This is a genomic window from Winogradskyella vidalii (assembly GCF_013403955.1).
Lineage (GTDB): Bacteria > Bacteroidota > Bacteroidia > Flavobacteriales > Flavobacteriaceae > Winogradskyella > Winogradskyella vidalii.
Window position 1 is genome coordinate 1,153,431 of sequence record NZ_JABFDG010000001.1, and the last position, 115,343, is coordinate 1,268,773.

Consider the following 115,343-nt stretch of genomic DNA (forward strand, 5'->3'; position numbering starts at 1 on the left):
TTAGTATGTTAGAAGATGCAAAAAAAATAAAAGCACTAACGGAAGCTAATGTCAATGGTTATATTTCTAAAAATGCGGAAAAAACAGAATTGCTAAAAGCTATAAAATCCATTTTGCAAGGTGAAAATTATTTTTCGCCACGGATTAAACAGGTGCTAATGGAAGCTATGTTTTCTGCTAAATCAGAACCCGAAATATCTTTGAGCAAACGTGAAAAAGAAGTTTTAAAACTTATTGCACAAGAGTTTACAACACAAGAAATCGCCGATCAATTATTTTTAAGTAAACACACCATTGAAAGCTACCGGAAAAATCTAATTTCGAAATTGGGAGTTCGTAATTTGGCTGGTCTTACACGTTATGCGGTAGAAAAAGGGATGTTAGATTAATCTAGGTGAGACTTCACGTTTTTAATTTCTAAAATGAAACCCTATTAATAGCGATAACAATCTTATTCTGTTTTTCTACATATAGTTCTATAGCTATATGAAATAGCAAAAAAAGACATTTTAATTTTACTAAAAGATATTTTACACTTTACAGGTGGCTTATGCTTAAAAACTGCATAAATTTTTGTTTCATTAGCTACTATATGTGGGGTTTACAAAGCCTATCCCTGAAAACAGGGTAAACGTTTTTACGACTTACAGTCTATTATAAACTTCCCTATTTACTGAAATTTGTATCATAATATTAACTATAAATAATTAGAACTTATGATTTACGGAATTTCTTTAATCTTGTTGAGCATCATTGCAGTGCCATCACTTATTTTATCAAAAAAACCTAACGCGCAAGAGCTGTTAGATAAAGTTGCCCCTTATCAAGGGTGGATAGGACTTGTCTTTTGCTTTTTTGGTGTTTGGGGAATTATTTCAGCTTTACTTAATATGGGGTGGTTATCTGTAGCACCTGTTTGGTGGATAACGTTATTAGCTGGAAGTGTTGTTGAAGCAGCACTCGGATTTATGTTAGGTTTTGGTATGATTAATAAATTATTACTAAGCAAAAACGAAGCTGCTAAAGAAAAAGCAGCAGAATTAAGAGAGAAGTTAGCACCAAAACAAGGAAAATTAGGCGTTTTAGGACTCATTGTAGGTGGTTGGATGATTGCGGCATCGTTCTTATTTACAATATAACCTTCTGAATTTTTAAATAAAAAAATATTATGAAACAATTTGCCTTAGCAATACTACTATGTATTTCAACTTTTAGTATCGCTCAAAATACAACAGATAAACGCGTTATAAGTGTTTTTGGTGTCGCAGTAAAAACATCTCAAAGTGTTACTTATAAAACAGATGTAACACTGACATTAGATAATAGTTATTATGGTGAGGATCCTTATAGTAGTCTAGATGAATTATTAGCTAAGTACTTTGAAAAAGTGGCGGAACTGAATATTGATAAATCTAAATTCACGGAAGACGAATTATCTTATGTGTCTTCAGGATACAGAAAAGATGGCACGGTACTTCGGTTTGAAACGAATGATAAGGATGAGATCTTAAAAGTGGCGAGCATTAGAATGCTACAAGTAATGCCATCTTATATTCAGGTGAAAACTGAAACACCTGAGTCAGAGATGAAAAAGTTAATGGCTTCAGCATTAGAAAATGCACGTGAAAAAGCTGAAATGTTGGCTGCTCTTAGTGGTGAAGAAATTGATGAAATAGACTCAATCTCTAGCGATTATGATACGGCCACATATTGGCAGTCACCAAACACGGATTCTGAGTATGTAAGGTTATCTGTTAATTTTACATTAAAATAAAGCTACTTATGCTTAGTTAGGGGCTAAAGTCTGCGTTGTACCGTCCCAAAAGGTGCTCGCAGGCTTTATGTGTTTATAACGATTCAGTTATAATTGAAACTTAAAACAGCACCCAATTTTTGAACGCTACTAAATTTTATTAAATTCAGAAATAACTTTTTTTACCAACAGTTTCTGAAAGTATCTTACAATAGGTTATTCAAGAGATAGTAAGGACTAAATCCTTGCTAAATATTATGTTTCGGAGCTTATAATTCCTGTAGTTTTAGCCTTAAATGAGGCGTTAACAATCACTACAATTAAAAATATTAATAGGACTATAATTACTGTTAATAACTTATAAGTAAGGTTTTGCACAAAAAACCTACATTTGTTATACCTAATAAAACAATAAGATTATGTCTGATACAATTGAAAGAGTAAAGTGTTTAATTATAGGTTCTGGGCCCGCAGGTTATACAGCGGCAATTTATGCCTCTAGAGCCAATATGTCACCTGTTTTATACCAAGGCGAACAGCCAGGTGGTCAGTTGACAACAACAAATGATGTAGAGAATTTCCCTGGTTATCCAGAAGGTATTACAGGACCAGAAATGATGATGGAACTTCAAAAACAAGCCGAGCGTTTTGGTACAGATATACGTCATGGTTGGGTTACCAAGGTAGATTTTTCTGGAGATTTACATAAAGCTTGGGTTAACGAAAAAGAAATTCATGCCGATACCATAATTATTTCAACAGGAGCTTCTGCAAAATATTTAAACTTACCTTCTGAGCAAAAATACCTAAAATTAGGTGGTGGTGTTTCTGCTTGTGCAGTATGTGATGGTTTCTTTTATAGAAATCAAGAAGTCGTAATCGTAGGTGCAGGAGATTCAGCTTGCGAAGAAGCGCACTATTTATCTAAACTTTGCAAAAAAGTAACCATGTTAGTAAGACGTGATGAATTTAGAGCGTCTAAGATTATGGCCAAACGGGTTCAAAACACGGAAAATATTGAAATCCTATACAATACTGAAACCGATGAGGTCTTAGGAGACGGTCAAGTGGTTACTGGTATTAGAGTTTTTAATAATAAAACAAACGAGAAGCATACCATTGAGGCTACTGGTTTTTTTGTAGCCATAGGGCATAAGCCAAATACCGATGTTTTTAAAGATTATTTAGATTTGGATGAAACAGGCTATATTATTAATGCAAAACCAGGAACTAGTTTAACAAATGTAGAAGGTGTATTTGTTAGTGGAGATGCCGCAGACCACGTTTACAGACAGGCCATTACTGCCGCTGGAACTGGCTGTATGGCTGCTTTAGATGCAGAACGTTATCTAGCCGCTAAGGATGCCGATTTTGAAGTTGCAACCTCTAGTTATAACTAGTTTTAGTTACTACATATTAAAATATTTAAAAAGCTGAAGTGTCTAACTTCAGCTTTTTTTTGTTGATTAGTTAAAATTGTTAATTTTTTCAAAAAAATCAGAGATATGACTTTTGTCATGATCTAATCGTCTTTTTATTCAAATCTTTGCCGAAACCAAAAACACGTAATTATGAACAATTCAAACAATTCAATTAAATCCCCTTTGCTTTTTTTAACGGTATTTTTATGTAGTCTATTTACTTTTCAGATAGCAACATCTCAAAATTATACACTAAATAATAGTAGTTCGACTCTTGAAGTACATGGTACCTCTTCTATTCATGATTGGATATTAGAAACCGAAAAACAATCTGGAAAAATAGTTATTTCAAACACAGAGGAGTTAGCAATTGAAACTTTAAGTATCACTGTTGAAGCTGAAAGTCTTAAAAGTGGAAAATCATCCATGGATAAAAACACCTATGATGCCTTAGACACTGATGATCACAAAACTATGGACTTTAACCTTACTTCGGTAAAAAAAGTTGATAAGCTATCTGATCAATCGTTTAAAGTTTCTGCTTCAGGTAAAATGACCATAGCTGGTGTTACTAAGACAATGTCTGTTGATTTAACCCTAAAAATAGAAGGCACAAAAGTGCTTCTTAATGGCGAAAAATCATTTAATATGACTGACTTTGGTATTGACCCACCTAAAGCCTTATTAGGGACTATTAAAACAGGTGATGCTATAAAAATCGTTTTCAAATCCGTATTCGAAACCAAATAATAATAGAAAATAAATTCAACTAACAATTAAATAAATAAATTATGAAATCAGTATTCAAACTCGCAACATTAGCCCTTGTTTTTACAATGGGGTATTCAATATCAGCTCAAAATAACCCAAGAGACTTCGATAATTACAGGCAACCTGATCAAAGAGGTGTTAATGTATTTGAACCTCAGAAAGATACAATTACTAATTTTGAAGAACTTCATGTAAGAATTGGAGGTTCTTTCGCGCTTCAATTTCAAGCTTTAGATCAAGAAAACTCAGGTGCTGTTCCAATGAAAGAAATTGGTAGTAACTTTAACTTAGCAACCGCTAATTTAGATTTAGATGTCGCACTTTATGATGGTGTAAGTATGCACTTAAGAACGTATTTATCATCTCGTCATCACAATGAACCATATGTAAAAGGTGGTTATTTCCAAATTGATAAATTAGATTTTATCTCTGAAGGATTTATGGCAGACCTAATGGAACGTACGACTATTAAAATTGGTCATATGGAAAACAATTACGGTGATGCGCACTTTAGAAGAACAGATAACGCACAAGCAATTCATAACCCATTTGTAGGGAACTTAATTATGGATTCTTTTACGACTGAAGTTGGTGCAGAAGTGTACTATAGAACAGATATGGGAATCTTTGGTATGGTAGGATTTACAAATGGTAAATTAAATCAAAGTGTAGAGGAATCTAATGGAGCAACTGGTGGTGCAGCTTTTTTAGCTAAATTAGGTTACGATAAGCAAGTATCTGACGATTTAAGAGTACGTTTAACAGGTTCTATGTATAATACAGGCTATGCTCCTAATGTGTATTTGTATAATGCTGATAGAGCTGGTTCTAGATACTATGATATTTTACAAGATGCTACAGCTACTAGCGATAACTTTAGATCAGGTCGATTTACTCCAGGATTTTCAAATCAAATTACTGCGATTATGATTAACCCATTTGTAAAATATGGTGGATTAGAAGTCTTTGGTACTGTAGAATTAACTTCAGGGAGAAGTTTAGCAGAAGCAGATAGAAGAAACGCAGAACAGTATGCAGGTGAGGTTATCTACAGATTTGGCGAAGCTGAGAATGTGTTTTTAGGAGGGCGTTACAATACTGTAAGTGCTGAATTAAATGGTGGTCAAGAAGTAAGTATTAATAGATTTCAATTAGGTGCAGGTTGGTTCATGACCAAGAATGTATTGATGAAAGCAGAGTACGTAAACCAACAATATAATGATTATGCAGCAGGAAATATTCTTGAAGATGCTCAATTTGATGGATTTATGCTTGAGGCTGTCATTAGTTTCTAATAATTAATTAACATAATAAAGGCCTTTATTTTTGCAATAAAGGCCTTATTTTTTATATTTAATCTTATGGTTAGGATAATAACATTTATTTTTTTGCTCTTTTTAGGAGCTAAGCAATATACTTCAGATATTAATAGCCTAACAGCGAAAGAGTCAACGGTATCTTTTTCGTCTGATAGTTATCTTAGAATTAAAGGCGAATCGAATGTGAATACATTTGAGTGTCAGTTTGATATGAATACAATTTCAGATGCTGTAAAAATTAAATACAAAGATTATAACAACAAAATTAAATTTGATGATACCAAACTTATATTACCAAATTTAGAGTTTGATTGTGGGGGAAAAGCTATCAATAAAGATTTTAATGAATTATTGAATACTGAAGAGTTTCCTCAAATAACACTTAAATTAAAGGAAATAGCAGAAGTTGATATAAATCAAAGTACTGTAATCGCAACAGTTGAAATTACAATTAGTAACATTGTAAGAACATATAAGGTACCTGTTGCTGTTAATAGAGATAATAACTTACGGGTAAGTGGCAAAATGCCTTTAGATATTAATGATTTTGATTTAGTTGCGCCAACTAAAATGTTAGGAATGATTAAGGTATCACCAAAAATTGAGATTCAGTTTTCACTCAATATAAGGTCTTAGTATCTATTTAGCGTTTCTTCTTTTGAAGTTTACTCGTATCTTCAAATTTAGTTATCGTAATTGCAGGATTTCCATAAAGGTAAACTTCGCTATCACCTGAGGAAGCAATAGTAATACTCTCGGTTGCAGAAATAGTTAAATCACTACTGTCTTCTAAACTTGCATTAACAGATTTAACATCAAATTTTGCACCATTAAAGTTTGTAGAATTATCTAATCTAAATACGGAGCTATTTGCAGCACCTTCAATAACAGCATCTGAACGTAAATACAAATCAAAATCAGCGACTTGGCTGTTAATTAAAGCGTCTAACTTACTATTGTCGCTTAATTCTATTTTGGTGTTTTGAGCCGTAAGGTTTAATCGTGTTTTAGATTTTCCTGAGCTCTTATAATTAAAACTTTTAGCATTAATATTTAAATAAGCTCTAGAGTTATCAGCTGTTATTAATGTTACATCACCAAGCTCCATAGAAGTTAATGATCTAATTTCACCGTCGCCTCTCGTTTCGATAGATTGAAGTCCACTACCGTAGTTAACCGTAATATTAAGTTTCTTTTTTGAGGTGATACGTGTAGACTCTGTAATGGTAAGCACGCCATCTACAACGTTAGTAATTATAACATCATGTAAATTGCTATCTGCTTCTATATTTACAGATGGCTTACTGTTATAAACAACTTCAATTGATAAATCACCATTAACAATGATGGTATGAAATTCGTCAATAAAGGTTTGTTTAATAGTAACGTTTCTATCACCTTTAATCTTATCTGCTGATTGTGCTCTTAAAAATGGAGTAGCGGTAATCATTAAAAGCAGAATGAGTCCTGTTTTTTTCATGTTCAATATTTACTATCATATATAAAGTCATAAAATACATCTTAAAAGTTAAATTTCTAGTCTTTTACTTTAAAAAAATCTTATGAATGCCAATATTAATGATTTCTATTTAATATAAGTTAATTTATAGTTATTAAACCCTGTGAATTTTAAAATAACTCATAATACAGCTGATCTATATTACGTATTTCAAACGGTTTACTAACAATTTATATATGATAAGCAAAAACCATCCCAAACTTATTTATAAGTTTAGAATGGTTTGTGATTGATTGAATAAAATTAAACGGTTGCTGTTATTTTTGCCTTATACTTCCTGCAGAATTATCTGATTTTTCAACTTTTTCCGGATGTCCAGTATAGATAATATCACCACTACTTGTGGCTTTAGCAATTAATGATTTAGAAGTATTAACAGAAATGTCTGCAGCACTTGTGGCTGTTGCATTTGTGGTTTCGGCTAATAGGTTTATTGCATCTATATCACTTCCGCTAGTTGCATTTACCATTAACGTTCTTGTTGTCCCACTTATGTTAATATCGCTACCACTTGTGGCATTACAACTTAAATTTTCGGTTGTAACATCTAAAGTAATATCTGCGCCACTTGTACTGTTTAACTCTAAATTTTCTACCACAATTGTATGGGTAGAATAGACATCGCTTCCACTTGTAGCATTAATTTTAGAAATGGTTTCTAAGGTTAACATCACTTTTTTAGAGCTTGAACGTCCAATATTTTTAGTTGCATAGATTTTAAGAACATCATTTTCTATTTCGGTCATAATAAGTTCTTGAAGATTGTCATCGGCTTCAACGCTTATAGAAACAGCATCTGCTTGTGTAATGTAAAGGTCTAAGCCTTGGCTGATTTTAATTTTACTAAAGTTGTTGCTGATATTTCTATCTGCTTTTACAACGTTACCGTTGCCATTGACGCTTTCCGTTAAATTACAGGAAAGGAACAATAGACTAATAATACTAGTAATAATAATTCTTGTTAAAGTGGTCATGAGTCCTGTTGGTTTTTTGATTGATGAAATAATTTAGTTATAAATTTATGTTGATTAGACAGTGTTTGATATTATTATATGATGAGTTGTTGATTATAGTATATTAATTGTTATTAACTTCAATATTAACACCATCTTCATCATTAATTTTAATGCTTACTTCAGGTTTTTCTGAATTGATGTTTTCTGTGTTTGAAGGTGTTTCTTCATTTATAAAATCATCTTCCTCTATAGATGTTTCGGCGTCAATAATACAATCCAAACATTCGACATCATTTTCAATAACTTTATAATAGTGCTTATCCATTTGATGCTTCAATAAGTTGGTCTGTGGACTATAACTTTCTGTAAATTGAGCAACATTATCATCGTTATAAAAAATACTGCCTTCAGGTAAATACAAAATAACTTCAACATATTGATCACTGAATTTGTTGACACCGTCGGTTGTGAGGTAGGCATCTAGTTGTAATTCATTATTTACAATTTTATAGTTGTAATTGATGTTTTGCGCACGTTCCTTTGCAATATTATAGTTGCTCCCTCTAGCAAAGGCATTGATTTTTATTCCTGCAATTGTATCTGTTGTTAGCGTAATTATAAATCTGATATCTGATGTTGATATCATATTCTGATCACCATCTGTAGGAAGAATTTTATAATTATGATGACTTCTGTTAATGTATTTATTATAGGTGTCGTGACCTATCATTCTAATTTTTAACGTGTCTCCGGTAGTGATATTTACAGTGTCTTCAAAACGTACAATGTTGGCATCATAGGCTTGTTCGGTAGCTTGTTTTATTCCTGTAATTACAAGTCCGATAATAGCCATTATCCAAAGTCCTAAAAGCGTGAATTTTGCAATATTGCCAATAGATTTTAAGTTGTTGACTAAAATTTTTAATCCTAAATAAAAGATGAAGAAAAATGGCACACCGATGGCAAAAAATAAAAATATAGACATTAGCCAGATAGGAATATTTGCAGCGTTTGATGCTTCAATAAAATCTAAACCTGGAAAATGAATGGCATCAGTTATACCAATTGTAAATAAGGCGATAATTAAACCAATTAGAGTGGTAATACCGATAATGATTAAAAGGATTCCTATAAATTTTGCAATCACTTTTAAGAAAAACATTATGATAGCACCAATAGTATCGAAAAAATTCTGTGAACTAGATTTTAATTTACTGCCTTGTTTCTGAAAATCAACACTTTTAACAGATTCTGAAATATTATCAGACACATGGTCAAACCCTTCTTTTAGTTTATCGCCGTGTTTTTTTAAATCTACATTTTTAAAATTTTCGGAAACTGAATCAATGCCATCCTTAATTTTTTTTTCGATATTACTGATGTTTACGGGGTCACCGGTCATAGTCAGTTTTTCAGCTGTTGTTTTGGCTTCTGGAATTAATGCCCAAAGTAGAATATAAAGTAAAACACCTGTACCAGCACTAAAAAATAAGATGACCCAAATGAGTCGAATCCATAATGCATCTAAGCCAAAATAATGACCTATTCCTGCAGCAACACCACCTATATAAGAATTATCGGTATCTCTGAATAAGCGTCTCGGCGACTTAGATTTTTGCTTGTATTCTTGTTTGTGTTCTTTTTTGTTTTCATTTTTTGGTTCATCTTCAAAAATTTCGTCATCGACTAAATAATCTTCAGGTTGCCCCATAATAGTAATGATTTCATCAACGAGTATGATACCAACAACTTGTTTTTGATTTTGAATACGCTCAGAAAATAATTCTGCAATTCTAGCTTCAATATCTGCTATAATTTCTGATTGTCCTTGAGAATCTGTAAATGAACGTTTTATAGCCTCAAGATAGCGCGATAATTTGAGATATGCATCCTCGTCGATGTGGAAGAATATACCTGCTAAATTTATATTGACTGTTTTATTCATTGTTTTGGTGTTTTTGTGTTGGTTACTAGGTTAACGGCATTTTGTAATTCACTCCAAGTGGTATTTAATTCGCTTAGAAATAGTTGTCCTGTTTCTGTAAGGCCATAATATTTTCTTGGTGGTCCTGATGTAGATTCTTCCCAGCGGTAATTGAGTAATCCCGCATTTTTTAATCGTGTTAATAGCGGATAAATGGTGCCTTCTACAACGAGCATTTTTGCATCTTTAAGTGTGCCCAGAATTTCTGCGACATAAGCATCTTCATCCGCTAAAATAGATAAAATGCAAAACTCTAGAACACCTTTACGCATTTGTGCTTTTGTGTTTTCTATTTTCATATAATGAGTGTCTTGTATTTAATTAAACTGTTCATTTTTTGATTGATTTGATGTATTGGTGAATATAAATTACTTTAAAAAATTAATGGTAAATGGGTAGTTATAAGCTTTACCATCTCTTGCAGATAAACTCGCTTTAACGATAAGGGCTAATTCTACTATAAATGCAAAGACGGCTATCACACCCAAACCACCACCAATATAAAGTAGAGGTGAGGGTTCTCCAATATTGATATGGAAATTGTTAAGGCCATGAAAATCGATGACATTTAAGCCTCTAAATAGTTTTATAATAAAAAAAGGAACACTTAATGTACCTAAAATAATAGCATAGAGCAAAACACTAACCTGAAAGTTAATTGCTTGTTTACCATGTTGGTCTATAAATTCTGATTTGTTTTTATTAGCAGCCCATAATACTATGGGGCCAATAAAGTTCCCAAATGGAATTACAAATCTCGAAAAGGTAGACAAATGAATAAATGTCGCTAAATTTTTATGATGATTATCTATCATGTTATAAAGTATATAATAGTTTCTTATACAAATATATGTCTTTAAAAAGGTAGTATGTTACACATAGTACCTTAAATTAACATTTTTTTAACATTAGTTGAAGTTGAAATTTTCGCTTATTTTAGTAGAAATTAAATCATTAATCAGTTTCCTGTTTTATAGGAATGACATAAAAGATGATTGCTTTTACGAATAAAAAATATGGATATATCACCTTCAAAACTCAATAAGTATCTAATGTTTAAGCTACCTGCAGCATATTTTACAGGAGTGAGAACAAAAACGCTAACAGATCATACTTGTATGGTGACTGTTAAGCACAGTTGGGTGAATCAGAACCCTTTTAAATCCATGTTTTGGGCAGTACAAGGGATGGCAGCAGAGTTAACTACAGGTGCTTTGGTTATGAAAAAGATTAGAGAAAGTGGTAAGAAAATTTCAATGTTGGTAGCGTCTAACAATGCTACATTTTCTAAAAAAGCAACTGGTGTAATTACTTTTACTTGTAATGAAGGCCATAAAATAGAAGCGGCTATTACGAAAGCTATTGAAACAGGCGAAGGCCAAACCGTATGGTTGAATTCTAATGGTGTTAATGAAGAAGGCGTTCAAGTGTCAACGTTTAATTTTGAGTGGACACTCAAAGTTAAATCATGACATTATTGTGAGGACAAAGGACGTGACAATCCTTTGTAGTGAATAAAAAAGTAAGAACTAACAGTCTTGGTGATTGGAAACCTGAATTTTGTCGTTCAAACTTAAATTATCTGTAACAAAAAGATAATTAATGCAACTTATTATAGAAATCAATCAATAATTTTAATTTATGGAACAATTACCAGATTTTAGTAATAGAAATTCACATGAAATCGATTATCGTATTTATGGTGAAGAAATGCAATATGTTGAAATAGAACTCGACCCTCAAGAAGGTGTCATAGCTGAGTCGGGCAGTTTTATGATGATGGATGATGGGATTAAAATGGACACTATTTTTGGGGATGGCTCAGAAAAGGATACTGGTTTTTTAGGTAAAATATTAGGTGCTGGAAAACGGATTCTTACAGGTGAAAGCTTATTTATGACGGCTTTTTACAATAATCTTACCGGTAAGCGCAATGTGTCTTTTGCTTCGCCTTATCCAGGAAAAATAATACCCATTGATTTAATGGCCTATGGCGGAAAATTTATCTGTCAGAAAGATGCTTTTTTATGTGCGGCTAAAGGCGTAAGTGTTGGCATAGAGTTTTCTAAAAAATTAGGTCGAGGTCTTTTTGGAGGCGAAGGCTTTATTATGCAAAAATTAGAAGGCGATGGTATGGCGTTTGTACACGCAGGTGGTACAACAGCAGTAAAAACTTTAGCCGCCGGCGAAACTTTACGTGTAGACACAGGATGTATCATTGGATTTACGCAAGGTATAGATTATGATATTGAATTTATTGGCGGAATTAAAAATTCTATTTTTGGTGGTGAAGGTTTGTTTTTTGCAAAGCTTCAAGGCCCAGGAAAAGTATATATTCAATCCTTACCATTTAGTAGATTAGCAGGTCGTGTTTTAGCCTCCATTCCAAATGGTGGTAAGTCTAAAGGTGAAGGTAGTATTCTTGGTGGTTTGGGTGACTTATTAGATGGTGATAATCGCTTTTGAAGTAACAAATAACGTGTTCTAAATAGCTTTAATTTAGTGGTTTAGTGTTGTTTTTTAAGGTGTTGTATTATAAGTATTAATAAGTGTGATATTTTACAGTTTTAACATAAGAAGCTGTTAAATTTATTGCATTGTCAATTTTAAAATCAAAAAATTTACTATCTTACAATCTGAATTGAAACAATAGCGTATAGAAGAGCATTACTTTTTGTTAACCTAAAAACTAAAAAAATAACCTATGGCGCGAGCAATGTACGAGTACACTAAAACTGTACTTAGCAAAGTGAGTTTTGATGCGACATTATTCTGTAAAGAAGTGCAAAAAGCAGTAAGACGTTTACTGCCTCACGAAGTTGAAGAGCTTAGAATATTTATTCAATCTCTGATTAATCAAAACCCAGAATTAAACGAATGTTTAATTTATTTAAAAGTATAAAAAAAGCGTCCCAATTTATTTTGGGACGCTTTTTAGTTTTAACAACTAATTAGGTACTTTACAAAAGACCTTATTTGTTGGCCTTAGGACTAATAATTTGTACATTCTGAAACGCAATAGCGCCACGTACAATCCCTGATATAACATTATGCAAAGCATCAATAATTTGCATTTTTAATTCACTTTTGTGATAAATAATACTGATTTCTCTTGCAGGAGAGGGCTCTGTAAAATGTTTTAAATGAGGACTTAATTTTTCACTGATATCAAGTGTATGTAAATAGGGAAGAAGTGTCATTCCCATACCTTCATTTGATAATTTTATTAGTGTTTCAATACTACCACTTTCAATTTGAAAATTATCATCAACCTGTTCTTTCAATGTTTTACATAGGTTAATGACACCATCTCTAAAACAATGGCCATCTTCTAAAAGTAGCATATCATCAAGGTCTAAATCTGAAACTTCTATACGTTTTTTATTATTTAACCTGTGATGTTCAGGGACATAAGCAACAAAAGGTTCGTAATATAACACGCGCTCTTTTATGTTGTCACTTTCTAAAGGTGTTGCTACAATTGCTGCATCTAAATGGCCGTCACTAATGCGTGTTAAAATTTCGTCAGTAGTTAATTCTTCAATTTTTAATTTAACCTTAGGGAATTTTTTAATAAAATTTTTCAAAAACATAGGTAAGAGGGTTGGCATTATTGTAGGGATTATTCCTATACGAAATTCACCTCCAATAAATCCTTTTTGCTGATCTACGATATCTTGAATGCGATCGGCTTCATTAACTATATTTCTGGCCTGAAATACAATTTTACGACCAACCTCCGTTAATTCTATCGGTTTTTTACTTCTATCGAAAATAAGAATATCTAATTCATCTTCTAATTTTTGAATTTGAGTACTTAATGTCGGTTGGGTAACAAAACATTTTTCTGCTGCTTTAGTAAAATTCTTATGTTCAGCTATCGCTAAAGCATACTTAAGTTGAGTGATGGTCATAACTATTAATTTAGGTTATAAAAGTATAAAAAGTATTCATAAAACCTATATCGTATTCAGCTTAATATTTCGTAAATTTGAGTAAACAAAAACAAACAATTATGACACTAAATAGCATAGGTTTAGATACCGGAAAAACGAAAGTACTTGCTGATGAATTAAATCAGTTATTAGCAAATTTTCAATTGTATTACCAAAATTTAAGAGGTATACACTGGAATATTAGAGGACGTGCATTTTTTGACTTGCATGTTAAATTTGAAGAATTGTACACTGATGCCAATGCCAAAGTAGATGAAATTGCAGAGCGTATTTTAACACTAGGTGAAACACCATTACATACGTTTGAAGATTATTCTAAAGCTGCAAAAGTACCTGTCGGAAAAAATATTTCTAAAGATGATAAAGCAGTACAATTGATTGTAGATTCACTTTCAGAATTATTGAAAATTGAACGTGGTATCCTTGAAACGTCAGATGAAGCAAATGATGAAGGTACCAACTCTATGATGAGTGACTTTATTACCGAACAAGAAAAAACAGTTTGGATGATGAAAGCTTGGTTGGGTGAGACCGTTTAATAATAATTAATATAATTAAGCTTTACTAACCGTAATTAGGGCTGTGAAGTAAGATTATAATCTATTTTAAAATAAAAAAGCCAGTAATTTGCTGGCTTTTTTATTGATTGATGAATTAAGTTTAAAATCTAATGTTCATTTCTAGGTTTTTATCTGCTGTAGTAAATTTAGCATCTTCAAACTGTGGTGGTCCAAAATTCATGACATTATTAGATGCGCCATAAGATTCTAATGGCATTCCGTTGTCTCTAAAATCCATTCTTTTATTTTCGTTCTCATCATGAACCGCTAATAGCGCATATTCACCAGGTTCAACATCTTTAAACGTAACTGTTATTTTTCCGTCTTTAATTTCAGATTGTGCGTTCATTAGCCCTTTGCCTTTCATAAACGTGTCGGTTGTGTGTAGTGATATTAATACTTTACCGTTATCATTTTTTATATTATCGATAGTAACAGTAATGTTGGTTCCTGAATTTTGAGCAAATCCAATAATAGTAGTTAAAGCAAAGACGAAAGTTAAAATTAATTTTTTCATAAGGTGTGGAATTAATGGTTAGTACAATACAGTTTGTTTTGTTTCTGATTCAAATATCCAATAAATGCTTTGGTTGAAATAATAGCATTTACTGAATTGTGAATTTTATGGGATGAGTTGTATTGAAGTTTGATGTTGGTACTGTGTATTAATTAAAAGAGGACATGAAATTTAATTAGTTATACAGAGATTCACGGAGAAAAAATGGAAACATAATTTCAATAATTAAGACGAAAGCTGGGTTCGGTAATTCTTTGTACCTTAGTATGTTATCGTGAAAATAGGAAGCAAAAATTTAACGAGTTACAATTATTCATGCCTCTTTATACTGCGATTGCTACTACGACTGAAATCTAAAGCAATCCGCGAGCCTTAATTTCCAAATACTTATTAATAGTGTTAATCGTCAAATTTTCAGGAGCAGTTAAAATAGATTGAATACCGTATTTCTGTAGTTCTTTGACCATTAAGCGTTTTTCAAAAGCAAATTTTTCGGCTATAGTTTTGTGGTAAATCGTTTGTAGGTCTTCCGCGTTTTCTTCAATAATGGTATCGAGTTCGGTGTTTTCAAATAAAACCACCACAAGCATATGCTTTTTAGAGATGGCTTGTAAATAAGGCATTTGACGTTTTAAACCGCTAATATGTTCAAAATTGGTATAGAGTAAAAGTAGACTCCTATGCGTTACTTTTCGTTTTAATTGGGCGTAAAGTAAACCAAAATCACTATCCGTAAATTGTGTATCTATATTGTATAAGGTTTCAAGAATACGATTTAAGTAGGTGAGTTTCTGAATGGCAGGCAAAAAGGCTTCAATCTTTTTAGAGAAGGAAAGCATACCTACTTTATCATGTTTTTTCAATGCCACATTACTAAACGCTAAAGTGGAATTAATAGCATAATCTAATAACTTTAAACCATTAAAAGGCATTTTCATTATTCGGCCTGTATCAATGATTGAATAAATTGGTTGTGATTTTTCATCTTGATATTGATTTACCATCAACTGGGCGCGTTTTGCGGTGGCTTTCCAGTTTACGGTTCTAAAGTCGTCGCCATTGACGTATTCTTTTATTTGTTCAAACTCTGAAGTATGACCGATTCGTCTTATCTTTTTTAATCCAATTTCGGTTAAGGCATTGCTAATTGCAAGAAAATCGTATTTCTGCATTTGCATAATGGAAGGATAAACCATAACCATTTGCTGATTTTGAAATTGATATTTTCGCTTAATAATTTTTAAAACCGAAGACACAAAAATATTAAGGTGCCCAAAATAATATTCTCCACGGTCAACAGGTCGTACTAAATATTCAAAATCGTGATTCTGAGTTGGGCTCAATGCTATTTGATATGAAAAATCTCGTTTTTGAAACTGCACAGGCAACTCATCAATAACATCTAAATAGGTTTTAAAACCGTAGTTGTTAGTTATAGTAATTGGGACTGGATTGTTGTCGCTATTAGAAAATTTATCGGGTAAAATACGTCTCGCCTGTATGGCATTTTTTGGTTGATAAATCAGTAATAAATCAATTGCTAGAACGGCAATAATGATTACGGTTAAAACCCAAGCAATGGCATATAAAACAGGCAACCAATACGACAAAAGAAAACACACCGAAGCTACAGCTATGTATATATAGAGCTGTTTGTGTATGTATAATGACTTTAAAAATTTCATATTTCTTTATTTCTCGCAGAGGTGCTAAGTCGCAAAGCAAGTTTCTTTATTTTCCTAATACCTAATACTGTTTCTAAATATTACCTTGGCACTTCAACCGATTGTACAATCATCTCTATAACGTTTTCTGTACTCATACCTTCCATCTCGCGTTCTGGTGTTAAGATAATACGGTGGTTAAGTACTGGATTTAATGCTTTTTTGACATCTTCTGGAATTACAAAATCGCGTCCATTAATAGCTGCAAATGCCTTTGCGGTATTTAAAATAGCAATCGAGGCTCTTGGTGATCCGCCAAGGTATAAGTGGGGGTGGTTTCTAGTTTTAGAAACAATTTCAGCGATGTATTTTATGATTTTTTCTTCAACAAGCACCGACTGTGTTTTGTTTTTATAATCGTCCAGTGATGCCGTATCTAAAATAGCATTAATTAAGGTTTGTGGTTTTTTACCTTTTCGCTCATGATGCGATGCAATGATTTGAATTTCGTCTTCTAAAGTTGGGTAATCGACTTTAATTTTAAAGATAAAACGGTCTAATTGCGCTTCTGGTAAGGCATAAGTACCTTCTTGTTCAATAGGGTTTTGGGTGGCTAAAACCATAAATGGCGTTTCAAACTTATAAGTCGTACCGTCAATAGTGGCTTGACGCTCTTCCATAGTTTCAAATAAAGCCGCTTGTGTTTTTGCGGGTGCTCTATTGATTTCGTCAATTAAAACAATATTAGAAAAAATAGGCCCTTTTTTAAATTCAAATTCCGATGTCTTCATATTTAAAACTGATGTTCCTAATACATCACTTGGCATTAAATCTGGTGTAAATTGAATACGGCTAAACTCTGTTTTTAAAACTTTGGCAAATAATTTTGCGGTGACAGTTTTTGCAATTCCAGGAACCCCTTCAATAAGTACATGGCCATCGGCTAATAAGGCTACAATTAGTAATTCTACAAAATTATCTTGTCCGATGATTACCTTTCTCAATTCGGCTTTAATACTTTCAACGGCATTTTTTAAATCTTCTAATTGAATTCTATTATCAAAATTTAAGTCGTTGTTTTCTAATTTGTTTTCTTCCATTGATTATGGGATTTAAATTGTTCTATTAAGGTATTGAGCCTTTCTAATTCGGTATGATTAATTTCTGTTTTTTGACCGATTTGTTTTATTAATTTGAATAAATTCTGAGTGTCTTCAACAGTATTATTACTTCGTGCTGCTAAATTTTTAATAAAGCTTGTGTTTATTTCTGCGGTTGAAAGATGCAAAGTGCTTCTTATATATTCTAAAAAATGATGGATTTTGTGTTGCGCGATATCTTTGTGCTTTCCGTTTTCATAATACATATCAGCAATTGTTCTCGTAAAATCTACAGTTTGATTTTTTAAAGGATTTATTATTGGTATGGCACGCTGTTTCCGTTTACCTTCAAAAATAATATAAATCAATGCGCCAAATAAGACCAAATAATAAGCCCATTTTAAAGACTCGGTATTTAAAAATAAATACATGGGTGAGGTGTAAAATGTTTTTCCTGTTTTGTAATAGGTGTCTGTATAAATGGGTTGGTTAGTATCTAAATAGGATAACAATCCGGCTGTATAATTTTGATTTGGGGATTGCAGCATAAAATAATTGCTAAATGCCTGCGGAAAAGTGGTGAGTATAATTTCACCTCTACCAAAAGGTTGTTTAACGCCAGAAACTAATGAGTCTTTAATTGTAACATCACCTTCGCTATAGTTATCAATTAACGCAATTACAGCGGTTTTTAAGGTGTCAATTTTATTAAAATAATAAAATGTAGTTGGTCTATCGTAATGGTAGGTTTTGTTGTTGTCTAATAAAGGGTTTACCAATTTTACGTGGTATTCTCTATCAATGTTATCAATTGTATTGATGGTTTTTGTGCTTAAGTTTAACGTGTCTAAAAGCTTAGCTTCAAAATTTACAGCAGATACCATAAGCGTATTTCCATGGTCTACCCAATCTAATAAACTATTTAACTCCTCTTTGCCGAAATCAATACCTCCATTATAAAAAAGGTAACTACCGCTAATGCTATCGTTTTTTAAATATTCAAAAGGTGGGCGCTCAACAGGAGTTACATTATTAGCGACTCGTTTTAATTGCTCGTGAAAAACATAGGATCCAAAAGGTATTTTGTGATGTATAGCATAAGACGGAAACCAATTAACCTGTTTAGGTTTGGTCATTTCTATAGCTACAATAGTTAAAATAGCTATGGTAAAAAGTACGATATATAGTTTACCTTTTTTACTCAATGCTTTATAATTGTATTGTTTAAATTTTCGAAAGGACGCTTTAAATTCTCAAATTTTAGCGCATCCACATTAAACTCTCCATACCAGACATAGTCGTATATTTTTGTGATATTTTTAAAGTCTATTTTTAGATGTTCCTTTTTAATTTCATTGATGTAATCTTCATTGGTTTTTTGTGGCTCCCAAGAAATAGAATCACTTTCTGTAAGATGTTTTAATGCAAGTAAGTAGTAATACCTAATAGCCAATCTGTAATTGTTTTGACTGATAGCTTCTTTAATTAACGCTGGAATATCTTCGTTTTTTATGATTTGTTCTTCTTCGGTAAAGGATATTGTACCTTCTTTTTTCGCTTTTGTAATAAGGTTGTTTGAATTAACTTTTAAGAAAAAACGAATTAAAAGAAATACTAAAACACCCAATAAGATATACGGTAGTACTCTAAGCATAAAAAAGGTAAAACCTTTAGCTGTGCCTACACCAAAAATAGCTTCCCAAAATTTTCGTAGTAAGTTCTGAAGCCAATTATAGATCTTGTCTAAAATGTTTTCTTCGGCAACAGCTTCTGCATAATTAAAATCGTCATCAGCTTTGTAGGATTCTAAATCTTTTTCTTCGATGCTTTGTTTTTCAATTTGCGTATCATCTAAAATTATAGAATGCTCGTTTTGTTGCGCTATTGAAAATTGCCCAAAACACAACCATAAAAAAAGCAATCTTAATACTAGCATCTAGTTTTCTGTGTTACCAATTTCGTTAATACGATCATAAGTCCCTGTATAATGTGTTTTTTCATGAAGGTGAAAGTAAATCATAGCACCAGCAACAACTAATATGAGATTTAATAAAAATTGAAAGAACGTATTAAGTACGTTTAGAAAAATTAAAATAGGATCTTGTGAAAAAGCACCTATTTGAACAGGATCCACTTCACCAGAAAAAATCCCCGTACTAATTAAAGTATAAATAACGGTTGGTACTGAGAATACCATACCGAGAATATAGTATATAATTCCGAAAACAATAAAAGCTCCAAAAGCCGTCCAGAAATCTATATTAACTAATTTAAAACTTTGACTAAAAGCATCTGATGTAGACATTTTAGGTTGAAAAACATATATACTAAATACAATAGCCATAGGAACCATGGCATATAGTACAGGCAAAACGCAAAGCATGGTTGCAATAATTATGGTTATACCTTTTAAAAAACTTAATCCAAAAAACGACCAAAAGGATTGATGTACATTGTTTTTTACTGCTATTGGGTCAACTACTCCTTTATGCTCTACATAGTCTTTAATGTAAAAAAGTGCGGCAGATACGCTAAAAATATAAGCTACAATAGCGGCAATTAAGTAGCAAATAGCCGTAACAGCAACAAGAATGATATTACTAGAACTATAATCGGGCTGTCCAAATGTTGAAAAATTAAACATATCTCCGGATACATAATTGTATGCGGCAAGTGTGGTCATAAAAATGATAATAGCTGGTCCGGCAATATTAAAAATGGTTTTAATGAATGGTTTAAATTCATTTCTAATAAATCCGAAGGTATCACTCAGTATACTACTGAAATCACGTTCTTTTCTAAATTCAATATAAGATTTGTTCATCGTTTAGTTAGCATTAGTATGCGTTAGTTTTATGGTGTTATTTAGGGATGTAGTTTGTTTTGATTTCCTATGTAATTGAATTGGGTAAATTACGTAGTAAAAAACGATAAGTGCAAGGGAACTTATAATAATAGTAATGGCAAGCCAATCTGGCATTTCGGTATGTCTGGTAACAAAGCCTTCTAAAAATCCGGCAATGATAAAAAATGGGATGGTACTCATTAATATTTTTAAGCCGTTAATAACGCCACGTTTAAAGGATTCAAGCCGCGGTAATGTTCCTGTAAATAAAATGCCATTTCCCATCACAAGTCCGGCACAACCCGCAATTATAATAACGGATATTTCTATAGTGCCGTGAATCCAAATGGTTCTCGCAGATTCCCATAACAAACCTTGTTCGTAGAAGAAATATTGAAAACTCCCTAGCATAATACCATTTTGCATCATAATATAAAGTGTACCAATACCCAACAATATACCATAACCAAAGGCCATTAGTGCTACTTTTATATTGTTTAGTGTAATGCCTAAAAACATATGAAACTCCCCTTGTTGTTTATAAACGCCCATGGGATCTCCTTTTTCTATGTTGTTTAACGTCATGTTTATATAGCCGTCTCCAAGAAAAGACCTTACAAAATCACCATCAGTAGCCGCAGAAAATGCGCCAACTATAACGAAGAGTGTAAATGTTAGAAAACAGATTAATAATTCACGATGATGTTGATAAAATAGTGTAGGGAATTCAGTTGTAAAAAAAGTTATAAGTCTATTTTTAGGTTCTTTTTTTGTTTTATAAATACTTTGGTGAGCTTTGGAAGCCAACTGGTTAAGATAGCGCTCTGTATTACTATTAGCATAAAAGGTTTTTGCGTAACTAAGATGGTCGGTTACTTCGATATAAAGGTCAGAAAGTAAATCGGGATCAATAAGTGTATTATTGGTAAGAATATTTTCAAATTCTAACCATTTATCTTTATTTTGCTTTACAAAAGCTGCCTCGCGCATTTTAATCCCTTTTAGACTTCCAAAGAAAAGAAAATATGGATGAATTTCAAATAGAAACAGCCCAAAATGTAGGGATAAATCAAAATGTTGCTAGTATCGGCGATAGAATGTTTGGCTACCTCATAGACAGTGCTGTTATTTTTCTATATACTTTAGGTGTCTTTTTGTTATTAACGACGTTGAATTTAGATATGGGGGATACTTGGGCGATTTATTTATTGGTGTCTTTGCCTGCATTTTTATATTATGTTTTGCTTGAAACGTTTATGAATGGTAAGACTGTAGGAAAAATGCTCATGAAAACTAGAGTCGTAAAATTAGATGGTTCCAAGCCTAGTTTTGCTAATTACTTTGTGCGATGGATTTTACGTATCATTGATGTAGTTTTAACAACGGGAGCAGGTGCAGCAATTACCATATTGTTTAAAGGAAATGGTCAGCGCATTGGTGATATCGCGGCAGGTACAACAGTAATAAGCGAAAAAGAAAAATTAACCATTAATCATACGTTAATTAAAGATATTCCTAACGATTATGTGCCTACCTATAGTCAAGTCACACTATTAAATGATGGTGATATGCAAACTATTAAAAACCTATATGATGAGGCCTTAAGAAATGGAAACCATAATATTATTCTAAATTTACACCAACGTTTAATAGCAATAATGGCTATAGAAACGACAGAGAAACCTGTGGTTTTTGTAGATAAAGTGATAAAAGACTATAACTATTATACGCAAAACATGTAAGTTGAGTATTTTACTTTTTTAGAAAAAGAAAGCCAATCATTCCTCATAACTGTAGAGGTTGTCATTCTAACATCAATTCAGAAGAAGTAAGTCCTAAATTTTTATTACATCACATCAAATTTTTCATGAAGGTTGTATATTGAAGATTCAAACCACTAATTTCAATCATTATAAAGTAAAAAGTTTCCGAATAACCACCGGAATGTAAAATCACGACACATTTATGTTTTTTCAATTTATAGATATATTAGGAACCATAGCTTTTGCCATTTCAGGGGCATTAATTGCTATGAAAAAGCAGATGGACTTATTTGGTGTGCTTATTATTGCTTTTGTTACTGCAGCTGGAGGAGGAACATTACGTGATGTTATGATTGGTGTTGAACCTGTATCATGGATGCGTAATATGACATTTGTCTATATTGTTATAGGATCTGCAACCTTTGCTGTGATATTTAGAAAACAGATTAGCTACTTGCTAAAATCACTTTTTTTATTCGATACCATTGGCATTGCGCTTTATACAGTTGTTGGTATTGAAACAGGTCTTGTGGCAGGTTTGCATCCTGTGGTTTGTATTGCTATGGGAACCATGACAGCCTGTTTTGGAGGTGTTTTAAGAGATATTTTATGTAATGAAATCCCTGTTGTTTTTAGAAAAGAAATCTATGCGACGGCCTGTATATTAGGAGGTTTTACTTATTTTATCCTATTACACTTTTTTAGTGATAAAAACATACTCTTTATAATAGCCGGTTTGGTGGTCATCGTTGTTCGGTTAGTAGCTGTGATATTTAAAATTAGTTTGCCAAGTATTTATAATAAAGAAGAACTTCAAGAAGATTCAGAGGAATAAATTATAGTACTTATTGGGTTTAGTTTAAGATATAAAGCAATGAAAATATTGAAATAAAAACCCAAAGTATAACAGCTAAGCTTAAGGGTTTTAGACCGGTCGCTTTTAAATCCGTTATAGATATTGTTGTTCCTACAAGAAATAAGGTAATAATTAATAAGCGTTTCGCGATTAGAACAATCGTACTTGTTGCAGATTCAGGTAAGATATGAAAACTGTTAATGAAAATAGCGGCAATAAATAGTATAATAAAGTAAGGGATTTTTACTTTTTGTCCTTTCGTTTTAAAAATAAAAATAGATAAAATAGAAAGTGGAATTATCCATAACGTTCTAGATAGTTTTACTGTTGTTGCAATTCTCAAAGCTTCATCGCCATAGCCTAATGCAGCACCCACAACCGAACTTGTATCGTGTATAGCTACTGCACACCATAATCCAAATTGTTCTTGTGTAAGGTTTAGGGCATGTCCAATAGTAGGAAAAATAAATAAGGCTAAAGAATTTAATAGAAAAACAATACCTAAAGCGATACTTATAGTTTTGCCTTTAGCTTTTATTACTGGGGATATTGCGGCTATGGCACTGCCTCCACAAATGGCCGTTCCTGAGGTTATTAGGTGTCCTAATTTTAAATCAATTTTCATTAACCGAGTTAGTATTAAACCTAGCGTTATGGTAAGAAATATAGAGAGTATAGTTAGGCTCATGCCATCCTTACTGGTTTCTAAGGTTTCTTTTAAAAGCATGCCGAAGCCCAGACCTACAACAGAAATTTTAAGAAAATAATTAATCGCTTTGTGACTGTATGCTTTAAACGGATTATTAAATAGAAGGGTATATCCAAATCCTAGTATTAAAGCTGTTGGACTGTTTATAAGTCCTGAAAAAGCTAAAACAACTATGAGAATGTATATTATTTTAGATAAGATGACTTTCATTTCTTTGCGTTTAACTTGAAACAAAAGTAGAACGAATTAATAACTTTTAAGCAAATCAATTTGTTATTTAGGATAACTAAAAGTTATAGTTTAGTCGAATATAATTTTCAAAATAATCAGCAGTATTCGATATAAATCCCGTTCTTTTCACAAAGTAAAACCAGCGCTCAAAACTTAAATCTTTGATATCTATAATTTTGAGTTTGTTAGTTGCTAAATCATCTGATATGGCATGAATAGATAATAGCGCATAATGATCCGAGTGGTATAAATAATTTTTTATCGCAGCGGTACTATTTAGAGAGACTACGCTATTTAATTTTTTGATTGTTGTATCTGCGAGGTGTTTTTCAATGATTTCACGAGTTCCAGAACCCCGCTCTCTTTCAATCATGGGAAGGTTTTGAAGCGTTTCTATTGAGATAATTCCCTTTTTGTGAGCACCGTTTTTACTATTGGTAACCAAAACAATTTCATCTTTGATAAATTGTTTAAACTGAAGCTTCTTGTTAGAAACACTACCTTCTGTAATTCCGAAATCTATGGTTTCATCAAGGATTAAATTTTCAATAGTTTCTGAATTATTACTGATGATATTAAACTTGGTTTGTGGAAATTGAACTCTAAATTTTGCAATCACTTTTGGGATTATATAATTTGATAAGGTGGTGCTGACACCAAAACTTATAAACTCAGGAAAGCGTTCATTTTTATGCAGAAACTGTTTTTCCATCTCATTATATATTGCCAATATTTTATTGGTGTAAATAAGAAATGATTTGCCTTCCGAAGTTAACTCAATGGCACTTCTTTTTCGGGTGAAAAATGTGGTATTATAGTCTTGTTCTAAATTCTTAATGGCTTTTGAAACTGCTGGCTGTGAAATATATAATTGTTCGGCAGCTTTTGTGAAACTAAGGTGCTTAGTAACAATTTTAAAGAGGTGTAATTTAGCTTTCATAGACTGGTTAACTACATTTATAAAATATAATTAAAAAATAATAGATTTTATTAGAACGATGTGTTTGTGTATGAATTTAGAGTTTAATGATTTTTTTAATAATTGTGTTGTAGTTTGTTGTGATATTTAAGAAATAAATACCTGCAGGAAAATTAAGCATACTATAAGTTTCTGAGGGTGAATATTGTTTTATTTGTCTTCCCTTAACGTCATACATGTCTACCGAAATGATATTTGTTTCACTTAAGCTTTCTATTATAAAATAGTTTGCTACAGGATTTGGATAAAGATTAATTTTAGAATGATTGAATTCACTTATACTTAAATTATTCTGAATAGTAGTGATTTCATCATTTGTAATTATTGGATAATTATAATCAAAATAAATACCAGCTATATTACTAATACTTTCACCTACATCTAAAGTTGGTAAACTTTGAATTTTAAATAATATATAGCCATCATTGTGTGCATCATTAAACGGTAATTCTATGTTTTCAAACACAAATTCTACTTCATCATCATTAAGTATTCTGGTATAAAAATCATGACTAGCACCTAAAGGGATTAATGACGAGATATCAAATTTTGTAATATCAATAAAATCTTTAACAACAACGTTTACTGCATTCGCTGTGCCTAAATTTTCAAAGCGTATTAAATAGTGAATAAATTGCCCAACTTGATCAGGTGTTATTGTTTTGCCTTCCAAGCAAGTTTTATCATTTGGGTCATATGAGTTTACAACGTCTTGTTTAAATTCTATAGTGTTGTCTGCTGGTGTCTCATCAGTAGCTGCTGAATTAATAGTGGCTGTAAAATTTAAAATATCACCATCATTTAATGGGAAATTGGAATCTGTAGGCGTGTTTAATGTCATGGTATATAGGACATCTCTACTTTCACATGGCATTAAGTCTTGGAAGTCCCATTGTAAACTGCCTGTAGTTTGTAAATTGGCCATCGGACTTGTGTCTAAAACAGCCATATAATCAGCATTAAAAGTAAGGTCTATAGTTCCTGAAAGTGTTGTATTACCTTTGTTTTTAAATACGATTTTATAGGCTGTATCAAATCCAGGACGAGCGACTTCAAGAGGTAGAATAACAATTTCTAAATCATTGTAAATACCATTTGGTGTAATGCAGAAATTTTGAGAGTACGGTGAGGTTTCTGATGGAAAATCTACAGTAATACTTGTCGGTGAAATATTGAAATAGTCAGGATTTTCAATTAGTGGACTAATAGTATGTGTACCAGCTTGAACGTTAATATTGTAGTTTCCTGTGTTATCAGATATTATGCTGCCACTAGTTGTACCATCAGTTATATTATATTTTAAGTTAGGAAATATAATATCTTCACTATCACAGCCATTGTTATTGCTGTCTAATTTTTGATAGCCACTAACCGTATAAAATTCGCCACCAGGAACAAAAGAGCAATAAGAATTTACATTATAAAAACTATTATATGCACCGTGATAATTAGCTAATTGTTCTATTTCATCATCATCTGCGCAAATGTATTGTAGATTAGGGCAAAAAGCACCATTGTAATTGTTACCAGATCCAAATTCTGCCTGAGTTGGTACACCATTTTTTTCATTTAAATAAATAAGTTCTGGATTGTCATTAAAATTGAAATATTCAATATGTTGGTTATTACTGATGTCTAAGCTTGTTAATTGATTATTCTGACAATTAAAACTTGTTAAATTTAAATTGTTGCTTACATCGATAGCTGTCAATTCATTATAACCACACCAAAATAAGGATAAGTTAATTAAATTACTTGTATCTAAAGTAGATAACTGATTGCTATTACATACCAGTTCTTCAAGCATTATGTTGTTACTGAGATCTAAGTCTGTAAATTGGTTGCCTGCACAAACTAAAAAGGTAAGGTTAGTATTGTTAGAAATATCGAGTGAACTGAGTAGATTACCGCTGCAACCTAATTCTATTAAATTACTATTATTGGTAATGTCTAATGTCGTTATTTCATTAGTGCTACAATAAAGGTATTCAATATTAGGATTTGGTGTTAAATTTGAAATTTGATTAAATTGACAGTTTAAAGTTATTAAATTGTTATTAGCTGATACATCAAGTTCAGTGAGTAAATTATTAGTAACGTAAAGCGTCTCTAGTTCTGGAAACACATCGGTGTCAATTGTTGTAATATCGTTATTTTCAATATTTAAGTATTTAAGATTTATAAAATATTGTAAGCCTTCTAGGTCACTTATTTTAATGTCATTACCTATGTTTCCGAGATATAAGCCTATAACTGCTTCGGCTTCTGAAATTTGAATTTCGCCATCACCATTGGTATCAACTTTAAATGAAAAGCCGCTACTACCATCATAATTGGCAATAAAGTCATTTACAACCATAGATTTAAAGCGATTGTCAGGAATGTTTACAGTTTGAGCTTGTAGACATAAAGTTGTTACTAATAAAAAGATAAGGTAAAATTGTTTCATGCGTTGTGCTTGCCTTTTGAAATAAATTAGTGCTGATTGGTAATTGAAAATAAAGATACTAATTATATCAAATTATGGTTAGATTAATGAAAATATGTTCATTAATTGAAACAAAGCCTATTAAGTTTTTAATAAATGTTGAAAACAACATAAACGACGTTATGTTTCCTTATGGAATTATCATAGTAACGTTTTGAAGTAATTGTCTAAATTTACGTAGTGTATTTAAAATTACAATTTGATTGTTGCAATAGGAAAGAAAGCTAAATATTTAATTACGCTTTTATCATATCTCTATATTCTTCAAAAAAGGCTTCAAATAAGCTCATGTTTTCATTAAAGAATTCCATTACAACGCGCCAAGTGTTTTTGTTATGGATAGATACTTTTTGTTCTAATGGTAAATAGATGCGTGATATTTCTTTACCGTTGTCTAAGAAGTATTCTTCTTCGTAAATCACATCAGGGAGGTAGTCACTTTTTAAAATATTTTTTAAAGCGGTAAGTTTTTCCCAACAATTAATACGGTTTTCTAAATCGTCTTCTAGGTCTAAAGCGATTAATGCCGACTTTGTATCGAAATGAAACTTAAAAGACACACCCTTTATTTTGGTATTATATAACAGCCACTTTCTTGGAAATGATTTTCCGAAGCTGGTCCAAAATTCTTGCTTAAGCTGTCTCGATTCTTCTTTTGAAAACAAAATGTTCTGTTTTTTTAGTCAATATTTATATAAAATAGGCAATTAAAATACCTAAACAAATCGCGAGGAGTTTAGATAAATTAAATTTATGACCCTCACCTGTTTCAAATAAAATGGTGGTAGAAATGTGTAAAAATATACCGATTACAACAGCATTAATCACATCGACATAATCAGTCATAAGTGTAGAGTGATTAGAAATAAAGGTTCCTAATGGCGTCATTGCCGCAAAAACAATTAAAAAGCTAATCATCTGCATTTTAGTGTAACTCGACTGTAATAAAAAGGTGGTGACTAATATAGCAATAGGAATTTTATGAATTAAAACGCCATAAACCATATCATTATGTTGGTGTATAGGGAAACCTTCTAAAAAACTATGAATACATAAGCTAATGAACAGTAGCCAAGGGAATTCGTTGCCATTTTTATGGATGTGTACATGGCCATGCTCAGCACCTTTAGAAAAGAATTCTAAAATAATTTGAAGCAAAATACCGCACATAATGTACAGGCCCGTGAGTTTAGCATCAATATGATGATATACCTCTGGTAATAAATCAAATAGTGTTAATGCCAATAAAAAAGCACCACTAAATGATAAAAGTAATTTGGTGTAAATTGATTTTTGCTTTTTGGTTAACAGCGCAATAACAACACCGATAATAACGGCAAGCAATGGTAATATATAGCTATTCATGAGTATTACTTAAAAATCATAATCATACGTTCTGAAGTTTCAGTGTGGTATTTGCGCAGTTTGTAATCGCCAAATACATCTAACAAATGTACGCCTGCTTTTTCAAAAAGATTTTCAAAATCTTGTAGCGTAAAGGCTTTTACACGTTCTTGAAATTCAAATTGTTGGCCATCAGCTTCAAAGCTTATGTCTTTGATAATATAGCCTTCATTAACGTAGCGTTTTTGATGAAAATCAATCCCTTCAACAGTTTTAGTGTCCTTATCAACTAAATTTTTAATAACATGGTTACTGTTCATAAAATCAATAACACCAATACCATATTCGTTCAATTCTGCTTTAATCGCTTCAATAGTTTTAAGGTTACAGTTCTCATCTTCAAAATAACCAAAACTTGTAAATAGGTTAAAAACCGCATCAAAAGTGTTGGGATGATAAGGTTCTGTCATATCATGAACTTCAAACTTTAAAGACGGGTTTTCAAATTGTTTAGCGTGTTCAATACTGTGTTCCGATAAATCTACACCTGTAACTTTATAGCCTAAAGAGTTTAAATACACAGAATGTCTCCCTTTTCCACAGGCTAAATCTAAAATTTCACCATGCTCGGGCACATTTAGATAATTAGTAAGATTATCCATAAACATTTGAGCTTCGGTATAATCTCTGTCTTTGTATAAAATGTGGTAGTAAGGCGTGTCAAACCATGAGGCATACCATTGTTGGGTTGATTTTGTCATATTTATCTCTTACGAAACTAAGCGTATTTTTTAATAAAACAATAGTCGATATAAAGATTACAAAGCTTCTGGAGCTCTCATATTTTAAAATAAAATAACCAGAATTTAGTACTTGAGTTTTGTAATCACACCAGCTATTAATGTTTTAGGATGTCATGCTACAAAAATACTGTATTTTTGCATTTTATTTGACGGAACTTATGGACAATAATTACAAGATGTTAGCCAAGACTTTATTTGGCTTTGAAGATATTTTAGCAAAAGAACTTACACAACTCGGTGCCATGCAAGTGGAAAAAGGGGTTAGAAATGTAAGTTTTGTAGGAGATAAAGGCTTTATGTACAAGGCTAACCTTGGGATTAGAACAGCTATTAAAATTTTAAAACCTATTCATTCTTTTAGAGTCACGCGAGAAGAAGACCTTTACAAACAAGTAAAGAAGATGAAGTGGGAAGATTACCTAAAACCTACAGGTTCTTTAGCTGTTGATGCCACAGTACACAACAGCGTGTTTACGCATTCGCAATACACGGCTTTAAAAACGAAGGATGCTATTGTAGACCGTTTTAGAGAAAATGGTGGTGTGCGTCCTGATGTTGATTTGCGTTTCCCTGATTTAAAAATTAATGTGCATATTGACCGTCAACGCTGTACTATTTCTTTAGATACTTCAGGAGAATCCTTGCATAGACGAGGTTACAAAACCGCCACTAACATTGCGCCAATTAACGAAGTATTAGCAGCAGGTTTAATTATGATGAGCGGTTGGGATGGTCAAACCGATTTTATGGACCCTATGTGCGGTAGTGGAACGATGTTAGCGGAGGCTGCCATGATTGCTTGTAATATTCCGCCAAATTTAATGCGTAAGGAATTTGCCTTTGAACGTTGGACGGATTGGGATGTAGATTTATTTGAGAAAATTGAAGAATCACTCTTAAAGAAAACTCGCGATTTCCATCATAAAATATTAGGCTATGATAAGTCGCCTTCTGCAGTGGCTAAGGCTAAAGAAAATATGAAAAATGCACATTTAGATGAATTTGTTCATATTCAGCATGAAGATTTCTTTAAAACCCAAAAATCAGGAAACGAAAGGCTTCATATGGTTTTTAATCCACCGTATGGTGAACGTTTAGAAAATTTGAATGTTGAAGAATTTTATGGCAATATAGGTTCGACATTAAAGCATGGTTATCCCGGAACGCATGCGTGGTTAATTACCTCTAATCTTGAAGCGTTAAAATCGGTAGGCTTACGTCCATCTCGAAAAATAAAAGTGTTTAATGCGAAGCTTGAAGCGCGATTGGTAAAGTACGAAATGTATGAAGGGAGCAGAAAAGCTAGTAAACAGTAAGTATTAGGTTGGATTGTAGTCTCAGTTTTATTCTAAGTTAGCAGTCACAGTCTCAGTTTTCAGAAGTTTGAGTATTGGTGATTAGTATTGACTTTTATAAATGTTGTTTTTTTCTCAGAGAACTTCTGCGGCGCTTTGTGGACCTCAGTGTAATTTAGGTATTAGTGTGAGAATTCGTGATAGAAATTTTTATATTTTCTTCACGCGAAGTCGCAAAGGCGTAAAGTTTTATTTCGTTACGGTTATGTGCTGATTTGTGGAATTTGTATTTTTTTTGTCTCCGTGTAATTGAGAAACTTGTCTCTCTTTTTTATGAATCTAAACCTAATTCTTCCAGTTGCATCGTGTAATCATATTGCAAATCTTCATGTAAAACCATAATCTTTTTCTTAATAGAGAGAATTTGACGCTCGTAAAGATTACTTAAAGTTGTATTTCTGTGAATCGAAGGTTTTAATTCATTCAAACGTTCACAAAAGTAGAGTAGGAGTTCTACCTCTGTTGTTTTCTTCAGAGAATAGCGACTGTACACTCTAATTTGTCTTAAAATCTTCCGAATCGTTTTCTTCATATAGAAGTAACTATCGGTATTTATACCTTCGAATAATTCATCTAAAGTTAATTTTACGCTAGCTATATAACCATCTTCATCGTGAGCTTCAAATAACAAATAGGTAAGTAGTGCTTTGTTTTCTTTTTTGAATTTCCCTAAGCGCAAACACAACTCTAAGAGTTCTTCTTGTGGTAAGTGTTTTAATTCTTTTTTTATGGTAACAATAGATTCAATCTTCATGTCATAAAATTACTGCTAAAAAAATAGAAGGCAAAAATGCGTTCTTATTATTTGTGGTTTAATCCGCTTTAAGTTTGCGTATAGACTTATGCTTAATGTTTTCTAAATCTTTAGTTTCGTAAGGAATCTTTTTTAAGATATATTCAAAAGCTGTAATTCTGGCATTTGTTTTACGGTTGGCTTTAATGATTTTCCAAGGTGCTGAAAGCTGCGTTTTTTCAAACATCACTTCTTTATATTTGGTATAGTCATCCCAAAGTGATAAAGCGCGCTTATCCACGTCGCTATATTTCCATTTTTTTATTGGTGTACTAACTATATCCTTAAAACGCCGTTGTTGTTCATTTTTAGTAATAGAGAAATAAAGTTTAAGTAGATAAATACCCGAATCTTGTATCATTTTTTCAAACTCATTCACTTGTCCCATAAATGTTTCATATTGTTTTTGGGTACAAAATCCATTGACGGGTTCAACAACGGCTCTGTTATACCAGCTTCTATCAAAAAACACAATTTCTCCTTCGTTGGGGAGTTGATTAATATAACGCTGAAAATACCATTGTCCTACTTCGGTTTCATTAGGTTTTGGTAAAGCTACTACACGAATAGCACGAGGCGGTAAATGCTGAATGATACGTCTTATGGCACCACCTTTTCCGGCAGCATCACGTCCTTCAAAAAGAATAATTACTTTTTTATTTTTTTTTGCTACCCATTGTTGAAGAATAAGCATCTCTTCTTGAAGTTTTTCGAGACGTTTTTCATATTTAATGGTATTGAGGGTTTTATCTATATTAAGGTTTTTTTGACGCAATAAGGCCTCAATCCCTTTTTTTGTATTTAGAAGATTTAAATTTTTTTCTGTCATAATTAAGAGCGGGATTTTATTATTTGTCTAACTGAACGGTGTTTCTAAAGTAGCGTTGCACAATATTAGGATCTGGTAATAAAGCTTTGCAATTGCTTCCTTTATTGTCATAATCAAATAAGCTTAAAACATATTTAATACTTTCTAAACGCGCTCGTTTTTTATCATTAGATTTTATAACCACCCAAGGACTAAAAGCATTATGAGTTCTTGAAAACATTTGGTTTTTATAGTTTGTAAATTCGTCCCAGAGCTCTTGGCCTTTTTCATCTACAGGGCTAAATTTCCATTTTTTGAGAGAACTTTTTAAACGCTTTTCAAATCGGCGTTGCTGCTCTTCTTTAGAGACAGAAAACCAAAACTTAATAATTGTGGTATCCGACTCATAAAGCATATGTTCAAATTCGGGTACCTGAATCATAAAGCGCTTGTATTGTTCTTCTGTACAAAAACCCATTACAGGTTCTACAACAGCTCTGTTGTACCAACTTCTATCAAAAAAAACAATTTCACCTGCATTTGGTATTTCTTTGATATAGCGATTAAAATACCACTGTTTTTTTTCTATTTCTGTAGGTTTGTTTAAGGCAACAATGCGCCTTGCTCTAGGGTTCAGATGTTCTGTAAAACGTTTAATTGTGCCTCCTTTTCCAGAAGCATCTCTACCTTCAAAAATGATAGCTATTTTTTTGTTTTCTTTTTGTACCCAACGTTGAAAATCTACAAGTTCTGCTTGTAAAGGCAGTAGTTCTTGTTCGTAATAGTACTTTTCTAGTGCAACTTGAAATGCGGGGGTTTCGTCTTTATGCTGTTTAATATAATTGACTAAATCGGCCTTTCTTTTAAAGGTCTTTAAAATCTCCTCTGTAAGCATATAATATTGGTTGTGATTGGTTGTAAAAATTATAAATATAGAAGTAAATATGTTATTCTTAAAAATATGCACAAAAAAACCTTCCTTTAATTCAAAAAGGAAGGTCATTTTTATAATTATAAATTGTTTGAACTTGACTATCTTAACTTCGGATAATCTGCAGGACTCAACTCGTGCATTACTTCATAAATTGCTTCAAAAATATCTTCTACAGATGGTTTAGAAAAGTAATCACCATCAGTACCATATGCTGGGCGGTGAGGCTTGGCAGCTAAAGTTGTAGGTTTACTATCTAAATGTTCAAAGGCATTTTGCTCATTTAATATTTGATCTAAAATATAAGCCGACGCTCCTCCTTTTACATCTTCATCAATCACCATAACACGATTGGTTTTAGCAATACTCTTTACGATATCGTGATTTAAGTCAAAAGGTAATAACGACTGTACATCAATAATTTCGGCATCAATTCCTACTTCTTGTAATTCTTTTGCTGCTTGTTCTACCAAACGTAGTGTAGATCCATATGAAACTAAAGTGATATCTTCTCCCTCTCTGATTGTCTCAACAACACCAAGAGGCGTTTTAAATTCACCGATGTTGTTAGGTAACTTTTCTTTTAGTCTGTAGCCATTTAAACATTCAACAACTAAAGCAGGTTCATCACTTGCTAATAAGGTGTTGTAAAAACCAGCAGCCTTAGTCATATTTCTAGGTACGAGTACATTAATTCCTCTAACAAGGTTTAGAATACCCCCCATTTGTGAGCCCGAATGCCAAATACCTTCTAAGCGGTGGCCACGTGTTCTAACGATTAATGGCGCTTTTTGGCGGCCTTTAGTTCGGTACAATACGGTAGCTAAATCATCACTCATAATTTGAATCGCATACATAATGTAGTCTAAATACTGAATCTCAGCAATAGGACGTAAACCACGCATGGCCATACCAATACCTTGACCAATAATGGTTGCTTCTCTAATACCGGTATCCGAAACTCTAAGTTCGCCATGCTTTTCTTGAAGACCTTCTAATCCTTGGTTAACATCGCCAATATAACCGGCGTCTTCTCCAAAAATAAGAGCTTCAGGATAGTTGCTGAAAATAGCATCGAAATTTTCTCTTAAAACCACACGACCATCAACTTCTTTTGAGTTGGTGTCATAGGTTGGTAAAACTTCAGATTGGTTTAAGGCACTATAAGGTGATTCACTATATAAATGTGAACTGTATTTAGGTTGAATTTCAGCTAAATAATTGTTAATCCAATTTTGAAGCGCGACCTTTTCCGAAGAAGCTTCTGAAACGACATAGCGCAAAGCTTTACGAGCTGTAGATAATATATCGCGGCGTAAAGGTTCGTCTTGATGTTCTAAATCATTTTTTAGTTTTTGAATAAAAACGCCATTTGAACTCGATTCAGCTAGCTGAGTTAATAAATGAGATACTTGTTTTCCTTCTGCTGAAATAGGGTTAATAAATGAAGACCAAGCGGCTTTTTTACCTGCTCTAACTTCTTTTTTAATATGGCGTTCTAGAGTAACTAATTCTTCGTTTGTAGCAATGTTATTTTCAATAAGCCATTTACGCATTTGTGCGTTACAATCGTATTCAGCTTCCCAGGCTAATCGCTCTTGGTTTTTATAACGCTCATGTGACCCTGAAGTTGAATGTCCTTGTGGTTGGGTTAATTCTTGTACATGAATCATTACTGGTATGTGTTCTTTTCTTGAAACCTTAGCAGCTCGTTGATAAGTATCCATTAATTCAGGATAATTCCAACCATCAACTCTGAAGATTTCGTAACCTTTATTCTCTTCGTCACGCTGAAACCCTTTTAATATTTCAGAAATATTTTCTTTAGTCGTTTGGTGTTTCGCATGAACAGAAATACCGTATTGATCATCCCAAATACTAATGACCATAGGGACTTGTAAAACACCAGCGGCGTTTATGGTTTCAAAAAATAAACCTTCACTTGTACTTGCGTTTCCTATAGTTCCCCAAGCAATTTCATTTCCATTTTTAGAAAATTTAGTCGTATCAATGCCTTCTACTTGTCTGTATATTTTAGACGCTTGTGCTAAGCCTAAAAGTCGTGGCATTTGACCAGCAGTAGGTGAAATATCTGAACTTGAATTTTTTTGTTCGGTAAGATTGTTCCAATTGCCATTAGCATCTACACTATGAGTCGTAAAATGACCGCCCATTTGTCTTCCGGCAGACATTGGTTCTTCTTCTAAATTAGTATTAGCGTATAAACCTGCAAAAAATTGCTCAATGGTTAACTCGCCAATAGCCATCATAAAGGTTTGGTCTCTGTAGTAACCCGATCTAAAATCACCATTTTCAAAGGCTTTGGCCCATGCGATTTGTGGTATTTCTTTTCCGTCACCAAAAATTCCGAATTTAGCTTTTCCTGTCAATACTTCCCTGCGTCCCAGTAAGCTACACTCTCTACTCGTTACAGCAAGTTTATAGTCATTTAGAACCTCGGCTTTAAAATCTTCGAAAGTAATCTCTGTTTTAGTGTTAGGGTTCGTCTTCATTTAGTCGCTTTTTAGACTTGCAAAAGTACAAAAAATTAAGGCTCATTCCAATAGTGTAGGCTATTAAAACATTAGAATATTCTTAATACGGCGCGGCTTTATTAGGTTTTATTTGAGGATAATCTAAAACTTTAACAATTTGTTGAGAATATGTTAATACCATTTTCTTCTAAACAGACCTAGAAGTACTTGTGGGTCTACTGTAAACATGAATCTTATACGCTGATCATAATCTTGTTTAGCAACCTCCCAACCTAGGTTAGAATATATAGGAAAGTATATTTCAAAATAATCTTCAACTAAGACTAGCCTAACCCCAGAGTCATATACAAATTTTGTGTTTTGGTATTTGTTTTTTACCAAACCAGCATCGCCATACGCTTGAATATATCTCCAAATGGAGGTGCTAAAATTAGCTGTTGTCATCCATTGGTTGGCAAATTGGGTCTCTAATTTTGATTTAAAGCCACCTTCGGCAATAATAATTTGTTGGCTAAATAATCCTGAGTCCTCAGAGCGACCAAGATAGTTAAAATCAAATAAATAATCTGTAGGTCTATCTAACGCAAAACTAAAATAGTTAGAGCTAAGATCAGAGTTATTTTCTAAAAAGACACCTGCAAAAAACCTAAAGTTAATATTTCTGTTACTTTTAGTGAGTTTTCTAAACTCGTAGTTGAATGCTACCTTGCTGAACTTATTAGCAACTTGAATATCAGTGCTTAAACTCGAATAATTTATAACGCCTGGGTTGTGACGTGTGTACCTTAAATTAAACACACCATAATCTGGTTCGTCCACGATCACCGTTGCATCCTCACCAAGTTCTCTATTGATGCTAATATATCGAGCTGTAATATTATCAGTTTTATTAGATCTGAAATGTGAATCGTCTCTAAATCTAAGGGTTAGAGAAGGGCGTAGTCTAGTGAAAAAAGCATCTGTAGCAAACGATTGGTAGCCTGCAGACATACCATAAGTAACATCATAGAGATTACTATTTTCAATATTATGAGTATAATAAACAGAAGTAGATCCTGTTAATGAATTAGATTTTGTGGCGTATTGCGGTGAAAAACGATAGTTTAATCGTTTTCTTAAAATAGTTTTGTTGTAAACTTTTGTACCAAGTGTTAAACCGTCATAGATGTTGTTGAATTCTACTAAGGGCATAAAAAACACTTGATTGTAGTTAGGGTCTTCAATATCTTTAAACAGTCTAAATTGTAATGGCTTATCTCTTAAAAAACTACCTTTAACAGCTTTATAATTATCCCGTTGGTTGTATTCGGGTATGACATTGTCATAATCTAAAACAAACTTTTCAGTACTATCTTTGGGTAGGGTAATTGTTTTGGTGCCTTGAATATTTTCTACCCATAATTTACTTGTGACGGTATCATTTTTTAACTTAAATAATGAAATAGGCATCGAATTGTCTCGCTTATTCTTTATGGTCAGTTTTATAGAATCTTCAAGCAGTTTAACTTTTTTAATTTTAAAATCAATTTTCTCCCTACTGTTAACATAGTCTGAAAAAAACCAATTTATTTCTTTATTTGTTTTTGAGCTTATAAAGGTTTCAAAATCATTGATGCTAACAGGTTCTAATTGCTTTTCAATTAAAAATTCAGTGATGAGTTCTGGCAAATCAACATCGTCTGTAAATTGATCTAAATAATTAAGACCAACACCGGCTTTGTATTTTCCAGCGATATTGGTATTAAATTTTGTTAGAGAATCTTTTGAGGTGGTTAAAGGTTGATCTCTGTTTTTTCTAGCGATTTCCATGGAATAGAGGAAATACTGAAAGTTGAAATTTAAATCGGAAGCATGAAAAGATTTGATACCCCAAACCTCAGCTAAAGAGCCTAAAAGCTTCATGTCAGGGTAATTATCTTCAACATATTTAATTAAATAGTACACTTGAAGTCCTTCGCTTAACCAATGTTCTTTTCTTGGGTTAAGTAACAAAGTGTTATCGAGATACTTTTTTAAAGCTGTTTTTAAAAGTTTTAACTCATATTGAAAATCATTAGGAAACGGACGGAGAAAAGCAGGTAACTGATTAAGTCCGTATAATGGATTTTTCTGATAATCTATAGAGGTTACTAATAATTGCTTGTGTGGATATTCGCCAAGGTTTTTTGTTAAATAACGTGTAATTTTATCCGTCAATAATGCTTTTTTGGGACCTTGTAACCCTTTTTCACTAATGTTAGAGATTAAAATAAAGTCGTCTGTTTGTACATAGCGGTAGGTTGGAAATTTGTGTAAGGATAAATACGTATTTGTACGGTCTCTTCCGCTAAGAATTGTGGTTTGGGTTTGTTTCTCTCTATCTGTTTTTATGGAATTAAAATTGAGTTCAGAAGTAACTTTGTAGTTTCTGGGATGCGTGATACTTAATATAACATCTGATTTAGGTACAAAAAGGTCATCTAAATTTTTATTACTGTAATAATGCCATTTTCCATTATAGACTGCTGGCGTAATGTACCAATGTTTTAAGTCAAAATCTTTCTCCTTAGTAACCCCAAAGTTTGTAAATGTGGCATCAGGAATTGTAAGCAGATAATTAAGATGTATTGTGTAAGATGCTTTTGGTGGCAACGGATGCTCTAATTCAACTTTAATAACATCGGGATGCTCAGGTAAGCGTTGGTGCTCTAAATTGGTGTTTGCTTTGTTCTTAATTGAAGTAATTGAAGTAAAGCCACGTTGCTCATCTTTTGCTAAATGAAATTTGGTGCTAAATTCCTCTTCAAAACGTTTTGCTAAAGGTGTAGTTTTTGAAGAATAGCTGTTATTCCAATCATTGAGGTAAACTTCCTTCAGAATAGAATCGGATTCATTTTTGTAAACAATAGTTTGTGTAATAGCTATCGTATTAGATTCTGTATTTACAACGGCATCAATATCCATAGCATTTTGAGCTGCAATAGTGTAGCCAAATGTTAGTAATAGAACTGTTATAATTAGATGTTTATTCAATTAGAAATTATAAATTTTGTAGGATTTGAATTTTTGTTAGATACACTTAAAAAATATAAACCTTGCTGTAAATCTGAAACATTAAAATATTGTTTAGCGTCAGAATTCATTTGAAATGACTTTATACGCTGTCCTAAATTATTATAAATCGTTAACCGTTGATTGTACAAATCAACGCTATCAATATTTACAACGAGATTCTGTTTAACAGTTGTTACTTCTAGACGCATGCCAGACAATTGTTGAAACTCTTCGATATCTAAAAATGTAGCATCCGTCTCTAAAGATAGGGTAACGGGAAGATGATCACTAAAATTGTGTAATGCATTCCTTAATTCATACGAAAATTGAGAGCCTATAGTTTCGCAATCTAATGAATTTATAGCTTTATTCCAGCAAGAAGCTAGCCCATTGTTGCCATAAGCTTGATAAGAATCGGTAACATAGGTGATGTCTGCTGTATCCATCATGTTTTCAGAGGTAAGAATAAAGTCAAAGCGATCATCAAAACCACCTGCGGCACCTCCAAAGCCTGTTTGTGCACGCGTAGATTGTGTAAATACATCCGCATAACTAGTGTTGTTGTGCCAACTACCAACTCGGTTTGCAGGATCTACAAATGAAATATTATTATTGATACTTAGTAATTTTTGAAAAGCAGTTTCGCTAGATGTGTAGACGTTTAAATCACCTCCTAATAAAATATTACTGTCATTGGGTAAGGTGTCGAGATAGTGTTCTAAATCTTCAACCATTTCAAAACGTTTTTGTGTGTTAGAAGTTCCGTCTGAGGCTTTTAGATGGCAAATTATTATATAAAACTCTATAGGGTTAGTTGTTTGGTTTTCGGTATTTAATTTTATGTGATAGACATTAAAATCTCTAAGGTCTGTTGGTACAATAATTTCTTCTTCTAAAGAAAACTTTGCGCTGTTATAATAAAGTAAATTCTGTAAATTATTTTGATTCCAAGAACTATCATCAGAAGTGTTAGGCACGTAAGTTGCCATCTCAAAATTAGAATCGATAGCAGATTTAGTAGCGTTCAAGACTTCTATAGCTCCATTGATGTTATTGAGTTCACAGACCAAGAATAAATCGGGGTGATAATCTGACAAGATATATGATAAATCATCAATTCGGTTTGGTACAGAATTTTCTGAAGGATAATTTAATAAATTATAAAACATCACTTTAACCGTTTCTTGTGCGGAAAGGTTTGAAAATGTAACTATAATTATTGCAAAAACACCTAAAATTTTCTTTTTCATTGCATTGAAAGTGTTCTTCAGAAACAGTGCATATTTAATTCTTTTAAACAGGAGTTGTTTTAAAAATTCGGACTAAGATCGTATTCTTTGTAGAACTCATCTAAGATGGCAATCACCTCATCAGGCGTATCAACCAAATGAATTAAATCTAAATCTTGAGCACTAATGTTCTTAGCATCTACCAATGTGGTTTTTACCCAGTCTAAGAGTCCACCCCAAAATTCGGTGCCTACTAAAATTATAGGGAAGCTTTCAATCTTATGCGTTTGAATTAAGGTAATGGCTTCAAATAATTCATCAAGCGTACCAAAACCTCCAGGCATAACAACAAAACCTTGAGAGTACTTTACAAACATCACTTTACGGACAAAAAAGTAGTCAAAATCTAAGCTTTTGTCACTATCAATATAAGGATTGTCGTGTTGCTCAAAAGGTAATTCTATATTTAAACCTACAGATGTACCCCCTGCGATGTGAGCGCCTTTATTACCCGCTTCCATTATTCCAGGTCCGCCACCTGTAATAACACCATAGCCATGATCTACAATTTTTTTAGCGACTTCTTCTGTTAATTGGTAGTATTTATGATCGGGTTTTGTTCTCGCAGATCCAAATATAGAAACACAAGGTCCTATTTTACTTAGTTTTTCATAACCATTGACAAACTCTCCCATGATTTTAAAAATCGCCCAAGAATCATTTGTTTTTATTTCGTTCCAGCCTTTGCTTTTGCTCTCTTTTCTCATATATCAACTTAATTTAAGATAACAATATAAAAGCCATACATAAATATGGCTTTGTCTAAATTTTAGACCACCAAATTTAAGGTAAATTGTGAGAACAAAGTCTTTTATTAGCAAAAAAAATAAGCGTATCTAAATGAATCGATACGCTTTGAATTTTATCTGTAAATTAGATTATAATGGCTTTCTGCCAGATATGATATTGTATAATATAACAATAACAGCGATTACCAATAAGATATGTATTAGGCTATTACTACTCATGCCAGGAATGATGTCTAATAAACCAAGTAGCCATACTATAATACAAATTACAGCTACCAACCAAAGAATACTTTTCATAATGTTTGTGTTTTATAATTAGTTAAGACAAGTTATGAAATATTAGGATTGGTGACTTAAAACCTAATCAATCGCGTTAACATTAGATGTTATTACGACGGTATTTGCTTTTTGGTGTTAGAAGTTACATATGCAACAGGTAAGTAATGAGTTAGCTCAGTTCTTTTTTTAGAAATTTAGCGGTATAACTTTTCTTATCCTTTACGATTTGTTCTGGTGTGCCTTTTGCAACGAGTTGTCCTCCACCTTTTCCCCCTTCATAACCGATGTCAATAATATAGTCGACCGTTTTTATAACGTCAAGATTATGTTCAATAATTAAAACGGTGTTGCCTTTATCAGCCAACTTGTTAAGTACTTTCATAAGTACTCTAATATCTTCAAAATGCAAACCTGTAGTAGGTTCATCTAAGATATAGAAGGTGTTTCCGGTGTCGCGTTTACTCAACTCGGTTGCTAATTTAATTCGCTGTGCTTCGCCGCCAGATAATGTGGTGCTTTGTTGCCCCAGCGTTATATAACCTAAGCCCACATCTTTGATGGTTTTTAGCTTTCTATGAATTTTAGGGATATGCTCAAAGAAACCAACAGCTTCTTCAATAGTCATCTCTAATACATCACTGATAGATTTGCCTTTATATCTAATTTCTAAAGTCTCCCTGTTAAAACGTTTACCTTGGCAAGTTTCGCACTCAACGTAAACATCGGGTAAAAAGTTCATTTCAATAACACGTAAACCTCCACCTTGGCAAGTTTCGCAACGGCCACCTTTCACATTAAAACTAAAACGACCAGGTTTATAGCCACGAATCATTGCTTCCGGAATTTTAGAAAATAAGCTTCTAATTTCGTCAAAGGTTTTGGTGTATGTTGCAGGATTACTCCGTGGTGTACGCCCAATAGGGGATTGGTTAATATCAATAACTTTATCTAAATGCTCTAAGCCTTTAATACTTTTGTAAGGCATTGGTTTTTTTACACCATTAAAATAATGCGCATTAAGAATCGGATAAAGTGTTTCGTTGATTAATGTCGATTTTCCACTTCCTGAAACACCAGTCACTCCAATCATTTTACCTAACGGAAATTCAACATCAACGTTTTTTAAATTATTACCGGTACAGCCTTTAAGAATCAATTTTTTGCCGTTGCCTTTTCTTCTAGTTTCTGGAATTTTAATTTCCTTTTCGCCGTTGAGGTAAGCTGCAGTAAGCGTATCTTGATTTAGTAATTCTTTTGGTGTGCCTTCACTAATTATTTCGCCACCATATTTTCCTGCAAATGGACCGATATCTATAACGTGATCTGCACGTTCAATCATATCTTTATCGTGCTCTACAACAATAACAGAATTACCAACGTCTCTTAGAGATATTAAAGAGTTAATTAGTTTTTCGTTATCGCGTTGGTGTAACCCGATACTAGGTTCATCTAAAATATAAAGTACACCTACTAATTGTGATCCTATTTGTGTCGCCAGCCTAATACGTTGCGCTTCTCCACCAGACAATGATTTAGAACTTCGGTTTAAACTGAGGTAGGTGAGCCCGACATCTAAAAGAAATTGGACTCTATTTTTAATTTCTTTAATAATTTCAGTAGAGATTTGTTGTTGTTTACTAGAAAGTCGTTGGGTTAAATCTTCTAACCAGTGTCCTAGTTCAACTACATCCATGTTTACCAATTCGGCAATACTTTTACCATCCACTTTAAAATAAAGTGATTCTTTACGTAAACGCGAACCTTCACATACAGGACATTCCACTTTGTCCATGTACTCTTTTGCCCAACGGGTTAGAGAGGTAGAATCAGAATTATACTGACTTTCAATAAAATTAGCAACGCCTTCAAAATCGATATTGTAATCGCGCGAGACGCCTAAGAGTTTACTTTCAACCGTAAATTTATCTTTGCCGCCATGAAGTATGATATTTTTAGCATCGTTAGGAATATCTTTCCAAGCATCGCTTAGAGAGAATTCAAAGCGCTGTGCAATAGTTTCAAATTGTTTAAAAATCCAACTTTTCTTTTGAGGACCGTGTGGTGCTAAAGCGCCATTTTTTATAGATAAAGTTTCATCTGGAACTAATTTGCGGTCGTTAACAACATATAATTCACCAATACCATTACAGTTTTGGCATGCGCCTTTAGGTGAATTGAATGAAAAATTATTAGGTTCAGGATTCGGATATGAAATACCCGAAGTCGGACACATTAAATTCCGGCTAAAAAAGCGCGGTTCATTAGTGTCGTGGTCAATTACCATAAGTACATCTTCACCATGATACATGGCAGTATTTATGGATTCCATTAAGCGTTTTTCGTCGTTTTCGTTACCCTCAATCTTTAAGCGATCAATAACAATTTCAATATCATGGGTTTTGTAACGGTCTAGTTTCATGCCCTTTTCAATATCAACAATATCGCCATCGGTTCTAACTTTTACAAAACCTTGTTTGGCAATTTGTTCGAATAATTCACGATAATGCCCTTTTCGGGAACGAATTACAGGCGATAGGATATTGATGCGTTTCCCTTTGTACGATTCTAAAATAAGGTCTTTTATCTGCTCGTCATTGTAACTTACCATTTGCTCACCAGTTTCATAACTGTAAGCATCCGCAGCTCTAGCATAGAGTAAACGTAGGAAATCATAAATCTCAGTGATTGTACCTACCGTGGAACGCGGCGATTTACTTGTGGTTTTTTGTTCTATGGCAATTACAGGAGAAAGACCGTCAATTTTATCGACATCTGGTCGTTCTAGGCTTCCTAAAAATTGACGTGCATAAGCAGAAAACGTTTCAATATAACGACGTTGCCCTTCAGCATAAATCGTATCAAATGCCAAAGATGATTTTCCACTACCTGATAAACCTGTAATTACCACTAGTTTTTCTCTAGGTATGGTTACGTCTATGTTTTTTAGATTGTGAACACGTGCTCCTTTAACTTCAATGGAATCGTTGAATTGGCTCATATATGATTTTAATCTCCCTTTTACTTTAGTGAATTTGCAAAGGTACAATTTTTACAGTCATTTGTAAGTTAGAGCATAAGCCAATCTATAGTTAAATGTTTTGTTTTAGTTTGTATTAGGGAAATGGATTAATAAAAATACTTTTTTGAGCTAACTTATTTAAAAGTTAAAGTTAGCTTTAGGGGTATATAAAATAAGTATTTAAATATGGAAAAATTATTAAGAATTATAGGTGCTGCTTGGGGAGCAAAGAAAATTGGTGGTGGTAAGTGTGGTTGTATTGGGACTATAGTGGTGTTTATTGTTTTATACTGGCTATTGGGCTATGTGTTTGAAATATTTTAGGGCAGCTATTGGTTTCTTAATCTCTATTTTGAATTTTTAACGTATCTATCGCTTTAGTTTTAAGCGAATCTTGGAGGCTACTTTGCATTTCCACTTGCATTTTGCTAATCGCATCGATTGACTTTTCTACTCGGATAGAATCCTTAATTGTAGACATGCGCTCGATATCCTCTTCTGTATAACTTTCTTTGCTGGTTTCTAATGTATCTAAGTCTGAAGATTTTTTTCCTAGTTTGATATCAAAGTCGTCACTTTTTCCTTCCACAACAACAGGAATTCCTATAATTCCTAATGGAGGTAACCCTATTCGCATTTTAAGACTTAATGCACTGTCAAAAGTAGTTTGTCCCTCTACTCGTAATCTAAAAGGACTGACTTTAAATTTAAATTGTTCTAACGCTATGACGTTATTGTTTATAGTAGAGTTAATAGTGATTTCGGAAATTTTAGGGTCATTAAGGGCCTCAAAACCTGATTTTTCAGAGACTTTACCTAATAATTTATAGCCATCAAATTGAACGCTATGTACTTTTACAGTTCCTTTACCTTTTAATGCAGGTAACACAGGAAGCATCTGTTGGTCTATGATACCTGTTAGATTATAGTCTGCGGATAATATACCTGAGGCTTGTGCTGCAGCGGGCGCGAGTTCTCTAAATAAATCGATACTGTTGTAGCTTTTTTCTATATTAAGATTATCGGCTTTTAGGTTCATTGCAAATAAGGCTTCGTCTATTGCTGTTGGTTGGTAAAATCCATTTAGACTTGCTGTACCATCTACCATTTGTAAGTGACTATCTTTTAAGAATAGTCCTTGCTCTTTTACGCCTAAATTTCCAGAGAGTTTTGTGATATTTAATTGGTTGTATTGAAGCGTGTCTATTTCAATCTGTATGGTTAAATCTAAATCTTTAGGAACTGGCATCACTCCACTAACAACATTTTCAATGGTATTAGAGCTTGCTAAACTGTCTGATGATTGATTTAAATGTTCTTGTTTAGGGAAAAATTCGGTGATATCAATTTTTGAAGATTTTAAACTTAAATCACCTTTTAATATGCCGTTGTTGTACAATGTATAATCGAGATAATTTTGAAAATAGCCATTCATCACCATGTCAGAAGATTGGTGGTTAACGTTAAGATTAGAAATAGCCATTCTATCATTTAAGAATAAAAACTGACCTTCCTTAATATTAATAGGTTGTTGTAGTTCGGCACTATTCAGTGTTATATTATTAAGATTTAGCGTGCCACTATGATTATTAATGTTTTGAGGATTATTAAGTTGCCCTTTTAAATTTAAATCGGCAGTTAGCTGTCCTTTAGTTATTAGAATTGGTAAAGCAACAACTTGGTTAAGTGTTGTAAAATCGATATCACCTTTGCCTTTGATGAGGTATTCTAAATTGTCAAAATTCTTAAATGTCCCATGACTTGTAAATTGATTATCTAAAAATTTAAAATTTAAGGTGTTAATAATTAATGATGACTCGGTATAGCTTTTTCCTTCGTTTAGAAGTTTTGCACTTATTTCGATATTCTTTATGGGTTCTGGGTGACCAGAAGTTTGAAGAAGCCCATTAGACAAGCTTAGAGTTCCATTAGTTTTTGGGAATAGTGATTGATTGGGTTGGTAAACTCCATCGATAGCAATATTGGCCATTAGGACTCCATTAAAGTTTAAGTCGGGCAGGTTTAAGGTTTGATTTAAGGTGTTGAGGTTAATATCTGATTTTATATTCGATTTTATATATAGTGAATCTGCTTTACCGTAAGCAAGCATTTTACCACTAGTTTTTTCTTTATTAAGAATAAAGTCAAGGCTATCTAAATTCATTGTCATATAATCACCTTCAAAATCACTTTTAAATTTTAGATATAAATTTTCTATAGCTTCGTTTGCATCCTTATGTTTTATGGTGCCGTTATAAACATTAACATCTAAACTAGTGTTTGCTATTTCTGAAGATTTAGGAACGCTGCCCGTAAATCCGGCAAGTCGCATGGTCGCATCAAAATCTCCATCAAGGGTAACGTTTTTAGACCATTCGGCATATTTAGGAGGTAAGGCACTAACCATGTTTTTTAATGTTCCATGTTCGGTATTGAAACGTAAGTCGTAGGCAAGACCATTTTCAAACATATCGAGTTTTCCATGAAAGTTGACATCCAAATCATTAAGTGCAATAGTATTTTTATCTAAAGCAATAGACAGGTTTTTGGTATCGTAAATGGTGAATGATTTAGCTCTTAATTTTTTGCCATTAAGGTAATCAATATTATCAAAAATAACGTCAATACTGGTGATATCTAACTTAGAACCTAATTCTAATTTACCATCGTCTAAACCGCCTTTGCCGTGATAATTAAGCCCCTTTGATATAATGCTTATACCAATAGCGTCATCTTTGTAAAGAACTGTTGCATTCGAAATATTAAGTTGCTTTAAGTTTAAATTAAGGCTGGTAGTACTTGTATCTTTTACTGTTGTAGTTGTAGTGTCTGTAGCTATAAGCACATCGTAGTTGCTTCTGCCAAATTTATCCTTATTAAGATTAATAGTAGCGTCTGTTATGTAAGTTTCGTTTATAACGACTTTATCAGAAAATATAAGCTTAAAGATATTAATCCCAAACCCAAGTTCTTTTGCTGAAATTAAATCGTCTTTTTCAAAAGGTTTAGCGCTTATTAAATTAACGTCTTTAAAAGAAAAAGTTAAGGAAGGAAAATGATTGAAAAATGAAATATTAGAATCTTTAAATTGAAGCTCAGTTTCAATGTTTTTATTAATACCTTTTTTTATTTCATTAGAAATAACATCATTAAAAATTGAAGGGATTGCAAATAGGCTTATTATGAGAATTATTAATACAGTAATCGTCCATTTAAATAGTTTTCCAAGAAATCTTTTCTTTATTTGAGGCTTTTCCATTCGGCTGGCTATTACTTATGGTTTAAGGAGCCAAAAATAGTATTAATTTCGCTGTTTCAATAGCTATTACAGGTAATTGTAGTTACAATTAATAAGACTTTAATAATGACTGTTATTACCTTTTAAAGAAAGATATTTTTTAGGTATTTTAAGATGAGAAGCAACTTCATAACATGCAATTAATTATATAACAGGTCAGTTTTAAGTCTATTCTTTAATTTAGAGGCTTAAACGCGGGTGTTTTAATTAGTTATGTGGCCTTTAGCGATAGATAAATTCAGGTTTAGGCTTTGTGTTTTGTTTCGAATTTATTTAGAGACTGTTAAATGAATGCTAAATATGTGGTTTTTAGTGTATTTATGTCTTTTGTGAACATCCAAACTGTGGTTGTTATCGTATATTCTGTATTATTAAATATGATGTGCTATGAAACTACTACAAGAAATAAAAAACCTACTACAGAAGTCCCCATCAGAAAAAGTTGAAAAACATTCTACAACGTCTTTTGAAACCTCAAAAACGGAGTCTCTAAACGTAAATCCTATTTCTAAGGATGATGATTTGTTTTTATTTATTTAATAACAGCTAATATTTTTCTGGTATTGAAATTACTAACCTGCAACTTTTATTTAAAGTTGGTTTTATAATGCAATGAAAGTAACAAAGCATGGTATTTATAGCTAATTATTATAATTAATTTTAAGTTATGGGCTTAATTAATGTCTAACAAATAAACTCATATTTACACCTGTTTTTACGTAAGATAATAACGCGTATCTTATTGTTTAATTTTCTTGTTTTCCTTATCTTTATTCGCATAAAATAAAAATTAAATATCATCATGAAAATAATAGGTATAGGTAAAAATTACGTCAATGATTTATCTGAAATCAGTGCGATAAAAACAGGCGCACAAACCATATTTACAAAACCAAATTCTAGTTTGGTAACAGGGAATAAAGATATTAACTTTCCAAAGATCACAAATCAGTTGGCATACGAAGTAGAATTGGTTGCTAAAATAGGAAAACAGGGAAAAGACATTGCGCTTAAGGATGCTACGTCATATATATCTGAAATAGCAGTAGGGATAGACTATACCGCAAAAGATGTACTTAGTGCAAGTAGAGAAAACAAAGGGCCTTGGGCTTTGGCAAAAGGTTTTGATGGCGCATCTCCAATATCCGGTTTTCAACCGATATCAAATTTTCCAGACTTAAAAAATATTCAGTTCGATTTAAAAATTAATGGCGAACAAAAGCAGGTGGGTACTAGTAGTTTAATGATTTATAGTTTCGAAGAAATAATTGCTTACGTATCGTCTTTTATGACTTTAGAAGAAGGTGATCTTATTTTTACAGGTACACCGGCTAGTGGTGCAGGTTTTGTGGTTAAAGGGGATCATTTAGAAGCTTCTATTGAAGGTGAATTACTTTTAGATTTTAAAATGGTTTAGTCAATTATTGTAATTAATAAACTCGTATATGTAACACTTCAAAAAGTGTAATTAAAACCATAGTATCAGTTATAAAGAATAGCTACATTGTTTTCTCTTTTATTCAGGAAGAAAAATAGTGTAGCTTATTTTTTTAATCTCTACCGTCAATTTTATTATAAGCACGGATGACTAAAACTGCCCAAATGATGACACATATTGACACAAAAATCGAAAACGAAAAAATTATATCATTTGCCTCCATTTAAAATTTGTTTTATAAAGATTACAAATGCGAGAATAGTAGGTGCCCAAAGTCCAACAAAAATAGCATGAAGCTGGTCACCTCTTAAGAATAAATATTCGGAAACCACTATAATTAATACGCATAGCGCTAATATAAAGAGGTTTAGTGAGCCTATTTTTTTTATAAAATTCATTAAAGATTAATTAATTGCTTTAAATTTAATAAAAAAATACATTCGATTCTTTTTTATAAACCTTAAAGGCGTTTTATCTTTGAATAAAGCTTATTAAATATGTCTCAACCCAAAAAGCCAGATCAAGTTGTTTTTAACGAAACTACACAACGTTATGATGCGTCCTTAAAACCGTACGCGACTAATGTAGGGGCACCTGCAATACAAGTTACTGATAACTCGTCTTGGAAAACTAGAAATATAAATAAAGCCAATAAGCAAATTAAGGCTAAGTATTTAGAACTTAAGGCCGCCTACGATAAGATGATGGAAGAACTAGAGTATAATACATTAGTTTATAATTCACGCTATACTTTTGAGCCTATTGTTGGTGAGACTTACCATTTATATCGTGATAAAAAAGAAGAGCCTTTTTTATCTATCATAGCACCTTCAGATTGTAATTTTGACCATATAGGTAGTTTTATTTTAAATAGTGAACTGATTTGGAAGAAGCAAGATGTATCAACCACTCTAAATCAAGAGAATAAATTAGCTTAATAAAAACGATAAACTAACTTCTAAAATTTCTGAATATTAGCAATACTTCATGTGAATTTGGATTTTAGAATCCTAAACAATTTATCAAAAAAATAAAAAAAGATAAGTGTTACTTTAACGAGAAAATTCGCATTTATAAAGCCTATGTTACTTTAAAGTTAATTTAGTGCTAAATATATGATTTTAATATGTTTAAGAGCGTTTGGGGTTTTAAAATTTAGTGTATTTTTTGTATATTTGAGTATAAAAACTTACTTGCTATGACACTATTACAGAAATTAAAAATTAGACTACAAAAAATCCGATTGACTCAATTAGAAGAGGCCTCTAAAATTAACCTTCGAAACCTAGAAGCAGTGAACTCAAACACGCTTTCTAAGGATGATGAGTTGTTTCTTTTTATTTAGCACAGCACTTTGCTAGGTGATTTTTCAATATGCAGTTTTCTCAGAGTGCGTAATCAACCTATTTGCTGTTAAGTAAACTTTATCATTAGCTGTTTTATAGTCGTCTTAACGGCTATATTTTTTTTGCATTAAATCGATTAATACCAAATTCACGATACGTTTAATATATAGATGACGTGAATTGCATAACCCTATAATATTCAATGGGGTTTATTAGTGTATGAATAATGAAATTTAATACAAGCCCAATGTCCCAAATTTTGTATGAGCTTTGGGTTATAGCGATACAATACCGTACGTTTTTATTCCATCGATGAAGCACATATAAAACATATTTGATAGAATTGGTTTATTAAAGTAAAGCCCGTACCTTTATTTACAATAAAAACAGATATTAATTTATGGACATAAAGCTTGCAGTGCTAATAGATGGAGACAATATACCATCAGCTTACATTAAGGAAATGATGGAAGAAATAGCAAAATACGGTAATCCAACTATTAAAAGAATTTACGGAGATTGGACCAAACCACATCTATCTAAGTGGAAGTCCTTACTATTAGAAAATGCTATAACCCCAATACAACAATACGGTTATACAACAGGTAAGAACGCTACAGATTCTGCAATGATTATAGATGCGATGGATGTTTTGTATTCAGAGAAGGTAGATGGGTTTTGCTTGGTATCTAGCGATAGCGATTTTACACGTTTAGCAACACGTTTACGAGAAGCAGGAATGAAAGTTTATGGTATAGGTGAAAAGAAAACACCTAATCCATTTATCGTGGCTTGCGATAAGTTTATTTATATAGAGATTCTCAAAAATATAACCGATGAAAGTGTTTCAGAGACAACAACTAAATCTACAACCTCAAAAAGTAATTACGATACAATTACAGGTAAGGAAATCAAATTTATAGCAACGACAATAGATGATGTGGCAGATGATGACGGTTGGGCTTTTTTAGGTGATGTTGGAAGCTTGCTGCAAAAGAAACAACCAAATTTTGATTCTAGAAATTATGGTTTTCAGAAATTAACCCCTTTAATTAATTCAATTTCAGCATTTGAAATAGAACGACGCGAAGATAGTAAAGGACGTTCAAAGCTAATTTATGTAAAATTAAAAGAAGACAAGCCTAAACGGAAAAAGAGATAGATTTTTGATTTACAATTTATAAAACAAGAATCCTGTTTTTTGATACGATGTGACCCTATCGTGTTTGTTAAAAAGTTTTTATCTCATAGAGTTTTAGTTTTAATGTTATAAATTGCTAGCTAACTTTAAATAAAAAAACATATGAAAAAAATTACTTTAGCAATTTTCTTATTAACATTAGGTGTAAATGCACAGACATTTCCTAGTCCTTACTGTGAAATAGCAGATGCAGATGACGTAATTGTTGAGGAGATTACAGCAGTTGATTTTGCCGGTACGAGTATCACAAATTCTGATGACACTTTAGTTTTAATTGATGAAACAGCAACAGTTGTGAGCTTGGTTCCAGAAGAAACTTATACTTTAGAAGTGGCCGGAAATACGAATGGTTTCTTTGAGACTGATATCGTAGCTTTTATAGATTGGAATAAAAATGATATTTTAGATGATGCGGGAGAAGTTTACGAGGTAGGAACACTTTTTGATACAGATGGTTCAGATGGACAGACCGTGACTTTAGAAATAACTGTGCCATCAGATGCTGTTTCTGGTGAAACACGTATCAGGCTAACAAAAACATATACGGATATGGGCGGAGATGGTTATCCTCCTTCTCCAGCGGTGATAGATCCATGTGGTATAGTTTTTAATGTTTTTGAACAGGCTATTGAATCGGGTTATGGTCAGGCCTTAGACTTTACAGTAAACATCGAGACTTTAAGTGTTGGTGATTTTGAAGATAATGCTTTAGCAGTATACCCAATTCCTGCAAAAGATGTTTTAAATGTGGAGTATAAATCGGTATTAACAGGTGTGAAAATATATAATGTTGTAGGGCAAGAGGTGTTAAACAGAACTACATCAAGTTCTCAATTGCAATTAGATATATCAGAATTTACAACTGGAATCTATATTGTAAAGCTATTTGCTGAAGAAGGACAGCACAGTTTTAGAATTACTAAAGAGTAGGTTTTATCTTAAATTAGCTCAAAACAAAAAAAACTTAGCCTCATAAAGGCTAAGTTTTTTTGTGTATAATTACTTCGCGGAAACCTGTTATTTAATAACAGCAAGCTCGCCATCCTCTATGGATTTATTATAATTCGCTTTTACTTTATTTAAATAACCAAAAAATTTGGTACCATCTTTTTTCTTAAGAACCACATGAGTTTCACCATCTTTTTTAGTCACCACTTCATCAACCAAAACATTATTGCCATAAACGGACTTGTATCGGTCAACAGTGCCACGTTTTATTAAAATGTTTGGTTTTGGGAATTCTATGTGATTATATGTCTGTGCTGTAGGTTCTTTTATAACCAATTGATCGCCAACCTTAGGTTGATTGTCTGCACTGGCAAAAAAGCAAAATCCAAAAAATAAGAGGGTAAAAAATAGTTTTTTCATAATTATTGTGTTTTATATTGTGATTTAATCAAAAATAACAAGATTGTAATGATTAGAAAAAGGGTTTAAATAATTATTAACATTTGTATGTTTACGCCTTTTTTCTTTAATTTAGGACTATAAATTTTTAATCAAAATACAGATGAAATTACTAGGAATAGGCTCAAGAATTAATCATTTAGAATACGGAAAAGGTGTTGTTACAAATGTGACTTCAAAACACTATTGGGTGACTTTTATAGACAGCGGTTTAGAGACTATAGGTTTAGAATCTGATTTTGAAGTTATTGAAGCTGCTGAAGATGAAGTGGACACTGTTAGTTTTTATGAGGTTGAAAAAAGTTTAAAGTCGATATTAAAAAAATGGTCAGATGCCTCTGAAGTGATTACCATTGCTGATAAATGGAAAGGTGGTAAACTCATTATGCAACCAGGTGATCCTAATTTAAAATCTACAGAATTACCAATAGATAAATTTTTCCATAAGATTACAATGGTGAGAGACCGATTGCGCGTCATGGAGCAAAAGATTAATTCTAGTAATTTGGAAGCTCAAGAGAAAATAGACCTTCAGCAATATATTACCAGAAGCTATGGTAGTTTAACGAGTTTTAATGTGTTGTTTAAGTTGAAGAGTCAGCAGTTTATAGGACAACGTACTAATAAATAGTTTATGAGTTACAGTTTTGGTTTATTGCATTTTAGCAGTCATTAAATCACTAAACCTTTTACATCACTAATTTCTAAGCCAAACACCAATAATTTATGTAGGGTTGGTAATTTTGCGCCACTTTCTGTAATTGTCCAATCATCCCAAGTAGCTTCTAAACCTTCAATAGGAATAATATCAACCCACATTTGAAAGCTCTTTGGTTTGCCTGTAGCATCTAAATGCCATAAATAAGAATCGCCAGGCGTGTTTCCTCCTGAGGTGTAGGTTATTAAAAGGGCTTCTTTTTGGTCTTCAGTTTTTACTAATCGGCGTTCAGTACCCTTGTCAAATACTTTATATGGTGCTACCAGCCAAAATGAATCATTATTAAAATACTTTTCAGCTTTATGAATATAATCGTGTTTTTCTATGCCATTGTAAGCTTGCTCAGCAACAAAAACTTTAGAATTATCATGGTTTACAAAGTCTAATATAACCGTAAAATGATTCCAGGAGACTTCACAGGTATTATCTGACTTATACCATTTGTAATGGTGTTTATTATTGAAGGTCCACTCTAAATAATTGGTGTTAAGATAGGCGGTTTGATCTAAAGCATCAAGCATTTTTGTTGCTAGCTGATCAGCTGCAGCACCTTGTTGTCCTGTCGGTAAGTCTTCATTGTATTTAAAATATAAAAACGCATAGAGAAGGAGTGAAGGTAAGGTGAAAAATATAACGACACTACCTATGACTTTTAGTGTTTTATTCAGTAGGGATGATTTAGCCACGAGTTAATCAATTATTTATTTTCAAAGGTAATCAAGATGACGTTAATTATAAAAGTATTTTTAATAAATACTAAGTGGAAAATTGTTGTTCTATTTCGATTCGTTTTGTTGCACTAAAATCCATTAATTCTTGAAAAAACGCAGTAAAATCGTTTTCAAAAGCGTCGTAATGTAGTTTGAGTTCTCTAGTGGCTTTATTCATTTTAGAGCGCCCTTTAGTTCTGTTATTCATACCGTTTAAAACCAGTTGAATTCCCTCAATTTTGGCATAGCTAAGCAACCAATTTCCTTTAATCATAATAGGTGTTAGTTCTTGAAAACGAGGAGGTAAAAGAGCAATGTTTTCGGTTAGACTTTTATAGAAATTGGCAACATACAATTCAAGAGCAATATTAGAGTATGAGGTCCAATTTTTGGCTAAAAAATGATCAAAGAAAATATCTACAATTACACCACTGTAATGACTATAGCCTTTGTGAAGACGCTTAGTGCATTGTCTAAATAGGGGATGTGCATCCGTAAAGGTATCTATTTGGCGGTGTAAAAGTATGCCTTTCTGAATTTCGGAAGGGTATAATTTATACTTGTTGCCTCTTACACCATCGGCTACAAAGTTACCGATTGTAATCATTTTATGGTCTCCAGAGAGGTAGATGTGGGCGAGATAATTCATAAGTCGAATTTACAAATTCATAATCACAAAATAGTTAAAAACGGGATATCTATTTTATATTTGCTAAAAAAGAAATAGACATGACTTTAATAAAATCAATTTCAGGAATTAGAGGTACCATCGGTGGGCCAGTAGATGAGAATTTAACCCCTATAGATGCGGTTAAATTTGCAGCAGCTTATGGCACTTGGCTAAAAACACAGCGTAATAAAGATACTTATAGAGTCGTTGTTGGACGTGATGCGCGTATTTCTGGAGAAATGATCCAGAATTTAGTAATGAATACCTTAGTTGGTCTCGGCATTCATGTGATTGATTTAGGTTTGTCTACCACACCAACCGTTGAAATAGCTGTGCCGATGGAGCATGCCGATGGTGGGATAATTCTAACCGCAAGTCATAATCCAAAACAGTGGAATGCTTTAAAACTTTTAAATGCTAAAGGTGAATTTTTAAATGGTGCCGAAGGTCAGAAAATATTAGAGATTGCAGATTCAAACACAATGAATTTTGCTGAGGTTGATGACTTAGGAAAAATTACCGTTAACGATGCTTATATCGATTTACATATTGACGAAGTATTAAACTTACCGTTGGTGAATAAGAAAGCTATTGAAGCTGCTAATTTTAAAGTGGTTGTAGATGGTGTAAATTCTATAGGTGGTATTGCTATTCCTTTATTATTAGAGCGTTTAGGCGTTGAGCCCGTAAAATTGTATTGTGATCCTACAGGACATTTTCCGCATAATCCAGAACCTTTAAAAGAACATTTAGGCGACTTAGCTAAAGCAGTTGTAAAAGAACGTGCCGATTTTGGTATCGTTGTTGATCCCGATGTGGATCGCTTAGCTTTTATGGATGAAACGGGTGAGATGTTTGGTGAAGAATATACCTTAGTGGCTTGTGCAGATTATGTGTTGAGTAAAAATCCGGGTAATACCGTGAGCAATATGAGTTCTACACGTGCCTTACGTGATGTCACTGAAAAATACGGCGGTACTTATGAAGCTAGTGCTGTTGGTGAAGTGAATGTGGTGACTTTAATGAAGAAAAATAACGTGGTTATTGGTGGTGAAGGTAATGGTGGTATTATTTATCCTGAATCACATTACGGCCGTGATGCCTTAGTTGGTGTGGCGTTGTTTTTAAGCTTGTTGGCTGAAAGAGAAATGAAGGTAAGTGAACTTAGAGCGAGTTACCCTAACTACTTTATGAGCAAGAAAAAAATTCAGCTAACACCAGAATTAGATGTTGATGGTATTTTAAAAACAATGGAAGCTAATTATAGTCATGAAAATTTAACAACTATTGATGGCGTTAAAATTGATTTTGCGGACAGTTGGGTACATCTACGTAAGAGTAATACCGAGCCTATCATTAGAATTTACACGGAAGCCCCTTCACAAGACGCTGCAGATACTTTAGCTGATCGATTTATTGCAGAAATTAAAGCAATTGCTAATATTTAGAATTTTATTTTGAATATTGAACGCTTTACTAAATCGAGTTAGACGAATGATATTTTTCGTAAATTTGTATTTAAAGATTTTATAATGGACATTCAAACAACAAAACTAGAATTACTTAAAACTATTTTGGAGAATGAAAATTCCGAATTTATCCAACGTGTTGCTGATTTCGTAAAAAAAGAGAAAGCTGACTTTTGGAATGAATTAAGCTTATCTGAACAAAAAGAAATAAAAAAAGGAATTGAGGATTTAGATAAAGGAAAAAGAGTGTCTTATGAGTCTTTCTTAAAGAAGATTTCGTAGGTAATGAAAGTGTTCTTATCTGAACTTGCCGAATCAAAACTTTTAAAACTTTCTCAATATCTACTAGAACATTGGAGTTTAAGAACTGGAGATGAATTCATTTCAAAACTGACTAAAAAAATTGAACAAATAGCTCATCAACCAGAGCGTTGTCCTAAATCATCAGAATTTGAAAATCTTTACAAATGTGTTGTATCTAAACAAACGACATTATATTACAGAATTCAATTGGATAAAAAGGAAATTGAAATAATTACAATTTTTGACACAAGACAACATTCTGATAAATTAAAAAAAGACTTTAATTGAACGTACGAAAACGGTATGTGAATTATGGGTTTTTAGTTCACTTACATTTTTGATAGATTGATATATATTGACCATATGGCTATGATTACAGAAACAAATACTACAGAAACTACCGAATTAGAAAACTATTTCAACCAGTTTAGACAACATATAGTAGGTCAAAATCAAACTTTTGTGTCTCCTTATGGAAAGCAAAAAATCATCTATACCGACTGGACGGCTTCAGGGCGTTTATACCGACCAATTGAAGAAAAATTAATGAATGATTTTGGACCTTTTGTTGCTAATACGCATACAGAAACCACGGTTTCAGGGACGGCAATGACCAAAGCTTATCATAAAGCAAAACATATTATTAAAGATCATGTTAATGCTAATGATGATGATATTCTTATTGTTTCTGGTAATGGAATGACAGGCGTGGTCAATAAATTTCAAAGGATTTTAGGTATTAAGATTCCTGAAAATTTAAAAGCATTTACAACAATTCCAGATGAAATGCGCCCTGTGGTTTTTATCTCTCATATGGAACACCATTCTAATCAGACCACTTGGTTAGAAACCATTGCCAAAGTTGAGGTGGTGCCACCAAATGAAGACGGTTTATTCAGCTTAAAAAATTTAGAAAAATTATTAGACCAATATAAAGACTACACGCTTAAAATTGCTTCTGTTGTTGGGGGGTCTAACGTTACAGGCATCCAAGTGCCGCACCATGATGTGGCGAGATTAATGCATCAACATGGCGGCGTATGTTTTGTAGATTTTGCTTGCTCAGCGCCTTATGTAACTATGGATATGCACCCTAAAGATGACGCCGAACAATTAGATGCTATTTTCTTTTCGCCTCATAAATTCTTAGGTGGACCTGGTACTTCAGGTGTGTTGGTTTTTAATAAGAAATTGTACAAAAATATGGTGCCCGATTGTCCTGGAGGTGGAACTGTGAGTTGGACAAATCCTTGGGGCGAACATAAATATATCGATAATATTGAAGACCGTGAAGATGGTGGTACACCTGGATTTCTTCAAACCATAAAAACCGCACTTTCTATTCGTTTAAAAGCGCAAATGGGGGTGAATAATATGTTGCAACGCGAACACGAATTGGTTGATATTATTTTTGAAAAACTAAATGATATTCCAAATATCAACATTCTAGCAGGGCAGCATAAAGAGCGATTAGGGGTGATTTCTTTCTATATTGACGATTTGCATTTTAACCTAGCTGTAAAGTTGTTGAATGATAAATTTGGCGTGCAAACACGAGGGGGCTGTAGTTGTGCAGGAACTTATGGTCATTTTTTATTACATGTGGATCAGCAGATGTCTCACGAGCTAACAAATGAAATTTCAATTGGTGATTTAATCCGAAAACCAGGTTGGATTAGGATGTCTATTCATCCAACAACTACAAATGCTGAGATTACATATGTGTGCGATAGTATTATAGATTTAGCTGAAAATCATTCAACTTGGGCAAAAGATTATGAGTACTCTAAATGTAACAATGAGTTTATTCACAAATCACTTTTAGAAAATGATGCTTCAGGACCCGATGTAGATACTTGGTTTGAGATGTAACAGTTTCGAGATTGAACGCCTTTCCTTTTTGCGAGTTTAGAGCTAGCAAAAGTTTATTATTTAAACTCAGGAGGTACTTTATCTCTGTGTTTCCAGCGTTTATGTGTCCATAAGTAATATTGTGGTGCTTCTAAAATCTGTTCTTCAACCAGTTTAAAAAACAAATCAGTTATTTCATAGTCTTTGTATTCTTTAGGATGTTCTGTGATGGTTTTAAAGGTGGTTTCGTAGTAACCACGTTTAATACGTTTTACACTAAAAAAAACGACAGCCATGTCTAATTTTTTTGCTAATATTTCGGCGCCAGTGTACATTGGGACTTTAATGCCCATGAAGTCATTCCAATGAAAAGCTTTATGTACTTTAGGCGATTGGTCCGAAACAAAACCATTAATAGTTAATTCACCTTTTCTTTTACTTTTTAGTAAGACATTAAAAGTTTCCTTTGTTGTAATCAGGTGAGAATTGTATTTGGCTCTAATGCGTTTTACTAATTTATCAAAATGTTTGTTTGCTAAGCGCTTGTAAACGGCATAGCCTTTATGTTTTACATGTTTTTGTAAGATAAATATCCATTCCCAACTGCCATAGTGGGCACACATTAATATAATGCTACGTTGTTTTTTTTCTAGATCATTAATTAAATCCACATTAGTAAACTTAAAACGTTTGTTCATTTGCGCTTCAGAAATGGTTAAAGACTTAATCGCTTCAACCATCATATCACAAAAGTGATGATAGAATTTCCCTGTAATTTCAGAGATTTCTTTTTCAGATTTTTCAGGAAAAACTAATCTTAAATTTTCTTTTACAGTTTTTTTTCTATAACCAAAAATTCGGTACATAAAAACATAAATCAGATCAGAAAAACCATAAAGAATTCTAAACGGTAAAATTGAAATTAACCAAAGAATTGGGTAAATTAAAATATAGGCAATAAGTTGCATTAAAGTATGATTGCATTTGAGCACAAATATATATATTTGATTTATAAGATTAGGGTTTATGAACAATTTAGGTATAAGTATAGTTACCATAGTGATTATTGCAGCTAACGTTATCATATCTTTTAAAGGGTTTGATGATCGCGGTTTTTTTGAAAAATTTAAATTTAATGTAGGAAGTATTAGGGGAGGTGATCAAATTAGAATGCTGAGTTCTGGATTTCTTCATGCTGATATAACGCACTTACTATTTAATATGTTTACCCTTTACTTTTTTGCAGATGTGGTTATTATGCAATTGGGGTCATTTAATTTTATAGTAATTTATCTAGGCAGCCTAATATTTGGGAATTTACTGTCGCTCTATTTCCATAAGGATGAATATTGGTATAGTGCCATAGGTGCTAGTGGTGCTGTAACAGGTGTTTTATATTCAGCGATACTCTTACAGCCAGGGATGAGTTTATATATGTTTTTTGTTCCTATACCGATTCCTGGATATATATTCGGTATTGGTTATTTATTGTATTCCATTTATGGTATGAAAAAGAGAATAGGCAACATTGGTCACGACGCCCATTTTGGTGGTGCCATTGGAGGTTATGTTGTTACACTAATATTAATGCCGAGGTTGTTTATAACCGACTTAGGTCATATTGGTTTGTTGGCGATACCCATTATTATTCTTTTTGTACTCTATAAGATGGGAAAGTTGAATTAAGTTTTACTTTCTCATAACTATTTATAGGGTGGGAAGGCATGATATAAGTCATGTTTTTAAACCGTTGATGATTTTATATTCGTAGCTTATTTAATTTTTAAAAAAATGGCTATACATCATTCTCCTCATAACTTTCATATTCCTGTCATGGGATTAGCTTATACGATAGACAGTCCAATTCGTGTGGCACAATATGGTATTTCGTCAGTAATATCTATTATAGACGATGAGCTTATTGAAAAAATGAATGCATTCTACAGTGAAAAATTTGATCTACCGTATCAAGAAATTTCAAAGAAAGCTCATGATTATCGTGCAGAACGCATTACATCTTATTTGAACTTAGCAGATACTATTGTAAAAGAAAAATTTTCAAAATTTAAAACGGAATTATCTGAGAGCAAATTGGCTTTAGAAAATTTTATCTCAAGCCTACCTAATTCATCTGATTTTAAAGCAGGACTTTCTAATCTGTTACATGAAGGTACTGCTTTTAAGGATTCAATTAAGGACTATCTTGAAACGCATTTTAAGCCTGGTAATATTGATGTCAACATTATGACCAAAGTTGATAAAGATAATTTTGAAAAAGGGGAACAACTACCAACAGAATTTAATGATGCGCATGCATCGCTTAGAGGTTTTGCAAATAGTAATTTGAGTTCTTCGGTTGTACTTTCTGCAGGAATGAATCCAAGATTATACAGTTACTTTGAGAATTTTAAAGATTTCTTTCCTGATGAAAATGGTGAATTAAAAAAGAAAATTATCTTAAAGGTTAGCGATTACCGCTCGGCAATTATACAAGGTAAATTTTTAGCCAAAAAAGGACTTTGGGTTTCAGAATATCGAATAGAATCAGGATTAAACTGTGGCGGTCATGCTTTTGCTACCGAAGGCTTTTTATTAGGACCAATTTTAGAAGAATTTAAAACTAAAAAAACAGAACTGATTCAAGATACTTTTGAGGTTTATAAAAAGGGATTAGCACAAAAGGAATTAGCTATTCCTGAACAGCCTTTAGCGTTAAAAATCACGGTTCAAGGGGGTGTTGGTACAGCTGATGAGCAAGCATTTTTACTTGATAACTATCAAGTAGATTCCGTTGGTTGGGGAACCCCTTTCTTATTAGTGTCAGAAGCTACTTCTGTTGATAAGCAAACCAGAGATTTATTGGTAAGCGCTAAAGAAAGTGATTTTTATTTAAGTGGAATTTCGCCTTTAGGTGTCCCGTTTAATGCTATAAAAGGAACGTCTAATGAGTTTCATAAACAAAAACGAATTGATAATAATAAAGCGGGTAGTTCTTGTCCGAAGAAATTATTGGCATTGAGTAAAGAATTTGGAGCAGAAGGAGTTTGTACGGCTTCTAAGAAATACCAAGATGTAAAACTGAAAGAATTAGAAGCTAAAAGAGCAGACCTTTCTTCAGAAATTTATAAAAACGCTAAAGCTAAAATTACCGAAAAAGCATGTCTTTGCGTTGGTTTGGCAAATGCCTCATATTTAGAGAATGATATTGCTATAAAAGGGCAGGAGCAAGGTGTTGTGATTTGTCCAGGGCCTAATATGGCATATTTTGATAAAGAGGTCTCGTTATTTCAAATGATGCAACATATCAATGGGAATGCGTCCGTGATTTCTAATGACAATCGACCAAACATGTTTGTAAAAGAATTAAAAATGTATGTGGACTATTTAAAAAATGAAATAGACACCTTTTCAGAAGGTCTTTCAGCTAAACAAATAAAGAAATGGACGGCATTTAAGAGCCACCTTTTCGATGGTATTGCCTATTATAAAGGTTTATTTGCAACCTCTCTTTCTTCAGAATATAGTACAATACAACAGGAGCTTCAACATTATAAAAACGAATTAATAGCGGTAAAAATACCTGAGTTAGAATTGGTTTAGAAATTAAAGTTTTACAAATGTAAAAGAGGCTATCTGAAATAGATAGCCTCTTTGTGTTTTTATAAAGCTGTTTAATTATTCTATTAGGAATCTTTTAAACAGGAAACGAATGTCGTGAATTAATAAAACTAGTTTTTTAATAGCTCCTCTATTTTACGCTCTAGTGCATTTCCTCTAAGGTTTTTTGCTGCTATTCTACCTTTCTTGTCAAGTATATAAGTCGCAGGAATTGCTGTGATGTTATAAAGTTTAGCAACAGGCTCATTAAAATGTTGTAAATTAGAAACATGTGTCCAAGCTAATTGGTCAGCTTCAATAGCATCTAACCATGTTTGTTTTGGGTCTTTTTGAGTACGAGAACCATCTAGAGAAACCCCAACGATTTCTAGACCTTGACTGTGAAATTTATTATAAATTCTTACGACATTGGGATTTTCTCTTCGGCAAGGACCACACCAAGCTGCCCAAAAATCTATGATTGTTACTTTTCCTTTTAAATCGTCTAGAGCTACCATTTTGCCATCAGGTGTAGGTGCTTCAAAATTAGGTGCTATTTGACCAATTTCAAGATTGGCATTATTTTGATATACTCTGTATAAACTTTCGATTTTTACCCTTGTACCCAGACCATCCTTAGAGGTTTTTACTCGAGAGGACAAGTTGTTATAAGCGTGCACAAATTTTTCAACATCTAATTTTGGATTGTTAAGTTCTTTTTTAATAAGATATAAGCTAAAAAAGGCATCTTCATTATCTTCAATAAAGTCAGTAGTATATTTTATTTTTTTGTTTTCTATTACTTTAATTACCTTAGAAAGAGAATCTTGTTTAATTCTATTTGCTCTCCTAATCGCTGTTCTCATATCAGCTTTTATAGGTGTCATTTCATTTTCAATTTTCTGTAACCCGCTATGATAGTTTTCATAATCTTCTTGGGATTGCGAACCTGTAATTTTAGAGTTGGTGATATTAGTCTTGTCAATAGCAATATTGATTTCGCTATTTTCTAACATTAATGGTAGTTTTCCAGCAGTGTTATCTAAACTAATCTTATAAAAAGAAGGTGATTCAACCTCACCTTCAAAAGTAAAACGTTCATTGACCACCATTTGTGTGTCAACATTTCTTTCTTGTCCGTTGCTATTAACGCTAATTAGATGAACTCTAATCCCATTATAAACATCTTTAGCGGTGCCGTTTATAATATAATCTGTACGTTCAGGGGTTTGCTTACAACCCAAAAATAAAAATGTGGTAACTAGTAAAAGTAAAAGGTTTTTCATAATGCTAATAGTATTCAGCGTGGTTTTATACTACACAAATATATAAACATTGCTTTAAAACCGTGTATATAAATTTGAATGATATAAGTTGCCTGTTTTAAATTTATAGAATCCCATAATTTACAATACTTTTGCAACAAAGAATTGAAGATGCACAACGATACCATTGTCGCTTTAGCAACACCATCAGGAAGTGGTGCCATTGCGGTTATACGATTATCTGGAAAAGAGGCGCTAACGATAGCATCAAAATGCTTTAAATCTGTTTCTAATAAAGATTTATTAAAGCAGGCGACGCATACCATTCATTTAGGACATATTGTAGAAGAGGACCGAACCATAGATGAGGTTTTAGTATCAGTTTTTAAAGACCCTAATTCTTATACAGGTGAAAATGTTGTAGAAATATCTTGCCATGGTTCGTCTTATATTCAACAAGAAATCATCCAATTATTTTTACGACACGGCTGTAGAATGGCAACAGCGGGAGAGTTTACCTTACGTGCATTTTTAAATGGCAAACTCGATTTAAGTCAGGCAGAAGCCGTAGCCGATTTAATTTCTAGTGATAACGAAGCCTCGCATCAAATAGCAATGCAGCAAATGCGTGGTGGTTTTTCTTCTGAAATAGCTAAGCTTCGTGAAGAACTTTTAAACTTTGCATCGTTAATTGAATTAGAACTCGACTTTGCAGAAGAAGATGTTGAGTTTGCTGATAGAACACAATTTAAGCAACTTATTGAACGTATCAATTTTGTGTTGAAACGTCTAATTGATTCTTTTGCGGTAGGAAATGTGATTAAAAACGGGATACCTGTCGCTATTGTCGGAGAACCGAATGTTGGAAAATCGACCTTACTTAATGCATTATTAAATGAAGACCGCGCCATAGTTTCCGAAATTGCAGGAACAACTAGAGACACCATTGAAGATGAAATTTCTATTGGCGGTGTTGGCTTCCGATTTATAGATACGGCAGGTATTCGTGAAACCGAGGATGTTGTTGAAAGTATAGGTATTAAGAAGACTTTTGAAAAGATAGAGCAAGCACAGGTGGTGATGTTTTTAGTTGGCAGTCCACAATTGGTTATTGGTAGTGAAGCTATAGAAGCCTTTAAAATTGAAATTGAAAAAATTAAAAATAAGTTTCCACAAAAACAGTTGTTGGTCATTTTGAATAAGATTGACCAAATAACAGATTCGGAACTTGGAAGCCTAATCTCAAACCTCAAATCTCACACCACAAACCTATTACCGATTTCAGCGAAAACAGGCTTTGGTGTTGAGCAATTAACCAATAGACTACTTAATTTAATAAATACTGGAGCCCTTAGGAATAACGAAACTATTGTAACAAATTCTCGTCATTATGATGCGTTATTAAAGGCATTTGAGGAAATTCAGAAAGTGCAATATGGATTAGAGTCTGATCTTTCAGGTGATTTATTAGCCATTGATATTCGTCAGGCCTTATATCACTTTGGTGAAATTACAGGTGAGATTACCAATGATGATTTGTTAGGGAATATATTTGCTAATTTTTGTATCGGGAAGTAACAAAAGAAAACATTCGCGAAAAATAATCAAATAGCTTCTATATAGATAGGGACTAGTGTTGGTTTAAACTCAAGTCATTTTCAAGTAGCAAAAATGAGTTTTGAAATAGAAAATGTTATAACCAACACTAATATTTCATACAAAATATTAATTCATATTGCCAAAAGTTATCCCGACTATAGCGTTGACTCTGTTTAATCAACTCTAAAAAACGGTATAATAACTTATAAATTGAACTCGCGAACAGTTAGGATTAAGATTTAATCTTTAGCCTTTATAAATTTCTTATTGATATATAGCTCTCCATTCTTAAGTTTCTTTAAGTAAGCATTCATATCTGCATATATCTCAGGAGCTAAAATATATAACCCTGCAATGTTGGGAAATGACATTGCTAAAATCATCATGTCGGCAAAGCTTAGTACAGCACCCAAACTTACAGAAGCACCTAACACCACAAACCCTAAATACATAAACTTATATAGTAGCTCACCTTTTTTACTACGTCCAAACAAGTAGGTCCATGAGCGCATTCCGTAGTATGACCAAGACACCATGGTAGAGAAGGCGAATAAAAATACTGCAATTGCTAGAACTGTAGGGAACCAAGAAATCACACTTCCAAAAGCTGAAGATGTAAGTTCTACACCTCCCATTTGTAAATTACCTTCGTGCTTACCGGTAAAGATTAAAACTAAAGCCGTCATGGTACACACCACCATGGTGTCAATAAAAGGTTCTACTATGGAGGTGAATCCATCGGCAATAGGATGATTTGTTTTCGCTGGACTATGCGCTATGGCAGCAGACCCAACACCTGCCTCACTAGAAAACGCAGCACGTTGTAAGCCTATAATTAATACGCCAATAAATCCACCTTTAAGCGCGTCGGCAGAAAAAGCACCATCAAAAATGGCAGAAAAAGCACCACCAATCCCTTCAATGTTTGTCCCGATAACCACCAAACACCCTAAAATATATAAGATAGCCATAAAGGGAACAACTTTTGCGGTCACCTTAGCAATACTTTTTATACCACCAATAATTACAACTCCCACAAGTATTGCAAAGCCAACTCCAAACCAGAACCCTTGGCCTTGAAGAAATGGTATTTGTTCTGAAACTATTTTAAAAGCTTGGTTAGATTGCAACATATTTCCACCACCAAAAGAGGCACCTATACCTAGGACAGCAAATAATACAGCAAGAAATCTTCCCAATTGTTTTTTATTTCGTTTTTCAAGGCCGTGTCGGAGATAGTTCATTGGGCCACCAAAAACGCGTCCATCGGCATCGATAACGCGATATTTAACCCCCATGGCGCATTCGGCAAACTTTAAAGACATTCCAAAAAAGCCAGCTGTAAACATCCAAAATGTTGCACCAGCTCCACCTAAAGAAATAGCTACAGCAACGCCTGCAATATTTCCTAAGCCAACTGTGGCAGATACTGCAGTAGCCATTGCTTGAAAATGGGTAATACTTCCTGGAGCGTTAGGGTCATTAAACTTTCCTCTTGCCAAATCAATAGAATGGCGGAAACCACGAATATTTATAAACTTCAAGCGAATTGTAAAAAAAATACTTCCAAATATCAGCCAAATAACAATAAATGGGATGGTGTTGGTTACCACATCACCATTAGGATGTAATAAAGGCTGCTCGTCCTTGAAATTAACGCTTCCAAGTTTAAGTTCTTGAGCAGTAGTTGCTCTTGAAGATGGTTTTATAAGCGTGCCTTCTGTAACTTTGTGATGTAGCTTTCCGTAGTATTTTGTCTTTAATATAGATTCTACGCCATCAATTTCAATACGTGCAATTTGTTGATTTGGTTCTACCTGTTCTCCATCTGCAACTAACCATTTTTTAAGGAGGTAGCGCTCGTGTTCAATAGTTGTGTTTGGAGGTAAAATGTTTTCGTGAGAAATATAAACCACAGGGTCATAGATTCCAACTGAAGCGAAGGGATCCCAGAATAAAATAGCACCTAGAAAATCAACTGCCGGTTGAACATTACTATTAAAAATTTCAATTATAGATTTTGCAGGAATTTTGAAAGATTTGGAAACGGAGTTGCCATCAGCGTCAGTTACCGTTACCGAATGTTTCATTCCTTCAATTAATCCTGTAGAGTATTCAGAAATTAAAGGCGTATTTTGATTGCTCCATTTATAAAGATATGGAGGTGAACCTCCTTCAGCTTTTACCTTAGCCGTTGCATTATTGATTTCGGAAGAAGGATTGTCTAATTTGAGACTGATTGTTAATTCTGTAGAGGTATTTGTATTATTTTGAGCTTTAGAGCCCGTTATTAGAAAGAATGAAAGAAAAATAAAAAATAGCGGTCTTACCATCAATTTTATAGCTTTGATTAACGTTAGAATGTAGGGTTTTTGCAATTTAACGATAAAGAGAAGTCTACCCAAGTTATTATAAATTTTTTCTTCAAAAATTCATGGGTTATCATAGCTTTATAATGGCTTTAATTTGTTGGTTATAAGGTGTTTTGGTGGTTTTTGCATGAATTTGTCAATATTATGCTAAATGATTCTCCAAAGCGAGTAATTAACCTATAAATCTTATTTAAATTTATAACAGTTGGTTCTCGTAATATTTTTAGCTATTAACACCTGGTTAAAAAACTGGTTGTCAATCTCTTTATGTTATTTGTTGGAGGCGTAGTTTTTCAACTTTCCTGTTGAAAATGAATTGGCTGAGATGTTGTATAAAATAAATTCGGTTTGTTATTAAGGTATAAACCTATTGACAAACCGAATTTTAAAGTACTTCTATTTCGTTCTTAAAAGTGTAACTACTAAATTGAATTAATCCTATATCTAGATTGTAAAAAAGGATGTAAACTGTTAGTCTTAGTCTATAAGGTGATTGTTTTGAAACCTAATTCTTGCAGCCCAAAAATATAAGCAAAACCATCTGGAGTCGTTTTAATTGAGTGGTGATAATCTGATTTATTAACTTCAAAGTGATTCATAGCAAATTCACAAACGACTATTCTAATTCCCATTTTTTCACTAAGTTCAATAAGGGGAATTAAACTTTCATCAGTAGCTAAATCTTTGGTTACAGCACTGATGAGTACAATTTCGAATTCAATTTCAGGGTTTTTAGCTTTTAGGTTTTTTCCACTATTTACAGCAGCTTGAAAATAACGTGCATTAGGAGCAAGTATCGCATATTTGCCTTCTTGTTTTATAGATTTTTCTACATCAGAAACACTCATAGACTGCGCATTAATTGAGGTGTATGCTGTTGATGCTACTAGTAAGAAAATGAGGCTATAAAATTGTTTTTTCATGATTTGTTTTTGAATTAATTATATACTGTAAAACAACAGTACTTAACAAAGATAAACGTATAAGTAAAACGGATTGTAACTTATGTTACAACGAGACAATAACTTCTCTGTTATATAAACAGTCACGCTTATTTAAATGTTTTAGTATTAAAATCTTTTTAAAGAGAGTTTTATAATACGAGGTGGTGAAACCATAGGTGAGATTACCAAGGATGATTTGTAAAGCATCTATTTGCTGATTTTTGTATCGGTAAGTAAGCAGAGATTACTTCATATTATAATTTATTTATCAATTCAGTCATAAGTATAGGTTTTATAACTGACGATTTAACCTTGCTATAAGCTGTATTTAACTATGGCATAACCACGCTATAACCTATTGGAATATATTTAGTAATCTTTTGGTATTGAGCTACTTAGTTTAAATAAGCGATTGTGGCAAAACATGGAGGTAATATTCCACTTATAGGCTGTTTTATTATATGGTTAAGATTTATTGTTTAAGTTTCTCTGTAGGAGATATTTTGAAACGTATTATTTTTTTTACTCTCATTATAAATTTAATTGTAATAAAATTTTTACAATTAGTTATTGAGATAAAATTTTACGCAATAGGGATCTTTAAAAATCTGATATTTAAATACATTGCTTTCATAAAACACTTATTTATGGAAAATTTGATACACCCTTTGCTTGAAATTTTGCCCAAAGTATTACTTAGCGTTACCGCTTTATTTGTAGTCACCATTGTTGTTTCTAGAATTTCAGGTTTAAGAACGTTAGCAAAATTTTCTACACCCAATTTTATATCGATATTTAATCTGTGGGCGTCAAAACAACCCATGTTACTTATGGATAATGGAAAGTTTATAGTTGACCATTTGAGAAAAACTAAAGTAGAGGCTAAAGGTGTTTATGAGAAATTAAGAGAAGCAAAGATGAAAGGTGAAGGTGAAGTTGTATCTGTGGTATTAGAAAGCACAGGAGATATTTTAGTTATACATAAACCCAAAAGTGTCGGTTTGTCTAAAGATAGCGTAGCTATACGAAAGTAAACGTACTATGACACACATTGAAATTATAGGCATACTTGCAGGACTTTTTACTACCGTTGCTGTAATTCCTCAAATTGTAAAAGCTATAAAAACAAAAGGTGTAAATGACATAAGCCCTGTGTTTTTTACAATACTAATACTAGGTGTGGGGTTATGGACTGTATATGGCATTTTAAAAACGGACTGGCCAATAATTATAACTAACGGTATCTCATTTATACTCAATACCATTATGTTAGTTATTTATAAACAAAGAAAAAAATAGAAATAGCCTTATAATTTTAATTAAAAAAATGATATGAGTACCACCACAATTGGGTACTTCTTTATACTTAAAAGAGGATAACAGTTGAGTATTGCTGATTTGATGAATGTAATCTCAGGCAATTTATTTTTTATGGAAAGTGACTATTATACAAAACTGTTATCTGAGGACACATTTGATGCTGAAGAAACTATTTTTTTTTAGTTAATCGTAATTATCAGTGGTTTTGAAGTTGTCATAAAATAGATTGAATTGCCGTGTTTACTACACGTACAGTTACATATAGAAATGAAGGAATTTTTTAATATAGGTTATGAGATTTTATCGGAATTATAGTTCGAAAAGTATGGCGTTAATCGGTCAGATTACAGATGGAATTGAAAAGTGGTTTGAATCTTCATTACAAGCTATAGTAGCGATTGCGGTTTCTACATTGGTCATTTATATCGCAGTAATTGTATATACACGTATTTTTGGAAAACGCAGTTTATCTAAAATGTCTAGTTTCGATTTTGCTATGACTGTAGCTGTGGGGTCGCTTATTGCAACTACAGCATTGTCTCCTTCTGTTTCATTAATAGATGGTTTGGTAGGGCTACTAATGATTTACTTCTGCCAATTTAGCGTTGCTTATTTCAGGGGATGGAAACCCTTTAGAGACGCGATTGACAATAGTCCATTATTACTAATGGACGGAAGTGAAATTCTTAAAAATAATTTAAGAAAAGCCCAGCTTACGGAAGGTGATTTAAGGTCTAAATTAAGAGAGGCTAATGTTTTAGATTTAACGGATGTACGAGCTGTTGTGTTTGAAACCACGGGAAATATTGTTGTATTACACTCCAATAACCCCGAGAAGCAATTAAAAGATTGGTTATTAAAAGATGTTAAACATTAGTGCTTATGATTAATTTAGTAATTCAGATTATTGTGGCTGGTATTGTGGCAACTTTAGTAATGACAGCTTTTAGTTATTTGCTGTCTGCAGTCACTAATTATAAATTAAAAGAACCCCAGTTTATCAATTTGTTGCTTTCTAAAAGTAGATTATTTTCTTTAGATATTGAGAAGACGCATTTGTTAGGGTGGATGTTACACTTTATGGTTGGGATTAGTTTTGTAGTTTGTTATCATCTACTTAGAACTCTTAATGTTTTGAATGATAGCCTTGTACATGCATTGTTATTTGGTCTTACAGCCGGATTAATTGGTGTTGCTTTTTGGTGGATTACATTGCGTTTACATTCTAATCCGCCAAAGCTGAATAGATCATTTTATTTGTTTCAGCTGATTCCTGCTCATATTATTTTTGGTGTAATGGTCGGTTTTTTAATGTGAGAAATTTTCGCTTTGCGTATGTATTAATTTTTTTATCGGCTGCTTTTAGTTAGGGTTATGCCCCAACAACTTCGCCTCCGTTGATGTGTATAAATTGCCCGGTAATATAGCTGGCGTCTTTTGATGCTAAGAATACATAAGCGGGCGCCACTTCGCTAGGTTGACCAGCACGCCCTAGAGGTTGGTCTTTTCCAAAATTGCTAATATCATTAAATGTAGCAGGTATTAAAGGTGTCCAAATAGGACCTGGTGCAACGCCATTTACACGAATATTTTTCTCTGCTAATTGTTTTGAAAGTGATCTAGTGAAACTTACGATAGCTCCTTTTGTACTTGCATAATCCACTAGATGGTTACTACCTCTGTATGCTGTTACTGAGCTTGTATTTATAATTGTATCACCATCTTTGAGGTGTGCTAAGGTAATTTTTGTTAGGTAAAAGTAAGCGTAGATATTAGTTTTAAAAGTTTTATCAAAATCTTTCATCGAAATATCTGAAATATCATCTTTTGGAAAATGAATAGCCGCATTATTTATTAATATATTTAACTGACCATATTCGTTAATACAAGTTTTAAGAACTCTCTCGCATTGTTCGGTTTTTTGTAAATCAGCTTTGATTAATAGGCATTTTTGTCCTTCTTTTTCAACTTGTAGCCTTGTTTCTTTTGCATCACTATCTGCTGAAAGGTATACTATGGCAACATGTGCTCCCTCTCTTGCAAAGTGAACGGCAATACTTCTGCCAATTCCGCTGTCTCCACCTGTTATTAAAGCAATTTTATTTTTTAATTTATCACTTCCTTTATAGTCTTTTCTTATGACTTCTGGAAGCGGATTCATTTTGCTCTGCTTGCCAGGTAAATTTTGACTTTGCTCAGGGAATTCTTCTGGTTTACTCATTTTATTTTTATTGAATTTTTAATAAGCTATAGACTTCATTAAGTAGCCATAAAACGCTATTTAATTATTGTTTTAAGCTCATTGATTCTATACGATTATTAATTAGTTGGATGATAATACTTTATGATAGTAGGCTTATTTACCAAGGTAAAATTAAGTAAGATTAATGCGTGACTGTATTGATTAATTTTTTACTCTAATCAATCTAAGATGTGAAAAATAGGAATTGAATAGCTTGACATTTAAGACCGGCATAGCTTGTTTGTTTTTGCTCACGGAAGTATTCTTCAAATTTTAGTTACATTTAGCAAAAAAAGGCTAAGATTTAATGCAGAAAAAACGACCTGTATATATAACATTTATTGTATTGTTGTTGACGATAAATGGTTTCTCACAAACTAATACACTTAAAGCTTTAGATGATCAGAAAGCTCTAGATAATCAGATTGATAAGGGTATTGAGTTGATGTTTCAAAAAGCGCATTCTCAGTCTATTGAAATGTTATTAAATACCGAAGCAATAGCTAAAAAAAAGGAATGGTATGAACAAGTTTTTAGATCCACACTAAATATTGGGTCTAATTATTATTTGCTTTCAGACTATGGAGAAGCGGTTTTGTATTATTTACAAGCTTATGAGATTGCAATAGAACATTTAGGTTCTCGTCAAGAGATGACAGTACTTAATAATATTGGGATACTTTATTTTCAAGAAAAAGAACTTGAACAAGCCAAAACACACTTTTTAAAAGCTTATCAAAAAGCCAAAACTATAGATGAAGAGGTTAAGATGGGTTACTATGCTGTTAACCTTGCTTTAGTATCTAATAAAATGATGGCGCCAGATTCAGCACAACATTATATTGAAGAAGCTTTACCCTTATTAAAAGAGCATCCTAAGGTTTTAATGCAAGGAAAGATGGCTCAGTCTGAAATGTTTTTACTCAAAAAACAATACGACAAATCAGAAGCCATAGCCCTTAATTTATTAGAGAAGCTTCAAGATATTTCACAAATTGAAGACCGCGTATTTATTCTATTAGTTTTGGCACAAATTAATGAAGATCAAAACTATTTAGATAAGGCACTTAATTATGGTATTGAAGCTCGAAATACGCAACTAGGAATTGAGAACCGTACAGAAGTGTATGATTACTTGTCTAACTTATATGGTAAAATGGGGCTTTTAGACAAGGCATTAATCTATAAAGATTCCGTTATTATTGCTTCAGATTCACTGACCACTATTAGAAATAGAAAATTGTTTGAAACAGAAAAAGTAAAGTTTCAAATTCAAAATTATAAGCATGAGCTTTCTGAGAGTAAAGCCGTTTTAAAGGAAGAACGTCGATTTTTTTATAGCATTATTAGTATTACAGTCTTAAGTATGGGGTTTGTATTGTGGATTTTTAGAAGTAATTCTATAAAGCATAAACAGCGAAAAACAATTGTAGAATTAGAATTAGCTAAGGAGAAAAGTGATTACTTGCTTATTGAAAAACAATTAGAGGAGCAAGAAACTTTAGCACTATTAGAACAAGAGCGTCTTAAAAATGAATTGGAGGTAAGGAATAGAAAGCTCACAGCAAAAGCGTTGTATTTGTCTAGCAAGAATGATTTAATAGAAGAGGTGATAAAGTCCCTATCTCAGCAAACCGAAATTGCTGAAAACCCTGAATTAAGAAAACAATTAAGAGCATTAAAAGTACATCTTAAATCAGATAACCAATGGGATAGTTTTTTTACCCATTTTGAAGAGGTTAATCAAGGGTTTTTAGACCGACTTAGAGCGCAACATGAAAAACTTACTCCTAGTGATATTCGTTTTATCACTTATTTGTACATGAATTTATCAAATAAAGAAATTGCCTCACTATTAAACATTACACCACAGTCCTGCAGGAAGCGTAAGGAGCGTATTTCTAGTAAGTTAAATATCCCTGAGGGTACTTCACTTCATTCTTATTTAGCCATGATTTAATAGCTGTGTCACGCTAAAAGAATTGTAATGTCACGGAATGTCACGCTTAAAATTGGCGTCTAATGACCACTTGTATCTATATTTATCACCCTAACTAAAAAATAAGATATAATGAAAAAACTAATTACTTTACTATTCTCTATCTTTTGCATTTTTACTTCAAATAAAGCAATTGCTCAAATTGAATTAGAAGCAGCACCAGCTTATGGACAACTATTTGACGTCACTTATAGTGAAACTCAAGAAGATGTTATTTATGCATTAACACTCACAAACCATGTTGTAATATCTACAGATGCAGGTGTCAGTTGGGACATACTATATTCAGATGCTATGGATACTTATGCTAGACTAACAACTCTAAGAATAATTAATGACGGGACAACTTTAAGCTTTAATGTTAGGGCAGAAGGAACCGATTATAATAAAATTGTTTTATTTGATATAGATACTGAGACTGTTACGCAGACGTTTTTTCCACCTAATTCTGATGAGTTGGATATTTTAATAGAGTCTTACGATGTTTCAAGCTCTAATAATGATGTGGCACTAATGCATACAACATTTTCTTTGCTTGGAGCTTACACCCATGAGGTTTTTTATACCTCTAATGGTGGGACGGATTGGACTTCTATTTATTTCAGTGACGATAATGATAATGTTGCTATAAATAATGTCCGTATTTCTCCTGATGATAACGATAAACTATTCTTAATGCGCGGTGGTTCTACAACGAGAGAGTTGGGAGGATTATTTATTTCTTTAGATGCAGGGCAAACATGGGAAAATAAAATACCAGGAAATACCTATAGTCCTATAGCTTTTAATCCTGATAATTCAGATGATATATTATTAGGAACTAGTTATGGTTATGACACTCATGTAGAAAATTTATACCGTTCTTTAGACGGTGGTGATACTTGGGCTGTAGTACCAATTACTTGGACTTCAATGTCTACAGATCATATTAATACAATTAAATTTAATCCTAATGATTCTGATGAAATAATAGTGTTAGAAGAAAATGAAATTGTTCTTTCTTCAGATAATGGAGCAACATGGGAAAACCACGTTTACACCGAGATAGATCCTGAGGCTTATTACTATGGTTTGAATGCGTCTTATAATCCATTTACAGCTGATGAAATTATTATTACCACTAATTTTTATCCGTTTTTATCTACAGATGGAGGACTAACACTTACAAAGATTGAAAACCCATTTGTAAATTCAACAGGAACAGTTGCGGCATATACTTCAGAAGACGAAAACCATATTTACTACGGCTTACGCTCTGGTTTTATACATAGAGATTTACAGACGGATATAGAAGAAGAGGTTTATTTACAATCTTTAACTCAAGGTTTTGGATCTGCAGTAAAAGTCTTTGCTGACCCTATAGTTAGTGGTCGTATTTTTACGAGTAATAGAGCCCTGAATACATCTTATATTAATGTGAGTTCAGACCATGGTGCAACGTCACAAGTTGTTGCAAGTTCTATGTTTTTCTTAATTTTAGAAGATGTTTCTACTTCTGTTGCGAATCCAAATATTAGTTGGATGTCTACAGGTTTAGAGGTGCATAAAGTAGACGTAACAGATATGGCTAATATTATAGATATTAGTGTTGATGTACCAGAATTAGGCGAAGTAATTTCAGCAGTGCAAGTAGATAGTGATAATGCATCAACGGTTTTTATATCTCAAGGAACTAACTTTTATAAATCAACTGATGATGGTGCAACTTGGACTTTGAGTAATACAGGCTTAGAAGATTTAGAAGTTGGAGATCATTTGATATTAGATATAGAACAAAACCCTTTAGATTCAAATCAATTTATTTTATCGACCACCGACGGTATATATTTATCTGAAAACAAAGGTGATTCTTGGAGTTCTATTTCTTCAGAATTTACTGAAAATGTAGCCTTTTCTACAATTAATGAAAATACAATTGTTGGGGTAACACACTATTCTGGTGGATATAACTTTCCATTACCAGTAGCCAAAGCAAAAATTATTATTAGTACTGATTTAGGTGAGACCTGGAGTGAAATATCTCCTGAAATGTTGAATTATCCTTTTACAGAAACATCAGCATTTACTTTCAGTGATGAGGGGGTAAGTGTTTATTTGGGTGTTCAGGATTTAGGTTTAGTGACATATGATATTGATTTAATGACGTTGTCTGTAACTAGTCCAGAAATATTGAGCAATAACCCTATTAGTTTGTACCCTAATCCAACTACAACTAATTTTTCAATTCGTAGTAATTCTACTGTAACGGCTGTAGCAATTTACAACATGGCGGGCCAAGAAGTAAAAAAAGTTAATAATCCTAACAGTAATATAGATGTAAGTGATTTAGTAACAGGAGTCTATTTAGTGAAATTAAAAACTTCTAAAGGAACAGTTACTAAACGTTTACTTAAATCTAATTAATCCTATAAATTTCCCCTAGAGTTTATATAGCCCTAGTTCTTATTAAAGTAGGAACTAAAAATGATTAGGAACCCGTTTTTTTAATGTTAAATAACATTAAGAATGTAGGGTTCCTTTTTATTTAGAGTTCAAGAGTATAAATTGACGTTGCATTATCAAAAGAAAGTTAATTAAACTTATAAGTTACTTATTGATGAAGGTGGCTGCTTAATTACTTCAGTTTACATAAAAATAAGCTGCGTCAGTATATAAATTGGTAATAAGATGACTAGTGAAAATTTAATCATATAGCCAAAAAAGCTAGGCATTTTGATTTTATGATCTTCAGCTATGGACTTAACCATGAAATTAGGACCGTTACCGATATAAGTTAGTGCACCAAAGAAAACAGCACTTGTGGCAATTGCACTTAATATATTTTCTGCAACATTAGCAACTAATGGAATTCCATCTGCATACGGAATATTTGCTGCTACACTATGAAAAGCAACTGCAGTTGGTGTATTATCTAAAAAGGCACTGAGAAAACCAGTCGCATAATAGTAATGCCATGGGTCTGTGAGTCCCATACTTGGTGCATGTTGTCTAAGATAAATTAATGTGGGTGTCATGGTAATAAATATACCAATGAATACAACTGCAACCTCTGCAATTGGGCCCCAAGAAAATTTATTGCTTTCACGTATTTTTTGCGAGGTTGTAAAATAGGCGGCTGTGGTTAATAGAATAAGAACAATTTCTCGTAAGTGTACTAGCCAAAAAGGGGCATTTTCACTTGCCATTTCAGGAATTGTATCGTGGTTGATAAGTGCAACAGAGAACACTACCCCTAATAAAAAGATGAAATTTATAGCGCCTGTGATGCGTATCGGTTTTATTTCGCGCGCATCGGCAATTAGGTTTTTGGGTAACTCTTTTTTATAATAATATCTATCAATAAAATAATAAGCTGTAAGAAGTAATGTACCTACAAAAGCCCATTCGGGAATTAAACTAAAAAACCATGTAAAACTGGCACCTCTTAAATACAACATCAGTAGAGGAGGGTCTCCTAGTGGTGTTAAAAGACCACCACAATTGGCAACAGCTGCGATAAAAAATAAAATGGTGTGTACGCTAAATTGGCGTTGTTTGTTAATAGAAATCACAGGTCTAATTAATAACATTGCTGCACCAGTTGTTCCCATAAAAGAGGCTAGAAGGTAACCAATACCTAAAAATAGGGTGTTAATTTTTGGTTTCGCTTTTATATCTCCGCTGAGGTGTATACCGCCAGTAATCACAAACAAAGAGGTTAATAAAACAATGAAAGGGACGTAGTCACTAACCACTTGGTGCTTTAGGTGTTCAGTAAGGTCCATATATACTAAATAGCCTATAGTAGGTACACTTAGAACTATAGACACTAATAATTTATTACGATTGTTCTCCCACCATTCCTCAGCAATGAGAGGTCCGATGGCGATAGCTAATAAAATTAAAAAAAATGGAATTGAAGGCCAAAGAGGGATTTGTTGAGCTAATTCATGACTACTATTTATTAACAACATATGGTATATTTATTAGACGAGTTAATCTACTACTAATTTAAAAAAAGTTAAACCATTAAGCACGTTGTATTGTTTAATTTTTTTGTTAATTAATTGTAAAATATGTAGTCTTGCGGTCTTTTTTTTGATGTTTTTAAAAGATGAGTAAGGATAAACAAAAGCGTTTAGATTTTCTTGCTTTTTTAGTGGTTTAAATGAGATTATAATATCACTGAAAACGGTTAGAAATATTTAATGTTATTAGCTCAACTTTGTATGAACTTAAAAAATAAATTTATGGATTTTAAAACAATTCTACAGTTTCCAGTATTAGATACTGTCGAGATATTAAAAATATTACAAGAGATTGCAGATATAGAAAGACAAGAAGAACGTCCAGAAATGCCGCAAGTTACCATTAGTATCTTTAACGATAGTGCTTCTGGTTTTTTTGTGAATTATGATTCAGAAAAAAATATAATTTTATTGTGTGATATGTACGATCGTAAGGCACAGTTTCAATATATAGCTTCGAGTTCTATTTCATCAATTTCTATACGTAATGTAAATAAGTACGGGTATTTATTATCGGACGGAAAAATTCCGTTTACACCAGACGAAAGTGAAATACCGACTTTACTTCAACTTAAAAAAGACATCAAAGCTTTAGAATTAGAAATTAATGAAGCTATTGGGAAAGATATCACCATTAAATATAACTACGACGGTACTCCTGAAGATTTAGATAAATTTTACGCTTTAAAAGTATTAGGTTTATTAGAAGAAACGCTTTCTAAAATAGCAACAGATAAACTAGCTAAAGAAGCGTTTACAGCATCTATATCAGAAATAGAATTTACGTTAGGTACAGAAAATAAAGCGACCTTAGAAAATGGAATCATTTCTATTATTTTAGATACCTCAAAAGGGTTGAAAAGCTTACCTAAAGCAGTTAAATTACAAGAACACATAGAAAAAAACTTATAAACTAAAATTTAAAAATTATGCAAGATCCTAATATAGTAAGCCAAATAGAATTAATAATTAGAAAAGATAGCAACACAGAAAAAAAAATCATTTTAAGTCAGTGCGATTATAGTTTCAATAATGATTATTATTCAGATGAAAAAAAGCCAATGGATGTAAATTTTTCTGGAACTACAAAAATGGTTAATGATCCTCTATTTATAGAATGGATTTCTAATCAAGAAGGAGAATGGTCGGGTAGTGCTAAAGTGTATCATAGAAATCAGGAAGATGCGTCTATAGTATTAGAGTTTAATAATGCTACAGTAGTTAGTTTTAGTCAATCATTTTCTGAATATAATGCGCATAGCGATGCCTATTTTAGTATGATTCTAAAAGGAGTGTCATTTAATAATGTAAAGCTACAGTAATCAAAATAGTCTTCCATTAAAAAGCCTTTAAGACTGTGTTCTTAAAGGCTTTTTAATGTTATAGAATTAGATTATAAACTACAGTATAACAAAAGAGGAGCACCTTGTTTTAGATGCTCCTCTTAGTTATAGGTATTTGTAATATTATAAATTGTTTTCTAAATACTCGCGAATTGTTAAGTCTATAAAATAACCGCTATGGTGACCTCCCCAACAGGCTGTTAATGAAAATACGCCATCTTCTAATTTTAATTCTTTCTTGTCTTCAGCACCTTCATTTGGTATGCAATAGATTTCAATAGCGTTTACACTTTCTGCCACAGCTTCTTTGCCCATATCGTCTTTACAAACTAATTTTAGTCCATCTGTAAGACGTTGTAAGCATACGCTTGGTACAAACTTAATAAAGTCCATTTCAAAGGTATCCCAGTTGATGTTTATCGGTATTTCTTTGCCAACAAGCTCATTAATTTCTTTTTGGTAATCGCCTAAATATTGGTCTTCTATTGATTTTGCGGCTCTCTTTTCTTGTAGTCCCATGATTTATGATTTTAGTATTTATTAATAGTTCAAAGGTATTTGATGGTACCACTTAAAAAACACCGTCTTTACGGGAATGTATAAATTCACGGAATTCCGTGAGCACCTACGATGAGTATTATTCTACATTTATTATTATAAATAAGAAGCTTATGAAAATTACAATAGTATCTATCGTTTGTCTCGTTATTGTAGCACTAATTGTTAGTGGCTGTGCTAATTATATCGGAATTTCTAAGAAGAATGCTGCAAAGAATTTGCGCGCTTATTTACAACGCGAATATGATGGTAAACTAACATTTAGGGATTTAAATCGATTTTTTAATACAGCAACAATGAACCCTAATATATTTAGTGTGCTTATTTACGATAAGAACATCCCTGAAATTGAATTTTACACACACATTAATGTAAAAACGCTATTAGAAGATGATATGTTGCCCATGTATGCAACAGCTGATGCTATAACTTTTGATAATCTTTATCAAGAAGCCTTACAGAATTATAAAATTAGACAAGCTGTTATTACTGATTTTAAAAATGAAATTCCAGAAATAATTTTTTCTCATGATACCATTATATTAAATTTTGATACTGATTTAAGTCCAGAGAAATTAACCAAGACAATTACCCGATTTATAGGTCGATTAAACCAATCATTTAAAGCTTTAGAAGGCGCATATAATATGAGTTTGCATATTAAAACTCCTGAATATCCTGAGGGTTTTCTAAAAATTCCTTTAGCTATAGAAACACAAAAGTATAACTCAGAACCATATTTGCTATCTGAAGCTATGGTTGGTTTTGAGGCTTTAAAAACAAAGATTGAAGCAAATATACAAGCTAAAATAGATACCGACTATCCTCATTTTAAAATCAGCAAGAATAGGAAAATAATAATGGATAAATCTACTTTGTATAAAGGCGCTTGGTTACAGTATCTTGATGATACAAGGGTGAAAAACAGTAATGATGGAAAATGGATTAATCCGCAAAAAGGCCTTTATGTGGTGTATTTCGATTTACAATCTTTATTTATTTACCGAGGTGAAATGTTAACCGAAGAAAATGATAAACTATCTTCTACCGAAGAATCACAACTAATTTTAAAAACCATAGAAGAGGAAGGTCTAAGTGTAAGATAGAAATATAAATGATAAAGAAAAGGCTTTCCTGTTAGAAGGAAAGCCTTTTTATTAATCAAACAAACCAGATTCTATAGCGTATTTTACTGCGCCTGTTGTGGTTTTAGATCCTGTTTTTAAAAGAATATTTTTACGGTGGGTTTCAACGGTATTTACAGAGATAAATAGCTTTTCAGAAATTTCTTTAGAGGTTAACTCTTCTGCTAAAAGCTCTAATACTTGCTTCTCTCTTGGAGAAAGCTCTATGTTTTTATATTTTTTACGTTCAAACACACTTTCCATATAGCGTTGTTTTATGAGTTCAGAAAAATACTGTTCATTATTTAAAACAGTACGCACCGCTTTTTGTAACTCTTCTTTGCTCGTAAATTTAGGTACAAATCCATCGGCTCCTTTCTGAATAACTTTATGTACAGTTCTATGGTTATCGAGCATACTAAGCATAATTATTTTCACCTTACTATGCTTCTTTTTTATCTCTGTAAGTAATTCAATACCATCCATTTTGGGCATACTGATGTCACTTATTATTAAACCAATATCAAACTGATTTAATAAGCGAACCACCTGTTTGCCTTCTGTTGCTAAGTGTACTTCTCCAATTTCTTCCATATCGACTAATATGGTATTAATGCCTTCTAAAAACATTAAATGGTCGTCTGCTATAATGATGTTAATCTTTTTCAAAATATTTAATTTATAGGTATATTTATGGTAATTGATGTTCCGTTAGCAGTACTGCTATCAATGTCTATATCACCATTGACTTTATGTAAGCGTTCTTTTATATTACGAAGTCCTATACCTTGTTTTTTGTTCTTTTTAAAGCCTTTGCCATTATCATTTATAACAATATTTAAATGGTCCTCGTGTTTGGTGAGCTGCACATCGGCTTTTGTAGCCTCCGCATGTTTTAAAATATTGTTTATTAATTCTTGTACTATCCTATAAGCATCTGCTAGAAGTGATTCGGGTAATTGATCGATGTCTTCTTCAGGAAAAAAGAAGGTTTGAATTTCAATGGTTGATTTTGTTGTTATTTGATCAATAAAGTCATTTAAGAAACTGGTGAATCCTATTTTAGAAAATGAAAGCGGATGTAACTGGTGCGAAAGGCTACGGATATCTACACAGGCATTACTGATGGCTTTTGCAATTCTGTTTGATTGCGATTGATCTTCATTATTTTCAATAAAATGTTCAAAAGCTATTTTTATTCCTGCTAAATCACTTCCTATACCATCATGTATTTCGCGTGCTAATCGTGAGCGTTCTTCATCTTGACCTTCTTGGTAGCGCTCAATTACAGATAGTTTGTGATCTTTCATCATTTCACTAATCTTATGCTTGGCATTTTCTTCTTGTTGTAGTCGCAATTCTTTTTGAACCCTTAAACGTTTAATATAAGAAAGTCTCAATATTATTAGCGTGATTAAAACCAGTGCAAACCCAGCAATAAGTGCGTTTCTAATTAACTTTTGTCGCTTTACGGTGAGTTCTACCTTTTGTAATTCGGCATCACTTAACTTTTGTTCTTTTTCTAAAAGCTTTATTCTGGTTTCCTTTAATTCGGTTTCGTAACGTTCTTGAATATTAGCGACATATTTTTCTTTGTCTAAAGAGTTTTGTTCTTCACCTGTAACGACCCCTTTTTGGTAGAATTTTAAGGCGTTTTCATAATCGCCTTCTGCTTCATAGAGCTGTGCTAAATTTTTATAAATATCCGAATTGTAAATTGTTAAAGATTGGTTTTCGCCAAGTGTTAAGGCGCGTTGAAAAGCAGAAATAGCTTCTTTTCTATGTCCTAATTTACTTTCGCATAAACCTAAATCATTCAAAACAATAGCCATGTCAGAGTGGAACTTAAGGGCTTCTAAAAGTGCTAATGTTTTTCGTAAAGCAACTACAGCTTCCTCGCAACGTTCTTCGAGCACTAACATTTGAGCAAGGTTAATATTAACATAAGCTATGACGGCTTTGTTACCTTCTTGTTTTCTATAGTCTAAAACGGTTTTATAATGTTTTCGGGCTTGGTCATATTTCCCTTCTTCTTTTAAGATATTAGCAAAATTAAATAAGGTTGTTAATACACCGTCGTCATCACCAATTTCTCTGTAAAGATTAGCCGCACGATCTAAATTTTCTGCGGATTTTTTGTAGTCTTTTTGAAGTAAATATAAGGTCGCTATATTTTGATAGGCATTTGCTTCTTGTACTTTACTTTCTGTTTTCTTTGCATAATGTAAGCACTGCATAAAGCTATCCATGGCTTCTGGATATTGCCCCAAATTTTTGTAGCCTGTTGCTAAAATATTATAGCAAGCAGCTAAGCCTTTTTCAACTTTAATTGCTTTAAGTAGGTTGATGGCTTCATTTATGTATTTAAGGGTGTTTTTATATTCCCCTGTAATATTACCTAGATTAGCTAAAGCGTACAAAGCTCTGGCTTCCTGAAGTTCCATTTTTAACTTTTTGCTTTCTTTTAGCCATTGTAAAGCTGCTTTCTTAGCTACCTGAGGATTTTTATATACATTTTTAGCATATTCAACAGAAAGTGAATCTAGTAATGGGGTGTTCTGTGAGGTTTGTGCTGCAGTTAAATTAATGACAGCACAAAAAATGGCTAAAAGTAGTAGGTTATGTTTTGGGTAGGTTTTCATTTCGAAAGCAAAATTAATCCCTTTAGGCGAAATAGTCCGCTCTTATTCTAGTTTTCATTTCATTTAACATTTCTAGTTCTCCGTTTTCAAATTCTATGTTTCGTTTAGAAACGCTTTCTAGTAAGTTATGTTGAAGAAATACATCGTCTTCATAGTGTGTTTTTGCGATTTCTAAATGCTCTAGTAGGGCCATTTCAGATGGATAATCTTTACTTAAATACATCGCATTATATTTGATGTAATCTTCCACATTACCCAAAGCTTTAGCCATATTTTTTATAGCTCTTAACATGACATGATATTCGTCTTTTGGGAAATTAATAAATGTTTTTTCTGGATAACTTTGCAATAGATTTTCATACGCAATTTTAGCGTCTTTATATCTTTTATCTTGTTGTAGCGTATTGGCATAATCAAAATCTAATTGCCAATCTCTCGCTTCTGGCACCTCTTTTTTTATGGTTTCGCAAAGTGCAATAGTTGACTTATTATCAAAACCAGCTGTTAAACAATTTAAGGCTAATTTTAAATAACACGCTTTGTTAGTTGAAAGCTCTGCTGCCCTTTTTAAAGATTCTGAACCTGCAGTATAATCATACAACATCCATTGAATGAATCCGTTATTTCTGTACTCACTGAATGTTGTTGGGTTATCTATTAAATCAGCGGCTGTAGCTTTACCTAATTCTTCTGGGTGTTCTAAAAACGTATAATAACAAATCCATTGAAAAACGGGTTTTAATTCCTCTGGTAATTGCTCTTGCTCAAAATTATAGATGGCGTATTTATGGCATTCTTCGTAATCTCCCATTTCTACAAGTACTTCAATGCACAAATTCATGGTACTAAAATAATCAGAACTATCATCTTCATAAAAGTTGATTTCTTCTTGCATATCTTCAAAAAAGGCCGTGTAATTATGGTTTATTCTATGAATATTCATCCGTAAATTGTACAACCAAGGCGCAAATGAATGTTGTGGTAGCGGAAAATCTGCTAGCGCTTCATTAATCACTTCAAGCGCATCGTCAAATCTATGTAATCTAAATAATGCTCGTGCTTGAAAAAATAAGGTTTTAAGCGTTGGTGTTTCTCTGCGATGAAACTGTACAACGATATCTAAAATACCTTGCCAACTTTCTATTCGGCCATTAACCTCTAGTAAATATTGTAAATATTCACTCATTCTTAGTCCGTTTCTAAAAGCCTCGTGGTAGGCAGCTCCTGTTTGGTTGTAGTCTTTGTTTAGGAAATAAGATTTTGCTTTTAGAACATGAAGTAACGGGTTTTTAGGGTTTAAAGCCAAACCACGTTCTACACAAGCCTCAATAGTAGGTTTGTGTTTTGTATGATAATATCCTGCATTTCCTATCAACACATATTGATGTTGTGCCGATTGCCAACCTGAGTTCGCCAAAGCTTTCATATAGGTTTGATACTCCTCAAAATTGCTGTAGTTTTCCTCTGGAAATTCCGGTTCAGGCGGTGTTGCTACTATTTGAGATACAAAATCATATCTCATAAAATTCTTAGCAAAATCAGCTAATAATAAACGTGTATGGTCTGTTAAATCGAAATGTTTCCATTCTTTATCCCATAGCTTTTTTATTTCTGCCGACCATTTTGACCAAATCTCGACTTGTATCATGGCTAGGTTTTTACCAGCTTGATCTAAACGGTCATCTAATTGTAAACCTTTTAAAACCGTTTTATTATGGGTCGCCGATGCTAAATCTAATACTTCAAAACAATCTGCTTCTTCATCAGCATCACATAATTGTTCTAATTGAGCCGATTGGATATCCCAGAGTAATAAACGTGCTTCTGTTAACGCTGGATAACATTCTAAAATATATTTTAGCGTAATAATAGCCTCTTTAAATCGTTTCTCTTCTTGAAGTTTTAAAGCATAGTGTAGGTGTAGCGTTTCGTTGTATGGGTGTTCCATTAACGCTTTTTCATACACCCATTCTTTACATTGTTTATAGTAACTACAAACGTATTCGTAATCGGAAGGTAATACTTCATTAATACTGATTAAAGCTTGTAAATAAGACTCCATAACGTCCATATTCATTTCTTCAAAAGCACCAAGATAAAGCATGTACATACGATAATATCTGGCATTATCTGCTAAAATGTCGTCTCCTAATACGTCAAAATTCTCTTGAATAGTATGTATTACAGATTGTAAAGGCGCATAGAGGTTAGCTTTATAAAGTGCTTCTGCATGCTCAATTTGTTTTATAACTTCTTTTCTTGTTAAACTCATTTTTTCCATGTTTTAAACCAATCGGCATGTTCAATATGTAAACGTTGGTAGCATTCCCAAAGCGTTGCTGTTCCTGGAAATTTACTCACATCTTGTTCTGTTGCTCCTAAAACGTATTCATCACCTAAACATACGTTACGGTGAAATTCGCTCCAACTAGAAAAGGTCGATTTTATAGTGTCATTAGCTTCTTCTAGACGTAAAATCAATTCCTCTGTACCCATATAACCTAATACGTGACCTAGGCGCATTTGAAAAATGTAAAAAGCCATTTCGTAACCCATCAGTTTTTCTTTTTTTAGACTAAAACGGTATTTCCATACCATTTTATAAATGCCTTTGGTTCTTGGGCTTTCTTCGGCATTGTATTTGGCATCAAAATCGGAGGAGGTCATCATACGGAATTCTGAAGCTAGTTTTTCAAAATTATGAGATACTATTTGTCCGTTTTCATAACGTTGTAAACTATTGCGTAAGTGCAAACCAGATTTTATACCAAATAAACTTAAAAGGCGTTTGGCTTGCTTTACGTGCATGTCGTTTTCTAAATCGAAACCAGACCAACTTGTTAAATCTGCATTTTTATAATTTTTCTTTAATATCAAGGCCGATAAATTTAATTGGTCTTGTATTTCGGGTGTGATCTCTTGTGTCATTTTTAAGCGTTTAAATCATCAACGACTTGTAATAAAGCGGTTGTTAAATCTTCTGAATAGGCTCCAGATTTTGCCATAGCTTGTAATCCCATACCATATGAAGCTGCCATTTGCGTGCCTTTTACTAAGTGCACAAATAAACTTCGGCATAGATTTCCGTAGGTTTCTTGTTCGGTTCCTGGCGCTAAATTGGTGTCGAGTAAAGTCATATAAAGTGCTTGCCCCATACGGACTTGTATTCCAGTTTCATCGTCAAGTAACCAGGTTTTAAATTCTTCTATTTTTTCATCTATAGGCTGTATAAGTTCGGTATCGTAATTACCGTTTTCACCATAATGCTCTAGATTATGAAGCACAGCATCAACATATTTTTGGTTAATTTCGGTAACTTCCATTTCAATTGTAATGGTTTGAGAATTATCAATAGCTGTGGGGGTTTCTGTGGTTGCTTCTTCTTTAAAATGAACATTATAAAAAGCTTCAATTGCAGTCATTAACTCTGTTTGATTACTGAAATCTGCGATTGAGCTTTGACTATAATCAGAAAGATATTTAGAGGTGTTTACGTTGAGTTTATCTTTTTTTAACGTTCCTAAAAAATCGGTTAAATACACTTCAATTTCTGATGAAATTTTTCCGAAAGCGACATTTTTAGAAGCTTTTAGTTTACATTTTCTATGAAAAGTGATGATACGGGTAATGGCCTTATCTAAAAAATAACTAAGGTCATCTTCGCGATCATTAAAATAGGTTGCGGTTCTTATACCTTGGGTCGTTAAAAGATCGGAAACCCAAACGGCTTCTTGTCTAGAACTGTAATAAAAATCGCCTAAATAATTAAACCACGCTTGAATAATATTCAGTTCTAACGGGCGCGCTTCATTGATGTAATGTCCGCCAGCAAAGGTGTTACAAATTTTGGTAACACAGGCATCAATACTTTTAAGAGCGCCAATTTCGTTTACACGAGAATAATTTCCTGGTTCCACACATAACGTAATGAGCGTTTTTGTGATTAAAGGCAAGTTTTGTTTTCTAATATCGTCCCTAACATCTCTGGTAGAATAGGCCATTTCTAATAAATACAACTGTAAAATTTCTTGTTGTTCTGCGTTGTATAAATTAAAAAGTTGTTCACGAGCATCGTAAAACGTACGCACTAAAAATTGATTTAATGGATTTTTAATACTTTCTTTAGTAAAACCATGAAGAAACCCTTTTAAGTTATCTTTAGTTTGAAAAACGTTTTTAATTAAAAATTCACCCGTCATTTGAAAATCCTTATGATCAAAACGCATCATAGGAAGTTTGCCTTGGCGTTCTTCAATCAGTAGATCTGAAAAAATGGTATTGTATGTTTCTGTTTGGTTTTTAATACCGGTTTCTGGATGGCATGTATTAAACCAAAACGGAATGCATTGCAGCGGAAGTGCTTCTGCTGTATTTTCTGTGAAAATTAGTTTGCCATAATCTTTAAAAGCTTCCGTATAAAAATTACTTCCGCCATCGGCAGTTAACCAATCTATAAATCTTAAATAGCAAACATCTAATTGTTCTTGCGGTATATCTTTATCACGGTTATTAAACAATAAGGTATCCCCAGCATCCCAAACTTTAGGACCTAAAGCAGCAATTAACGGGTAGAAACCTTCAGCGGTTTTTAAATTAAGTAATTCTAAACTTTTAACGTCTCCAAAAATTAATCGTTCCTTTATTGCTTTATGTGCTTCAAAAATAATTTCTAAATTATCGTAATAATACGCTGCTAAGTCTGTAGTAAACCAAGGTAACATTAAATCGTAAGCCCCCGTGACATATACACGACCGACAGGTAATATACGATGAAATTGAGTGATGAATTTACGCCAATCATTATCAAAAAAATGCTGAACAAAATCGTTGTTTATTTTGAACGGAAATTTAGTTATGGTTTTATCAGAATTGACAACCGCATACGTTTCGTTTAAAATTTGATATCTAATACAAAACTGAATTAAAAAATCGGAACTCAATACATCTCGAATATCAAAAATCCGGTCGACTAAAAAGCGGACGATAGGAAGAGAGGCTTCCGATTCACTTTGTACTAGCATTTTTAAAACCTGAAAGATTTGTGTTTTTAAATCTTCAGAAACAGCATCGGTTTGTAAATAACTCAGGCTGAAATTTAAAAATTCGACGAGCTTTGTCGTGCTTTTTTCATCAGGAAAAAAACCTTTTTGTAATAGTGGATGCCAAGACCCCACAAGCTCTAAACCTTCCTGTTCACTGGCAAAAACCTTAGGGTGAAAATAGACGTGTTGTGCTGTGTTTTTAGTAAATTCAGTTGTTACACCGTTTAATTTACTACTGTTTACAGCATTTTTATAAAGATCAGTATCTGTAGTGTCCATTAATTCTAAAACTTGAAGTAGTGCTTTTACTTCAGATGGGGTTAAAGATTCTAACTTTAATTTTGGTACTATTTTTTCTTTAAAAATCGCAGACATGTGCTGGGTGTTATTCAAATTATATGGTAATCTATTTTATTCTTTAGGGAATGATTTTACTCGACGTAAAACCATTCGTTATCTTCAATTTCGCCTTCGTTACCCATTAAGCTTTTTAAGAATGTAACGAGGTCTTCGGCTTCTATATATGCAATTTCTTGGTCGGCACCATACCTAATAATTTGTCCGGCTGTTCCTTTTGTGTTTGGTGCAAAATCAAAAGCTAAAAAATTACCATTTTGTAAATCGAAAAATGGAATCCAATAGGGTGTCGTGTACATTAATAAGGCTTTACCCTGGTTGGTTGAGTAGGTGTCTAACAGGTCTTCTTGCGTCCATTCATCATAAATATCTTTCCACTGTTTCCATTCTTTATAAATAGCTTCTGCGCCCATTATAGCACATTTGTCAATGCCATTATGTAGTGTTAAATAGTCTTTGATGATCTGTGGAAATGGAAAACCAGCTTCTTTTTCAAACTGAGCATAAATCGCGTCATTATTATTCGGTGGATTTAATTTTAATCTTTTTTCTGTGATTAAAGTGATAAAAGTTTGCGCTAAGTCTTTCATATCAATTATAGTATCTAACTGAATAAAAGGGCTTAAGAAATCAGCTTTTTCTTTAGCTAATTTTTCGGCTATAAATTGATTAGGAATAAATTCATCAATAAAAGCACCTGTGTGGTCTTTAAAGGTAATATGCTTTAAGTTTGAAACGGGTTGAGCGCTATACAAATTCGTACTAAAGTTATAAACTGTAGCACTTTTGTGACTTTTATCATTAATAACGGTAAACCATGCTTCAAATAGTGGCGTATTTTCTATTTCAACCGTAAATACACTATTGTCTTCTAAATATCCAATAGCATAAAATTTTGGACTAGATTTATAATCTGGTGTAACAAGTATGAGTTTGAATAATTTTTTTTCAGTGCGTGTTTCAATAGCTTCTAAAAGCGCATCTCTAAACGTAAAAGAATTCTTGTAATGCTTAGGGTCTTCAAGTATAGGAAGTGTATTAATCTGGATAGATTCAAAATTGAAATCGTCCCATTTTAATAATTTGAAATCTTCTGAATAGGTGATGTAATTATTCATATACTCTTAATTTTTGGTAATGCTAAAGTACTTTAGAATACTAAAATTTTTATCCCTGAAACTAATGATTTTATAAAATGAAGGTATTGTTTTAAACCCTAATCTTACTTTTTAAAATGTCTTCTAATACAGGAAATTGTGTCGGTTTAATTTGACTAACTGGAAGTCTGAGTTTTTTTTCTTTTTCATTTGGGTTTTGATACGTGATAACCATAACCTTCCGCTCAACAGCATAAGATTTAAGGGCACTATAAGCGATCTCTTTTTTGCCTATAATTCCGGTTTGAAACACGAAGTGGTTTTCTGAAAATTTAAACACTTTAAGATTTTTGTTGAAGACATATAGACTAAAAAACAGGATACAAAATGCTATTGGAACGACTATTTCTATTGATGGCGCTTGTAGAGTTATTAGGCTTAGTGCTAACATAAATAAAGCAAAATACAAGGGTTTGTTTTTTGCTGTAGAACTTAATTCAATTTCAGATATAGTGTCTGTTTTATTCATACTTTATCATATATCTTCTTAGATATTTCTATTATGGTTTTGTAAAATCAATTTAGAAGTTTTGCTATACATTCTCGTTTAGGGCCGTAACTTCCATGAACAGATTTGAATGTTGTATCTAATTTTTGAAGTAAATTCTCGTAAGAAAAACGAGGTAATTGGTCGAGACAAGTCAATATCAAGTGTTTTTTGATGTTTAAATTTCGATGATGAATAGCATCGCAACTTAGTGCATAATTTAATAATTCTGGATCTAAAGCTTGTATTCTAAACTCCCCTTGAAACTCGTTGGTTATATTCGCTTCATTTTCATTATTTTGAAGGGTTACCGTTTCTGTTTGAGACATTGGACCGTTGCCATGACGGGTTTGGTAACAGCGTGTCACGTAATAAATATCTATTTCTGCATCAATCCCTAAATGTGTTTTGATAAGCTGAATGGCATTTTTAGAAGTGGTGTAACTCCACGTGGTATGCGGATGAAAACCGTGTTGCGTATCGAGTAAAATTCCCTGGCTGCCTTCAAAAATAAAATGTTTAAAAGTTGAAGCTAATTCTGAAAGTGACGCGATATTATAATTTTTTTGAATCCCTAAACAACTCTCTATATAATAAGCTTCGTTATAGTCTTTGAGTTCGTTTTTGTAATAGTCTTGTACCGATTTTGGTTGACTTTCTAACTTCTTATCGTAATAGTTTTTTATACTTTGTAAACGCTGTTTTAAAACCCATGGAAAGTGTAAGTCGTTAACATATAGATAAACTTCGGCTTTGTTTCTCGCGATGGTTGTTCCAAAACCCAAACCACAAGAGCCGTGATGTTGTTGTTTTTCAATCGCTCTATTAAAAGCAATATCGTAAAATGTGGTCACCATCGTTAACGGATGGAAATATAATTTGGGCTGATAGTTTTTTAAAAATTCCCCTTCGCCTAAAATAGCAGGAGGGAAGATGGTGGTGTGTTCAGAATAATAGGTTGGTACGCTTAATAAAGTCCCTGATCCAAAATTGCTAAACGTGTGTGTAAGTGCCTCTGTACTTACAGTATGCCCAATTTGATGACCACCCGAAAACCTAACGACAAGGCTTTCTTCAGGATGTTGAGATGCCAGAAAATCGGTTGTTAACCCTTTTCCAGCATCACCAAATCCTAAATCTATAACAAGACTACATTTTGGCATTTATAGCATGTTTTCTACTTCTGTACTATCAGAAGCGGTGTTGGTATCTGCTGAAGCATTATAAGGCTTATGGTTTTCAATCACCACATTGGCAATACGTTTTGCAACGGTTTTAAAGTCTGGGACCTCTATGAAATTATCACCTAAAAGTGCTTTCCAATTGCCTTTACGACTTTCTTGTTTTGCCCATTCGTTATGCTCTAAATGCATATGAAATACATTATATTTTTCTTGAGCTTCTGCAATAATAGCTTCCGTAGTTATGGTTTCTGCTTCATCCACAGATGTATATCTTTTAATAATTTCAGCAGGAATCGTAGGGAAAACTGGCTCGTCACCAATTGTAAATAAAAAGCCTTTTTGTTGTCTTTTTTCCCAACAATCAATCGACGTATGACGCGCAGCAAACAAATGTGCTAAGTTATACCCTTCTTGATTGTTTCCGCCGCCACCGCCTTCTAAATACACACGCGTTAACCAGCGGTCTAACAATTCTGCAGACGATTCAAATTGTCCTACTTGTAAAGGCGCATGATCATATATAAAATCGCCAATCCCTAAAAATAAGACTTGCGGATCTTCAATTCCGGCTTCTATTAACGAGCCAATAAGGTCTGGTAAGGCTTCTTTTACAATATGTTCTGGTACAAATCCCATACTTCCGGTAACATCTAATGCTACAATTATAGATACCGTTTCAGGATGTTCTTCAGAATCTCTAGATTCTCTAACTATGGCTTTTGTAGGATCCATTTCTGGATCTATTTGTGTGGATGTAAAAATCTCTTCTCTAGATTTATTACTGTATCCTTTCATTTTTCTTAATTTTGTGTAAGCATCATTACTAAATCGTCCTCCTCCCATAATTATAGTTCGTTTATTGTTGCACCAAATAAGTGTGAGTAACGCTTTTTGGCTAATTCTAATTTAATTTCTAAGTTTCTAATCTTTACAGACATTTCTAAATCTTTAGCCACATAATCTTTGGCATCAAAATCGGATGCTAAAACTAGACTGTTGGCGTCTGTCGGACTCATATCTAGCATATTTTCTTGCTCACGCTTTAGACGTTTTAAAGACAAGGCTAAATCTTCTGTTTCGCGCTTGTACATAAGTTGTGCGTCTTCTGCAATAGCATTGGCGCGGTCGTCTCTTATTTTTTCGTTGTTACGTTTTAAAGATTCTAAAAACGCAGCATTTTTATTTTGATCTTCCATAAAAAAGGTTTTCAGCAAAGTTATAAGGAGCTATTGTTTTTTTTATCCCTGATAACAGTGATATTGTTGCGTGGTTTCTTATTCTAAATAAAAAATCACGGAATACAGCCATTTCAACTTTAAAAGGAGTCGTTATCTTTGAGATTCTTAAAAGACGTAATGATGACGACAATACATTTATCTTCAACAGGTTTAAAAATTAATTCGGTGGCTATAGAATTTCCCGTTTCAATAGAAACTTTAAAAAAAGGTTTAGACGCAAACTACAGAAGTGTAAAACTAAAAAAGAACACTATTTTTACTTGGGACGATTTGGGAATTTTAGGCTACTCAAGTAATGGAGAAGATATCGATTCTCTAACGTTAGAGTTAGAACCTGATGCTTTCGATTTTTGTCCGAAATCCAAGTTTTCGGGAACGTTTTATTTTAATGATGAAGAGATTATTACCTATTATAATACCCATAAATCGGAACGGGTAGAACTTTTTGAAGGTGACGATTGTGGTGCTTTGGTACAAAATACTATAAGTGCTTGGTTTGATGTTAATGATAACCGTATTAGTGCCATTGAAATAAGTACTTATGAAATTTATAACCGTTGGGCAGGAATTCCGGAAGATAAATACAGTATTAAACCACTTGATGAGGAGGAAATAACCTTTGTAGATTTTGGATTTAAACTTTCTATTATAGAAGAGTTAATGTATGTAAAAGGCCTATTGCAACCGCAATTTGATATTCACGAATTTGCAAGATGGTATAAAGGTCGAGATATTAATATTGACGAAGAAGGCTATGAACCTATTGCAGAAGTAGAGCAATATTTTAAAGATTTGCCCATCCCGAAACGTTTAGCTTCAGAAATTACGGAGATTTATCAAGATGGTGGCAACGATATTTATATGAATTTATCACCCTTTTCAGGTGGTGCTGTAGCGTATTGGGATATACAATCTGCTGAAGATGCCAAGCAATTTCCTAATCTTAAAAAAGCAACTTTATGTTATGCTACAGATGGTGTTTATGATGAATTTGAACAACTAGGAATAGAGGCGGAATCGTTGTAGTAGATTCTGTAAATAGATACGAACTAGTGTATTTATATAATGGTTAGTAAGTTTATTTCTGAAAATTAGTGTTATTCTTTAACGTTTAATTCAAAATTTAAAAGTAAGCTTTTTTAACTTGCGCAAAGTTTATAAAAATTTAATATGCTTGTTACTTATTTTGGTTTTAAAAAAGATGCTCAATATCATACCTCTACCAAGTTTGTTATTGTCTTTTTATTAGCATTATTTACTTTTTCAAATTTAAATGCGCAAGACGATTACAAGTCCATAACAAGATTATTAGCAAAGTCAAAAGCTATAGAACAAAAGGATATAGATCGTTCTTTTCTTTACGCAAATCAAGCTGTTGAAATAGCAAAATCGATAAAAAATGATACTTTATTATCAAAATCTCATTTGCAACAAAGTCGCTTGTATATGTTTAAAAAGGAATTTACGAAATCCGATTCCATACTTCAACATATTCTATCTCAAAAATTGCCTGAATATATTAGAGGGTTAGCATTGCATAATCTAGGGACTATTCAATATTATAAACAAAATTTAAAAGAAGCGTTGACATTATACTTAGAAGCTTCGGAAACGCTTGAAAAAACTAATAAAACAAATAAATTAGTAAGTATCTATTCTAATATTGGGGCGATTAATGCGACTCTAAAAAATTATAAAAATGCTCAAATTTATTTTGAAAGAGCTCTAGCTTTAAGTGATTTTGATGATCATTTAAAGCTTCAGGTATTAGTTAATTTATCTAGTGTCTATTATAACCAGAAACTTTTTAAAAAGTATACGGAAAGCATATTTGAAGCAGAAGCGTTTGCTTTAAAAACCAATTCCACTAAAATCCTTTCTACAATTTATACTAACCTATGTTTATACTACACGGCAGAAGGTGAAGATTATGATTTAGCAATAACTTATGGTCTAAAAGCGATTGATTTAAAACGAGAGTTAAATAGTGTAAACACATTAAGTGGTGCCTACAATAATTTGGGGTCTGCTTATCTTGAAAAAAGGGAATATAGCCAAGCTATTCAATATCTTGATAGTGCTGCGATAGACGCCGAAACCATTTTAAAACCTTATATCTACAATGGTCTAAAAGAAGCCTATTTAGGCTTAAACGATTATGAAATTGCTTTGCGTTATGCTGATTTAAAAGACAAAATAAAAGACTCTATAGCACGTAAACAACAAAAAGAAAATGTTGCAGAATTGACCGAAAAATATGAATCTGAAAAAAAAGCACAGCGTATAGATATTTTAGATTCGCAAAACAAAATACAAGCACTGACTATTAAACAACAAAACTACCTATTAATTACACTCGCTATTTTTGTTTTACTAATTAGTGTTTTAGGCTATTTTGGGTTCAAAAACTATAAAATACAACAACAATTAGATAGCGTTTTGCTGCAGCAAAGGTTAAAGAAAACGCAATTAAATCCTCATTTTTTATTTAATGCATTACAAAGTATTCAAAATTTCATTCATCAAAATGACAAAGAGAAATCAAGTACGTATCTCACGAGTTATTCAAAATTAATTAGGCTTGTTTTAGAAAAGTCGGATGAAGATTTCATTACTGTTGAAGATGATAAAATAGCTTTAGAATCCTATCTCAATTTACAATTGTTAAATTATAATAACACATTTACCTTTAATATAAAAGTAGATGAATCTGTAGATGAGGATTTTGATTTGTTACCTACTCTTATAACACAACCTTTTGTAGAAAATGCAATACTACATGGTTTAAAAGATAATAGTCGAGGTCATATTAATGTAGAATACTATAAAAAACAGTCCGTTTTATATGTTTCTATTACCGATAATGGTAAAGGATTTGAAACTAAAAAAGAAGATTCTAAACGTTTGCACAAATCTATGAGTATGGCGATTATTAAGGAGCAATTACAAAACCTTAATAAAACATCAAAAGACTTTAAAGGCGCTATTACGACGAACTCAACACCAAATGGAACAGAGGTGATTTTAAGTTTTTCAACACTTTAAATATAGTATCTTTGTACTATGATGCAGAATATATCATGTTTTATAGTAGAGGACGATCCGCAGGCATTGGCTTATGCAACTTCAATTTTAAAAAGCTATAAAAGCATAGATGTAATAGGAAGTGCTAATACTATTGAAGCAGCAGCAGATTCAATAAAAAAGCAAAACCCCGATTTTATAGTTTTAGATGTATTCTTACTTGATGGGAATGCTTTTGAATTTCTTAAACTATTTGAGAGCATTGATTTTAAAATTATTTTTACAACCTCATTTGCAAAATTTGCTATTGATGCCTTTAAATTTAGTGCCATAGATTATTTGCTAAAACCTTATCAGGAAAAGGAGTTAATGACGGCCATAGATAAGGTTATTAATGATATCACTAAAACAAACCACCAATCGCAACTTAATACGTTGTTACATAATGTATCGAATAATGAGCCTTCAAAAAAAATAGTATTAAAGAATACAGAGGCTATTCATGTTGTGGATATTAAAGATATTTTATATGCAAAATCAGATAATAATTATACATCCTTTGTTTTAGAAAATGATAAAAGCATACTTGTTTCTAAACCTCTTAAATCGTTTGATGAAAAATTAAAAAGTCATCACTTTTTTCGTGTGCATCAAAGTTATCTGATTAACCTAAATTTTATTTCTTCATTTAATAAACGCAGTGAAGAAGTTGTTTTATGTAACACGTATCATATTCCTGTTTCTCAAAGCCGAAAGAAAAGTTTACTCAATTATATTGATGAATTAGTATAATTGAATTCTTTTTCAAACACTTCAATTTCTAAATATATACGGTCAAATTCTCATGACCTAAAATAGTTACCTTTTATAGGGTTAAATTCGTTTTTTTAAAACAATTTAAGCTTAATCTAGGATGAAAATAAATAAATTAATACCAGCATTTGCTTTAATTACACTTTGTGTTTTATTCCAATCCTGTTATGTTGTAAAAAAATCAGATGAGTTTTACGAAGTAGAAACTTCAGACTTAAATACATTATATCTTATTGATATTTCTGGAAGTATGGAAGGCATCGATGAAGGGTCTGTAGAAGATCAGGTTAGAAGAGAAGTTGGTAACACAGCTGGTAAAGAGGTCAGTAAAGCTATTGGTGGAAAAATAGGGAATATTCTAGGGAAACAGGTTACTAAAGAGGCAACTAAATTAGGTGCTGTAAAGCGCAATTTAATACCAGCCATTAAAGGATTACCAGATGGTAAAAAGTTTCTCGTGTTTGCTTTCAATAATGATGTCACTATGCAAGCTACAGAGTTTAGGGTAGCCGATAATGTGTCTAGAACATCATCTAATGTATTTGTAAAAAACTTAGCAGCAGAAGGCGGTACAGATACACTAGAAGGTTTGCTTGAAGCTATAGCAACAAAAGACGTTCAAGAGATTGTGTTAATGAGCGACGGTTTACCAAATGGCGGGCCAAGTAATGTTTTAGAAGAAGTTAGAAAAGCAAATACCAACAACATTATTATTCATACCATTGCTTTTGGAGATGATGCTGACTTAGATTTTATGAGAACTCTGGCTCAAGAAAATAACGGAACTTTTGTTACGTCTAAAATGTAACACTTAAAAATATTAGGGATGATTAATTTCATGATATTCATTTGTTCACTAGTTGCTATTGCTAAGTGATACTTTGAATATTAATAAAGCACGCTTTTATAAGCGTGCTTTTTTTTTGTGCTACTAAAATCTTAAAAATAAATAATCAGTATTTATAGATATCACTAATTTCAGGGAGGTATTAAAGCCGCTTAAACTCTAGCTTTGTCTTATTAAAAACTAAAACAATAAGATAATGGGATTAACAATTTTAACAGGTGTACTAGCAGATTTTAAAGCGAATGAACCTGAAGGTTACCAAGCATATAAAGTGATTTTTGAAAACATAAACACCATATTAGCAAAAAACGGTGTAGACGCTCATAAAGAACCAGATGAAATGGAAAAAGAGCCTTTGCAGTTTGGCGGATTTCCGTATAGTTTTTTACATCATTTAAGGCGTTTTGCAGCCCACGTTTGGGACAATAAAGATAATGAAAATTGGGACTGGACACCAACACCATTTCCTACAGAAGATGAGCCTGGAGCAGATTCTATTTTAGAAGACCATTATTCTTATATGTCTAGTCATCTTTTAACACATTCAGATTCAGAAGGTTTTTATATTCCTTTAGAATTACCAGAAGTGCTTTTTGATAATGATAAAGCACCAGTACCAGGAGCAATGATTGGCTCATCTTACACGCTTTTACAAGAATTAAAAAGTCTTACGACACCCTTAGGTATTGGCTTAGATGAACAGAATAACCTTACTAATGTAGATGAATTAAATAAAATTATATCTAATGAAGGTGATTTTTGGATAGAAATATTGGTTTGCGTGACCCTCATAGATGCTGCAAAATTTAGTATTGAAAATAAAACAGCAATGCTGTTTAATTAAAAAAACACAATGAAAGAAACTGATAAAAATAGAGAAGACTTAAAGCAAGAGTGGAACACTAAAGGCAGTGCATATGCTTTGGCTGTGAATGAAATGGTTGCGTTTGGTGATGCTAATGGATGGGAAAATTGGAAAGGGAAGGAGCCTAAAGATGAAAGGGGCCATTTAGCTAATGCTGTATTTCAGTTGTTAAAAGAAGCAAATAAAAACAGTACCGTTTCTCAATTTAGAGCAGATTTTCCGCCAGCGCATACGCCTTTAATTCAGCTGATGAATGGTAAGAGTCAAAGCATTATGCAGTTGAGTTTTATAGACGAGCAGAAAATTGTTTTTGTAACAGGAACCCCATATGAGCATAGACAAGCTTACATCTTGGATAATAATAAAACTTTAGAACTTGATGCTTCTATTGCAGCTGTAGGAAAATCTAAACAAAATAATGTGTTTGCAATTGCTGCAAATAATATTATTAGTACTACTCAAGGTTGGGAAGGTGATATTATAGCAACGTTCCGTTTAGACGAAGCAAAGGATATTGGTATTACAGAATTAATCCCTTTTAATGACGGACTTAAAGTGCTATTGGTATCATCAGATGGAATTTACATTATATCTAACGATAATGAAAACATGATTCATCCCTTACCAGACCCAGAAGATGACGAGTGGGAACCTTATATGGATATGGAAAATGCAACGCTTTCTAATGACAATAAATACATCGTGGTTGGCGATCAATGTTATGATCATAGAGTTTTAGATAATAATGGTAAAGAAATTACAGAAATAGGTACACAATCGGCTTATCCAGATTTTTGTATGTTTTCTAAAGATGATAAACAGTTGATCACTAATTCATGTCACTTTTATAATGGAATTACTATTGGTGTCGCAACGTCCGATTTTGAACGTATCAATATTCCAGCTTATGAAGGCGGTGAAGACTGCATCACTATTGACGATGGTATGCGGGTGTATTGTGGTGTTTCAACTTCAGAATTCTACATTTTAGGAGACGCTTTTGGTTATATAAAAGCGGTTGATGCTAAAGGAAATTGTATTTGGAAACACTTTTTAGGTTCTACAATTACAGGACTAACAATTTCTGATGATGAAAAGACCTTGTGGATTGGTGCGGCTTCAGGAATGCTTCACAAGCTGCAATTAAATCAGGGAGTTAGAGATAATCATACCATTGGTACAGCTAATCATTTTGAAGAATTCCGTTTAATATTATGGAAAGAAGAACCGGTTAGAGTTTGGTAAAAAGTATACAAGTTGTATTCAGTGAAAAGCACGTTTTAATTAACGTGCTTTTTGTTTTTAGAAAGATGGTATAAAGCAATATCTAAAATTCAGTATTTGTAATTATCCCTATTTTCAGGGATAAGAGGCGGTGTTATAAGATCTAGTTTTGCGGTATATAATTAATACATTTCAAATGAAAAATAATATACTCTATTTCGTTCTATTAACACTAATGTTGGCTTCTTGTAGTAAGAAAAGTTATACGGCATTAATTGAGAAAGATGCTTACGCAACATCTCATACTACAAAATATCATTTGCCTAAAAATGTTCTGAAATTTGAAATTATTTATACCCTAAATGAGCCTAGAGTAAAAAAAGGTAGTTTTGACGAAGCCTTACTAACAAGCTCCACAAAAGTGACTATTGAAGATCCTATTGTGATTACAAAAATTTTGGTTGCTGATCCATCCAATACCTTTGAGATAAAAGGGAAACAGTTGTCCGATCGTTTTTTTGTAAATAGAGGTGAGGATGTATCTAATCCTATTTTAGAGGATACCTTAAATGTGTCATTTGGAACGTTAGAGGCATCAAAAAAATCATCGTATTCGTCATTTACAGATTCTAGTATAGAAGCCGAAGCTTTTAGGTCTATAGAAGAAATAAAGAATAATTTAGATAAAATAAAAACTAAAAAGGAGGCCGATATGGCCTTAAAACTGATAACACTTTTTAAAAGTCAGTTTAAGACATTAAATGAAGACTTTCAACCTTATATTAAAAAGCATAAAGTGAAATATACGATTGTAATTGATCCTTCTGAATTATATTCTAAAGATGGCAACTGGTCTAATATAGAGGGGAATACATTCTATCACACTATTTTTCCAGAACATATTTTTAAAGGTAAAGGAATTTTAAGTGATTTAATAACAGTTAAAGTTACCAGGCCTAATGTGCATCTCCTACAAGAGGTCTTGAGCTCAGAACCTATTGAAGGGATTGTTTATAGAACTTCTTCAGCGTCAAATATAGAAATCTTATTAAATGATTATTCCTTGTTTAACGATGCTATGACCTTAGCACAATTGGGACAATTTAAAACAATAGCGGTTAAAGATTTAGAAAAACATAAGTCGCTAAGCCAGCCAGTTGTATTGTTTAAGGCGGAAAATCCTGAGAACCAAACCGAAACTCCTTCTATTTTTAAAGAAGAGGTAGAGCAGTTAGATTTTGATTCTAGTGACACAATTCAAGACTCTCAAGAAGCCATACTAGAGGAGCGTAAAGAGAAATTAAAAAATATCGATTTAATTATAAAAAGCCTCGAAAAACGTATCACTGAATTCTAATTTATTACAAGGTGTAATTTCACTGAATACCGTTAGATAATAAATGACGTAAAGTAGCATCTTTGTCAGTGAATTTAATAATTGAAATCTATTAAGACCTAATATCTTTAAAATGAAAATAACAAAGGATACGCTCAAAAAAGATTCACGAAGTGAAGATTGTTATAGAACAACCTTTTTATCTGATCAACATAAAATTGATATCAGTCTAAATATTGAAGACATTAGTTTAGAGGAAATGATTGCTTTAGGAAATTCCTTTTTAGAAGATTTTGAAGATAAAAAGAAAAAAGCCACAGATGAAATCGTAAGCGCTTTTTACGAAAATTACAATGAAAACTGGGCTGATGAAGACAATGGATATCCAGAGTTAAGCCAGCCAGAATTCAGACAAAAATTAACAATAACAGCTATTCATTTTTATGCCAAAGATTTGATAGACGTGATTTATAATGAAGACGGCATGTTTGGGAATCATTATTTAATAGCTCAATCTTACGATGGTAAAACTTTTGACGATAGTACCATGTTTGGATAAAAAACACACAAATGACTTTAGAAGAACTTAAAAATAAAATATCTAAACCGGTCACTAAATTTATAACAGGCGGCTTTAGACCAAAAAACACCATTGAAGAAAGTTGGATTGGTAAAGTCTTTGCTTATAATGAAGACGAAGACATTCCGTTAGATAAAAACGGAGATCAAATGTTTCCGTTGGCGCAATTTTACCTGCCTAATTTGCCTTACGTTCATCCAAGTCTTAAGGATACGAAACTCATCACCGTTTTTGTTTCTGCAGAATGGCCAGAATGCTTTGAAGACATGGGAGACCATTGGCTCATTAGAGAATACGACATTCTAGACAGCATTAAAATTAAAAATTTAGAAACCCCTTATTCGGTTGTAAAACCCTTTCCACTACAAGCAGAATTAGACGAAAATGATTTTCCCTTATGGGATGGTGGCGGTTTATCTCTAGAAGATACAGACGAAATTTTAAAGCTAGAAAACGAAGGTATTATTGAAGATTATTTTGATATTATAGATCATATCTATGACCATAAAATAGGTGGTTATCCTTCTTTTTGTCAATCCGGAATAGGTGACGCAGAGGGCTTTGGAAAAGGCTTTCAGTTTGTGTTTCAAATTGTATCAGATTATAAGGCAAATTTCAACGTGATAGATGGTGGGAGCTTAATGTTCGCCAAAAATAACGACACCAACCAGTGGAGTTTGTATTACGACTTTTATTAAATCACAATAATTAAACTTAACATAATAAACAATGAGTCAAGATAACAATATCGTTTTTGCCAAGCAAAACGAAAAAATGAAAGCAGCTTACCTAAAAGCACAAGACACGTTTAACTATTTTTGGAGAGAACTATATTGGGAAGCAAAACGTGTGGTTCCTGCGCATAATTTAGCGTTGGTAAAGATTCCTTTTCAACAAATGGCTGAAGGAGATGAGCAACCTACTGTAGAACATATGTGGATTAGCGAAATAGCTTTTGATGGAGAACATATTACAGGTGTTTTAATGAATTCACCTAACCTATTAACTAATGTTGCCGAAGGCGATACCGTAACTAGAAAGGTCTCTGAAATATCAGATTGGATGCTAGCTATAGACCGCAAAACGTATGGCGGTTATACCATTCAAGTCTTACGTTCTGATATGACGGAGGAAGCAAGAAAGCAACACGATGAGGCTTGGGGATTAGATTTTGGAGACCCTAACAATATTCTAGTAGCTTACCAGCAGGAAGACAATGAAGAAAACCTGATTGAACACCCAATGAGTAAAGTGATGGAGCAACCGGCTAGAGACTATTTTGAAGCTCATCTAGACGTCGTAAAGGCTGCAGATGAAAATGGAGTCACTAGACTACACACAGAAACTATTGCGGGAAATAAAATAGCCGTAGAAATTTTACTAGAATTAGGTGCCGATAAAAATGCAAAAACCAATTCGGGAAAAACAGCTTTAGATTATGCTAGAGCTTTAAATTGGGAGCATATTATTCCTGTTTTAAAATAATGTAACGTATCTAGTTTTAAAATGAAAACAACATTAACATACATTTTATTTGGGGTTTTGTCGATTTTAGTACTTTCTTGGGGGGTAAATCATGAAGAAGATAAAAGCAAGGATTTAGTTTTTAATAAAAAAGTTATTGATGGGGACATTATTTTTCGCTCTGTAACTACTGAAAATACAGCGTTAAACAACTTTAATGAATTTGGGATAGTCGAAAAATATTTAGATAAAATGTATGTTTGGGATAACCAGAACACCATGAGAATAAGTTTTAAAGACTGGGTAAGGAAAGGAAATAATGGGCACGTCAAAGTTTATAGTATTAAATCTTCAGATTTTAATATCAATACGTTAAAGCTACAAAATGGAACTTATGATCATGTAATGAATTCTGATGTATTAGAATTTATAACTGAAAATAAATTAGAGAAATAATAATCAAATTTTAAAATGGATACGATAGCAAATACATACATTTCAACACTTAAAAATGCCTATTATAATGCTAAAGGCAAGGCCATTTGGAATCATTTTGAGAGCGTAAAACACGGGGCAGCACCAGAGCATTTAAATCAGATTAAAGCTATATTCCCAGAAGTTCCTGAAGCACTATTGCAGCTTTTAAAATTTGTAGATGGCACGTATTGGAGAACTTATGGTGATGACGATATTATTTTGTACTTTCTAGGTTCAGATATGGCTGAATATCCGTATTACTTACTGTCATCAGAACAGATTATTGAAAATGAAAATGTAGCAGCAAGCTATTATTCAGATTATATTGAAAGGGCTTATGAAGGTGTCGATATTGATGAAAAAATCACCAATAAGTCTGAAAATCTTAAGTGGCTTCATTTTTCAGATTGTATGAATAACGGCGGAACATCTCAATTATATATCGATTTCAGTCCTTCAGAAAAAGGAACAAAAGGACAAATAGTACGGTTTCTTCACGATCCAGATGAATTTAAAGTGATAGCAGATAGTTTTGAAGCCTATTTACAAATGCTGATGGATAATGAAATAGGGTTTATTAATGAGGATAATTTAGAATAAAATGGACAAAGCAACATATAAAAATAAATTTACAGAAGAAGATGCTGTGGGTTGGATAGCTATAGATAACGCTTTAGAAAATATTTACGGAGACACCGAGCCAAAACATTACGGCCCTTTATGTGGCATTCATTTTAGTGTAGGCGGTACAGACCCTATAGATGGTGCCAGTATTTACGATTCTAATTATCAGGAAGCACACAAACATTTGGTGAGTTATGGGATGTCTGAATTGTACTATGATGAAGAAAAAACAGAAGAAGAATTCAGCAAATGGGGATTTGAGTTTACTTTTAGATTAAAACCTTTTAAAGAGGATAAAGGCGAGCCAATTTGGGCGATTCAAGTTATGAATAATTTGGCGCGCTATGTTTTTAGCAGTGGTAAATGGTTTGAAGAAAATCATTTTATACCTGCAAATGGCCCAATTAGACGCAATACAGAAACTAAAATTGTAGGTTTTGTTTTTGCTGTTGACCCCGAATTAGGAAAGATTGAAACCCCGCACGGTGAAGTTGCATTTTTACAACTTGTAGGTATTACAGAAGATGAGGTAGAACGTTTAAAAGCAAACCCTACAACAACTGCAGTAGAAGAATTAATTAAGGAATTAAAAGAAACAAATCCTTTATTAATAACAGATTTAGAACGCAAATAGTTTAAAGTGTTTATTATGAATTTAGAAAACACCATCACACTAATTGAAAACTTTCAAGTAAATGACGAAATGGAAGATTATGAAATTAGTGAATTTTTTGATGCTATTGGCTTCCAATTAGAAGCTATAAATCGTTTTACAGATTCACAAAAGCAGCAACTCATTCAAACGCTTTTCGATTTTTTAAAACGTCAAGATCCAGAATTGGATGAAGTTTTTTCTTTTATTCATTTAATAGAAGCTATAGATCAACCCGATTATAAAATTTATAATGTTGAATTGCTGAAATTCAATACAGAAAACGGAACCATTACTTCGACATTTTTATTGAATAGATGTATTAATGGTTTAAAAAAAGAGGAACGTGAAAAATATGTAAATCTGTTAAAGTCTATAGCAAATAATACCCAGTATACCGATTTGGTAAGGGCGGAAGCTTTGGGGTATTACAAACATCAAATAGTTTAAATATGAATACAGAAAACACCCTTTCAAAAACCAAAAACGTTTTAATTAATTTAAGTACTTCAGAGACTAAATCAGAAGCATTAGATTACTTGTTAGCCAATTTTAATGGTGTTGTTGTGAAGTGTTTTTCTGATATTGAAAACATAGAAAACGTAATCCGAATTTTTGCTCTGGGAGATATAACTTTGTTAGACGCTACATCTGAAGACGTTTTCATTATCAAAGAATTTTCTTCTCATTACGAAAATCTTATAACTCCAAACTTAAAAGTGATTAGTGAAGGGCAAGTCCCAATAAATGTACATAATGCAGGTGTGTTTTATCGTCAGTTTTTTGAAGACGAGAATTACTTTTCTAAAATAGAGACAGAGCATCAATTTCAACATTTAACAGAATCTACAAAACAATCTGTAGCTCTAAGAAAAGGCATTTATTTAAGTAAAATTACCCAAGAAAAATTGACTAAAAACGTAGAACAACTTCATTTTAAACTATTAAGATGTTCTACCAACTTAACAGGGCCAACAGATAATTTTAGAGCCACAGATACGCATATTGTAAATAAAATTAATGAAGCGGTAAAATTTGATTTTGAAAAAGACACCGAATTAAACCACGTATTAGCTCAGATTTACGAGAATAAAAAGAAAGATAAAGACCATCCTAAAGATGTAAAAGCGAAGATAAAAGCACATTCCGACAAAACGAAAGATATGCCTAAAAAAGGTTTAATTGCCTTCTGTACCTTTTACGATCATACTAATTTAGATAAGTTAAGCCCTTCTAAAACGAATAAGTTCGATAGAATTTACGGGAAATCTAGCGGATTAAGTCGCCTGCTTTTCAAACTTAAATCGTCTGTAAATGATGACACTTTGGTTAAAGAGTTTAGTGTCACTTTATATCCCAATTCGGTATTTATTATTCCGTTATCTACGAATCGTTTGTACACGCACGAGATAAGACCTTCGGTTTTAGACATCGATTTAATTCCTATTAGAATGGGCTATGTCATCCGTTGTTCTAATCTAGAAGCTGTTTACACAAATGGCCAAACCTATATTAAAAATGAAGACGAACGTATTCAATTAGAACCAATGGTTACTGAAAATCTAGAAGATTTAAGAACGTCTTATTACGAAGAAAACAAGACCGTTAAACGTGTAGATTATGGTAAAGTTCACTTTAGCATGAATACTGGAGATTACAAAAAACCAATCTATTAATCTGAAAGCATTATTGTATGAATACGCATCCGTTTTATAAAACGACACTTCCATTAAAAACCAATTGTTTCGACTCTTTATCTAAAGAAATCAGTTTTGAAGCCTTAGGCAAAGGACGCGTTGGGAATACGATAATAAAGTGCTTAGATAAAGGCATTCCCGTAGTAAGAACAACAACGAAGTTTAGTATTCCTGCTCATTATTTTACTGAAAATCATCTTGATATTTTAAATTATATAGATAACACATTAGAAGCCGAAAATCAACCAAAAACAGCTTTTAACTGTGGACTTATTGAAATATATAACGAGAATTATACAAAAATGGGCTATCATTCTGATCAAAATTTAGACCTTGAATCCGACTCTTATATTGGGTTGTTTTCGTGTTATAAAAATCCTGAAACACTTACAGATGCATCCACTCGTACGCTTAGAATTAAAGATAAATCTACTGCCGAAGAATTCGATATTACGCTAACGCATCATTCTTTCGTTTTATTTTCTGTGGAAATGAATGCTAAATATTCACATAAAATAATTTTAGAAAACCCAAACCGTGAAGCACTAAAATTAGCCGATAACAAATGGTTGGGTATCACTTTTAGAACCTCTAAAACTTTTATTGAATTTAAAAATAACATTCCTTGTTTTGAAGATGGTTCTGTGTTGGAACTGGCAAATGAAATGCAAGAAAAAGAATTTTATAAACTAAGAGGACAAGAAAATAGAAGTCTAAATTTTACTTATCCAACTATAAAATATACGCTTAGCAAAGCTGATGTAGTGGAGCCTATTAGCTAATAACAAAACTATAAATGAATTTATGATACTCGCTTTTGACACTTATTATTACGACGGAAAAGCCAAAACCATAGCGGTAAGTTTTAGCGATTGGGAAGACGACGAACCAACAAAAATTTACACCGATATTATTGAAGGCGTAGCACCCTACGAACCAGGGGCTTTTTACAAACGCGAATTACCGTGTATTTTAAGTCTACTAAAACAAGTGAATCTAGAAGACGTTGACTTAATTATCGTTGATGGTTATGTGATTCTAGAAGAAAAACATTTAGGCTTAGGTGGCTATTTGTACCAAGCTTTAGAGCATAAAATTCCGGTTGTTGGAATTGCTAAATCTGAGTTTGTATCTAAAACTTCTGTATTTAAGGAAGTCTGTCGTGGCGAAAGTAAAAAACCATTGTATGTAACTGCTATTGGTACAGATAGAGATGAGGTTTGTAACGCCATAGAACGTATGCACGGAAACTACAGAATGCCAACATTACTACAGATAGTAGATACTAAAACAAAAGAAAATACGAAGAACTAATACATTAAAAAGTACAACTATGAATAAAGATTTAATCGTAACATCTGTAGATGAGGCAAAACTGATGTTTAGAAAAAATTATAGAGATTTTATTGCAGAAAAACCGAGAACCGTTACTATAGAAGATGAGGATTTTAAATTATTTAGTTTTGATAAGATGATTTCCTCGACAAACATCGATGGGATGGAGGTAAGTGAAGTTAGAGCTTTAAAAGCGTATGTTAATACTTTAAAAAACATTTTAGGACCAACAGTCTACGATCAAAAAGGAAAAGAGTGGTCTATGTTAATGTTATCTGCGAGCATCACTATTGGTAAAAATTCAGAAGGTGATTTGTTATTTGTTGATAGACACGATGGTAAAACACTTTATATTTTTCGTCACGATGATGGAAGTTTATTTAAAACAAAAATGACGTTATACAAGCTCATTAAAGCTACTTCTGCAGAATAAGCCTTTAGAATAAAAATACTTTTACTCAATTTAAGAAAGTTCAATAACGCCATGTCATTGGACTTTTTGATGTATTATACTTAACAACAGTGTGATTACTAAATACTAATAGTACTTTAAAGGAGATTTTATTTTTGGTACTAAATACTCGTTGCGTCTTATCGTTTGAAGTTTTGTTCTTACAAAATATTTTGCCTATTAAGGGTTTCTTAAAAAGCCTTAAATTATTATAAAGTAACGTTAAGAGCGACGTTTTAATTGTTGGTATATAATATAACTTCTAAGTTTGAGTAAATCTTATAAAACAATTACTATGATTAAATCACTGAAAAACAAAAGTTTATTTCTATTCGCCTTTATTGTGGGTTCTATGAGTCTTTTTGCTCAAGAACAAGACGTTTCTGATAAGGAATTGGGGCAATTTGCTGATGCCTTTACAGAGGTTCAAATTCAAAATCAGAAATCCCAACAGAAAATGATAGCCGTAATTAAAGAAGAAGGTTTAGAGGTAGAGCGTTTTAATGAAATTCAACAAGCGGTTATGGATCCAAATAAAGAATCGGATGCTACGGAAGCTGAAAAAGAAAAGCATGGAAATGCAACAAGTAAATTAGAAAAAATGCAACCTGAAATTGAAAAAGAGGTTATTGCAAGTATAGAGTCTACAGGGATTTCTATAAATGATTACGAGTCTCTTGCAGCAAAAATTCAACAAGATCAAGATCTTCAACAACGATTACAAGCTATTATTGTAAAGCGTCAAGGCGATAAGTCTTAAGTTTATGACATATAACAAAAATTAGTTGTAATTTTTGTTATACTATAAATGCCAAGTTTCTTTTTTCTGAAGAAACTTGGCATTTATATTTTTAGATAAGCCAACATTAACTTCTCATAGCTTTACATGAATCCTACATAGAGAATATCATATTTTATGACGTGCTTAATTTGCTTTTCTTTTAGTCCTTAAATTATTCCGTATATCTTAAAAACAAATGTTTTTTATTTTTGATGATATCAGCTAATTTTTCAAACTCTGATTCTGTGGTGTTATACAATTTTGCCAAGTCAGATACCAATGCTTTTAATTCCTTTCCTTTCAGTTTTTCATTTTTAATAAATCCTAAAAAGGAAGCCCCTATACCAAAAAGTTCAAAATTGTAGGTTTCAAAGAGGTGTTTTGATAGCGCGTAATTTTCAAAAGGACTAAAGTCGGCATCAAAATATCCATTCGGAAACCCTGTAAGTCCTTCGTATGGTTGTTCTACAGGAAGAATTTTCAGAATCACTTGTTGGTCTAAAAAAGCCAATGGAGATTCATTAATGTTTTCTAAATCTAAAACATCGTCATCAGAATTATCTATGCCTTTTTCACAAACGGTTTTAAAATCAATACCTTTTGTTTGTTTTAAAAAGTTTTCTCGGATAATAAAATATTCCGATGGTGTAGACAAATGCCCCAAATGCTCGTTATCTTCATCATAGCAGGCTTTGTCAAGTCCAGATAAATCATAACCGTCTGTATCCAGCAAAGCATTGTAATCACAAGCGTGCCCACTAGTATATTCGGCTTGACCTAAATCATCAAGGGTTAAAATTATGGTCTTGTCAGGATGATTTTGTTTATAGGTTTGATAAACGGCTATAAGTTCCTCGTACGATTTTATATTTTCAATTAAAAAACTATCAAATAACCTTTCTTGGTAAGGCTCTCGAGTTCTAATTAATTTTTCTATGTTCATAGTTTTGGTTTAAATACTAAATAGCATCAAAAATTACACATTTGCTTCTTTACTGAACTCTTTTTTCAACTCCGTATAACCCGGTGTTATTAAGTTGTTGTATTTTTTTGGATTCATATTATATCCATCAAAACCAGAGATGTAATATTTTAGTTCTTTCAGTTTTAGTTTCTGGAAGTATTCTGGCACGGCATTTTCAAACTTACAACCATCAATGTCTAAGCGTTCTAAATGGGGTAAATCGGCTATCCAAGTTGGTAAATCTACAAAGTCATTTCCGCCTAAGGATAAGGTTTTTAAAGTGGTCATATGCTGAATGAAATCTGGCAACACTTCAAACTTATGGTTGATTAAAAACTCGGTTAGTTTTAATTCTGAAATACTTTCCGGAATACTATTTACCTCGTCACTAATGCCCCTAAAACTTAATTTTTTCAAGGCTTTAAACTGATTTAATTTAGCATAAGCTTCCATTCCAAATTGATAACTTAAGGCAATATAAATCGATTCTAAAACAGGTGCTTCTAAAGTTTCAAGACTTTCAAAAGTGGTATAACTTAAATCTAAAGCTTTTAAATTCGGCAACGTTACTTTAGGAAACCTAGTTGAAACGTCATAATGTGCCATATTTAAGCCCTCTAAATTGGGCATATTTTTTATAATAGATTCTAGGTTGTCTCCTTTGTAAAAATCTAATTTAAAATATTTTAATTTCGGAGCAGGTTTAGACGTTAAAGGCACAAGACTAGCTTCATTATTATCTAAATGTAAATATTCTAAGTTTGTACAATAGTTAAGTACATCTTTAAAATGACCGGTATTTGTATAAGCTTTTAGTGTGGTTAATAGTTTCGGTTTTGGTAAGTATTGCGTTAAATCTTCTTGCGTATTTTCACATTCATTAATACCCGAAAAATGAAGTGATTTAGTTATTAAGTTGCTAAATAAAACCTTAGGTTCTTCAATCGCTAAATTCCCAAAATAAGCTTGTTCAGTTTCCAGTAATTTTTCAGCAGGAATATATGCTTTAATATCAAATAGGTATAATTCTTTTATTTTTGAAGGTAAATTAGCAGCATTCAATACCAATTCACGACAGCTATTAAAACTTAAATACTCTAAATGTTCCAAGTCTTTTAAACCTTCAGGAATACTTTCTATACTGGCGCCGTACATTTTTAAATAACGTAATTGCGTACATTTTTCAATATCTTGAAACAAGGTTTCCATATGAATTCCTTGATGAATATCGATAGCTTTAAGTGTTGTTAATTGTCCGAAACCGAGTGTGACTTCAGAAAAATCTGTTATATATTGAATTATTAATTTTTCTAAATAGGTAAAACGTTCAGGATGAGACAATACGTAATTTAAGGTTTTAGTATCTCTAACTAATAATTCAGTATTTGGAATAGGTGAACTTCCTGGTACAATTTGTAGACTATCATCTAAAGTGATGTATTCACAGCTCTTGGTAAAAATTTCATTGTCTTCAATGGTTTTAATTAAAGGAACTGCTTTAAACTTAAGTACAAAAAGCTTATCTAATTGATTGAATCCGCTAGGGATTTCAATAAGATTTGGACACTTAAATAAATTAAACTTTTCAAGGTTTACGAGTGTGGCAATACTTTTAGGAAGATTTGTTAAGTGTTCTAATCTTATAAAGTCTAATTCTTTTAAACTCGTAGGAAGTTGTAATTGAGAAGTGTCTTTTAAATTGACGACGTAGAAGCCTAATTCTTCTAATTTTGTAAGTTTTTCTAGCTGAAGCGACGCTTGGAAATCTGTTTCTATGTCGCTTAATTCTAGTTGTTTGATATTGTTTAAAGACCAAAACGACTCTGGGAATGCAGTTAATTTAGGTAATTCTAAACTGACGTCTTCTAATTGTTTTAAATTTCCTATTGAAATTGGTAACGCTTGGTAATCGCCTTCAATGTCTAAAGCCGTTAAAGAAGTAATATCACAAATTTCCTCTGGTAATCCGTTAGTAAATACATTGGCTATTTTAAGTTTCGTTATACCGTTTAAACGCGAAATAAGATTGGGTTGCTTTTCTAGAATTTCTGCAATACTTTTTGTTCTAATAGAAAGCAAAGAAAATTGAAAAGCGTTGTAGATTTTACCTATAGGAAATAATGGGTCTTTAAGTCCGTATTTAAGTAAGGTTTCTAAAATTTCACTTGAATTTTCACCATCTGCAGGTAATTTATTACGGGTGTTATATGCACTAAGAAGTTCTGCTGTACCGTATTGCTCTATAGTTGCGGTAATTTCTGCAACAATAATTTCATCTCTAGACATTTTACCAATAGCAAAAAGCTCATAGAGATAAGCTTTTGGGTAATTGGGATGCGTTTTTAATTGCTTGTAATATCGATTAAGGTTGGATAAGTCTAAGATCATTGTATAGGTTTGTAAAGTAAAACGTTGATTTTTTTTGTAAACAATATTTCAAAGGAATACGATGAGATATTAAGCCGACATACGGTTAATTGCTTCCATTCGTTTTAAAATGATAGGTACAAACAACGCGAATTTGGCATTAAACTCTTCTTGTGTTTTAGCCGTGTTTAAGTTTTCACCCATAGTTACCCAAGTAGCAAATAAAGCGTCTTCCTTACTAGATTCATCAGTATCCATATTTAAGGCTTTAATTAATTGGAAGTTCTCATCGGTATTATAGAATCCGGTTTTACTCACAATTTCAAAAACAAGTTCAAAGATGTTTCTTGTATCTAAAAGTTCATTAATTTTAATTTCTGTTTCCTTGGAAGCGCTAACAGATTCAAAAACATCAACCATTAAATTTTGTACTCTTCCGTTAATACTAAAGTCTAGATTTTTCAAAATCATATTATTTTATTATTCCATACAAATTTATGCTAGTCGATTACGTTTTTTATCACGGTATTCAGCGATTTTAAGTTTTAGCTATATACCATTTGAGCATAAAAAAAGGTGTTACAGTATTGTAAACACCTTATTGTTTTATAAGTTAAGGAACGTTATTTGTACTCTAAATACATAATGTGATTAGGATTAGAATGGGTTTCTGAAATTTGAAAATCATAAGCGCCTGCAATTTTAAAGCCCATTCTTTTATAAAAATCAACAGCCTTATTGTTTTCCGTCCAAACGACTAACCAAATTCCATTTTGCTGATGTTGTTGGGATAAAGCGATATTAAAATCGAGTAATTTTAGACCTAATTGTTTGCCGTGAAAGGCTTTTAAAAGATAGATACGGTCTAGTTTGGTAATGTTTTTATCGCCTATATTTATATTAGGACATTCCAATTCTATTTTTGAAAACCCAGCAAGGATTTCGTTATGATAGATAAGGTGGTATGCGACTTGGTTATTTTCAAATTCTTTGCGTATGGCTTCGGTATTATAGGTCTTTAAAATGAAGTTATTTATATCGCTTTTAGAAGCGCTGTGGCCGTGAGATTCGGAAAAGGTCTGTTGTGCTAGTTCTGCAATTAATTCGGAATGCTCTACATTTGCTTTTATAATTCCAACCATTTTAATGCCTTTATCTTCTATTTCGGATTTGTTTTTTTGCGAAATTATGGTTTTTCTAACTATAGAAACTGTAAATTTTAGTTAAGAATTAATGTTTTAATTGAATGATTTTAGTATTCAAAAATTGAAATGTCCCTCGTCCTGAAACCTGCTTAGAATATAGGCTATGCTCTTCTCCATATGAAACACCAGAATTTACATCAAACCTAAAGTCTGCATTTTTAAAACTGAACGTTTTGTCGCTGCTGTTTACAGAAATAGTGGTTGGATTTAAGCTAACGTCCCAATAGCTAGAAGCTTCATTGCCACATTCTAAATGGGCTAATAAATGTCCCCAACTTTTATTATGGTTAGCGATATGTTCTGCTAATTGAGTTTGAATGTTTTTGAGTTCCATATTAAAAACTACCAATAGGTTCCTACTAGAAACGTCATTCTTATAAATGCAATGACACTTTCTGATGTTAATTCTAAAGGTGTCTTTAAATCCGTGATTTCATCGTCGTCTACAAACACCACGAATAATCCGTCTTTAAAGGCTAACAATACATTGTCTATGGCGTGTTGATGATTAGCAAGTGTTGTATTAGTAATCTCTCCAAAATCGACTTTACCACTTTGGGCTTGTTCTTGGATTTCGGCAGGACTTAAAAATCCAACGACGTTTACTTCGGTGCGTTTTTTATTATAGGCATCGACTTGATGTTTAACACAGCCAATTAATAAATCTTTTAGATTTTTAGGGTTTTCATTTAGAGTAAAAGGGATTTCTTTTACTTTTTTCTTCCCGAGTCGTTTTAGTTGTAACGTGAGTTCCATGATTTACGTATGTTTTGCGTTAGGGATTGCCGTGGAAAGCCCACAGTGTGTTAGCACGAGGACTTGCAACAGAAAGCCCGACCTCGCCTAAGCGAGGTAACGCCCTAATGATTGTATTAACTATTAATTTGTGCCAAAATGGTTGGATCTTGGATTTTATGGTCTTCTGAAAGCAATTTCATTTTTGAAATAATTTCTGCCGATTTTGGGTCTTCGTCAACAAAAGGCAAGAACATGCGTCCACGATGCTGACTGTGCACCGGAATGATGGATAACGACAGTCCGTTTTTGCTCACCTGACCACTTCCTAAATGAATGCTATATTCGCCTAAAGTTCCTTTTATAAAAATATGACGCTCTTTAACCGTAATATTTTTAAGCTTGAATAATAGAGCTGAAGCTTCGGCCAAGGCACCACGCATTTCCATGGTACTGTGACTCGCTTCTGGGTCTACGCCACCAACGTGAGCAACACTTACCACAAGATCGACATCGCGCATAATTTCGCTAAATACTACCGACGGAATTTCGGTTAGCGGAATTCTCTCGTAGCTATCTATGGAATGGAAACACACATCTTCTAACGTTGGCGCTTCTGCCTCTGATGGTGAATACCAATCTGCCATGGCGTACATCGTAGCTATAAAACCGTGTTTATGATATACTTTTTGCAAACCTTCTTCCATACTCACCGTCCAACCGCG

112 protein-coding genes (2 of these 112 cut by a window edge) are annotated in these 115,343 nt (G+C 32.7%); 56 read left to right on the forward strand and 56 right to left on the reverse strand.

Features of this window, described 5'->3' with window-relative positions:
- The 7 genes from HM982_RS04865 to HM982_RS04895 form a co-directional block, all read left to right on the forward strand.
- Positions 1-389 carry the 3' portion of a response regulator transcription factor gene (locus HM982_RS04865; protein WP_179351985.1) on the forward strand. It extends 259 nt beyond the left edge of the window, so the window shows 389 of its 648 coding nt (coding positions 260-648); its start codon lies off the left edge, out of view; its stop codon occupies positions 387-389.
- 327 nt (positions 390-716) lie between these two features.
- Positions 717-1,139: a hypothetical protein gene (locus HM982_RS04870; RefSeq protein WP_179351986.1), complete on the forward strand. Its 423-nt coding sequence runs from the start codon at positions 717-719 to the stop codon at positions 1,137-1,139.
- 29 nt (positions 1,140-1,168) lie between these two features.
- Positions 1,169-1,774, forward strand: coding sequence for an SIMPL domain-containing protein (locus tag HM982_RS04875; RefSeq protein ID WP_179351987.1), 606 nt, complete (start codon positions 1,169-1,171; stop codon positions 1,772-1,774).
- Between the two features lie 398 nt (positions 1,775-2,172).
- Positions 2,173-3,153: a thioredoxin-disulfide reductase gene (gene trxB, locus HM982_RS04880; protein ID WP_179351988.1), complete on the forward strand. Its 981-nt coding sequence runs from the start codon at positions 2,173-2,175 to the stop codon at positions 3,151-3,153.
- 171 nt (positions 3,154-3,324) lie between these two features.
- The gene (locus tag HM982_RS04885) at positions 3,325-3,924 is read left to right on the forward strand and encodes a YceI family protein (protein ID WP_179351989.1); all 600 of its coding nucleotides are present in this window, start codon (positions 3,325-3,327) and stop codon (positions 3,922-3,924) included.
- 41 nt (positions 3,925-3,965) lie between these two features.
- A complete protein-coding gene (locus tag HM982_RS04890; RefSeq protein WP_179351990.1) occupies positions 3,966-5,240 on the forward strand; it encodes a hypothetical protein in 1,275 nt (424 codons plus the stop codon).
- Positions 5,241-5,333: 93 nt separating this feature from the next.
- Positions 5,334-5,900, forward strand: a complete 567-nt coding sequence (locus tag HM982_RS04895; protein WP_179351991.1) for a YceI family protein — start codon at positions 5,334-5,336, stop codon at positions 5,898-5,900.
- 7 nt (positions 5,901-5,907) lie between these two features.
- Here HM982_RS04895 and HM982_RS04900 read toward each other — a convergent pair whose 3' ends face one another.
- The 5 genes from HM982_RS04900 to HM982_RS04920 all read right to left on the reverse strand — a co-directional run bounded on the left by HM982_RS04900 (position 5,908) and on the right by HM982_RS04920 (position 10,538).
- Complete coding sequence (locus HM982_RS04900; RefSeq protein ID WP_246296570.1) at positions 5,908-6,744, reverse strand: GIN domain-containing protein; 837 nt, start codon at positions 6,742-6,744, stop codon at positions 5,908-5,910.
- A 296-nt stretch (positions 6,745-7,040) separates the two neighbouring features.
- Entirely contained in the window at positions 7,041-7,757 is a 717-nt protein-coding gene (locus HM982_RS04905) for a head GIN domain-containing protein (protein WP_179351992.1), read from the reverse strand.
- A 103-nt stretch (positions 7,758-7,860) separates the two neighbouring features.
- Positions 7,861-9,684, reverse strand: coding sequence for a PspC domain-containing protein (locus tag HM982_RS04910; RefSeq protein ID WP_179351993.1), 1,824 nt, complete (start codon positions 9,682-9,684; stop codon positions 7,861-7,863).
- Positions 9,681-10,022: a PadR family transcriptional regulator gene (locus tag HM982_RS04915; RefSeq protein WP_179351994.1), complete on the reverse strand. Its 342-nt coding sequence runs from the start codon at positions 10,020-10,022 to the stop codon at positions 9,681-9,683. Before HM982_RS04915 ends, HM982_RS04910 begins: the two co-directional genes overlap by 4 nt.
- Positions 10,023-10,091: 69 nt before the next feature.
- Entirely contained in the window at positions 10,092-10,538 is a 447-nt protein-coding gene (locus HM982_RS04920; protein WP_179351995.1) for a DUF4870 domain-containing protein, read from the reverse strand.
- A gap of 201 nt (positions 10,539-10,739) precedes the next feature.
- Between HM982_RS04920 and HM982_RS04925 the strand changes: the two genes are divergently transcribed.
- From HM982_RS04925 to HM982_RS04935, 3 genes are all read left to right on the forward strand, one after another.
- Complete coding sequence (locus HM982_RS04925; protein WP_179351996.1) at positions 10,740-11,195, forward strand: DUF4442 domain-containing protein; 456 nt, start codon at positions 10,740-10,742, stop codon at positions 11,193-11,195.
- A 169-nt stretch (positions 11,196-11,364) separates the two neighbouring features.
- Positions 11,365-12,189, forward strand: coding sequence for a TIGR00266 family protein (locus HM982_RS04930; RefSeq protein WP_179351997.1), 825 nt, complete (start codon positions 11,365-11,367; stop codon positions 12,187-12,189).
- A gap of 238 nt (positions 12,190-12,427) precedes the next feature.
- On the forward strand, positions 12,428-12,625 hold the full coding sequence (locus HM982_RS04935; protein ID WP_179351998.1) for a hypothetical protein: 198 nt from the start codon (positions 12,428-12,430) through the stop codon (positions 12,623-12,625).
- A gap of 70 nt (positions 12,626-12,695) precedes the next feature.
- Here the strand turns inward: HM982_RS04935 and HM982_RS04940 are convergent, their stop codons facing one another.
- Positions 12,696-13,637 carry a LysR substrate-binding domain-containing protein gene (locus tag HM982_RS04940; RefSeq protein ID WP_179351999.1) on the reverse strand — a complete coding sequence of 314 codons (942 nt, stop codon included), beginning with the start codon at positions 13,635-13,637 and terminating at the stop codon, positions 12,696-12,698.
- Between the two features lie 101 nt (positions 13,638-13,738).
- On the opposite strand from HM982_RS04940, the gene HM982_RS04945 reads away from it, so the two are divergent.
- On the forward strand, positions 13,739-14,218 hold the full coding sequence (locus tag HM982_RS04945; protein WP_179352000.1) for a Dps family protein: 480 nt from the start codon (positions 13,739-13,741) through the stop codon (positions 14,216-14,218).
- Positions 14,219-14,339: 121 nt separating this feature from the next.
- Here HM982_RS04945 and HM982_RS04950 read toward each other — a convergent pair whose 3' ends face one another.
- From HM982_RS04950 to HM982_RS04980, 7 genes are all read right to left on the reverse strand, one after another.
- Positions 14,340-14,756 (reverse strand): DUF2141 domain-containing protein, encoded by a 417-nt coding sequence (locus HM982_RS04950; protein ID WP_179352001.1) that lies wholly within the window; start codon positions 14,754-14,756, stop codon positions 14,340-14,342.
- A 353-nt stretch (positions 14,757-15,109) separates the two neighbouring features.
- On the reverse strand, positions 15,110-16,441 hold the full coding sequence (locus HM982_RS04955) for a DUF58 domain-containing protein (protein WP_179352002.1): 1,332 nt from the start codon (positions 16,439-16,441) through the stop codon (positions 15,110-15,112).
- Between the two features lie 80 nt (positions 16,442-16,521).
- Positions 16,522-17,520, reverse strand: coding sequence for an AAA family ATPase (locus tag HM982_RS04960; protein WP_179352003.1), 999 nt, complete (start codon positions 17,518-17,520; stop codon positions 16,522-16,524).
- Positions 17,502-18,725 carry a DUF4350 domain-containing protein gene (locus tag HM982_RS04965; protein WP_179352004.1) on the reverse strand — a complete coding sequence of 408 codons (1,224 nt, stop codon included), beginning with the start codon at positions 18,723-18,725 and terminating at the stop codon, positions 17,502-17,504. Before HM982_RS04965 ends, HM982_RS04960 begins: the two co-directional genes overlap by 19 nt.
- A complete protein-coding gene (locus HM982_RS04970; RefSeq protein WP_179352005.1) occupies positions 18,722-19,456 on the reverse strand; it encodes a DUF4129 domain-containing protein in 735 nt (244 codons plus the stop codon). Before HM982_RS04970 ends, HM982_RS04965 begins: the two co-directional genes overlap by 4 nt.
- Positions 19,457-20,344, reverse strand: a complete 888-nt coding sequence (locus HM982_RS04975) for a hypothetical protein (RefSeq protein ID WP_179352006.1) — start codon at positions 20,342-20,344, stop codon at positions 19,457-19,459.
- 3 nt (positions 20,345-20,347) lie between these two features.
- Complete coding sequence (locus HM982_RS04980; RefSeq protein ID WP_179352007.1) at positions 20,348-21,355, reverse strand: stage II sporulation protein M; 1,008 nt, start codon at positions 21,353-21,355, stop codon at positions 20,348-20,350.
- Positions 21,356-21,390: 35 nt separating this feature from the next.
- Here HM982_RS04980 and HM982_RS04985 point away from each other — a divergent pair, with 35 nt between their 5' ends.
- Both HM982_RS04985 and HM982_RS04990 read left to right on the forward strand, forming a co-directional pair.
- Positions 21,391-22,107, forward strand: a complete 717-nt coding sequence (locus tag HM982_RS04985; RefSeq protein ID WP_179352008.1) for an RDD family protein — start codon at positions 21,391-21,393, stop codon at positions 22,105-22,107.
- Between the two features lie 223 nt (positions 22,108-22,330).
- The gene (locus tag HM982_RS04990; protein WP_179352009.1) at positions 22,331-22,963 is read left to right on the forward strand and encodes a trimeric intracellular cation channel family protein; all 633 of its coding nucleotides are present in this window, start codon (positions 22,331-22,333) and stop codon (positions 22,961-22,963) included.
- 19 nt (positions 22,964-22,982) lie between these two features.
- Here HM982_RS04990 and HM982_RS04995 read toward each other — a convergent pair whose 3' ends face one another.
- The 6 genes from HM982_RS04995 to HM982_RS05020 form a co-directional block, all read right to left on the reverse strand.
- The gene (locus HM982_RS04995; protein ID WP_179352010.1) at positions 22,983-23,903 is read right to left on the reverse strand and encodes a YeiH family protein; all 921 of its coding nucleotides are present in this window, start codon (positions 23,901-23,903) and stop codon (positions 22,983-22,985) included.
- Between the two features lie 76 nt (positions 23,904-23,979).
- Positions 23,980-24,864 (reverse strand): LysR family transcriptional regulator, encoded by an 885-nt coding sequence (locus HM982_RS05000; RefSeq protein WP_179352011.1) that lies wholly within the window; start codon positions 24,862-24,864, stop codon positions 23,980-23,982.
- Between the two features lie 76 nt (positions 24,865-24,940).
- Entirely contained in the window at positions 24,941-27,352 is a 2,412-nt protein-coding gene (locus HM982_RS05005) for a DUF7619 domain-containing protein (protein ID WP_179352012.1), read from the reverse strand.
- Between the two features lie 275 nt (positions 27,353-27,627).
- Complete coding sequence (locus HM982_RS05010; RefSeq protein ID WP_179352013.1) at positions 27,628-28,056, reverse strand: DUF4268 domain-containing protein; 429 nt, start codon at positions 28,054-28,056, stop codon at positions 27,628-27,630.
- Between the two features lie 25 nt (positions 28,057-28,081).
- Positions 28,082-28,756 carry a ZIP family metal transporter gene (locus tag HM982_RS05015; RefSeq protein ID WP_179352014.1) on the reverse strand — a complete coding sequence of 225 codons (675 nt, stop codon included), beginning with the start codon at positions 28,754-28,756 and terminating at the stop codon, positions 28,082-28,084.
- Positions 28,757-28,761: 5 nt separating this feature from the next.
- Complete coding sequence (locus tag HM982_RS05020; protein WP_179352015.1) at positions 28,762-29,496, reverse strand: class I SAM-dependent methyltransferase; 735 nt, start codon at positions 29,494-29,496, stop codon at positions 28,762-28,764.
- A 200-nt stretch (positions 29,497-29,696) separates the two neighbouring features.
- Between HM982_RS05020 and HM982_RS05025 the strand changes: the two genes are divergently transcribed.
- On the forward strand, positions 29,697-30,854 hold the full coding sequence (locus HM982_RS05025) for a THUMP domain-containing class I SAM-dependent RNA methyltransferase (RefSeq protein ID WP_179352016.1): 1,158 nt from the start codon (positions 29,697-29,699) through the stop codon (positions 30,852-30,854).
- 310 nt (positions 30,855-31,164) lie between these two features.
- On the opposite strand, the gene HM982_RS05030 is transcribed toward HM982_RS05025, so the two are convergent.
- The 9 genes from HM982_RS05030 to uvrA all read right to left on the reverse strand — a co-directional run bounded on the left by HM982_RS05030 (position 31,165) and on the right by uvrA (position 44,268).
- Positions 31,165-31,647, reverse strand: a complete 483-nt coding sequence (locus tag HM982_RS05030; protein WP_179352017.1) for a hypothetical protein — start codon at positions 31,645-31,647, stop codon at positions 31,165-31,167.
- A gap of 58 nt (positions 31,648-31,705) precedes the next feature.
- Positions 31,706-32,515 carry a polyphosphate kinase 2 gene (gene ppk2 / locus HM982_RS05035; protein ID WP_179352018.1) on the reverse strand — a complete coding sequence of 270 codons (810 nt, stop codon included), beginning with the start codon at positions 32,513-32,515 and terminating at the stop codon, positions 31,706-31,708.
- 19 nt (positions 32,516-32,534) lie between these two features.
- Positions 32,535-33,389, reverse strand: coding sequence for a polyphosphate kinase 2 (ppk2, locus tag HM982_RS05040; protein ID WP_179352376.1), 855 nt, complete (start codon positions 33,387-33,389; stop codon positions 32,535-32,537).
- Positions 33,390-33,526: 137 nt separating this feature from the next.
- Positions 33,527-35,938: an alpha-ketoacid dehydrogenase subunit alpha/beta gene (locus HM982_RS05045; protein WP_179352019.1), complete on the reverse strand. Its 2,412-nt coding sequence runs from the start codon at positions 35,936-35,938 to the stop codon at positions 33,527-33,529.
- A 153-nt stretch (positions 35,939-36,091) separates the two neighbouring features.
- Positions 36,092-38,932, reverse strand: coding sequence for a gluzincin family metallopeptidase (locus tag HM982_RS05050; protein ID WP_179352020.1), 2,841 nt, complete (start codon positions 38,930-38,932; stop codon positions 36,092-36,094).
- A complete protein-coding gene (locus HM982_RS05055) occupies positions 38,929-40,203 on the reverse strand; it encodes a T9SS type A sorting domain-containing protein (RefSeq protein WP_179352021.1) in 1,275 nt (424 codons plus the stop codon). The genes HM982_RS05050 and HM982_RS05055 overlap by 4 nt, the downstream gene beginning before the upstream one ends.
- A gap of 59 nt (positions 40,204-40,262) precedes the next feature.
- Complete coding sequence (locus HM982_RS05060; protein WP_179352022.1) at positions 40,263-40,949, reverse strand: LOG family protein; 687 nt, start codon at positions 40,947-40,949, stop codon at positions 40,263-40,265.
- Between the two features lie 171 nt (positions 40,950-41,120).
- Positions 41,121-41,288 carry a lmo0937 family membrane protein gene (locus HM982_RS05065; protein WP_179352023.1) on the reverse strand — a complete coding sequence of 56 codons (168 nt, stop codon included), beginning with the start codon at positions 41,286-41,288 and terminating at the stop codon, positions 41,121-41,123.
- A 151-nt stretch (positions 41,289-41,439) separates the two neighbouring features.
- Positions 41,440-44,268, reverse strand: coding sequence for an excinuclease ABC subunit UvrA (gene uvrA / locus HM982_RS05070; protein ID WP_179352024.1), 2,829 nt, complete (start codon positions 44,266-44,268; stop codon positions 41,440-41,442).
- A 207-nt stretch (positions 44,269-44,475) separates the two neighbouring features.
- On the opposite strand from uvrA, the gene HM982_RS05075 reads away from it, so the two are divergent.
- Positions 44,476-44,613 carry a hypothetical protein gene (locus tag HM982_RS05075; protein ID WP_179352025.1) on the forward strand — a complete coding sequence of 46 codons (138 nt, stop codon included), beginning with the start codon at positions 44,476-44,478 and terminating at the stop codon, positions 44,611-44,613.
- Positions 44,614-44,629: 16 nt separating this feature from the next.
- On the opposite strand, the gene HM982_RS05080 is transcribed toward HM982_RS05075, so the two are convergent.
- Entirely contained in the window at positions 44,630-47,548 is a 2,919-nt protein-coding gene (locus HM982_RS05080; RefSeq protein ID WP_179352026.1) for an AsmA-like C-terminal region-containing protein, read from the reverse strand.
- A 426-nt stretch (positions 47,549-47,974) separates the two neighbouring features.
- On the opposite strand from HM982_RS05080, the gene HM982_RS05085 reads away from it, so the two are divergent.
- The 5 genes from HM982_RS05085 (at position 47,975) to HM982_RS05105 (ending at position 52,502) form a co-directional block, all read left to right on the forward strand.
- Positions 47,975-48,127 carry a hypothetical protein gene (locus HM982_RS05085; protein WP_179352027.1) on the forward strand — a complete coding sequence of 51 codons (153 nt, stop codon included), beginning with the start codon at positions 47,975-47,977 and terminating at the stop codon, positions 48,125-48,127.
- Positions 48,128-48,389: 262 nt separating this feature from the next.
- Positions 48,390-49,004, forward strand: coding sequence for a fumarylacetoacetate hydrolase family protein (locus tag HM982_RS05090; RefSeq protein ID WP_179352028.1), 615 nt, complete (start codon positions 48,390-48,392; stop codon positions 49,002-49,004).
- 518 nt (positions 49,005-49,522) lie between these two features.
- Positions 49,523-49,963 (forward strand): DUF2452 domain-containing protein, encoded by a 441-nt coding sequence (locus HM982_RS05095; protein ID WP_179352029.1) that lies wholly within the window; start codon positions 49,523-49,525, stop codon positions 49,961-49,963.
- Positions 49,964-50,771: 808 nt separating this feature from the next.
- Positions 50,772-51,533 (forward strand): NYN domain-containing protein, encoded by a 762-nt coding sequence (locus HM982_RS05100; protein WP_179352030.1) that lies wholly within the window; start codon positions 50,772-50,774, stop codon positions 51,531-51,533.
- Positions 51,534-51,674: 141 nt separating this feature from the next.
- Positions 51,675-52,502 carry a T9SS type A sorting domain-containing protein gene (locus tag HM982_RS05105; protein WP_179352031.1) on the forward strand — a complete coding sequence of 276 codons (828 nt, stop codon included), beginning with the start codon at positions 51,675-51,677 and terminating at the stop codon, positions 52,500-52,502.
- Positions 52,503-52,589: 87 nt separating this feature from the next.
- Here HM982_RS05105 and HM982_RS05110 read toward each other — a convergent pair whose 3' ends face one another.
- Positions 52,590-52,940 carry a hypothetical protein gene (locus HM982_RS05110; RefSeq protein ID WP_179352032.1) on the reverse strand — a complete coding sequence of 117 codons (351 nt, stop codon included), beginning with the start codon at positions 52,938-52,940 and terminating at the stop codon, positions 52,590-52,592.
- 142 nt (positions 52,941-53,082) lie between these two features.
- On the opposite strand from HM982_RS05110, the gene HM982_RS05115 reads away from it, so the two are divergent.
- Positions 53,083-53,610, forward strand: a complete 528-nt coding sequence (locus HM982_RS05115) for a hypothetical protein (protein ID WP_179352033.1) — start codon at positions 53,083-53,085, stop codon at positions 53,608-53,610.
- A 41-nt stretch (positions 53,611-53,651) separates the two neighbouring features.
- Here HM982_RS05115 and HM982_RS05120 read toward each other — a convergent pair whose 3' ends face one another.
- Both HM982_RS05120 and HM982_RS05125 read right to left on the reverse strand, forming a co-directional pair.
- Entirely contained in the window at positions 53,652-54,383 is a 732-nt protein-coding gene (locus tag HM982_RS05120) for a hypothetical protein (RefSeq protein ID WP_179352034.1), read from the reverse strand.
- A 70-nt stretch (positions 54,384-54,453) separates the two neighbouring features.
- Positions 54,454-55,056, reverse strand: coding sequence for an acyl carrier protein phosphodiesterase (locus HM982_RS05125; protein ID WP_179352035.1), 603 nt, complete (start codon positions 55,054-55,056; stop codon positions 54,454-54,456).
- A gap of 80 nt (positions 55,057-55,136) precedes the next feature.
- Here HM982_RS05125 and glmM point away from each other — a divergent pair, with 80 nt between their 5' ends.
- The 4 genes from glmM to HM982_RS05145 all read left to right on the forward strand — a co-directional run bounded on the left by glmM (position 55,137) and on the right by HM982_RS05145 (position 58,721).
- Positions 55,137-56,525 carry a phosphoglucosamine mutase gene (gene glmM / locus HM982_RS05130; protein ID WP_179352036.1) on the forward strand — a complete coding sequence of 463 codons (1,389 nt, stop codon included), beginning with the start codon at positions 55,137-55,139 and terminating at the stop codon, positions 56,523-56,525.
- An 84-nt stretch (positions 56,526-56,609) separates the two neighbouring features.
- Complete coding sequence (locus tag HM982_RS05135; protein ID WP_179352037.1) at positions 56,610-56,828, forward strand: hypothetical protein; 219 nt, start codon at positions 56,610-56,612, stop codon at positions 56,826-56,828.
- 3 nt (positions 56,829-56,831) lie between these two features.
- Positions 56,832-57,137 (forward strand): type II toxin-antitoxin system RelE/ParE family toxin, encoded by a 306-nt coding sequence (locus tag HM982_RS05140; protein ID WP_179352038.1) that lies wholly within the window; start codon positions 56,832-56,834, stop codon positions 57,135-57,137.
- Between the two features lie 75 nt (positions 57,138-57,212).
- Positions 57,213-58,721: an aminotransferase class V-fold PLP-dependent enzyme gene (locus HM982_RS05145; RefSeq protein WP_179352377.1), complete on the forward strand. Its 1,509-nt coding sequence runs from the start codon at positions 57,213-57,215 to the stop codon at positions 58,719-58,721.
- A gap of 56 nt (positions 58,722-58,777) precedes the next feature.
- Here HM982_RS05145 and HM982_RS05150 read toward each other — a convergent pair whose 3' ends face one another.
- Entirely contained in the window at positions 58,778-59,668 is an 891-nt protein-coding gene (locus HM982_RS05150; RefSeq protein WP_179352039.1) for a lysophospholipid acyltransferase family protein, read from the reverse strand.
- A gap of 58 nt (positions 59,669-59,726) precedes the next feature.
- Between HM982_RS05150 and HM982_RS05155 the strand changes: the two genes are divergently transcribed.
- The gene (locus HM982_RS05155) at positions 59,727-60,386 is read left to right on the forward strand and encodes a rhomboid family intramembrane serine protease (protein WP_179352040.1); all 660 of its coding nucleotides are present in this window, start codon (positions 59,727-59,729) and stop codon (positions 60,384-60,386) included.
- A 105-nt stretch (positions 60,387-60,491) separates the two neighbouring features.
- Positions 60,492-62,300, forward strand: a complete 1,809-nt coding sequence (locus HM982_RS05160) for a hypothetical protein (protein ID WP_246296571.1) — start codon at positions 60,492-60,494, stop codon at positions 62,298-62,300.
- 128 nt (positions 62,301-62,428) lie between these two features.
- Here the strand turns inward: HM982_RS05160 and HM982_RS05165 are convergent, their stop codons facing one another.
- Positions 62,429-63,583 carry a TlpA disulfide reductase family protein gene (locus HM982_RS05165; protein ID WP_246296572.1) on the reverse strand — a complete coding sequence of 385 codons (1,155 nt, stop codon included), beginning with the start codon at positions 63,581-63,583 and terminating at the stop codon, positions 62,429-62,431.
- Between the two features lie 150 nt (positions 63,584-63,733).
- Here HM982_RS05165 and mnmE point away from each other — a divergent pair, with 150 nt between their 5' ends.
- Positions 63,734-65,140, forward strand: coding sequence for a tRNA uridine-5-carboxymethylaminomethyl(34) synthesis GTPase MnmE (gene mnmE, locus HM982_RS05175; RefSeq protein WP_179352041.1), 1,407 nt, complete (start codon positions 63,734-63,736; stop codon positions 65,138-65,140).
- Between the two features lie 260 nt (positions 65,141-65,400).
- Here mnmE and HM982_RS05180 read toward each other — a convergent pair whose 3' ends face one another.
- Positions 65,401-67,494: an alanine/glycine:cation symporter family protein gene (locus HM982_RS05180; protein WP_179352042.1), complete on the reverse strand. Its 2,094-nt coding sequence runs from the start codon at positions 67,492-67,494 to the stop codon at positions 65,401-65,403.
- Positions 67,495-68,015: 521 nt separating this feature from the next.
- A complete protein-coding gene (locus HM982_RS05185; RefSeq protein ID WP_179352043.1) occupies positions 68,016-68,456 on the reverse strand; it encodes a hypothetical protein in 441 nt (146 codons plus the stop codon).
- Positions 68,457-69,124: 668 nt separating this feature from the next.
- On the opposite strand from HM982_RS05185, the gene HM982_RS05190 reads away from it, so the two are divergent.
- From HM982_RS05190 to HM982_RS05205, 4 genes are all read left to right on the forward strand, one after another.
- Positions 69,125-69,511 (forward strand): YetF domain-containing protein, encoded by a 387-nt coding sequence (locus HM982_RS05190; protein ID WP_179352044.1) that lies wholly within the window; start codon positions 69,125-69,127, stop codon positions 69,509-69,511.
- 7 nt (positions 69,512-69,518) lie between these two features.
- The gene (locus HM982_RS05195) at positions 69,519-69,776 is read left to right on the forward strand and encodes a SemiSWEET family sugar transporter (RefSeq protein ID WP_179352045.1); all 258 of its coding nucleotides are present in this window, start codon (positions 69,519-69,521) and stop codon (positions 69,774-69,776) included.
- A gap of 346 nt (positions 69,777-70,122) precedes the next feature.
- Entirely contained in the window at positions 70,123-70,674 is a 552-nt protein-coding gene (locus HM982_RS05200; protein WP_218849761.1) for a DUF421 domain-containing protein, read from the forward strand.
- Between the two features lie 5 nt (positions 70,675-70,679).
- The gene (locus tag HM982_RS05205; protein ID WP_179352046.1) at positions 70,680-71,114 is read left to right on the forward strand and encodes a hypothetical protein; all 435 of its coding nucleotides are present in this window, start codon (positions 70,680-70,682) and stop codon (positions 71,112-71,114) included.
- A gap of 55 nt (positions 71,115-71,169) precedes the next feature.
- Here HM982_RS05205 and HM982_RS05210 read toward each other — a convergent pair whose 3' ends face one another.
- Positions 71,170-72,018, reverse strand: coding sequence for an SDR family oxidoreductase (locus HM982_RS05210; RefSeq protein WP_179352047.1), 849 nt, complete (start codon positions 72,016-72,018; stop codon positions 71,170-71,172).
- 328 nt (positions 72,019-72,346) lie between these two features.
- Between HM982_RS05210 and HM982_RS05215 the strand changes: the two genes are divergently transcribed.
- Complete coding sequence (locus HM982_RS05215) at positions 72,347-73,999, forward strand: tetratricopeptide repeat protein (protein WP_179352048.1); 1,653 nt, start codon at positions 72,347-72,349, stop codon at positions 73,997-73,999.
- A gap of 111 nt (positions 74,000-74,110) precedes the next feature.
- Positions 74,111-76,441 carry a VPS10 domain-containing protein gene (locus tag HM982_RS05220; RefSeq protein ID WP_179352049.1) on the forward strand — a complete coding sequence of 777 codons (2,331 nt, stop codon included), beginning with the start codon at positions 74,111-74,113 and terminating at the stop codon, positions 76,439-76,441.
- Between the two features lie 221 nt (positions 76,442-76,662).
- Here HM982_RS05220 and HM982_RS05225 read toward each other — a convergent pair whose 3' ends face one another.
- Positions 76,663-77,991, reverse strand: coding sequence for a sodium:proton antiporter (locus tag HM982_RS05225; protein WP_179352050.1), 1,329 nt, complete (start codon positions 77,989-77,991; stop codon positions 76,663-76,665).
- 276 nt (positions 77,992-78,267) lie between these two features.
- Between HM982_RS05225 and HM982_RS05230 the strand changes: the two genes are divergently transcribed.
- The gene (locus tag HM982_RS05230; RefSeq protein WP_179352051.1) at positions 78,268-78,957 is read left to right on the forward strand and encodes a hypothetical protein; all 690 of its coding nucleotides are present in this window, start codon (positions 78,268-78,270) and stop codon (positions 78,955-78,957) included.
- A gap of 17 nt (positions 78,958-78,974) precedes the next feature.
- Positions 78,975-79,367, forward strand: coding sequence for a type VI secretion system tube protein TssD (gene tssD, locus HM982_RS05235; RefSeq protein WP_179352052.1), 393 nt, complete (start codon positions 78,975-78,977; stop codon positions 79,365-79,367).
- Positions 79,368-79,511: 144 nt separating this feature from the next.
- On the opposite strand, the gene HM982_RS05240 is transcribed toward tssD, so the two are convergent.
- Complete coding sequence (locus tag HM982_RS05240; protein ID WP_179352053.1) at positions 79,512-79,907, reverse strand: hypothetical protein; 396 nt, start codon at positions 79,905-79,907, stop codon at positions 79,512-79,514.
- A gap of 152 nt (positions 79,908-80,059) precedes the next feature.
- Between HM982_RS05240 and HM982_RS05245 the strand changes: the two genes are divergently transcribed.
- Positions 80,060-81,052 (forward strand): hypothetical protein, encoded by a 993-nt coding sequence (locus HM982_RS05245; RefSeq protein WP_179352054.1) that lies wholly within the window; start codon positions 80,060-80,062, stop codon positions 81,050-81,052.
- Between the two features lie 51 nt (positions 81,053-81,103).
- Here the strand turns inward: HM982_RS05245 and HM982_RS05250 are convergent, their stop codons facing one another.
- From HM982_RS05250 to HM982_RS05295, 10 genes are all read right to left on the reverse strand, one after another.
- Positions 81,104-81,739 (reverse strand): response regulator transcription factor, encoded by a 636-nt coding sequence (locus tag HM982_RS05250; RefSeq protein WP_179352055.1) that lies wholly within the window; start codon positions 81,737-81,739, stop codon positions 81,104-81,106.
- Positions 81,740-81,744: 5 nt separating this feature from the next.
- A complete protein-coding gene (locus tag HM982_RS05255; protein WP_179352056.1) occupies positions 81,745-83,712 on the reverse strand; it encodes a tetratricopeptide repeat-containing sensor histidine kinase in 1,968 nt (655 codons plus the stop codon).
- Between the two features lie 22 nt (positions 83,713-83,734).
- On the reverse strand, positions 83,735-85,984 hold the full coding sequence (locus HM982_RS05260; RefSeq protein WP_179352057.1) for a hypothetical protein: 2,250 nt from the start codon (positions 85,982-85,984) through the stop codon (positions 83,735-83,737).
- The gene (locus tag HM982_RS05265) at positions 85,981-86,640 is read right to left on the reverse strand and encodes a DUF1266 domain-containing protein (protein ID WP_179352058.1); all 660 of its coding nucleotides are present in this window, start codon (positions 86,638-86,640) and stop codon (positions 85,981-85,983) included. The genes HM982_RS05260 and HM982_RS05265 overlap by 4 nt, the downstream gene beginning before the upstream one ends.
- Positions 86,641-86,642: 2 nt before the next feature.
- Positions 86,643-89,129, reverse strand: coding sequence for a hypothetical protein (locus HM982_RS05270; protein WP_179352059.1), 2,487 nt, complete (start codon positions 89,127-89,129; stop codon positions 86,643-86,645).
- Positions 89,130-89,185: 56 nt separating this feature from the next.
- The gene (locus tag HM982_RS05275; RefSeq protein WP_179352060.1) at positions 89,186-90,229 is read right to left on the reverse strand and encodes an SMI1/KNR4 family protein; all 1,044 of its coding nucleotides are present in this window, start codon (positions 90,227-90,229) and stop codon (positions 89,186-89,188) included.
- A 91-nt stretch (positions 90,230-90,320) separates the two neighbouring features.
- Positions 90,321-90,737 carry a hypothetical protein gene (locus HM982_RS05280; protein ID WP_179352061.1) on the reverse strand — a complete coding sequence of 139 codons (417 nt, stop codon included), beginning with the start codon at positions 90,735-90,737 and terminating at the stop codon, positions 90,321-90,323.
- Positions 90,738-90,784: 47 nt separating this feature from the next.
- Positions 90,785-91,918: an adenylosuccinate synthetase gene (locus tag HM982_RS05285; RefSeq protein WP_179352062.1), complete on the reverse strand. Its 1,134-nt coding sequence runs from the start codon at positions 91,916-91,918 to the stop codon at positions 90,785-90,787.
- Positions 91,919-92,782, reverse strand: coding sequence for a hypothetical protein (locus HM982_RS05290; protein WP_179352063.1), 864 nt, complete (start codon positions 92,780-92,782; stop codon positions 91,919-91,921).
- Positions 92,783-92,784: 2 nt separating this feature from the next.
- Positions 92,785-93,135: a hypothetical protein gene (locus HM982_RS05295; protein ID WP_179352064.1), complete on the reverse strand. Its 351-nt coding sequence runs from the start codon at positions 93,133-93,135 to the stop codon at positions 92,785-92,787.
- 159 nt (positions 93,136-93,294) lie between these two features.
- Here HM982_RS05295 and HM982_RS05300 point away from each other — a divergent pair, with 159 nt between their 5' ends.
- The 19 genes from HM982_RS05300 to HM982_RS05390 all read left to right on the forward strand — a co-directional run bounded on the left by HM982_RS05300 (position 93,295) and on the right by HM982_RS05390 (position 109,326).
- Positions 93,295-94,203, forward strand: a complete 909-nt coding sequence (locus tag HM982_RS05300; protein WP_246296573.1) for a DUF6892 domain-containing protein — start codon at positions 93,295-93,297, stop codon at positions 94,201-94,203.
- 144 nt (positions 94,204-94,347) lie between these two features.
- A complete protein-coding gene (locus HM982_RS05305) occupies positions 94,348-96,222 on the forward strand; it encodes a tetratricopeptide repeat-containing sensor histidine kinase (RefSeq protein ID WP_179352065.1) in 1,875 nt (624 codons plus the stop codon).
- Positions 96,223-96,240: 18 nt separating this feature from the next.
- Positions 96,241-96,993: a LytR/AlgR family response regulator transcription factor gene (locus tag HM982_RS05310; RefSeq protein ID WP_179352066.1), complete on the forward strand. Its 753-nt coding sequence runs from the start codon at positions 96,241-96,243 to the stop codon at positions 96,991-96,993.
- Positions 96,994-97,114: 121 nt separating this feature from the next.
- Complete coding sequence (locus tag HM982_RS05315) at positions 97,115-97,822, forward strand: VWA domain-containing protein (RefSeq protein WP_179352067.1); 708 nt, start codon at positions 97,115-97,117, stop codon at positions 97,820-97,822.
- A 235-nt stretch (positions 97,823-98,057) separates the two neighbouring features.
- Positions 98,058-98,705 (forward strand): hypothetical protein, encoded by a 648-nt coding sequence (locus HM982_RS05320; RefSeq protein ID WP_179352068.1) that lies wholly within the window; start codon positions 98,058-98,060, stop codon positions 98,703-98,705.
- Positions 98,706-98,714: 9 nt separating this feature from the next.
- Positions 98,715-99,971, forward strand: coding sequence for a hypothetical protein (locus HM982_RS05325; RefSeq protein WP_179352069.1), 1,257 nt, complete (start codon positions 98,715-98,717; stop codon positions 99,969-99,971).
- Positions 99,972-100,146: 175 nt separating this feature from the next.
- On the forward strand, positions 100,147-101,307 hold the full coding sequence (locus HM982_RS05330) for a hypothetical protein (protein ID WP_179352070.1): 1,161 nt from the start codon (positions 100,147-100,149) through the stop codon (positions 101,305-101,307).
- A 112-nt stretch (positions 101,308-101,419) separates the two neighbouring features.
- A complete protein-coding gene (locus HM982_RS05335) occupies positions 101,420-101,845 on the forward strand; it encodes a DUF2262 domain-containing protein (protein ID WP_179352071.1) in 426 nt (141 codons plus the stop codon).
- 11 nt (positions 101,846-101,856) lie between these two features.
- A complete protein-coding gene (locus HM982_RS05340; protein ID WP_179352072.1) occupies positions 101,857-102,564 on the forward strand; it encodes a DUF1963 domain-containing protein in 708 nt (235 codons plus the stop codon).
- Between the two features lie 31 nt (positions 102,565-102,595).
- Positions 102,596-103,351: a DUF2314 domain-containing protein gene (locus HM982_RS05345; RefSeq protein ID WP_179352073.1), complete on the forward strand. Its 756-nt coding sequence runs from the start codon at positions 102,596-102,598 to the stop codon at positions 103,349-103,351.
- 21 nt (positions 103,352-103,372) lie between these two features.
- Positions 103,373-103,786, forward strand: a complete 414-nt coding sequence (locus HM982_RS05350) for a hypothetical protein (RefSeq protein ID WP_179352074.1) — start codon at positions 103,373-103,375, stop codon at positions 103,784-103,786.
- 15 nt (positions 103,787-103,801) lie between these two features.
- Positions 103,802-104,407, forward strand: a complete 606-nt coding sequence (locus HM982_RS05355) for an SMI1/KNR4 family protein (RefSeq protein ID WP_179352075.1) — start codon at positions 103,802-103,804, stop codon at positions 104,405-104,407.
- Between the two features lies 1 nt (position 104,408).
- Entirely contained in the window at positions 104,409-105,065 is a 657-nt protein-coding gene (locus HM982_RS05360) for a suppressor of fused domain protein (RefSeq protein ID WP_179352076.1), read from the forward strand.
- Positions 105,066-105,080: 15 nt separating this feature from the next.
- The gene (locus HM982_RS05365; protein ID WP_179352077.1) at positions 105,081-105,533 is read left to right on the forward strand and encodes a hypothetical protein; all 453 of its coding nucleotides are present in this window, start codon (positions 105,081-105,083) and stop codon (positions 105,531-105,533) included.
- A gap of 2 nt (positions 105,534-105,535) precedes the next feature.
- A complete protein-coding gene (locus tag HM982_RS05370; RefSeq protein WP_179352078.1) occupies positions 105,536-106,759 on the forward strand; it encodes a hypothetical protein in 1,224 nt (407 codons plus the stop codon).
- 17 nt (positions 106,760-106,776) lie between these two features.
- A complete protein-coding gene (locus HM982_RS05375; protein WP_179352079.1) occupies positions 106,777-107,562 on the forward strand; it encodes an alpha-ketoglutarate-dependent dioxygenase AlkB in 786 nt (261 codons plus the stop codon).
- Between the two features lie 22 nt (positions 107,563-107,584).
- On the forward strand, positions 107,585-108,094 hold the full coding sequence (locus tag HM982_RS05380) for an endonuclease V (protein WP_179352080.1): 510 nt from the start codon (positions 107,585-107,587) through the stop codon (positions 108,092-108,094).
- Between the two features lie 19 nt (positions 108,095-108,113).
- The gene (locus tag HM982_RS05385; protein ID WP_179352081.1) at positions 108,114-108,548 is read left to right on the forward strand and encodes a hypothetical protein; all 435 of its coding nucleotides are present in this window, start codon (positions 108,114-108,116) and stop codon (positions 108,546-108,548) included.
- A 313-nt stretch (positions 108,549-108,861) separates the two neighbouring features.
- The gene (locus HM982_RS05390) at positions 108,862-109,326 is read left to right on the forward strand and encodes a DUF4168 domain-containing protein (protein ID WP_179352082.1); all 465 of its coding nucleotides are present in this window, start codon (positions 108,862-108,864) and stop codon (positions 109,324-109,326) included.
- A gap of 193 nt (positions 109,327-109,519) precedes the next feature.
- On the opposite strand, the gene HM982_RS05395 is transcribed toward HM982_RS05390, so the two are convergent.
- From HM982_RS05395 to HM982_RS05425, 7 genes are all read right to left on the reverse strand, one after another.
- On the reverse strand, positions 109,520-110,290 hold the full coding sequence (locus HM982_RS05395; protein WP_179352083.1) for a hypothetical protein: 771 nt from the start codon (positions 110,288-110,290) through the stop codon (positions 109,520-109,522).
- 33 nt (positions 110,291-110,323) lie between these two features.
- Complete coding sequence (locus HM982_RS05400) at positions 110,324-112,699, reverse strand: leucine-rich repeat domain-containing protein (protein WP_179352084.1); 2,376 nt, start codon at positions 112,697-112,699, stop codon at positions 110,324-110,326.
- A 69-nt stretch (positions 112,700-112,768) separates the two neighbouring features.
- Positions 112,769-113,143: a hypothetical protein gene (locus tag HM982_RS05405; RefSeq protein WP_246296574.1), complete on the reverse strand. Its 375-nt coding sequence runs from the start codon at positions 113,141-113,143 to the stop codon at positions 112,769-112,771.
- 158 nt (positions 113,144-113,301) lie between these two features.
- A complete protein-coding gene (locus HM982_RS05410; RefSeq protein WP_179352085.1) occupies positions 113,302-113,820 on the reverse strand; it encodes a GNAT family N-acetyltransferase in 519 nt (172 codons plus the stop codon).
- Positions 113,821-113,908: 88 nt separating this feature from the next.
- Positions 113,909-114,217 (reverse strand): hypothetical protein, encoded by a 309-nt coding sequence (locus tag HM982_RS05415; protein WP_179352086.1) that lies wholly within the window; start codon positions 114,215-114,217, stop codon positions 113,909-113,911.
- An 8-nt stretch (positions 114,218-114,225) separates the two neighbouring features.
- The gene (locus tag HM982_RS05420) at positions 114,226-114,639 is read right to left on the reverse strand and encodes a hypothetical protein (protein ID WP_179352087.1); all 414 of its coding nucleotides are present in this window, start codon (positions 114,637-114,639) and stop codon (positions 114,226-114,228) included.
- Between the two features lie 116 nt (positions 114,640-114,755).
- Positions 114,756-115,343, reverse strand: the 3' end of a protein-coding gene (locus tag HM982_RS05425) for a DUF4132 domain-containing protein (RefSeq protein ID WP_179352088.1). Its footprint extends 4,413 nt past the window's final position; the window shows 588 of its 5,001 coding nt (coding positions 4,414-5,001); its start codon lies off the right edge, out of view — the gene reads right to left on this strand; it ends in the stop codon at positions 114,756-114,758.

Bases quoted from the DNA above. Each gene is read 5' to 3' on its own strand.
- HM982_RS05160 (WP_246296571.1), top strand. From the start codon at position 60,492: ATGGCTATACATCATTCTCCTCATAACTTTCATATTCCTGTCATGGGA.
- HM982_RS04970 (WP_179352005.1), bottom strand. From the start codon at position 19,456: ATGCTAGTATTAAGATTGCTTTTTTTATGGTTGTGTTTTGGGCAATTT.
- HM982_RS05080 (WP_179352026.1), bottom strand. From the start codon at position 47,548: ATGGAAAAGCCTCAAATAAAGAAAAGATTTCTTGGAAAACTATTTAAA.
- HM982_RS05310 (WP_179352066.1), top strand. From the start codon at position 96,241: ATGATGCAGAATATATCATGTTTTATAGTAGAGGACGATCCGCAGGCA.
- HM982_RS05315 (WP_179352067.1), top strand. From the start codon at position 97,115: ATGAAAATAAATAAATTAATACCAGCATTTGCTTTAATTACACTTTGT.
- mnmE (WP_179352041.1), top strand. From the start codon at position 63,734: ATGCACAACGATACCATTGTCGCTTTAGCAACACCATCAGGAAGTGGT.
- HM982_RS05115 (WP_179352033.1), top strand. From the start codon at position 53,083: ATGAAATTACTAGGAATAGGCTCAAGAATTAATCATTTAGAATACGGA.
- HM982_RS05185 (WP_179352043.1), bottom strand. From the start codon at position 68,456: ATGAAAAAACAATTTTATAGCCTCATTTTCTTACTAGTAGCATCAACA.
- HM982_RS05045 (WP_179352019.1), bottom strand. From the start codon at position 35,938: ATGAAGACGAACCCTAACACTAAAACAGAGATTACTTTCGAAGATTTT.
- HM982_RS04935 (WP_179351998.1), top strand. From the start codon at position 12,428: ATGGCGCGAGCAATGTACGAGTACACTAAAACTGTACTTAGCAAAGTG.
- HM982_RS04910 (WP_179351993.1), bottom strand. From the start codon at position 9,684: ATGAATAAAACAGTCAATATAAATTTAGCAGGTATATTCTTCCACATC.
- HM982_RS05220 (WP_179352049.1), top strand. From the start codon at position 74,111: ATGAAAAAACTAATTACTTTACTATTCTCTATCTTTTGCATTTTTACT.
- HM982_RS05240 (WP_179352053.1), bottom strand. From the start codon at position 79,907: ATGGGACTACAAGAAAAGAGAGCCGCAAAATCAATAGAAGACCAATAT.
- HM982_RS04985 (WP_179352008.1), top strand. From the start codon at position 21,391: ATGGATGAATTTCAAATAGAAACAGCCCAAAATGTAGGGATAAATCAA.
- HM982_RS05165 (WP_246296572.1), bottom strand. From the start codon at position 63,583: ATGAAAAACCTTTTACTTTTACTAGTTACCACATTTTTATTTTTGGGT.
- HM982_RS05300 (WP_246296573.1), top strand. From the start codon at position 93,295: ATGATGACGACAATACATTTATCTTCAACAGGTTTAAAAATTAATTCG.
- HM982_RS05350 (WP_179352074.1), top strand. From the start codon at position 103,373: ATGAAAACAACATTAACATACATTTTATTTGGGGTTTTGTCGATTTTA.
- HM982_RS05320 (WP_179352068.1), top strand. From the start codon at position 98,058: ATGGGATTAACAATTTTAACAGGTGTACTAGCAGATTTTAAAGCGAAT.
- HM982_RS05090 (WP_179352028.1), top strand. From the start codon at position 48,390: ATGAAAATAATAGGTATAGGTAAAAATTACGTCAATGATTTATCTGAA.
- HM982_RS04870 (WP_179351986.1), top strand. From the start codon at position 717: ATGATTTACGGAATTTCTTTAATCTTGTTGAGCATCATTGCAGTGCCA.
- ppk2 (WP_179352376.1), bottom strand. From the start codon at position 33,389: ATGCTTACAGAGGAGATTTTAAAGACCTTTAAAAGAAAGGCCGATTTA.
- HM982_RS05375 (WP_179352079.1), top strand. From the start codon at position 106,777: ATGAATACGCATCCGTTTTATAAAACGACACTTCCATTAAAAACCAAT.
- HM982_RS05210 (WP_179352047.1), bottom strand. From the start codon at position 72,018: ATGAGTAAACCAGAAGAATTCCCTGAGCAAAGTCAAAATTTACCTGGC.
- HM982_RS04920 (WP_179351995.1), bottom strand. From the start codon at position 10,538: ATGATAGATAATCATCATAAAAATTTAGCGACATTTATTCATTTGTCT.
- HM982_RS05005 (WP_179352012.1), bottom strand. From the start codon at position 27,352: ATGAAACAATTTTACCTTATCTTTTTATTAGTAACAACTTTATGTCTA.
- HM982_RS05280 (WP_179352061.1), bottom strand. From the start codon at position 90,737: ATGAATAAAACAGACACTATATCTGAAATTGAATTAAGTTCTACAGCA.
- HM982_RS04980 (WP_179352007.1), bottom strand. From the start codon at position 21,355: ATGCGCGAGGCAGCTTTTGTAAAGCAAAATAAAGATAAATGGTTAGAA.
- HM982_RS05135 (WP_179352037.1), top strand. From the start codon at position 56,610: ATGGACATTCAAACAACAAAACTAGAATTACTTAAAACTATTTTGGAG.
- uvrA (WP_179352024.1), bottom strand. From the start codon at position 44,268: ATGAGCCAATTCAACGATTCCATTGAAGTTAAAGGAGCACGTGTTCAC.
- tssD (WP_179352052.1), top strand. From the start codon at position 78,975: ATGCAAGATCCTAATATAGTAAGCCAAATAGAATTAATAATTAGAAAA.
- HM982_RS04925 (WP_179351996.1), top strand. From the start codon at position 10,740: ATGGATATATCACCTTCAAAACTCAATAAGTATCTAATGTTTAAGCTA.
- HM982_RS04890 (WP_179351990.1), top strand. From the start codon at position 3,966: ATGAAATCAGTATTCAAACTCGCAACATTAGCCCTTGTTTTTACAATG.
- HM982_RS05055 (WP_179352021.1), bottom strand. From the start codon at position 40,203: ATGAAAAAGAAAATTTTAGGTGTTTTTGCAATAATTATAGTTACATTT.
- HM982_RS05140 (WP_179352038.1), top strand. From the start codon at position 56,832: ATGAAAGTGTTCTTATCTGAACTTGCCGAATCAAAACTTTTAAAACTT.
- HM982_RS05420 (WP_179352087.1), bottom strand. From the start codon at position 114,639: ATGGAACTCACGTTACAACTAAAACGACTCGGGAAGAAAAAAGTAAAA.
- HM982_RS05305 (WP_179352065.1), top strand. From the start codon at position 94,348: ATGCTTGTTACTTATTTTGGTTTTAAAAAAGATGCTCAATATCATACC.
- HM982_RS05145 (WP_179352377.1), top strand. From the start codon at position 57,213: ATGGCTATGATTACAGAAACAAATACTACAGAAACTACCGAATTAGAA.
- HM982_RS05065 (WP_179352023.1), bottom strand. From the start codon at position 41,288: ATGAAAAGTATTCTTTGGTTGGTAGCTGTAATTTGTATTATAGTATGG.
- HM982_RS05340 (WP_179352072.1), top strand. From the start codon at position 101,857: ATGACTTTAGAAGAACTTAAAAATAAAATATCTAAACCGGTCACTAAA.
- HM982_RS05015 (WP_179352014.1), bottom strand. From the start codon at position 28,756: ATGAATAGCTATATATTACCATTGCTTGCCGTTATTATCGGTGTTGTT.
- HM982_RS05370 (WP_179352078.1), top strand. From the start codon at position 105,536: ATGAATACAGAAAACACCCTTTCAAAAACCAAAAACGTTTTAATTAAT.
- HM982_RS05265 (WP_179352058.1), bottom strand. From the start codon at position 86,640: ATGACACAAGAGATCACACCCGAAATACAAGACCAATTAAATTTATCG.
- HM982_RS04915 (WP_179351994.1), bottom strand. From the start codon at position 10,022: ATGAAAATAGAAAACACAAAAGCACAAATGCGTAAAGGTGTTCTAGAG.
- HM982_RS04990 (WP_179352009.1), top strand. From the start codon at position 22,331: ATGTTTTTTCAATTTATAGATATATTAGGAACCATAGCTTTTGCCATT.
- HM982_RS05020 (WP_179352015.1), bottom strand. From the start codon at position 29,496: ATGACAAAATCAACCCAACAATGGTATGCCTCATGGTTTGACACGCCT.
- glmM (WP_179352036.1), top strand. From the start codon at position 55,137: ATGACTTTAATAAAATCAATTTCAGGAATTAGAGGTACCATCGGTGGG.
- HM982_RS05105 (WP_179352031.1), top strand. From the start codon at position 51,675: ATGAAAAAAATTACTTTAGCAATTTTCTTATTAACATTAGGTGTAAAT.
- HM982_RS05190 (WP_179352044.1), top strand. From the start codon at position 69,125: ATGGAAAATTTGATACACCCTTTGCTTGAAATTTTGCCCAAAGTATTA.
- trxB (WP_179351988.1), top strand. From the start codon at position 2,173: ATGTCTGATACAATTGAAAGAGTAAAGTGTTTAATTATAGGTTCTGGG.
- HM982_RS04960 (WP_179352003.1), bottom strand. From the start codon at position 17,520: ATGGAAGAAAACAAATTAGAAAACAACGACTTAAATTTTGATAATAGA.
- HM982_RS05125 (WP_179352035.1), bottom strand. From the start codon at position 55,056: ATGAATTATCTCGCCCACATCTACCTCTCTGGAGACCATAAAATGATT.
- HM982_RS05200 (WP_218849761.1), top strand. From the start codon at position 70,123: ATGGCGTTAATCGGTCAGATTACAGATGGAATTGAAAAGTGGTTTGAA.
- HM982_RS04945 (WP_179352000.1), top strand. From the start codon at position 13,739: ATGACACTAAATAGCATAGGTTTAGATACCGGAAAAACGAAAGTACTT.
- HM982_RS04940 (WP_179351999.1), bottom strand. From the start codon at position 13,637: ATGACCATCACTCAACTTAAGTATGCTTTAGCGATAGCTGAACATAAG.
- HM982_RS04885 (WP_179351989.1), top strand. From the start codon at position 3,325: ATGAACAATTCAAACAATTCAATTAAATCCCCTTTGCTTTTTTTAACG.
- HM982_RS05395 (WP_179352083.1), bottom strand. From the start codon at position 110,290: ATGAACATAGAAAAATTAATTAGAACTCGAGAGCCTTACCAAGAAAGG.
- HM982_RS04975 (WP_179352006.1), bottom strand. From the start codon at position 20,344: ATGAACAAATCTTATATTGAATTTAGAAAAGAACGTGATTTCAGTAGT.
- HM982_RS05380 (WP_179352080.1), top strand. From the start codon at position 107,585: ATGATACTCGCTTTTGACACTTATTATTACGACGGAAAAGCCAAAACC.
- HM982_RS05205 (WP_179352046.1), top strand. From the start codon at position 70,680: ATGATTAATTTAGTAATTCAGATTATTGTGGCTGGTATTGTGGCAACT.
- HM982_RS05100 (WP_179352030.1), top strand. From the start codon at position 50,772: ATGGACATAAAGCTTGCAGTGCTAATAGATGGAGACAATATACCATCA.
- HM982_RS05415 (WP_179352086.1), bottom strand. From the start codon at position 114,217: ATGGAACTCAAAAACATTCAAACTCAATTAGCAGAACATATCGCTAAC.
- HM982_RS05230 (WP_179352051.1), top strand. From the start codon at position 78,268: ATGGATTTTAAAACAATTCTACAGTTTCCAGTATTAGATACTGTCGAG.
- HM982_RS05110 (WP_179352032.1), bottom strand. From the start codon at position 52,940: ATGAAAAAACTATTTTTTACCCTCTTATTTTTTGGATTTTGCTTTTTT.
- HM982_RS05085 (WP_179352027.1), top strand. From the start codon at position 47,975: ATGAAACTACTACAAGAAATAAAAAACCTACTACAGAAGTCCCCATCA.
- HM982_RS05400 (WP_179352084.1), bottom strand. From the start codon at position 112,699: ATGATCTTAGACTTATCCAACCTTAATCGATATTACAAGCAATTAAAA.
- HM982_RS04995 (WP_179352010.1), bottom strand. From the start codon at position 23,903: ATGAAAGTCATCTTATCTAAAATAATATACATTCTCATAGTTGTTTTA.
- HM982_RS05260 (WP_179352057.1), bottom strand. From the start codon at position 85,984: ATGAGTTTAACAAGAAAAGAAGTTATAAAACAAATTGAGCATGCAGAA.
- HM982_RS05215 (WP_179352048.1), top strand. From the start codon at position 72,347: ATGCAGAAAAAACGACCTGTATATATAACATTTATTGTATTGTTGTTG.
- HM982_RS05255 (WP_179352056.1), bottom strand. From the start codon at position 83,712: ATGAAAACCTACCCAAAACATAACCTACTACTTTTAGCCATTTTTTGT.
- HM982_RS04955 (WP_179352002.1), bottom strand. From the start codon at position 16,441: ATGAAATTTTTAAAGTCATTATACATACACAAACAGCTCTATATATAC.
- HM982_RS05195 (WP_179352045.1), top strand. From the start codon at position 69,519: ATGACACACATTGAAATTATAGGCATACTTGCAGGACTTTTTACTACC.
- HM982_RS05290 (WP_179352063.1), bottom strand. From the start codon at position 92,782: ATGGGAGGAGGACGATTTAGTAATGATGCTTACACAAAATTAAGAAAA.
- HM982_RS05365 (WP_179352077.1), top strand. From the start codon at position 105,081: ATGAATTTAGAAAACACCATCACACTAATTGAAAACTTTCAAGTAAAT.
- HM982_RS05270 (WP_179352059.1), bottom strand. From the start codon at position 89,129: ATGTCTGCGATTTTTAAAGAAAAAATAGTACCAAAATTAAAGTTAGAA.
- HM982_RS05345 (WP_179352073.1), top strand. From the start codon at position 102,596: ATGAGTCAAGATAACAATATCGTTTTTGCCAAGCAAAACGAAAAAATG.
- HM982_RS05225 (WP_179352050.1), bottom strand. From the start codon at position 77,991: ATGTTGTTAATAAATAGTAGTCATGAATTAGCTCAACAAATCCCTCTT.
- HM982_RS05285 (WP_179352062.1), bottom strand. From the start codon at position 91,918: ATGCCAAAATGTAGTCTTGTTATAGATTTAGGATTTGGTGATGCTGGA.
- HM982_RS04900 (WP_246296570.1), bottom strand. From the start codon at position 6,744: ATGAAAAAAACAGGACTCATTCTGCTTTTAATGATTACCGCTACTCCA.
- HM982_RS05325 (WP_179352069.1), top strand. From the start codon at position 98,715: ATGAAAGAAACTGATAAAAATAGAGAAGACTTAAAGCAAGAGTGGAAC.
- HM982_RS05095 (WP_179352029.1), top strand. From the start codon at position 49,523: ATGTCTCAACCCAAAAAGCCAGATCAAGTTGTTTTTAACGAAACTACA.
- HM982_RS04875 (WP_179351987.1), top strand. From the start codon at position 1,169: ATGAAACAATTTGCCTTAGCAATACTACTATGTATTTCAACTTTTAGT.
- HM982_RS05000 (WP_179352011.1), bottom strand. From the start codon at position 24,864: ATGAAAGCTAAATTACACCTCTTTAAAATTGTTACTAAGCACCTTAGT.
- HM982_RS05355 (WP_179352075.1), top strand. From the start codon at position 103,802: ATGGATACGATAGCAAATACATACATTTCAACACTTAAAAATGCCTAT.
- HM982_RS05410 (WP_179352085.1), bottom strand. From the start codon at position 113,820: ATGGTTGGAATTATAAAAGCAAATGTAGAGCATTCCGAATTAATTGCA.
- HM982_RS05275 (WP_179352060.1), bottom strand. From the start codon at position 90,229: ATGAATAATTACATCACCTATTCAGAAGATTTCAAATTATTAAAATGG.
- HM982_RS05335 (WP_179352071.1), top strand. From the start codon at position 101,420: ATGAAAATAACAAAGGATACGCTCAAAAAAGATTCACGAAGTGAAGAT.
- HM982_RS05030 (WP_179352017.1), bottom strand. From the start codon at position 31,647: ATGAAGATTGAATCTATTGTTACCATAAAAAAAGAATTAAAACACTTA.
- HM982_RS05245 (WP_179352054.1), top strand. From the start codon at position 80,060: ATGAAAATTACAATAGTATCTATCGTTTGTCTCGTTATTGTAGCACTA.
- HM982_RS05385 (WP_179352081.1), top strand. From the start codon at position 108,114: ATGAATAAAGATTTAATCGTAACATCTGTAGATGAGGCAAAACTGATG.
- HM982_RS05180 (WP_179352042.1), bottom strand. From the start codon at position 67,494: ATGGTAAGACCGCTATTTTTTATTTTTCTTTCATTCTTTCTAATAACG.
- HM982_RS05075 (WP_179352025.1), top strand. From the start codon at position 44,476: ATGGAAAAATTATTAAGAATTATAGGTGCTGCTTGGGGAGCAAAGAAA.
- HM982_RS04930 (WP_179351997.1), top strand. From the start codon at position 11,365: ATGGAACAATTACCAGATTTTAGTAATAGAAATTCACATGAAATCGAT.
- HM982_RS04950 (WP_179352001.1), bottom strand. From the start codon at position 14,756: ATGAAAAAATTAATTTTAACTTTCGTCTTTGCTTTAACTACTATTATT.
- HM982_RS04905 (WP_179351992.1), bottom strand. From the start codon at position 7,757: ATGACCACTTTAACAAGAATTATTATTACTAGTATTATTAGTCTATTG.
- HM982_RS05155 (WP_179352040.1), top strand. From the start codon at position 59,727: ATGAACAATTTAGGTATAAGTATAGTTACCATAGTGATTATTGCAGCT.
- HM982_RS05295 (WP_179352064.1), bottom strand. From the start codon at position 93,135: ATGGAAGATCAAAATAAAAATGCTGCGTTTTTAGAATCTTTAAAACGT.
- HM982_RS05150 (WP_179352039.1), bottom strand. From the start codon at position 59,668: ATGCAACTTATTGCCTATATTTTAATTTACCCAATTCTTTGGTTAATT.
- HM982_RS05330 (WP_179352070.1), top strand. From the start codon at position 100,147: ATGAAAAATAATATACTCTATTTCGTTCTATTAACACTAATGTTGGCT.
- HM982_RS05060 (WP_179352022.1), bottom strand. From the start codon at position 40,949: ATGAGAAAAGAGAGCAAAAGCAAAGGCTGGAACGAAATAAAAACAAAT.
- ppk2 (WP_179352018.1), bottom strand. From the start codon at position 32,515: ATGACAGAAAAAAATTTAAATCTTCTAAATACAAAAAAAGGGATTGAG.
- HM982_RS05390 (WP_179352082.1), top strand. From the start codon at position 108,862: ATGATTAAATCACTGAAAAACAAAAGTTTATTTCTATTCGCCTTTATT.
- HM982_RS05360 (WP_179352076.1), top strand. From the start codon at position 104,409: ATGGACAAAGCAACATATAAAAATAAATTTACAGAAGAAGATGCTGTG.
- HM982_RS05025 (WP_179352016.1), top strand. From the start codon at position 29,697: ATGGACAATAATTACAAGATGTTAGCCAAGACTTTATTTGGCTTTGAA.